The organism is Streptomyces sp. NPDC002817 (assembly GCF_053592055.1).
The window spans coordinates 1-107,855 of sequence record NZ_JBSFUY010000002.1; the positions used below are offsets into that span (position 1 = coordinate 1).

Here is a 107,855-nt window from a genome sequence, read left to right on the forward strand (position 1 = left end):
CGGAAGCTAAGCCTTACAGCGCCGATGGTACTGCAGGGGGGACCCTGTGGGAGAGTAGGACACCGCCGAACAAATTTTAGAAAAGGCCCACGCCACCAGGCGTGGGCCTTTTTCTATTTCACCAGCTTTGTTTCGTACGCCAGTATCACCGCCTGGATCCGGTCTCTGGAGCCCGTCTTCGCCAGAATGCGGCCCACATGGGTTTTTACCGTCGATTCGGCCAGGTGCAGGCGGGCGGATATCTCCGTGTTGGTCCAGCCCTTGCCGATGACCGTCAGGATCTCGCGTTCCCGGTCGGTGAGGGCCGTGAGACGTGAGTCCGCCGGTTCGGTGGTCGGGGTTTCCGCCGGGAGGTGGTGGGCGTAGGCGTCCAAAAGTCGGCGGGTCAGGCTCGGGGCGACCACTGCGTCGCCCGTGGCCACCGCGCGTATGCCTGACAACAGGTCCTCCGGCTGGGCGTCCTTCACCAGGAAGCCGGAGGCGCCGGCTCGTAGGCCCGCGTAGGCGTACTCGTCCAGGTCGAAGGTCGTGAGGATCAGGACGCGGGTGTGGGCGCCGGCCGCGATGATGCGACGGGTGGCCTCGATGCCGTCGAGGCCGGGCATGCGGACGTCCATCAGGACGACGTCGGGGTGGAGCTCGGCTGTCATACGGATCGCCTCGGTGCCGTTCGGGGCTTCGCCGAGGACCGTCATGTCGTCCTGGCTCTCCAGCAGCATGCGGAAGCCGAAGCGCTGGAGGGGCTGGTCGTCGGCGATGAGGACGGTCGTCACTGCGGGGTTTCCTCCGGTAGATGAAGGCGGACACGCCAGCCCCCCTCAGGGAGTGGGCCGGCCTCAAGTGTGCCGCTGTACAGGGCTGTTCGCTCGCGCATTCCGGGCAGGCCTCGGCCGCCGGTGCCGGCTGTGTCGCCGCCGCGGCCGGTGTCGGTCACCGTGACCGTGACGGCGCCGTCGTCGTCGTACGACATCTCGATCTGTGAAGTGGCGCCGGGGCCGGCGTGTTTGAGGGTGTTGGTGAGGGCTTCCTGGACGACGCGATAGACGGTGAGCTGGCGGCCGGGGGTGATGGCGGGGGTGCCGTGGATCGTCGTACTGACCGGGAGGCCGGCCTTGCGGACGCCGTCGATGAGTTGATCCAGGTCGGTGAGGGCGGGTTGGGGGGTCAGATCGGCGGCTGGGCGGTCCTCTTCGCGCAGGACGTCCAGGAGGCGGCGGAGTTCTGTCAGCGCCTGGCGGCTTGTGGTGGCTATCGCGTCCAGCGCTTGTGCCGCTCGGTCGGGGGACTTCACGGCGGCGTAGCGGCCGCCGTCGGCGAGGCCGGTGATGACGGAGAGGTTGTGGCCGATGATGTCGTGCATCTCGCGGGCTATACGGGCGCGTTCGGTGGCGGCTGCGAGCTGGGCCTGCTGGTCGCGTTCGGTCTCCAGGCGGCGGGCGCGGTCCTCGAGGGCCTCGGTGTAGTCGCGGCGGGTGCGAACCGTGATGCCGATGGCGGCGCAGAGGGCGATCGAGAGGAGGAGCGGGACCACCTGCTCGTCCCAACTCCTCTTCGAGTGGCGAGCGGCCGTCACGAACTCCGGTGTGATGACGAGGATCGTGGTCCACCACAGGGAGCGCAGGGGGCGGCGCAGGGCGATGTGGTAGACGATGACCAGCTGGAGCAGGGCGGCCTGGAGGACCGCGCCGCTCCAGGCGTTGGCGACGGCCATGGGGGCCATCGCGCACAGGACGGCTCGGGGGTGGGTGCGGCGCCAGAGCAGGGGGAGCGAGAGGCCCAGAGTCATGGTGAGGAGCAGCGAGGCGGGGACGTCCTTGTTGCGGGCCACGTTCTCCCAGCCGCCGCCGACGTAGTCGATCAGGGCCGCCGTCACCCAGAAGCCGGTGAAGGTCAGGTCCCAGGGGAGGGGATGGCGGCGGTCGAAGGCACGCACCGCGTGGGCGATGCGCTGTACCCACTGGGTGAGGGGTTCGGCCGCTCTTGTCTCTCGCTCCTCCGGCATGGGGTCCATGGTGCGATGGTCCAGGGTGGGGCGGGTACCCGGCGTCCGACCTGGGGGCTTATATGAGGTGAGGGGTCTGGTACCTGGGTACTACCGTGATCGGTATGAGTGACTCGATCCCAGATTCTTACGTCGTCCGGTCCATACGCGCCGACGAGTGGCCCGCCGTGAAGGAGTTGCGGCTCGTCGCGTTGCAGGATCCTGCGGCGCCGGTTGCCTTTCTGGAGACGTACGAGAAGGCCCTGACCCATCCGGACTCCTACTGGCAGGAGCGGGCTGCCGGGTCGTCGAAGGTGGATGGCGGGGCGTTGCAGTTCGTCGCCGAGGCCGCGGACGGGACGTGGGTCGGGTCCGTGGTCGTGCTGATCGAGGAGGCCGGGACGGATGACTGGGCCGGGTTTCCCATCGAGCGCAACCAAGGGCATGTGGTCGGGGTGTTCGTGCGGTCCGAGTGGCGTGGTGGCGGGGTGACCAAGGGGCTCTTCGAGGCCGCCGTCGAGTGGGCTTGGGGGCGTGGGGTCGAGGCCGTGCGGCTCATCGTGCATGAGGACAATCCGCGGGCCCAGGGGTTCTATCGCAAGGCCGGGTTCGTGCCGACCGGGAAGACCGTGCCGTTGCCCGGCCAGGAGGGCGAGATCGAGCTGGAGTTCGTCCTGGAGAAGGCCTGAGGGCCTGGGCGGCTGGTCACACCGGTAGTTCGTCGTGCGGCCAGCGGGCCCTCGCCTGTTCCCGGGAGCGGAGCAGGGCCAGGGTCGGCAGGCCCCGGTCCGCCCCGGTGGCCAGCAGCTCCGGGAGCTGGGGAAGCGGAGCCACGGCGGCGACGTCGTCCAGAACGAGCGTCAGTGGTGGGTCGAGGCGACCGGAGGATGACCGTTCGGCCATGCGCCGGCCACGCTCGACCACGCTGGAGACGAGCGCCGTCAGAAGTGGCATGGCGCCCGGATTGGTCCTGGGGTCCTCGATCGATTCCCCCACCACATAAAGCGTGCCCCCTTCGTCCACGAAGGAATCCAAGGCAAGGGCATCAGTTCGGTTTGGAGTGCACGCCTCGCGGATGTTGACCGTGAAGAGGGCGGAGAGCGCGCGGCCGGTCAACTCCTGGGCGATGTCCCGGCGTTCGGGATACGCGGTGAGGGCGGCCTCGAGCTCGCCCGCTGCTCCGGGGGCGGCCTTGGGGCTGGTGCGGAGGATGCGGACCGCGTCCTGGATCTGGGTGCCCTGGGACCAGCGGTGGACGTGCCGGATGGTGCGGCCGTCGATGGCGGCGGCATGCAGACAGCTTCGCAGGAGCGTTTCCGCTACGTCGGCCACGGCCTGGTCGATCTTCGCGGTGGGGCGGACCGGGGCGAGGAGGGCGTGGGCCCTCGCGGTCGCCGTCTGCTTGTCCTCGCAGCCCGTCGTGGGGGACCAGTGGAGGCGGGCCGGGGTGTCGCAGAGGTGGGCGGGGTCGTAGAGGTGGACCGGACCCAGCTTGGTGCGGGCGTCCTTGGTGTCGGACCAGACGGCGGGGTTCGAGGTGACGACGAGGATGGCGCCCTCGGCGTCGCGGACCGCCTGGGTGGCGGAGGCCTGGCGGGTCTCCCGCGGGGCCACGAGAACCTTCTCCACCCGTGGGGGCACCGCCACCGCCGCGGGAGGCTCCGGCTCCGCCCGCGGTGTCGGGACCTCGTGGTGCGTGACCGCCTCGACGACGGGCTCCGGAGCCGGCGGCGGCTGTTCCACGACCGCGACCGGAACCTCCGTCCGCCGTGCCCGCCGTACCGCCTTCCAACGAGCCACCGTCCCCAGGACGAACACGGTGAGCACGACCAGGATCATCAGCTGCCCGATGACCAGCCCCCAGAACAGCCCGTACCCGGAGAGCTGCCCGGCCGGGGTCTGCGGCCAGGCACCCGGCATGTCGTGGGGCTGGCCGATGAGATGGCGCATCGCCAGGGGCGTACGGGCGAAGGTGACGCCCTGGGGCCAGTTGCCGTGGGCGAACAGTCCCGCCAGGCCGGTGGCCGACCAGACCATCAGGGTCATGCCGAGGAGGAAGGCGAGTATGCCGACCAACAGCCCGTCGGGGATACCTCCCTGACCTCCCTGGCCCTCCTGCCCGCGGCGGTCGTCAGGTCTCACCATGGCACGCCTCCTGCCTACGCCACCGTCGACTCGGAGTCGCCCATGTGCTGTTCCATGAAGGCCGCCGCCCGCTCCTCCGCCTCCAGCTCGGCCGCGCGCAGGGCGTCGTCCGTGAGGTGGTCCTCGGAGGACTCGGTCATCGCGCGGTCGGTGAAGACCAGTGGGCGTTCCGTCTCGGTGATCAGGTGTTTGACCACCTGGACGTTGCCGTTGACGTCCCACACCGCGATGCCCGGTGTCAGCGAGGGGATGATCTCGACCGCCCAGCGTGGCAGACCCAGCACCCGGCCCGTCATTCTGGCCTCGTCCGCCTTCTGGGCGTAGATCGTCCTCGTGGACGCCATCTTCAGGATCGCCGCCGCCTCCTTCGCCGCCGCTCCGTCCACCACGTCGGACAGGTGGTGGACGACCGCCACGAAGGACAGACCGAGCCGTCGGCCGAACTTCAGCAGCCGCTGGAACAGCTGGGCCACGAAGGGGCTGTTGATGATGTGCCAGGCCTCCTCGACCAGGAAGATGCGCTTCTTCCGGTCGGGGCGGATCCAGGTGTGCTCCAGCCACACGCCGACGATCGCCATGAGGATGGGCATGGCGATGGAGTTGCGGTCGATGTGCGACAGGTCGAAGACGATGAGCGGGGCGTCCAGGTCGATGCCGACCGTCGTGGGGCCGTCGAACATGCCCCGCAGGTCACCGTCGACCAGACGGTCCAGGACCAGCGCGACGTCCAGACCCCATGCCCGTACGTCCTCTATGTCGACGTTCATCGCCTCGGCCGACTCCGGCTCGGGGTGCCGTAGCTGCTCCACGATGTCCGTGAGGATCGGCTGGCGTTCGACGATCGTCTCGTTGACGTAGGCGTGCGCGACCTTCAGGGCGAAGCCGGAGCGCTCGTCGAGGCCGTGGCCCAGCGCGACCTCGATGATGGTCCGGAGCAGCGCGAGCTGACCGGTCGTCGTGATCGCGGGGTCGAGCGGGTTGAGCCGGATACCCATGTCCAGGGCGGCCATCGGGTCCAGGCGGATAGGAGTTATCCCCAACTCCTGCGCGATGAGGTTCCATTCGCCGACGCCGTCCTCGCCCTGCGCGTCGAGAACGACGACCTGCCGGTCGCGAAAGCGCAGTTGGCGCAGGACGTACGTCTTCTCCAGCGCCGACTTGCCGTTGCCGGACTCGCCGAGGACCAGCCAGTGAGGTGCCGGGAGCTGCTGGCCGTACAGCTGGAAGGGGTCGTAGATGTAGCCCTTACCGGAGTACACCTCGCGGCCGATGATCACGCCGGAGTCGCCCAGCCCCGGTGCGGCCGTGGGCAGGTAGACCGCCTGGGCCTGGCCGGTGGAGGTGCGGACGGGCAGGCGGGTCGTCTCGACCTTGCCGAAGAGGAAGGACGTGAAGGCGTCGGTGAGGACGGACAGCGGGTCCCGCATCTGAGCTCAGCCCCTACCTTCGGATGCCGGTGGCGAACGGGAGCGTGTTCACGAACGCGCGGTGGTGTTCGCGGTCGCACCATTCGAGCTTCAGGTACGACTTTCCGGCCGAGGCCCGGATGGTCCGCTTGTCGCGGGCCAGGGCGTCGGGATTGCGGGAGGAGACGGTGATGTAACCGACCAGGTTGACGCCGGCCGCACCGCTCGCGAGGTCCTCGCCGCGCTGGTCGAGACGGTTGTGGGAGGCGACGTCGCGCGGGTCGACGGTGCGGTTCATCTTGGCCTGGCGGGAGGCTTCCGCCTCGTCGTTCGTCTTCTCGGTCAGCATGCGCTCGATGGCGACCTCGGTGGGTTCGAGGTCCATGGTGACGGCGACCGTGCGGATGACGTCCGGGGTGTGGACGAGGAGGGGGGCGAGGAAGTTGACCCCGACGGGGGTCATCGGCCATTCCTTCACCCAGGCCGTCGCATGGCACCAGGGCGCGCGGGTGCTGGACTCCCGGGTCTTCGCCTGGAGGTACGTCGGCTCCATGGCGTCCAGCTCGGCCGGCCAGGAGTTGCGCTTGCTCATCGCCTGGATGTGGTCGATGGGGTGGTCCGGGTCGTACATGGAGTGGATGAGCGAGGCGAGACGGCCCTGGCCCAGCGGCTGCCGTACGCGGATGTCGGCCTCCTGCAGCCGCGAGCAGATGTCCGTCAGCTCACGTGCCATCACGACCGCGAGGCCCGCGTCGCGGTCCAGCTTGCGGCCGGACTGGGGGCGTGCCGCGCGGGCCATGGTGTGGGCCTCGGCGGCGAGTTCGCGGGTGAAGTGCATGCAGGCGACGAGGTAGGCGCGGTGCTGCTCGCTGCTCGTCGACACCATGGACTGGAGTTGGTCGTACGACTGCTGCAGCCATCCCGGTGCCCTCTCGTCCCCGCGGACGGAGACGTCCTTGGCGTGGGCGTCGGGGTCGGCGGGGAGGGTGCGGGCGAGCATCTGGAGGCGGGTGACGAAGCCGTCTCCGTTGGCGACGTGCTTGAGCAGGGTGCCGAAGCGGTCGACGAGGGCTTCCTGGTCCTCGGAGTCGCGCAGGCCGACGCCGGGGCCCTCGATCTCGATGGCGGCGGTGACGGTGCGGCGGTCCGCGTGCAGGAGTACGGCGATCTCGTCGGGGCCGAAGGGCGCGGCGAGCCAGGTGATACGGCCGATGCCGGGCGGCGGGCCGATCTCGACCTCCAGGCCGTCGGTCCTGATGCCGGCCTCCATGACGCCGGAGCGGTAGACGGTTCCCCGCTTCAGGGACCGCTTGTAACTGCGGTTGATCTCGAACCACTTGTAGAACGTGCGGTGCTTGTACGGCACGTAGACCGCCATCAGGGCGATCAGCGGGAAGCCCATCAGCAGCACGATGCGCAAGGCCAGGACGGGGACGAGGAGCCCGCACATCATGCCGAGGAACGCGCCGCCGATGATCAGCGCGATCTCGCCGGTCTCACGGTTGCGGCCGACGATCGCGTTCGGCCGGGCGCGGCCGATGAGATAGGTACGGCGGGGTGTGACCGCGTGGGACACGTGGGACTCGGTCGTCAACGCCCGTCACCTCCTGTGGGCTTGTTGCGGTTGTTGCTGGCGTGCGGGGTGTTGACCGTGTTGCTCGAACGGGGCTGGGGTGCGGCGGAGGGGACAGATCCGCCGCCGCCACCGTTCGGGGTGCGGGCGCTGTGGGCGGCCACGCCGCCGGAGGCGGGGTTGGAGGGGCGGGCGCCGCTCGAACCGTTGCCGCCGCCGTTGTTGTCGGCCCGGGTGCTGTGGGTCTTGATGCCCTGGGCGACGAGGGTCGCGGGGGAGCTGATGACCGCGGCCGCCTTTCCTTCCGCGCCCTGCATGATGCGGTTGTTGCGGGAGCCCGCGATCTCGTCGCCGAAGCCGGGGACGAAGCGGTAGATCATCGCGCTGGCGAAGATGGCGAGCAGGATGATGGCCAGGCCGGAGACCACGGCGGAGAAGGCGTCGGGGCCGTCGTCGGCGGACAGTGCGCCGGCGAGCCCCAGGACGATCACGATGACCGGCTTGACCAGGATGACCGCGATCATGATGCCCGCCCAGCGGCGGACGTGGCCCCACAGGTTCTTGTCGACCAGGCCCGCGTAGACGACGGTGCCGAGGAGGGCGCCGACGTAGAGGAGCGCGGCCCTGATGACCAGCTCCAGCCAGAGGACGCCGGCGGCGAGGATGGAGACGAGGGACACCACGATCAGCATGATCGGGCCGCCGCCGATGTCCTCGCCCTTCTCCAGGGCGCCGGAGAAGGTGCCGAAGAACGTGTCCGTCTGATCGCCGGTGGTCTTCGCGAGGACCTCGGTGATGCCGTCGGTGGCCGAGACGACCGTGTAGAGGATCAGGGGGGTGAACGCCGACGCCAGCACGGTCAGCCAGAGGAACCCGATCGCTTCGGAGATGGCCGTGGTGAGGGGTGCGCCACGGACGGCTCGCTTGGCTACGGCCAGCAGCCACAGCAGCAGCGTCAGAATCGTCGACGCCGCGAAGACGACCGCGTACTGCTGGAGGAACTTGGGGTTCGTGAAGTCGACGTTCGCGGTGTCCTTCACGGCCTCGCTGAGCTTGTCGACGGTCCATGCGGCGGCGTCGGCACAGCCCTTGGCGAGGGAGGAGAGGGGGTCGAGGGTGGAGGTGGGGTCGGTGGTGGTTCCGCCGGAGGCGCCGCCGGTTTCGCCGCGTTCGCAGTAGTCCTTGGCGGGGCCGACGATGAGGTCGCAGTTGTTGTTCGACGCGCTCGGCGAAGGCGTGGGGGAGGGCGTGGGTGCGGCTGTGGCGCGGGTGGCCAGCAGCACGGCGGCTGTTTGTACGGCGGTGAGGGCTGCGGCGACCTTGAATACGCGGCGCGGACTACCGGGCATAAGAGAACCCTCCGTACTCCTCGACGGCCTTCGCCATGTCGTCGGCGCTGGACGCCTTGTTGTCCCCGGGGACCGGGGCGGGGCCGTCCTTCTGGGAGAAGCTGTCGACCTTCCAGTCGCCGTCGGCCCAGCGCAGTTGGAGGGTCATGGTGAACCAGTCGCTGGTGACGGGATTGGTCGAGGCGTCGCCAGCAGTGCCGTACAGGCCGGTGCACCACACCTCGGCGGTCGCTGAGGTGTCCGTGTAGTTCGAGACCTTGGTGCCGATCGGCACGGTCCGTGAGACGTAGGTCTGGCCCTTGGTCGCGTTGCCGTTCTCGTCCAGGCCGATGCTGCTCAGGAACTCTTTGGAGTAGGCCTTGTCGAACTTGGCCGAGAGCTCGGCCTGCTTGTTGGTGACGAAGACCTGCCGCACGATCTCGGCTCGCTGGGGCGGCTTGAGGATGTCGGCCGAGACCAGCGTCACCGCGTAATTCGCCGCCGCACTCTGAGCCCCCTGCGCATCGTGCGCGAACCCCGCAGCCACCGGCTTCGTCCCGCTCGCCGCCGTGGTTGCCACCTCGGGCTTGTCGCTGGCGTCGGTTTTCGATGCGGAATCGTCTTCTCCGCGGTTCGCGAAGGCGATCGCGGCGATGAGGAGGACGACCACGCCGACCACCGTGACCAGGCTGCGGGACGACGAGCGGGCGCGGGGACGCGCGCCGCCGTACACGTCGTCCGGCATGCGGGTGCGGGTCTGGCCGGAGCCGCCGTAGCCGCCGGAGGTGTCGTGTTCGTCACCGGGACTCATGCCGCGTACGCCCCCTCGACGTCGTGCGGAAACACGTAGGAGTACGACGGTAGCCGTGCTGGTTCCCGCGCGGGCGCGGTGTGGTGACTCGGCATCAGGGAAACGCAACCTCAGTCGGTGGGCACGACGGGCGGGTGGGGTGGAGGGGTGGGGGCCGGGCGTGCCCGGGGACTGGAGGAACGCCTGCTAGACCGCCATGCCGTACACGATGGTGAACAGCGTGCCCAGTGAGCCGATGATGAAGACCCCGGTGAGGCCGGCGATGATCAGGCCCTTGCCCTGTTCCGCGCTGAAGGTGTCACGGAGGGCCGTCGCGCCGATGCGTTGCTTCGCGGCGCCCCAGATGGCGATGCCGAGGCAGAGCATGATGGCGACCGCCATGACGACCTGGATCATCGTCTTCGCTTCAGTGCCCAGCGCCCCGAAGGGGCCCCAGTCCGGAGCGATCCCGCCGATGATGGTGTTGATGTCTCCCTTGTCGGCCGCAAAGAGCATGTAAGTCACCGCCCCTGGTGGGTAGTTCCGCTTCCCCCTGCAGGTGCGCAGAGGTCAGGCATCATTCTCGCCGACAATTCTGCTGCCGGATGTCGACTTGGCGTCATTGATTGGCAGGTTTCGTACGAATGCACTGCCCGGTCACTCTGTGTATCACGGCAGGTCACGCCGGGCAATGAGGCCGGAGCGGAACCTTCGTGTGGTTCCGTCGTTGACCTCTTCTTGGGATCTGGCGTGCTGGTGGCACCCGAGTTGCACCCATGTTCTGCGGGTGAAGGCTATCTCCGTACGGGACCGGCATGACGAACGGGCCGCGGCTGGTGCCGCGGCCCGTCTGCCTGGTGACTGAGCGTCAGCCTGTGAAGGCGTCCACGCCCGCCGGGGTGCCCAGGCCGGTCGGGCCGTCGTAGCCCGACCTGGCGGTGCAGAAGTAGCTCGTGGTGCAGCTGCCGTTGTTGCCGGAGGTCACGTCGTTGAGGGCGGAGGTGTTCTCGTACGGGTACTGCGCCGGGTAGTCGCTGCTGCCCGGGGTGCCGGCGAGGGCGTAGACGCCGGCGATGATCGGGGCGGAGGCGCTGGTGCCGCCGAAGGTGTACCAGCCGGCCGTGACGCCGTAGGAGTCGTAGACCGAGACGCCGGTCGCGGGGTCGGCCACCGCGGAGACGTCCGAAATCATGCGCTTGGTGCAGCTGGTGTCGGTCTGCCAGCTGGGCTTGGCGTCGTACGCGGAGCAGCCGGAGCCCGTCCCCTCGGTGCTGCTGGTCTCCCAGACCGTCTCCGTCCAGCCGCGGGTGTTCGAAGCCGTGGAGAGCGCGGTGCCGCCGACCGATGTCACGTACTTGGAGGCGGCCGGGTACTCGGCGCCGTAGCCCGCGTCGCCCGCGCTGACGGTGATGGCGACGCCCGGGTGGTTGAAGTAGGAGGAGTCGTAGGAGGTGTCGGACGAGGACTCCGAGCCGCCGTAGCTGTTGCTGACGTACTTCGCGCCCAGCTTGACGGCCTCGTTCACGGCCGTGCCCAGGTTGGCCATGGTCGCCGACTTGGCCTCGACGAGGAGGACGTTGCAGTTCGGGCAGATCGCGCTGGCCATGTCGAGGTCGAGGGAGATCTCCTCGGCCCAGCCGGAGTCGCCGGCGGGCAGGGAGGTCGTGGAGCCGGTCTGGCTGACCTTCTTGAAGCAGCCGTTGGCGGTGGTGCAGGCGGAGAGGCCGTAGTGCGAGCGGTAGGTCGCGAGGTCGGACTCGGCGTTGGGGTCGTTGTACGCGTCGACGATGGCGATGGTCTCGCCGGAGCCGTTCGAGGAGGCGGCGGCGGTCAGGCCGTAGGCGTCCTGGAGGTCGCTGGGGCCGTAGCCGGAGGGGGTGGAGGCGTCGGCGGCCTTGGGGGTGATGCCGTTCGCCTTCTCGAAGGCGGTGGTGCCGCCGGTCACGCGCAGGGAGTTGCAGGCGAGTTCGCCGGATTTCCTGGGGGTGGCGCAGGGGGTCGCGGCCCAGGTGACCTTGGAGGCCTTGGACGGGGTGGCGGCTTCCGCGTGGACCGCGGTGCCGAGTCCGGCGGCGAGGAGCGCGGCGGTCGCTGCGGCCGCCGAGCCGATCCGGCGCCATCTGCCGCGTACGGAGGGTCTGTTGGGGGGTGTCGTGCGCATCGTGCAGCCTCCTGATGGTGGTGGAACAGGAGCAGTGCGGGTGCGAGCGGCGGTGGGACGACGGTCTCTTGTTGAGTACGTGACAACAAGGCGGGAGGCGGAATTCTGACCTCCGCCTTACCGAACCCCAGGCCTGGCCTTACTTACCTGCTGACGGCGAACGGGCCGCGACCGATGGTGTGTTGGTCGCGGCCCGTTGCCGTTGTGCCGCCGAGGGGACCCCACGTCCCCTGCCCGCCGGCGGCTCCCCGTGACCCGACGGGGAGTTCGGGGGCGTCAGCCGGTGAAGGCGTCGGTGCCCTGCGGGGTGCCCAGGCCGGTCGGGCCGTCGTAGCCCGAGGTGGCGGTGCAGAAGTAGCTCGTGGTGCAGGTGCCGTTGTTGCCGGAGGTCACGTCGTTGAGGGCCGAGGTGTCCTCGTAGGGGAACTGCGCCGGGTAGGAGCTGCTGGACGGCGTGCCGGCCAGGGCGTACACGGAGGCGATGATCGGGGCCGAGGCGCTGGTGCCGCCGTAGGTGTTCCAGCCGGTGCCGTCGGAGCCGTAGGAGTCGTAGACGGAGACACCGGTGGCCGGGTCGGCGACGGCGGAGACGTCGGAGATCATGCGCTTGGTGCAGCTGGTGTCGGTCTGCCAGCTGGGCTTGGCGTCGTACGCGGAGCAGCCGGAGCCGGTGCCCTCGGTGCTGCTGGTCTTCCAGACGCTCTCGGTCCAGCCGCGGCTGGTGGAGGACGTGGAGAGCTTGGTGCCGCCGACCGCGGTCACGTACTTCGAGCCGGCCGGGTACTCGGCGCCGTAGGCCTCGTCGCCGGCGGAGACGGTGATGGCGACGCCCGGGTGGTTGAAGTAGGAGGAGTCGTACGACGTGTCGCTGGAGGACTCCGAGCCGCCGTAGGAGTTGGAGACGAACTTGGCGCCGAGCTTGACGGCCTCGTTCACGGCTGTGCCCAGGTCGGCCATGCTCGACGACTTCGCCTCGACCAGCAGGATGTTCGCGTTCGGGGCGATGGCGGAGACCATGTCCAGGTCGAGGGAGATCTCGCCGGCCCAGCCGCTGTCGGCGGTGGGGAGGGAGGTCGTGGAGCCGGTCTGGGAGACCTTCTTGAAGCAGCCGTTGGCGACGGTGCAGGCGGAGAGGCCGTAGTAGGAGCGGTAGGTGGCCAGGTCCGCGGCGGCGTTGGGGTCGTCGTAGGCGTCGACGATGGCGATGGTCTCGCCGGAGCCGTTCGAGGAGGCGGCGTCGGTCAGGCCGTAGGCGTCCTGGAGGTCGCTCGGGCCGTAGCCGGTCGGCGTGGCCGAGGTGGCGTTCGGCTTGACGGTCCTGGGGGTCGCGCCCTTGAGCGCGGCCTGCTTCTCCATGTAGGCGGTGGTGCCGCCGGTGACACGGAGCGCGTTGCAGGCGGCGTAGCCCTTCTTCGGGGTCGTGCCACACGCGCTCTCGTATTGCACATGGGCCTTGGCGACCTGCGCGGCGACGGTCTTGGCGCTCACCTTGTGCGGCGTGGGGGTGGCCGCGTCGGCGTGGGTCGCGATGCCGAGTCCGGCGAGGAGGAGGGCGGCCGTGGCCGTGGCGGCCGAGCCGATCCGGCGCGATCTGCCGGATATGTGGGGGGTGTTGGGCGTACGCAACGTACAGCCTCCTGAGAGTGGGGTTGCAGAGGCCTGCGGTGGGGGGACCACCGGTGAGGTTCCCGGTGGGGGCGGCGACCCGCGTAGACCATCCCCTTGTTGAGTACGTGACAACAAGACGGGCGGTGGAATCCTGACTTCCGCCTTACTGAAGGGGGTTGGGGGGTTACTGATCAATGGCGGGGCGATGGGCGGCGAATGGTCTCGGCTTGACCATCTACACGCGTTGCGCACAACTGCCGGAGGGTCACCTGGGCTTGAGGCCGTGCAGCAGCAGGTGCACCAGGTGCGGAATGCCGTCTAGGGCGGCCTGCGGGGCGCCCCGTTCGTTGGCGGCGAAGATGGCGGTGCCCTGCAGGGTGGCACCCACCACGTGGGTGAGGTGGGTGGGGTCCCCCTCGACGATCTCGCCGCGCTTCTGGGCGTCCGCGACGATCCGCTCCAGCGATCCCACCGTGCGGTCCACGGCGGCGGCCATCTCCTCGGAGGCGTCGGGGTCGTGCTTGCGGGCGAACATGAGCTCCAGGAGCTCGGCGTTCTCGACGGCGAAGCCGAGGTAGGCCCGGGCGAGGCCGACGAGTCGCGGTTCCAGCGGGAGGGTGGGGTCGTCGGCGGCGTCCAGGGTCTGCGCCAGCCGCTCGAAACCGGCCAGTGCCAGGGCGGTGAGCAGGGCCTGCTTGTCCTTGAAGTGGCGCCCGGGGGCCGCGTGGCTGACGCCGATGTCGCGGGCCAGTTCCCGCAGGGACAGTGCTCCCGTCCCCTTGTCGCGCAGGGTGCGCTCCGCGCTCGCGAGCAGGGCGGAGCGCAGGTCTCCGTGGTGGTAGGGGCGGGTCTCGCGGCTCTCGGACTTCTCGGACGGCATGGGCACCATCGTATCCGGATGTAGTCGGCGCCAGCATTGTTGTCATTGACAGCATTGTTGTCGCCGTCTACATTGAGGTCATGGCTACTGACAAGTGGAACGCGACCGACCTCCCTGACCTCACGGGCCGCACGGCCGTGGTCACCGGAGCCAACAGCGGTATCGGCCTCACGGCGGCGGAGGCGCTGGCCCGGGCGGGCGCGCATGTCGTGTTCGCCGTACGGGATCCGGAGCGCGGCCGGGCCGCGGCGGCGACCGTGCACGGCAGCACGGAGGTCCGCCGCCTCGACCTGGCGGACCTGTCCTCGGTACGGGAGTTCGCGGCGGGCTGGAAGGGCGAACTCCATCTGCTGCTGAACAACGCCGGCGTGATGATGCTGCCGGAGCAGCGCACGCGGGACGGCTTCGAGATGCAGTTCGGCACGAACCACCTGGGGCACTTCGCGCTGACGAACCTGCTGCTCCCGCACATCACCGACCGGGTGGTCACCGTCTCCTCGGACCTGCACCGCGGCGGCAGCGGAGTGATCGACTTCGCCGACCTGAACCGGACGGCGAACTACAGCCCCACCGGCGCCTACGCCCAGTCGAAGCTCGCGAACCTCCTCTTCACCCTGGAGCTCCAGCGCCGCCTGACGGAGTCGGGCTCCCCGGTCCGCGCCACCGCCGCGCACCCCGGGTACGCCGCCACCAACCTCCAGAGCCATGCCGCGAGCCCGCTGGCCCGGTTCTTCATGAAGTTCGGCAACAGGTTCATGGCCCAGGACGACAGGGCGGGCTCGCTGCCCACCCTGTACGCGGCGACGCAGGACCTCCCCGGCGCGAGCTACGTCGGTCCGGACGGTTTCCGCGAGATGCGGGGTGCGCCCACCCTGGTCGGCCGGAGCACGGCGGCGAGCGACCCGGAGGCGGCGAAGCGGCTGTGGACGGTGTCGGAGGAGCTGACGGGCACGCGGTTCCCGCTGGAGACGGCCGTACGACGCGGCTAGACACCGGCCGTCAGGACCGACGAACCCGCAGGTGCCCACCTCCCGAACCGAGACCGCCGATCGATCAGCTGGCGAACATTCCCGCCGTCGCGTTGATCCACGTGCCCGTGATGCTGACGCCCGCGTCGGAGGCGAGGAAGGTCGCCAGGGCGGCGATGTCGGCGATCCGCGGGGAGCGCTTGGTCATGCGGAGGCTGTCGAGATGGTCGCGGATGCCCTGGACGGCGGTCTCGTCCATGACCGGGGCGCCGGCGGCGGTCAGCTTCTCCGGGGTGAGGGTGTCCGTCACGCCCGCCGTCCAGATCCCGCAGACACGGACGCCCGACGGGCCGAGTTCCGCGGCCAGCTGGCGGATCAGCGCGTCGATCGCACCGTCGGCCGCGGCCGTACCGCCCATCATCGGGCTGCCGTTGGCGGAGCCGCTGTCGAGGGACAGGATCACGCCCGAGCCCTGTGCCGCCATACGGCGGGCCGCCGCCCGCGCGGTGACGAACTGGCAGGCGATGCCCTGCACCACCGGCCGCGTGTAGTCCTCGAGCGACATCTCCGTCAGCGGTACGCCCTGGAAGTCCCCGCGCGGTACGAGGTTGAGGGAGATGTCGATCCGGCCCGCCCGCTCCACGACCGACGCCGCGTGCGCCTCCACGGCTGTCTCGTCACGGGCGTCCAGTACGTCGTACTCGGCACCGGTCTCCTCCGCGACCTTCCGCAGCGTCGACTCCGTACGGCCGACGAGGAAGACCCGCGCGCCCGCGTCGGCGTACGCCTTCGCGACGCCCGCGCCGAGCGAACCCGCACCGCCGTAGACGACCGCGACCTTGTTCTTCAGCATGGTGACTCCCTCGGTGGGGGCGCCGTGTGCGCCCGTCACTCATGGGACGTGCCCGCGCGGAAAACTCATCGCCGCCTCAGAGGGTCATCGGCAGACCGAACGCCGGGTACAGATGCGGCTCGAAGGTGGTGATCGCGGCGATCCTCCCGTCCTCGATCCGCAGGACGTCGATGTTCTGGCCCCGGAAGACGGTCGTACCGGGCCGTCGCAGGTAACCGGCCACCGCCACCTGCCCGTTGGCGCGCACGGGAAGGTGGCGCCAGTGTCCGACGAACATCGGGGACGCCGGGTCGAGGTTCGGCCGGATGAAGGCGAAGAGGGCCTCGCGGGTCGTGAACCAGAACGGGTTCGGCGGCATGGTGAGCACCGCGTCCTCGCGGACCAACTCCGCCATGGCGTCGAAGTCCACGCGGGCCACGGCGTCCATGTAGCGCTGGAGCAAGGCCAGTTCGCCGGCGCTGGGCGTGGCCGCCGACCACTCCTCACGTCGTCCCGGCAGCGCCTCCCGCAGGGCCGTTCTCCCGCGCTGCACCGCGCTGTTGGCCGACGCCAGGGTCGATTCCAGCAGGTCGGCGGTCTCCTGGGCCGACCAACCCGCCACGTCCCGCAGGATCACCGCGGCGCGCTGGCGCGGCGGAAGGTGCTGGATCGCCGTGAGGAAGACCAGCTCCAGGGTCTCGCTCGCGACGGCCCGCGCGACGGGCTCGTCGGGGAGCTGGTCGTCCGGGAAGGGTTGCAGCCAGGGCATGGACGGAGGCGGGGGGCCGTCGCCCGAGTCGATGCCGGGGACGGGCTCGTAGGGGGTGGGGCGGCGGTCGTTCTTCCGGAGAAAGTCCAGGCAGGCGTTGGTGGCGATCCGGTACAGCCACGCCCGCGGGTTCTCCACGCCGTCCATCGACTCCCTCGCCCGCCACGCCTTGAGGAACGTCTCCTGGGTGAGGTCCTCCGCCTCGTCGTACGAGCCGAGCAGGCGGTAGCAGTGAACCCGGAGTTCCTTGCGGTGGGCCTCGATGAGCGCCGTGAAGTCGTCCTCGCCGGGATTCGTCACGCCCGCCGGTGTGACGTTTTCCGTACGGGCCTCCCGGGCGAGCCGCCGGAGTTGCGCGAACCGGGTGTTGAGTGCCTCGACGTCGGCGCGGAAGACGACCGGGGGTTCCAGCCGCAGACGGTTCAACCGGTCGCCGATGTCGGAGACCAGCTCCCTGGCGGCGGGGCTCCGCCGCTTCCGGTACGCCCGCTGCCGGCATGCCTGCGAACAGTAGGAGGCGGTACGTCCGGGGCCCGCGGTGCGCTCGATGGGGCAGCCGCAGGTCCGGCACGTGGCGGTCATGCGGCTCGCCGCGCGAAGAGCGTGGGCATGAGGGCTCCTCTGCTCGGAAGGAGAACGCTGCCAGCGTAGGTGTCCTTTAACGCGCGCCTGACCCGGTTCTCACCTTCGTGCGGAAGGCTGCGTTCCGATGAAGCGCACGCCTCTCTACGCCGTCCTCGTACTCCTCGCCGTCACCTCCGCCTCCGAGGCGGCCGCCGATGACGGTCCCGGCCCTTTCCGGGTCACCGTCACCGCCGCCGCAACCGCGGAAACCGTGCGGGTAGGGGCGCTGTTCGACGGTGGGCAGCACTTCTGCACCGCGTCCGTCGTGCACAGCCCGCACCGGGATCTCATCGTCACCGCCGCGCACTGCCTGGACGGTGACACGGACGACCTCGTGTTCGTGCCGGGCTACCGGAACGGCCGGGCGCCGTACGGGAGGTGGCGCGTCACCAGGCGGTTTCTCCCCGACGCGTGGGACGAGGACAGCGACGTGGCGTTCGCGACCCTGGCCGAGCGGCGGGGCGAGGGCGTCGAGGACCTCGTCGGGGGGAACCGCTTCACCACCGGTACCGCCACCGGCGCCACCGCCGTCACGGTCACCGGCTATCCCGACTCCCGCGAGACGCCGGTCCGCTGCACCGACAAGCCGATCGCGCACAGCCGTACGCAACAACGCGTCGACTGCCCCGGCTTCAGCGGCGGCACCAGCGGCAGCCCGTGGGTCAACGGGGACGGGGAGGTCGTCGGGGTGCTCGGCGGGCACGAGCAGGGCGGGGCGACCGCCGGCATCTCGTACAGCGTGGTGCTCGGACGGGAGGCCGCGCGGCTGTACCGGGACGCGACCGAGTCTCCTTCCGCATGATCACCCCAGAACGACGAAGGCGCCCCTAAACTGACCTGGGCGTCGGACTCCGTAGCAGCGAGGGGCGGTTGACGGTGCGTAAGGCATGGATCGTGGGGGGTGCCGTCCTCGGGGCGGGGCTCAGCTTCGTGATGCTGCTCGTCGTCGGTGTGTACGTCGTCGCCGGGAACCTCGCCAACGGGGTCGGCGGAGCCACGAAGGCGCTGGCCAAGGGGTCCGTGCCGGCCGCCTATCAGAACCTGGTGCAGAAGTGGGGCAACCTCTGCACCGCGATCAACCCGGCGCTGCTCGCCGCCCAGCTGTACCAGGAGAGCGGGTTCAACCCGAAGGCGCAGAGCGCCGCGGCCGCGCAGGGGATAGCGCAATTCATCCCCGGGACATGGGCCACGCACGGGATCGACGGCGACGGGGACGGCGACCGCGACGTATGGGATCCGAATGACGCGATTCCGTCGGCCGCGAAGTACGACTGCACCCTCGCCTCGTACGTGAAGGACGTCCCCGGGGACGCCACGAAGAACATGCTCGCGTCCTACAACGCGGGGGCCTACGCGGTGATCAAGTACGGGGGTGTGCCGCCGTACAAGGAGACCCAGAACTACGTGAAGACGATCACGACGCTGGAGGAGAGCTTCGCCGCTCCCGTCACGCGCGTGGATCCCTCGAAGCAGGCCGCCGGCGCCATCTACTACGCGCAGAAGAAGCTCGGCACGCCCTACCTCTGGGGCGGTGACGGTACTGCTCAGGACGGTGGGCGGTTCGACTGCTCGGGGCTGACGAAGGCCGCGTACGAGAGCGTCGGGATCTCGTTGCCCCGCGTCGCCAACGACCAGTGGAACGCGGGTCAGCATCCGGCCAGGGACGAGCTGCTCCCCGGGGATCTCGTCTTCTTCTCGGACGACCTCACCAACTCCCGGGCCATCCGGCATGTGGGGATTTATGTCGGCGGCGGGTACATGATCGACGCCCCGAGAACAGGTGCTGTGATCCGGTTCGACCCGATCGACACCCCCGACTACTTCGGAGCCACACGCGTCACCGAAGATGGCGCGAAAGCGCTCCCCACGACGGTCTGACGGGCTGTGAACCTACCCCCTGAGCTGCAGCGATGTATCTCTCTTCGATAACGTCTGCGTGATCATTCAGTGGAGGGTGGAACGTATTAACAGGGACCGTGCGTTCCTGTTCTCGTAGCGATCTACACACCACGGGGGTGGAACAGCGGCGCGCGAACCTCTGCGCGCCGGGAGAGCCGACGAAGGGGCCGCAGCACCATGGCTGGACTCGCCGCATCCGGGTCGAACCCCGACGTCGACCTGCTCTACGACATCAACGGCCTGGCCAAGGACGCACCCGTGTGGTTCGACCGGGTCATGGAGTACGTCGGTGAGTACGGGATCCTCCTGGCCACCGTGCTGCTCGTGCTGTGGTGCTGGCTGTCCGTGCGCAAGCGGGGCGGCGAGGAGGCTCCCTCGTCCGTGGCCGCGCTGGTCTGGGCGCCGCTCGCGGCCGGTGTCGCCGTGCTGGTCAACGTGCCGATACGAGGGTTCGTGGAGCGGCCCCGGCCGTTCCTCCAGCACGAGGGACTCGAGGTCCTGGTCTCCGGCAAGACCGACTACTCCTTCGTGAGCGACCACGCCACGATCACCATGGCCATGGCGGTCGGACTGTTCGTCGCCAACCGCAGGTTCGGCTTCTTCGGCATCGGCCTCGCCCTGCTCGAGGGCTTCTGCCGGGTCTACATGGGCGTGCACTACCCGACCGACGTCATCGGCGGCTTCGCCCTCGGCACCGCCGTGGCCCTGCTGCTCTCCCCGCTGGCCATGGCCCTGCTCACCCCGCTGATGAAGGCGATCGAGCGGTCGCCGCGCGCGGGGTGGCTGATCCGGGCACGCGGGAAGTCCTACGACGGTCAGGACGCCCTGATCCCCGGCGCCCGGAAGGAAACGGGCGCCGAGGAGCGGGACCTCGCCGCCTGATCCGCCGGACAGGGCCTAGAGGGGCCTAGAGGGCCTGCGGGAACGTGAAGAAGCCGCTCGGGTCGTACTGCTTCTTCAGGGCTGCGAGCCTGGTCGCCGCGTCTCCGTAGTACGCCTTGCGCCAGTCCGTCAGGGACGGGTCGGTGTAGTTCTGGTAGGCCGCGCCCGACGCGTAGGGCTTCATCGCGTTGTGGGCCTGGGTCAGCCAGGACTGGGCGGTGGTGCCCGACGTGCCCGCCTTCCAGGCGGCGATGTACTGGGCCAGCATGCGGGAACGGCGGTGGACGAACGCCGTGGCCGTCGGCGAGACGCGGTTGACGGCGCCGCCGAGGGCCGTGAGGGCGATGTCGCCGGCGCCGCCGCGGACCGACTCCAGCTGCTTGAGCATCGCCTGGATGCCGGCCGTGGACAGGGAGCGGTCGAAGAAGTCCGACTTCGCGGCGTACGTCTCCCGGCCGAGCGCGCCCTGCGGGGAGCGGCCCGGGGTCTTGCCGGGCAGATGGCACTGGGCGTCGGTGGTGAACGAGGAGCAGCCGGCGTAGACCTCCATCGCGTCCTCGTACGAGAGGCGCTTGAGGGAGACACTGGTCGCGGGGGCACCGATCTTGTCGGCCAGGCGGTCCACCGCGTTCTGGAGTTCGCCGTAGGTACCGAGGGAGAAGGCGGCGACGGAGACCGTGGTGTAGCCGCCGGAGGTGCCCGCCAGGTGCAGCGACGACCAGATCTCGTCGGGCTGGGTCGGGCCCCACTCCTGCCAGGCCTTGGTCACGGCAGCGGCCTTCGCCCATGGCCAGGACATGTACGCCTTCACCGCCTGGGGTGCCGGGTGGGTCTTGAAGCGCAGCTCGGTGACGACGCCGAAGTTGCCGTTGCCCGCGCCGCGCAGCGCCCAGAAGAGGTCCTTGTTCTCGGTCGCGTTCGCGGTGAGCTGCTTGCCGTCCGCCGTGATCAGCGTCGCCTGGGTGAGGCTGTCGCAGGTCAGGCCGTAGGCGCGGGAGACGACTCCGTGGCCGCCGCCGAGGGTGAGCCCGGAGACACCGACGGTGGGGCAGGAGCCGGCGGGGATGGTGACGCCCTTCGCGGTGAGGGCGCGGTAGACGTCGATGAGTTTCGACCCGGCGCCGACCACCGCTGTGCCGCCGCTGCTGCGGACCTTGTTGAGCTTCGAGACGTCGATGATCAGGCGGTTGTTGCCGGAGGACCAGCCGGCGTAGGAGTGGCCGCCGTTGCGGATCGCGATGTGGAGGTTGTGGGCTCGGGCGTAGGTGAGGGCGGTGCGGATGTCTTCCGCGTGGGCGATGTACAGGACCGCCGCGGGCTTCAGGTTGTCGAAGCGGGTGTTGTAGAGCTGGTGGGCGGTCGGCCAGTTCGTGTCGCCCGGGCGGATGAGGGTGCCGTCCAGGTCGCGGGCCAGGGCGGTCCAGTTCGCGGGGGCGGCGGCGGTGGTGCCGGCTCTGGTGGACGTACGTGCGGACTTGCCGTCGGTGGCCGTCTGCGCTGCGTCGGCCTTGTCGTCGCCGTTGCACGCGGTCGCGGTCGCCGCGGCGATCGCGGCTACGCCGCCGCCGATGAACGTACGCCGTTCCATGTCGCCTCCTGGGGGTTCGTGGAACGAGACGGGGTGGTGGGGTCCGGGGTTCCATCGTGCCGGTCGGTGGGGGCGCGGGCCGGGGCTCTTCTCGCCCCCGCCGCCCCTACCCGTCCCATCCCTGGGGGCTGCGCCCCCAGATCCCCGCTGTCGGCCCCGAAAGGGCCTTGTCCTCGAACGCCGGACGGGCTGAAAGATGCGGACCGGCGTCGAGAGGCGAAGCCCTCAGCGGGGGCACCCCCCAGACGGGCTGAGAGACGTGCGGTTACGTCTCTGTGTGGTGCTTCGCGTCAGTTCTTGCCTGGCTTCTTGCTCTTCTTGCCGGGCCGCGCCAGCCGCAGGTGCAGCGGGCTGTGCAGAAGGGGCCCTGGTCGACTGTTGTCGTCAGGTGTTCAGAGGGCTCGTGGGGCGGGGGGACCCTGTCCTGGTGTGCCACGGCGACAACGTTACCGAGCCCGGGTAAAGGGTTCGTATGCGCGTGACGGGCTCCGCATGGTCGTCGTTAGCGGAACGGACAGGGGGTCCGTGACGGAGGCAGGCGATGGCGGAGCGGCAGCAGAGGCGGACGGGTGGGGTCGGTGTTGTGGCGGGGGTCGTGGCCGTCGTCTGGGCCGGGGCCGCGGGGTGTTCGGGGAGCGGGGTCGCCGCCGAGGACGGGCGGAGCTCGGGTGACGCCGTCGAGGTGGTGCGTCTTGCCTCCGACCGGCTTGTGGAGGCGCGGAGTTCCAAGGCCCGGACCTCCATGGAGATGGCGACCGGGGGGACCCGCGTCACCATTCGCGGGGAAGGGATCTACGACTATCGGCGCCGGGTCGGGGAGTTGAAGGTGCTGCTGCCGCAGGATCCCGCCGGGACGAGCGAGCATCGGCCCATCACCGAACTGCTCGCTCCCGGTGCGCTGTTCATGAAGAACCGCGGTGCCGGGGTGCCCTCCGACAAGTGGGTGCGGGTCGAGACCGCCTCGCTGTCGGACGGGAATCTCGTCACCGGGGGCGCCACCGATCCCTTCGCCGCCGCCGAGCTGCTGCGGGGGACGCGGTCCGCGTCGTATGTCGGGGAGACCGAGGTCGCGGGGACGGAGGTGCGGCACTACCGGGGGGTCGCCGATCTCACCGTCGCCGCTCGGGACGCCTCCGCCGGGAACAGGTCCGCACTCGGCGCGGCGGCGAAAGGGTTCGCCACGGCCCAGGTCCCCTTCGACGTCTACCTCGACGACGACGGGCGGATCCGCAAGGTCCGGCATCGCTTCAGCTTCGTCAACGGGCAGCAGGAGGGGACCGTGGCGGTCGCCTCCACTACCTTGCTCTACGACTTCGGGGTCGCCGTCGACGTACGGCTTCCGGACGACGACGACATCTACGCCGGGAAGATCGCCGAGGAGTGAGCAGCCGTGACGGGCGTCAAGAACTAGCCCGTCCGTGCCATGCGCGGTGCGTAGGCCGCTCCCTACTCTAGGAAGCGGTGACGGCAGAGAAGAGGTGATGCACGTGGCTCCGGTCGGCGGTACGGCAGTTCAGGACCACGTGGCCCTCGCCGAGATCGAGCTGTGCGGAGACCTGATCATCGCGGCCTCGGCCGCCCACGAGGACAGGCTCAGCCTTGAGAGCATCGACGAGGTGCTGAAAGTGGCCCAGGAGCGCGAGGACGCCTCCGGCGCGTGAGCCGCCCGGGGGCGTCCCCTCAGCCGTCCGTCCGCGTCCGTGTCAGGTCCGCAGCAGCCGGCCGATCGCCTTCGTCGCCTCTTCCACCTTCGCGTCGATCTCCTCGCCGCCCTTGAGGGCCGCGTCCGCGACGCAGTGCCGCAGGTGCTCCTCCAGCAGCTGCAGGGCGAAGGACTGCAGGGCCTTGGTGGAGGCGGACACCTGCGTGAGTATGTCGATGCAGTAGACGTCCTCGTCCACCATGCGCTGGAGACCGCGGATCTGACCCTCGATGCGGCGCAGGCGCTTGAGGTGCTCGTCCTTCTGCTTGTGGTAGCCGTGCACCCCGTGGTCGTGGTCCGTCTCCGCGGAGGGCACTTCCGCGCCGGCCTCGGTGGTCGTCATCGCGTCCTCCACATCTGCGGGCCAATCTGAGGGCAGACATATACCCCTACTGGGTATATCGTACCCAACTTTGGCGGGTATAGGGCCTGCGGAAGGCCCCCGTGCCGACCACTCTGCCTGATGGGCGACACTGGGGGACGGCCCATTAGCCGTGGCCGGATGATGCACTTAGCATCAGCCTGACCGAAACCCATGCACCCTGAGGACCCCTTGTGCGCTTTCGTCTGACCCCCAGGGAGACGAGCTTCTACGACATGTTCGCCGCGTCCGCGGACAACATCGTCACGGGCTCGAAGCTCCTCATGGAACTGCTCGGGGCGGACACCGCCGGCCGGGCCGAGATCGCAGAGCGTATGCGGGCCGCGGAACACGCAGGTGACGATGCCACGCACGCGATCTTCCACCAGCTGAACTCCTCGTTCATCACGCCGTTCGACCGTGAGGACATCTACAATCTCGCGTCGTCCCTCGACGACATCATGGACTTCATGGAGGAGGCCGTCGACCTCGTCGTCCTCTACAACGTCGAGGAACTCCCCAAGGGCGTCGAGCAGCAGATCGAGGTGCTGGCGCGGGCGGCCGAGCTCACCGCCGAGGCCATGCCGAACCTGCGGACCATGGACAACCTCACCGAGTACTGGATCGAGGTCAACCGGCTGGAGAACCAGGCGGACCAGATCCACCGCAAGCTGCTCGCCATGCTCTTCAACGGCAAGTACGAGGCCATCGAGGTGCTGAAGCTCAAGCAGATCGTGGACGTACTGGAAGAGGCGGCCGACGCGTTCGAACACGTCGCCAACACCGTGGAGACCATCGCGGTCAAGGAGTCCTGAACCACGTGGACACCTTTGCTCTGATCGTGACCATCGGCGTCGCGCTCGGCTTCACGTACACCAATGGTTTCCATGATTCGGCCAACGCGATCGCGACCTCGGTCTCCACGCGGGCGCTGACTCCGCGGGCCGCGCTCGCGATGGCGGCCGTGATGAACCTCGCGGGTGCGTTCCTCGGCAGCGGGATCGCCAAGACCGTGAGTGAGGGCCTGATCGAGACGCCGCACGGCAACAGGGGGATGTGGATCCTCTTCGCCGCCCTCGTCGGCGCGATCGTCTGGAACCTGGTCACCTGGTACTTCGGTCTGCCGTCGTCGTCCTCGCACGCGCTGTTCGGCGGCATGGTGGGAGCGGCGCTCGCGGGCGGGATCGATGTGATCTGGTCCGGGGTGCTCGAGAAGATCGTCATCCCGATGTTCCTGTCGCCGATCGTCGGTATCGTCACCGGCTATCTGGTGATGGTCGCGATCATGTGGATGTTCCGGAAGTCCAACCCGCACAAGGCCAAGCGCGGTTTCCGGATCGCGCAGACCGTGTCCGCGGCCGGTATGGCCCTCGGTCATGGTCTGCAGGACGCGCAGAAGACGATGGGCATCGTGGTGATGGCGCTCGTCATCGCCGATGTCGAGGACGCGGGCGACCCGATCCCGGCGTGGGTCAAGATCGCCTGTGCGGTGATGCTGTCGCTCGGCACGTACGCGGGCGGCTGGCGGATCATGCGGACCCTCGGGCGGAAGATCATCGAGCTGGACCCGCCGCAGGGCTTCGCCGCGGAGACCACGGGCGCGGGGATCATGTTCACCACCGCGTTCATGTTCCACGCGCCGATCTCGACGACCCATGTCATCACCTCGGCGATCATGGGCGTGGGCGCGACGAAGCGGGTGAACGCCGTGCGATGGGGTGTCGCGAAGAACATCATCCTGGGCTGGTTCATCACCATGCCGGCGGCGGCGCTGGTCGCGGCGGGTGTGTTCGGCGTCGTGAATCTGGCGTTCCTGTGAGCGTGGTCAGGCAGTCGAAAACCCGGCGCGGGAGCGGTGGGTGCCGCGGCGACCGAGATCTGCAGCGGGTCGACCCATCGGTCCGGTGACTACGCGTCGTCCGCGGGCTCGGAGGCCTTCTGCACGGACGACGACTCGTTCCACATCTGCGACGACTCGACCGACGGTGCCGGTGTCGTCGGGTACTGAGAGGTGGGCAGCTCCGGCACGGTCCACTCCAAGTACAACGGCAACGGCTTCGACACGTGCGTGACCTCCGACGAGGACTTCGCCGAGTCGGCCACGCTCCACATCAGGGTCTGCCTCCGCGACGACGGCACCATCGTCTCGGCCGCCGAACGTACGAAACGGGCCCGCCCCCTGGGAGCCAGGGGGCGGGCCCTTTTTCGTCCTCGCGGTGGCACCGCCATGCAGCACCGCGAGGGGTCTTCATCGGGTGCCGGTCTAGCCGAAGCGGCCCGAGATGTAGTCCTCCGTGGCCTGGACCGACGGGTTGGAGAAGATGCGCTCCGTGTCGTCGATCTCGATCAGCTTGCCGGGCTGGCCGACGGCCGCGAGGTTGAAGAACGCCGTGCGGTCCGAGACACGGGCGGCCTGCTGCATGTTGTGCGTCACGATGACGATCGTGAAGCGCTCCTTCAGCTCGCCGATCAGGTCCTCGATCGCCAGGGTGGAGATGGGGTCCAGGGCCGAGCAGGGCTCGTCCATCAGCAGGACGTTCGGCTCGACCGCGATCGCGCGGGCGATGCACAGACGCTGCTGCTGACCGCCGGACAGGCCCGAGCCCGGCTTGTTCAGACGGTCCTTGACCTCGTTCCAGAGGTTCGCACCCTTGAGGGACTTCTCCACGATGTCCGCGAGCTGGGCCTTCTTGTACGAGCCGTTCAGGCGCAGGCCCGCCGCCACGTTGTCGAAGATCGACATCGTGGGGAACGGGTTCGGGCGCTGGAAGACCATGCCGACCTCGCGGCGCACCGACACGGGGTCGATGCCGGTGCCGTACAGGTCCTCGTCGTCCAGGAGGACCTTGCCCTCGACGCGGCCGCCGGGGGTGACCTCGTGCATCCGGTTCAGGGTGCGCAGGAACGTCGACTTGCCGCAGCCGGAGGGGCCGATGAAGGCCGTCACCGAGCGGGGCTCGACGGTCATCGAGATGTCCTCGATCGCCTTGTGGGAGCCGTAGTAGGCGGTCAGTCCGCTTACGTCGATTCGCTTGGCCATGATTACTTCACTTCCAGAGATTCAGTCGCCGAGAGGCCGCGTCAGCGACCGGTCTTGGGGGCCTTCCAGCGGGCGATGCCGCGGGCCACCAGGTTCAGGATCATCACGAAGGCGATCAGCGTCAGTGACGCCGCCCAGGCGCGGTCGTACGCCGCTCCGGAGCCCGCGCTGTTCGCGTACTGCTGGTAGATGTACAGCGGCAGCGAGGCCTGCGCACCCTCGAAGGGGTTGTTGTTGATGAACGGGTTACCGAACACCAGCAGCAGAACCGGAGCGGTCTCACCGGCGATACGGGCGACGGCCAGCATGACGCCGGTCGTGATGCCGCCGATCGAGGTCGGCAGGACCACCTTCAGGATCGTGCGCCACTTCGGGACACCCAGGGCGAGGGAGGCCTCGCGCAGCTCGTTCGGGACGAGCTTGAGCATCTCCTCGGTGGAGCGGACGACCACCGGCATCATCAGGATGGCCAGGGCCAGCGAGCCGGCGAAGCCGAAGGGCTGCATCTCGAACATCAGCATGAGGCTGAGGATGAAGAGGCCCGCGACGATCGACGGGATGCCGGTCATGACGTCGACGAAGAACGTGATGGCCTTGGAGAGGTTGCCCCGGCCGTACTCCACCAGGTAGATCGCGGTGAGTACACCGATCGGGGCGGCGATGACCGTGGCGAGGGCGACCTGCTCGAGGCTGCCGAGGATGGCGTGGTAGATGCCGCCGCCCGGCTCGGTGTCGGCGACCACACCCATGGAGTGGGTCAGGAAGTAGACGTCCAGGACCTTCACACCGCGTGCGACCGTCACCCAGATCAGGGAGATCAGCGGGATGAGGGCGATCAGGAAGGAGACCCAGACCAGCGAGGTGGCGATCCGGTCCTTGGCCTGCCGGCGGCCCTCCACACGGGCGGCGATGCCGTAGGTCCCGAGGAGGAAGAGGATCGCGGCGATCAGGCCCCACTGGACCTCGCTGTCGAGGCCGGCGCCCAGACCGATGCCGACCGCGACCGCGATCGAGCCGCCCGCGATGGCGAACGGGGACCACTTGGGCAGACGGGCACCGCGCAGGGTGCTGACGGTTGCGGTGCTCATGCGTTGGCCCCCGAGTACTCTGCGCGGCGGGCGATGATCGCGCGGGCCGCGCCGTTGACCAGCAGCGTGATGACGAACAGGACCAGACCGGAGGCGATCAGCGCGTCACGGCCGAACTCCGTCGCCTCGCCGAACTTGCTGGCGATGTTCTGCGCGAAGGTGCCGCCGCCCGGGTCGAGCAGGCTGGCCTGGATGTCGAAGGTCGGGGAGAGCACGGTGGCCACGGCCATCGTCTCGCCGAGCGCGCGGCCGAGGCCGAGCATCGAGGCGGAGATCACGCCGGAGCGGCCGAAGGGGATCACCGACATGCGGATGACCTCCCAGCGGGTGGCGCCGAGCGCCAGGGCCGCCTCCTCGTTCATCCGCGGTGTCTGCCGGAAGACCTCACGGCTGACGTTGGTGATGATCGGCAGGATCATGATCGCGAGCAGGACGCCGACGGTCAGCATCGAGCGGGGCGCGCCGCCCTGCCAGGAGAAGATGCCGGTCCAGCCGAAGTAGGTGTCCAGCCAGCCGAAGAGGCCGGTCATGTTCGGTACGAGGACCAGGGCGCCCCACAGGCCGTACACGATGGACGGGACGGCGGCGAGCAGGTCGATCACGTAGGCGATCGGGCCGCTCAGCCTGCGCGGGGCGTAGTGCGTGAGGAACAGCGCGATGGCGACCGCGATCGGGACCGCGATGGCCATCGCGACGATCGAGGAGACGACCGTGCCGAAGGCGAGCACCGCGATGCCGAAGACCGGCGGGTTGAGGCCGGTGTTCCACTCGAAGGTGGTCAGGAAGTTGCCGTCGTCCTTGCTGATCGCGAGGGACGCGCGGTAGGTGAGGAAGACCGCGATCGCGGCCATGATCACCAGCAGGAAGATGCCCGAACCGCGGGACAGGGCGAGGAAGATGCGGTCGCCGGGGCGGGTGGCGCCACGGGCCGCGGCCTTCTGCTCGGTCACGGTGGGTTGCGGGGCGGGGGGAGGAGTGTCAGCTATCTGTGTGGTGTCCATCGGGTTCTCCGGTCTGCGGAGTCGTACGGCTGTACGGCTCCTGGCGGCGGTGCACCGGACGGTGCGGTCCGGTCCGGGGTTTCAGGCCCTGGACCGGACCGCACGCGTGGATCAGCTCAGGCCCTCGATGGTGGTGCGGACCTTGGCGATGATGTCGTCGGGGATCGGGGCGTAGCCGGCGTCGGCGAGCACGCCCTGGCCGTCCTCGGAGGCGATGTAGCGCAGGAACGCCTTCGTGGCGGGCAGGCTGTCGGACTTGTTGCCCTTGTCGCAGACGATCTCGTACGTGACCAGGGTGATCGGGTAGGCGCCGTCGGCCTTGGTCGCGTAGTCCAGCTTCAGCGACAGGTCCTTGCCGGTACCGACGACCTGGGCGGCCGCGATCGCCTTGGTGGCGTTCTCGACGGTGGCCTCGACCGGGGCGGAGGCGCCCGTGTCGATGGTGACCGGGACGATGCCGTCCTTGGCGTACGACAGCTCCATGTAGGAGATGGCGCCGGAGGTCTGCTTGACCTGCTGGGCGACACCGGAGGAGCCGGAGGCCGACTGGCCGCCCTTGGCCTGCCAGGCCTTGCCGCCCTCGTACTTCCAGTTCGCCGGGGAGGCGGCGATCAGGTACTTGGTGAAGTTGTCCGTGGTGCCGGACTCGTCGGAGCGGTGGAACGCCTGGATCTTCAGGTCGGGGAGCTTGGCGTCGGGGTTGAGCTTCGCGATCGCCGCGTCGTTCCAGTTGGTGATCTTGCTGTCGAAGATCTTGGCGAGCGTCTCGGCGTTCAGGACGAGCTTGTCCACGCCCGGGACGTTGAAGCCGACCGCGATCGGGCCGCCGACCATCGGCAGGTCGATGCCCTGGCCGCCGCTGCAGACCGACTTGGAGGCGGTGACCTCTTCGGGCTTCAGCGCGGAGTCCGAACCGGCGAAGGCCACCTGGCCCTGGGTGAACGCGGTGACGCCGGCGCCGGAGCCGCCACCCTTGTAGTTGATCTGGACGCCGGAGCAGGCGGCCGTGAACTGCTTGACCCAGGCGTCGATCGCGTTCTTCTGCGCGGAGGAGCCGTCGGCGAGCAGCTGGCCCTTGGCGTCGTCGCACTTGATGGAGCTGTTGGCGGCGGTGGCGCCGCTCGCGTCAGCCGAGGTGCCGGTGTCGTCGGAGCCGCACGCCGTGAGGGCCAGGGCGCCGGAGACGGCGATCGCGCCGAGAGCGAGAGCCCGCCGGTTCTTGCGCTGAAGCTTCACTGAGGGAGTTCCTTCCGAGAGCCGCCGTCCTGAATCCGGCGGCGTGCGAAGACTGGGTGATGCGGACGCGTCTTCGAGGTGTTCTTCCGAGGAGCGGTCCGCACCGCGTAAGGCCGAAATTAGGCAGATCAGGTGAAGGCGCCGACTGGCGTAAATGAACGGGGGGTGAACCCCTGCGGAAGGGGCGGTTAGGTCACGGAAGGCTTACGTCGAGGACACGACGCGATTCCGGGCTAGGCCAGGTGCAGCGAGGCCAGCAGAGAGTCCACGAGCGTGCGGTCCCTCGGCTGGGTCAGGCGGTTACGGGCCGCCGTGGGAGAGAGCCACAGGATGCGGTCGACCTCGCTGTTCGGGGTGAAGGCGCCCGCCACGGCCTCGGCGGCCCAGTAGCGGACCTGTTTGGGGCGCCCGTTCGCCACGTAGCGCATCGCGGGGAGCTCCGCGCCGGTCGCCGCCCGGTAGCCGGTTTCCTCCGCCACCTCGCGCAGGGCGCCGCTCAGGGGGTCCTCGCCGCGCTTCAGCTTGCCCTTGGGGTGGGACCAGTCGTCGTATTTCGGCCTGTGGACGAGGCATACCTCCAGCTCACCGTCGAATGGCGAGCGGCGCCACAGGACGCAGCCCGCCGCCTGGACGGTGCTGTTGTCGGGAGAGCTCACCGAGGGCTCACCGCCTCCGTGTCGGCTACGAGGTGCTGACGGTTTCCATCTGCCACGAACGCTGGAAGGCGAACCTGGCGGCTTCCACTTCGTGGCGCTGGTCGGCGTGGAGCACACCGAGGGCGTAGGCGGTCGCCGGCGCGATCCGGGGCGTGCGGGCCGCCTGCGCGGCGGCCGCGGCGGCCTCGGACGCGTCGCGGTGCCGGTCGAGTGCCTCGCCGGCCGCGAGCAGACGTACGTCGGTCAGGTCGCCGCGCAGGACCTCGCGGGCGTACCGGTGCAGACGCAGCAGCAGGCGGACCTGGTGCCAGGGGGCGTCCTGGGGGTGCGGGGCCGGGTCCGGGGAGAGGCCGTGGACGAGGGCCTCGGCGTTGTAGGGGTGGCCCGCGGTGACCAGGGGGAGGGCGGCCACGGCGTCCTTGAGGCGGTCCTTGGCGGCGAGGGCGAGGGGGCGGAGGTCGGTGGACGGCGCTGTGCCGACCAAGGGGACTTCGCTGGCGAGTACCGCGATGTTGTCGGCGACGGCGTGGAAGCGGGAGGAGCCGAGGGCCTGGAGGGCGGTGCTGTGGGCCCGGGTCCTGGCCAGGGTCAGCTGGCGGTCCAGGAGCGCGCCTGCCTTGGCCGCGCCCACCGTGAGGTTGCCGCGATCCGGGGTGGCCGTGGGGTGGGGCGCCGGGCCGGCGCTGCCGGGCGCCACCGCGCCCACACGTGCCGCCCTGGCGGCATGCCGGCCCGCGGCCACGTCGGGATGACCGGTACCCGCGTCGGCGTGGCCGCCTGCCACGCCGCCCGTCTGCCCCGGCAACACCGTTGCCCCCGACAGCCTGTGCAGCGCCAGCAGCAGCCTCTCCAGCCGCGCGTCGCACGCGTGCTCCGACGCCAGCGTGCCCGACACCCACGCCAGTTCGGGCCGCATCCGTTCCGACCAGTCCGTCTCCAGGAGCGGCCGGAAGGTGTGCAGGCTGCCGCTGATACGGCGGGCCGAGCGGCGCAGGGCCCGGGCCGCGTCGACGGGGGGCGCGGCGCCGTGGCCGGCGGCGGCACCGGACTCCCGGTGCAGTCGCAGGGCACGCAGGAACTCCGTGGCCTGGGCCCGGAGGTAGCCCGCGAGGGCTTCCCCCGTCACCGGCCCGACGTGACTGGACACGGGTTCCGTCGGTTCAAGGTGTTGCTGTGCCACGCCGGCGCCTCCGGGCGTCTATGAGCATCTCCTGGACGTTGCGCAGCGGCTGGCCCTCCGCGTCGGTCGCGTGCCGCTCCCACTCACCGTCCGGGCCCAGGTGCCAGGAGGACGTGGCGTCGGACATGCCCGTCTCCAGGAGACGGTTGAGCGCCGCTCGGTGGGCCGGGTCCGTCACCCTGACCAGCGCCTCGATACGGCGGTCGAGGTTGCGGTGCATCATGTCGGCGCTGCCGATCCACACCTCGGGTTCACCGCCGTTGCCGAAGCCGAAGACCCGGGAGTGCTCCAGGAAGCGGCCGAGGATCGAGCGGACCCGGATGTTCTCCGACAGGCCCGTGACGCCGGGGCGGATCGCGCAGATGCCGCGCACCCACACGTCGACCGGCACGCCGGCCTGGGACGCGCGGTAGAGCGAGTCGATGAGCGCCTCGTCGACCATCGAGTTGACCTTGATGCGGATGAACGCCGGACGCCCGGCACGGTGGTGCTGGACCTCCTTGTTGACCCGCGAGATCAGCCCGTCGCGAAGGGACTTGGGGGCCACCAGGAGGCGGCGGTACGTCTCCCGGCGCGAGTAGCCCGAGAGCCGGTTGAACAGGTCGGAGAGGTCCGCGCCGACCTGCGGGTCCGCCGTCAGCAGGCCCAGGTCCTCGTACAGGCGGGCCGTCTTGGGGTGGTAGTTGCCGGTGCCGACGTGGCTGTAGCGCCGTAGTGTCTCGCCCTCCTGGCGGACCACCAGGGACAGCTTGCAGTGGGTCTTCAGGCCCACCAGGCCGTAGACGACATGGCAGCCCGCCTCCTCCAGCTTGCGCGCCCACTTGATGTTGGCGTGCTCGTCGAAGCGGGCCTTGATCTCGACCAGGACGAGGACCTGCTTGCCGGCCTCGGCGGCGTCGATGAGGGCGTCGACTATCGGGGAGTCGCCGGAGGTCCGGTACAGGGTCTGCTTGATGGCGAGGACGTCCGGGTCGTCGGCCGCCTGCTGGAGGAAGGCCTGCACGGACGTCGAGAAGCTGTCGTACGGGTGGTGCAGCAGCACGTCACGGGCGCGCAGGGCCGCGAAGATGTCGGGCGCGGACGCCGACTCGACCTCGGCCAGGTCGCGGTGGACGCCGGCGATGAACTTCTTGTACTTCAGCTCGGGTCGGTCGATGGAGGCGATACGGAAGAGACCGGTGAGGTCCAGGGGACCCGGCAGCGGGTACACCTCGGCCTCGGAGATCTTCAGCTCGCGCACCAGCAGGTCCAGGACCTCACGGTCGATGGACTCCTCCACCTCCAGGCGCACCGGCGGCCCGAAGCGGCGCCGCATGAGCTCCTTCTCCAGGGCCTGCAGGAGGTTCTCGGCGTCGTCCTCCTCGACCTCCAGGTCCTCGTTCCTGGTCAGGCGGAAGGCGTGGTGCTCCAGCACCTCCATGCCCGGGAACAGCTCCTCCAGGTGCGCGGCGATGACGTCCTCGATGGGGACGTAGCGGCCGGGGGAGCTCTCCAGGAAGCGGGACAGCAGCGGCGGGACCTTGACGCGGGCGAAGTGGCGGTGGCCGGTGACGGGGTTGCGTACGACGACCGCGAGGTTCAGCGAGAGACCCGAGATGTACGGGAAGGGGTGCGCCGGGTCGACCGCCAGCGGGGTCAGGACCGGGAAGATCTGGTGCCGGAACAGGGTGAAGAGGCGGGCCTGTTCCTTCTCCTGGAGCTCGTTCCAGCGGACCAGGTGGATGCCCTCCTCCGCGAGTGCGGGGGCGACGTCCTCGTGGTAGCAGGCGGCGTGCCGGGCCATCAGCTCGCGGGAGCGGGCCCAGATCATCTCCAGCACCTCGCGCGGCTGGAGGCCGGAGGCGGAGCGGGTGGCGACACCGGTGGCGATACGGCGCTTCAGACCGGCCACCCGGACCATGAAGAACTCGTCCAGGTTGCTGGCGAAGATCGCGAGGAAGTTCGCCCGTTCGAGGAGAGGCGTGTTCGGATCCTCGGCGAGTTCCAGGACGCGCTCGTTGAACGCGAGCCAGCTGCGCTCCCGGTCGAGGAAACGACCCTGCGGGAGATCCGGTCCGTCGAAGGGCGACTCCTCGTACGCGTCGAGGTCGGCGTCGATGTCGGGTTCCAGGTCGGAGACCGCCGCGGCCACGGTGTGCGGGCGGTGCGCGGCTATGGAGCCCACGGAGGGCTGCGCGTGCTGGACCTGTGCTGCCTGGGTGCTGGGCTGGCTCATGGACCCATTGTTCCGCGCCATGGGCGAGACAGGCGCGTCGGAGAGCGCGGGCGGGAGCGCGGCGACTCCGTTCCGCGCGGGTCCCTCGGGGGGCGGCGAAGGCTCGGGCACGGCGGGCTTCATTCGCCGAGCGTCGCAAGTCTGTCTGAACCGTTGGTTACGGAGACATGGCGTGTGGGACACCGGGGGGCGGATCCCGGGCATCCGCCCGCCCGGACACCTGCCCGGACCGCACGTCCCCCACCCCCGTGGGAGGACGTACGGTCCGGAGGTCCTAGGCCGTGCGGCGGCGCAGCAGCACGAAGGCGGCGGCCGTCGCGGCGGCGGCGATGGTGAGGAGGAGGCCGGTCTCGACGTACTGGAGGGGCCAGAAGTGGGACCGGGGGTGGTATCTGAGGACGGTCTCGTTCGCCGACCAGTCGACCTGGTAGTACGAACGGGGCGGCTCGAAGGCGCCGAGACGGGTGAGCGTGGGCCACAGGTCCGCGCGGAAGAGGTCCACCACGTTGTAGAGGACCAGACAGGCCGCGAAGGCCACCCCCGCGCCGGCCAGGGTGCGTCCGGTCAGCAGGCCGGCGAGGGCGCCGAGGGCGAGGCCCGCGAGGGCGTACGCGACGGCGGCCGGGCCGGTGGCGATGAACACGTCGGGGAAGTACCAGTCGCCGACGAGGTTCGGGTCGCCGTCCTCGCGTGCCCAGAGGTTCAGGACGACGATCGCACCGGTGCCGGCGGCGAGCAGGACCGCCGGGACGGTGAGCTTGGCGGCCAGCCAGCGGGTCGGGGTCACGCCCTGGGTCCAGGCCAGCAGGGCGGTGCGGTTCTCCAGTTCGCGGCCGATGACGGCACCGGCCCAGCCGGCCACGGGGAACATGACGAGGGTCAGCGCGCCGGTGACCAGGGCGATCCCGTCCCTGTACGTCGCGTCGGCGGTGATCGCCTCGACGGCCGAGCACAGCGGCAGTCCGCTCTGCTGCGGTACGGCACAGGCGCTGACGCCTTCGCGGGCCTCGTCCGCGAGGGAGTGCAGCCAGGCCAGGTAGACCGCCGCGGCCGCCAGTGCCGTGAGCCAGAGGAGCAGTGCGGCGCGGTGCGGACGCAGCACACCGCGGACGGCGGGCGCCGCCGTGGGGAAGGAGAGCGCGCTCACGCCGCCGCCCTCGTTCCCCTGCGCAGCAGCCAGAACGCCGTGCCCACCGCTGCCGCCGCGACCGCGAGGACGATGCCGGTCCCGATGAGCTGGAGGGGCCAGAAGTCGGCGGAGGAGTGGTAGTCGAGGTAGTAGCCGCTCACGCCGTGGTCGGTGAAGCACTTCATGCTGTCGCCGCAGTCCGGGATCGGGATCCGCTCGCCGGTGGAGGTCAGGGCCCCCTGGTCGCCCCACAGGACGTTCTGCGGGGTCCCGGGGCCCGACTGCAGACCGTTGACAGCGGTCTTCCAGGGCCACAGGTGGGGGGTGACGGTGTCGGCGGCGTACTCCACGAGCACGGTGACCGCGAGGCCCACGGCGAGGGCCGGCAGGGCGCGGCGCAGGAGCAGGCCCGCGAGGGTGCCGACGGCGAGGGCGAGGAGGGGCAGGGCGAGGGCCAGCGTGCCGTTCGCGGTGAACGTGCTGTCGTCGTACCAGACCCAGTCCAGCGGGAACTCGTTCGCGCTGTAGACCATGCGGTGCAGCAGGACCAGTACGGCCGTGCCGGCGGTGAGCAGGGCCGCGGGGACGGTGAGCTTGGCGGCCAGCCAGCGGGTCGGGGTCACGCCCTGGGTCCAGGCCAGCAGGGCGGTGCGGTTCTCCAGTTCGCGGCCGATGACGGCACCGGCCCAGGCGGCGACGAGATAGGGCATGTAGACGATGGCCCACCTGGCGAGCATGACGGTCCGGTAGTAGCCGTTGAGCGTGGTGTCCCACACGCAGTCGTTGCCGACGGGGCAGGTGCGCCGCCACGCGGTCTCGGCGGATTCCGCGCCGGGGCCGTACGCCCACAGCAGGGCCAGCGCGGCGGCGACGGCCACGAGCCCCCAGACGAGCAGGGCGGCGCGGTGCAGGCGCAGCACCGTGCGGCCGGTGGCCGGGGGACGCGGTGGCGCCGTGGCGACGGATGCGGTCATACGGGGGACTCCTGGCGGGGCGTGCGAGCGGGGCGGGTGCGGTGGCGGAGCAGGAGGAACGCGGCGAGGGCGGCCAGGGCCGCGACGGCGAGGACGATGCCGGTCTCGACGAGGTGCAGCGGCCAGAAGTGGGACTGCGGGTGGTAGGTGCCGTTGCCCATCTGCCATACGGTGGCGGGCAGTTCGCGTCCGTCGCTGTCGACCGCGGGCCAGTACTCCTCGCGGTACTTCTCCGCGTACCGGTTGAGCACGATCACCGCGGCGACCGCGACGGCCGTCGCGGGCAGTGAGCGGCGTACGACGAGCGCGGTGAGCGCGCCGACCGCGAGGGCGCACAGGCCGTAGGCCACGACGAGCGGGCCGCGGGCGGCGAACACGTCGGCGAAGCCCCAGCTGTCGCCCATCAGGTTGCGGTGGGCCGACCAGGCCCAGCGGAAGACGGGGACGAAGAGCGCGCCGCCGGCGACCAGGACCAGCGCCGGCACCGCGAGCTTGGTGGCCAGCCAGCGCATCGGCGAGACGTCCTGAGTCCACGCCAGCCGTGCGGTGCCGGACTCCAGTTCACGGCCGATCAGCGCGCCGGCCGACCAGGCGGCGACGGCCCAGAAGCTGTAGTACATGAACGTGCTGGTCCAGCCCATCGGGCCGCTGTAGTCGTGCGAGGGCCAGAAGCCGCAGTAGCCCGCGGAGGTGTCCCGGCAGGCGTCCAGCGTCGCCTGTACGTCGTCGCCGGTGACCTCGGTCAGCCACACCAGGTAGGCCACCGAGCCCAGCACGAACACGATCCACACGATCAGTGCCGCGCGGTGCAGCCGCAGCACGCCCCGGATCATGAGAGACCCCTCGTGCGTACGGCGGTCACGCGGAACGCGGCCAGCGCGAGCAGGGCGGCGACGGCGAGCACGATCGCGGAGGCGGTCAGCTGAAGGGGCCAGTAGTGGGAGAGCGGGTGGTATTCGTGGTACCAGCTGACGGCGCCGAGACGGTCGTAGAGCCGCTCGCACTGCGGGTTGATCGTGCTGCCGCAGAACGGGTCGGCGAGGCGCTCGCCGTCGGCGGTGAGCAGGCCTGACGACACGCCCACGCCGTTGCCCACGGGCAGGTCGCTCTCCAGGCTCGACACGCTGGTCACCGGCGTCCACAGGTGCGGCAGGGCCTGGTGGACGCCGGCCCACAGCGCGCCCACGGCGACGACGGCGGCGCCCAGCGCGGCCAGCGAGCGGCGCAGGAGCACGCCCGCGAAGGCGCCGGCGAACAGGCCGGCCAGGGCGAGGGCGACGGTGATCGGACCGCCGGCGTAGAAGGTGGGCGGGTCGTACCAGGACTTGGCGCTGCCGATCCGGCCCTCGGACGCCCACCACATCTGGTGGTGCAGCAGCACCAGGAGGCCGGTGCCGGCGGTGACCAGGGCGGCCGGGAGGGTGAGCTTCGAGAGCAGCCAGCGGGTCGGGGTCAGGCCCTGGGTCCACGCCAGCTGCGCGGTGCGCTGCTCCAGTTCACGGCCGGTGAGGGCGGCTCCCGCCCAGGCGGCGACGAGGAAGGGGACGGCCAGGACCGCGATGGTCGCGTAGTCGTAGATGTGCTTGTAGCGCAGGACCGCGGCCTGGTCGTACAGGCAGGGACCTGTCGACGCGCAGGCGTAGTGCTGCTGCCAGGCCTCGGCGGAGGCGTCGGCCAGGGGGCCCCACAGACACAGCAGCGCGCTGCCGAGCCCGAGGAGGACGACGGTCCAGACGAGGAGGGCCGGTCGGTGCAGCCGTATCAGCCACCGGCTCAGGTGGGGCGCGGTGAGGGCGCTCACGCGGAGACCTCCTCGGCTCCCGACAGGGCCGTCTTTCCGGCTGCCTCGGGGTTGCGCAGGTAGGACAGGACCAGCTCCTCCAGGGAGGGCGTGCTGGTGCGCCAGCCGGCGGGGAGCGGGGCGGCCGGGCGGATCAGGGCGGACAGCTGGCGGCCCGTGGTGCGGGACTCGACGACCGTGTGCGGGGCGAGGACGGTGTCCGCGGATGCCGACACGCGCGTGTGCGTCTCCAGCAGCTCGTCGATCTCCCCGGCGAGGCGGACCCGGCCGCCGCCGATCAGCAGCAGGTGGTCGCAGGAGTCCTCCAGGTCGGCGACGACATGCGAGGACATGACGATCGTGGTGCCGTGCTGGGCCGCCTGGGACATCAGGACGCCCATCAGCTCGTGCCGGGCCAGCGGGTCGAGGTCGGCCATCGGCTCGTCCAGGAGCAGCAGTTCGGGCTTCTTGCCGAGCGCGAGGGCGAGCGCGACCCGGGTGCGCTGGCCGCCGGACAGGGCACGGATACGGGCCTTGGGGTCGAGCTCGCCGCCGGCCACGATCCGCTCGGCGGCGCGCGCGTCCCAGCGGCCGGGGTTGAGGTCGGCGCCCATGCGGAGCGTCTCGGCGACGCTGAGCTGGGGATAGAGCGGCTTGTCCTGAGCGACGAAGCCCACACGTGCGCGTGCCGCACCCGCGGGCCCGCCGAGGACGGAGAGGCTGCCCTCGCTCGGGGCCATGAGGCCGGCGGCGAGGGCGAGCAGGGTGGACTTGCCCGCGCCGTTGGGGCCGACGACGGCGCAGACGCGGCCGGTGGGGAGCGTGAAGGTGCAGTCGCGCAGGGCCCATCCGGCGGACCGCCGCAGCCGGCCGAAGCGCTTGCCCAGCGCGGCTGCCTCAAGGGCGGTGTCGGTCATGAGGGGGCTCCCTGGCTGTGCTGGTCCTGGCCGTTTTTGTCCAGGAAATGCTTGTCGAGTACGGCGGTGAAGAGCGCGGCCACGTCGTCCCGGTCGAGGCCGGCCGCCCGGGCCCGCTGGGTCCATCCGTCGAGCTCGGAGTGGAGGGGCGAGTCGGCGGTGGCGGCGCCGAGGCCGCGGCGCACGAAGGTGCCGAGGCCGCGCCGGGCCTCGACCAGTCCCTCGCGCTCCAGTTCGCGATAGGCCTTCAGGACCGTGTTGGGGTTGATGGCGGTGGCCTCCACTACCTCGCGCGCCGTGGGGAGTTTGTCGCCCGGTTCCAGGTGGCCCAGCCGGAGGGCCTGCTTGGTCTGCTGGACGATCTGGACGTACGTGGCGACCCCGGAGTGCCGGTCGATGCGGTACTCGACCACCCGTGCACCACCCTTTCACTAATTGAGTAGTGAAAGGGTGGTGCAAGGCGGGTTAGAAAGTCAAGGGCAATCCCGTGAACCGATCGGCGGGGCTCGTGCGATGAGGGTGATGTGAGCGAGACGAGAAGCGACGGGGAGCTGCTGCGGGCCGCGGCGGACGGGGACCGGCGCGCCTTCGAGGAGCTGTACCGGCGGTTCGCGCCATGGCTGACGGCCAGGCTGCGCGGCCGGTGCGCCGACGCGGGGGTCGTCGACGACGTCGTGCAGGAGACGTTCCTCGCGATCTGGCGGGGCAAGGCCCGCTATCGCGAGGACGGGGATGTGGCCGGCTGGCTGTGGCGCATCGGTTCGCGGCGGCTCGTCGACGCGCTGCGCGGCGACGGGGCGCGGGGGAGGCTGCGGCAGGCACTGGCCAGGCTGCGCCACCGGGACGAGGCGTCCGCGGAGGAACGCGTGCTCGCGGGGGTTGAGCACGGAGACCTCGCGGGCGCCCTGGTCCGGCTCTCACCCGAGCTCCGGGCGGTCCTCCAGGCGACGGTCATCGACGGGCTGACCACCCGCGAGGCGGCCGTCGTCCTGGGGATCCCGCCGGGCACGGTCAAGACGCGGGCGATGCGGGCCCGTAAGCAACTGCGGGAGGCGCTGGCATGAGCAGGCACGTAAGCGATCAGGGCCTGCGGGGCCGGGAGCACGGGCGGGAGGTGGCGGCATGACGTGGCATGTGGCCGAAGAGGATCTACGGGCCTATGCACAGGGTGAGTTGACGCCCCCGCTGCTCTGGTCCGCCGACACCCACCTCGTCTCCTGCGCGCGGTGCCGGGAGGCGCTCGCCTCCGTCGGTCCTTCCGTGGACGCAGGCTGGGAGCGCCTCGACGCCGAACTCGACGCGCCCAAGCGGGGGTTGTTCGAGGGACTGCTCGTGCGGCTCGGGGTCGCCGACCACACCGCACGGCTGCTCGCGGCGACCCCGGTACTGCGCCGGTCGTGGTTGGCGGCGGTGGTGTTCGTGCTGGTGACGACGGTGGGGGCGGTGTACTCGGCGGACTCGCCGACGCTGTTCCTCGCCCTCGCCCCACTGCTGCCGCTCGCGGGTGTGGCCCTGGCGTACGGTCCCGCGCTGGACCCGACGTACGAGATGGCGGTCGTCAGTCCGGTGCACGGATTCCGGCTGCTGATGATCCGTACCGTCGCCGTGCTCACCACCGTCCTCGGACTCAACGGCCTGGCGACGCTCGCGCTCCCCGGCTACGGCCTGCGCGCCCTGGCCTGGCTGCTGCCCGCGCTCGCCCTCACCGCGACCGGCCTCGCGCTGATCCCCCGGCTGGGCCCGGTCCTCGCACCGTCCCTCGTCGGCGGGGTGTGGGTCGCGCTGCTGGTCGTCGCGGACGCGAGCGGTGACGGGCCGCTCGTGCCGTTCACAGCGGCGGGCCAGAGTGCCGCCGCCGCGGTCGCCGCGCTCGCGGTCGGACTGCTCTACCTCGCACGTGACCGTTTCGACGTCTCCCACAGGAGTGCCGTATGACACCCACTGTCTCCGCCTCGGGGCTCAGCCTCCATTACGGCGGTACCCGCGCCCTGGACGACGTGTCGCTGCGGCTGACGCGGGGCGTCACCGGGCTGCTCGGTCCCAACGGGGCGGGAAAGACCACTCTGTTGCGGGTGCTGGCCACCGCCGTGCCCGCCGACCGGGGCGCCTTCACGGTGCTCGGACACGACCCGGGCACCACGCGCGGGCGGCAGGAGGTGCGGCGCCGGCTCGGCTATCTGCCCCAGACCCCCGGCTTCCACCCGGACTTCACGGCCTTCGAGTTCGTCGACTACGTGGCGATCCTGAAGGAGCTGACGGATCGCGCAGCCCGCCACCGTGAGGTGCGCCGGGTACTGGACGAGGTCGACCTGGGCGATGTGCGCGCCAAGCGCATCAAGAAGCTGTCCGGAGGCATGCGGCAGCGGGTCGCGCTGGCCGCGGCGCTCGTCGGCGACCCGGGCTTCCTCGTCCTGGACGAACCGACGGTCGGCCTCGACCCCGAACAGCGCATGCGGTTCCGCGAGTTGATCGCCCGGGCCGGCGAAGGGCGGACGGTCCTGCTGTCCACCCACCAGACGGAGGACGTGGCGATGCTCTGCCACCGGGTCGTGGTGATGGCGACCGGCGGGGTGCGCTTCGACGGCACTCCCGCCGAACTGACCGCGCGGGCCGCCGGACGGGTGTGGAGCAGTACGGAACGCGACCCGGGGGCGAAGGCGGGGTGGCGCACGGGCACGGGCTCCTTCCGCAACGTGGGGGATCCGCCCGCCGGTGCCGACCTCCTCGAACCCACCCTGGAGGACGGCTACCTGCTGACCCTCGACGGCGCGGGCGCGGAGGTGGCGGCATGAGCGCGGTGATGGAGGCGGCCCCGCCCGCCGAGCGGACCGCGGCACAGGACTCCTGGACCGCGGTGCTCGCACTCGCCCGGTTCGAGGCGCGCCGACTGCTGATGAGCGTTCCGGTGATCGTCGGCTTCCTGGCGTACGTCGCCTGGATCGTGTGGAGCGCCCGGGACTACGCGGACGGCTATCCGGCCCTCCAGAACGTCGACCGTGCCACGCAGGGCGGGCCGCTGCTGGTCGGCCTGGCGGTGCTGCTGGCCGTGAACCAGGCGGTGCTGCGGTCCGGGCGACAGGACACGGAACGCCACTTCGGGGTGCTGGTGATGAGCGCGGGGCGGCGTACGGCGGCGCATCTGCTGTCCGTCGTGCCGGCCGTCCTGCTCACCGCGGTCTGCGTGACCGGACAGTTCGGCTGGGAGGCCCTCAAGTCCGGTGCCCTCGGACGCGGTTCGGTCGGCGAGCTGCTGGTGGGACCGCTGACGGTGCTGCTGTTCGGGGCGGTCGGCGTGCTGATGGGCCGGCTGGTGGCGTCTACCTTCGCGGCTCCGCTGCTGCTGGTGGTCTTCCTCTTCTTCTTCGTGCTCGGCACGGGGCTCGGCGGCGACGGCAGCTGGGTCCGCTGGCTGTACCCGGTCGTGGGCGAGACGAGCAACGACACCCTGCCCTCCGACCTGATCGGCCGCCCCGCCCTCTGGCACGCCGTCTATCTCGCCGGCCTCGGGCTGAGCCTGGCGCTGCTCGCGGTACTGATGGGCGGCGGCGGCCGTGCGCGGTCCGCACGGGTCCTGTTCGTCGGTGCGCTGGCCCTGGCGGTCCTGGGCGGGACCGCCCAGGCACAGGGAGTGTCGGCGGCGACGACGGCGGCGCGGGAGCGGGTGACGTTCCACCCCGAGCAGGTGCAGACCTGCGTGGAGCGGGCCGGGTCGCGGTACTGCGCCTTCCCGGAGTGGCGGGGCCGCACGGCGGACTGGGCCTCGGTCGTGGACCAGGTGCAGTCCCTGGCGGGCGGCACGGCACACGACCAGCGACTTCTCGTCCGCCAGCGGATAGACGCCACCTACGGCCTCGACGGTGACGCGGCGATCCCCCCGTCCAAGGCCGCCCACCAGGTGACGGTCGGCACGAACTGGGGCGGCAACCGCGTCCCCGAGTTCTCGGCCGCCGTCGCCGCCGTACTGATCGCGGGTGACGAGAACACGGCGGGCGAAATGTGCGACGGCCGCATGGTCACCCTCATGTGGATCGCCCTGGCCTGGGAGTCCGACCCGATCACCCAGTTGAGGCACGTCCGCCTCGACGACAGCGTGACCGGCTCGGCGATCGTGCTGTCCCCGACGAACTCGATGTCGATGACGGAGGGGCAGACGACGGTGGTCCGCAAGCTGCTGGAGCGGCCGCGGGGCGAGGTCGAGGCGAAGGTGAAGTCGCGGTGGTCGGAACTGACCGCACCGAAGGTGACGACGGCACGGGTGGCCGAACTGCTGGGCGTGGACGCCAAGGTGAAGGCCGACTCGTGTGACTGACACGGGCTCCGGCGTGCGGGGGAGAGGGTGGAGCGGGTGGGGATGAGCGGGGTCGGGGAGGCGCGGGTGCGGAGTGTGGTGGTGGGGAGGGTGCTGCTGGGTCCTGTTCTGCGGACCCTGCCGTGGCGGGCGTTGGGGGCCGCCGGGGCTGTGGGGCTGATGCTCGCGGGGGCGGCGCGGTGGCTCATCGACGGGGACGAGTGGCTGGCGCTGAATCTGCTGCGGGCGACCGCGCTGGCCTTCGCGCTGGGCCTGGCGTTCCTCCTGGACGACCCGGCCCGGGAGACCACCGTTTCGGTGCCGACGATGCGTCCGGTCCGGCAGGCGCTGCGGGTGGCAGTGGTCGCCCCGTTCCTGGCGCTGGCGTGGACGGTGGCGGTGCTCCTCGTGCCGGGTGAGATACGTCCTCCCGTGGGCGACGTCACCTTGGAGGCGGCCGGGAGCTTCGTCCTCGCGCTGGCGGCGGCCGCTGTCGCCGTGCGGTTCAACGAGGCGTCGGAGCCGGGGCAGGCGGTGGCCGCGGCGGTACTCACCTCGGCCGTCGTGATACCGCTGGCGCTGCCGGGGCGGTGGGCCATGTTCGTGGGCGTGCGGGACGAGCGGTGGGCGGCGTCCCATGAACGGTGGGCGTGGGTGCTGGTGGCGGCGGCGGTGGTGTGGGTGGCGTGCGGACCGGAGCGGTTGAGACGGCGAGCGTTGCGGGCCGGCCCGTCGGGCGCGTGATCTCGCCCCCGCCGCCCCTACCCGTTCCCATCCTCCAGGGGGCTCCGCCCCCTGGATCCCTGCTCCTCAAACGCCGGAGGGGCTGGATTCATCGACGCCGGTCCGTGCAACTCAGCCCGTCCGGCGCTTGAGGACGAGGCCCTTTCAGGGCCGACAGCGGGGGTCTGGGGGCGCAGCCCCCAGGGACGGGACGGGTAGGGGCGGCGGGGGCGAAAACCGCCCGGCGCGCACCACCGGCCTCACGTCTCCGTGCGGTACATCAGGTCCGTCTCATGCGTCACGAAACCGAGCCGCTCGTACACCGACACCGCCGCCTTGTTGTCCGCGTCGACATACAGCATCGCCGTGGGCAACCCCTGCCCCGCCAGATGGCGCAGGCCGATCGTGGTGAGGGACTTGCCGAGCCCCCCACCCTGCGCGCCCGGCTTCACGCCGAGGACGTAGACCTCGCCCAGCCGCTCCGCGGCGTGGACCTTGGTCCAGTGGAAGCCGATCAACTCGGCGCCGTGGAAGGCGAGGAAGAATCCGGACGGGTCGAACCAGGGCTCGGCCATGCGCGCGTCGAGGTCGCGCTGGACGAGGGAGCCCTGCTCGGGATGGTGGGCGAAGGCGGCGGCGTTGACGGCGAGCCAGGCCGTGTCGTCCTGGCCGGGGACGAAGGGGCGTACCGTCACGCCGTCCGCGAGGACCGGGTCGGGCAGCTCAAGGCCCGTCAACGGCCGCCGCATCTGCCGCAGCTCACGGAACAGGGTCAGACCGAGGACCTGGGCGAGATGCCGGGCCGCGGAGTGGCCGCCGTGGGCCCACACCCGCAGCCGCTTGCCGGACGCGGCGAGGAGGGCGGAGCCCAGCGCCCGGCCGTGGCCGTGACCGCGGTGCGCGGGATGGACGACCAGTTCCGCGGCCGGCGCCTCCACCGGGTCGGTGTCCTCCAGCTGGGCATACCCGACGAGTTGGTCGTCGACGGTCAGCAGCAGATGGGACACCCCCTCGCGTGCGCCACCGCGCAGCTGCAGCCGCCCCTGCTCCGACACCGCCTGCTGCCCGTCGCTGCGCACGGCCTCCGCGAGGAGCGCCAGCACCGCTTCGGTCCGGTCCGGAGAGAGCGCCGAGTAGGTGTCGATCGAGCGGGAGGTGCCATGCCGTGCGGTGTCGTCGCTGGTCATGCGTACGAGGGTACGGGGAGGACCCCGCAAAGTGGCGGCAAAGGAAAGGGCAAAGGGAAACCAGGATGTAACCAGGAAACCCCTGTCGCGCTACGCGCGTTGACTCTAGGCTGCGCCGGACGGGGCCCACGTGATTCAGACATCCCACAGGGGGGGCGTATGCCAGCCATATCCCAGCCGCACCACCGCCGCAGACGGACCGTCCGTCTCCTTGCCGCAGCCGCCGGTCTCGCGACCGTCGGCGCTCTCGCCGCCGCGCTGCCCTCGACGGCCGCAGCGGGCGAATCGGGCAAGTCGGGTGGTAAGGCGCCCAGTCGTTACCAGGACGTGCAGCTGCTGTCCTTCAACGACCTGCACGGCAACCTGGAGCCGCCGTCCGGTTCGTCCGGCCGGGTCACCGAACTCCAGGCGGACGGCACGACGAAGACCATCGACGCCGGTGGTGTCGAGTACCTCGCCACCCACCTGCGCGAGGCGCGTGCGGGCAACAAGTACTCCATCACCGCCGCCGGCGGCGACATGGTCGGTGCGTCTCCGCTCATCTCGGGACTCTTCCACGACGAGCCGACCATCGAGGCGCTCAACGGCCTCGACCTGGACGTCACCTCCGTCGGCAACCACGAGTTCGACGAGGGCGCCAAGGAACTGGCCCGTCTGCAGAAGGGCGGCTGCCACCCGACCGCCGGCTGCTACACGGACGAGGAGTTCGAGGGCGCGGACTTCCCGTACCTCGCGGCCAACGTCCTGAGCGAGAAGACCGGCAAGCCGATCCTCAAGCCCTACTGGGTGTGGAAGAAGAAGGACGTCAAGGTCGGCTTCATCGGCGTCACCCTGGAGGACACCCCGGGCGTCGTCTCCGCCGAGGGCGTCAAGGGCCTGAAGTTCAAGGACGAGGTCGCGACGATCAACAAGTACGCCAAGGAGCTCCAGCGCCAGGGCGTGAAGTCGATCGTGGCCCTCATCCACGAGGGCGGGGCCCCGGCCTCGGCGTCGTACAACTACGACTGCGACGCCCCGGGCGCCGGCGACGGCATCTCCGGCCCGATCGTGGACATCGCCAAGAACATCACCCCGCAGGTCGACGCGCTGGTGACGGGTCACACCCACGCCGCCTACGCCTGCACCATCAACGACCCGGCGGGCAACCCGCGCACGGTCACCTCGGCCGCGTCCTTCGGCCGTCTCTACACGGACACCACGCTGACGTACGACCGGTGGACGGGTGACATCGCCCGTACGGCCGTGAAGTCCGCGAACCACGTGGTCACCCGGACCGTCGCCAAGGCGACGGACATGACCGAGCTGATCAGCAGGTGGAACACCCTCGCGGCGCCCATCGGCAACCGCGCGATCGGCTACATCTCCGCGGACATCCCGAGCACCGGCACCGAGTCCCCGATGGGCGACCTCATCGCCGACGCGCAGCTCGCCTACGGCAAGCAGCTCGACCCGGAGACCGACCTCGCGCTGATGAACCCGGGCGGGGTGCGGGCCGGCCTCACCTATGCGGCCAAGGGGACCGAGGGCGACGGCGTGGTGACCTACGCCGAGGGCTTCACCGTCCAGCCGTTCTCCAACACCGTGAACCTCCAGGACTTCACCGGCGCCCAGCTGGTCCAGGTCCTCCAGGAGCAGGTGAGCGGCTCGAACCTGGCCTCGCCGAAGATCCTCCAGCCGTCGTCGGGTCTGACGTACACGCTGGACCTGACGAAGACCGGCGCCGAGCGGATCGTCGTCGACTCCATCCGGCTCAACGGTGCGGCCATCGACCCGGCGGCCACCTACCGCGTCGCGACCAACAGCTTCCTCGCGGGCGGCGGCGACGGCATCACCACGCTGGGCCTGGGCACCAACGACCTCGTCGGCACGGACGACCTGGCGGCGCTTGAGCAGTACCTCCTGGCCAACTCCTCGGCCACGAGCCCGATCGCACCTCCGGCGGCGAACCGGATCACGATCCTGAAGTAACCCCCTGGGGCGGTAAGAGGCGGTCGCGTCACATCGACGCGGCCGCCTCTTCGCGTATTAAAACCTGTGTGAGTGGCGGATTGGTTCCGGGTGCCGCCTGAAAAATGGTCTCAGCCGCAATTCATCGAGGTCTAAGCGGAATTGGCTTTTTCCGGGTTCGGAGTCCCGTAATGTTTTCCATGTCGAAAGCGAACGACACGGAACAACACAAAGGAGAAGACAATGAGCTTCCACAAGGTCGCCCCCGTCGCCAAGAAGACCCGCAAGGCCGCTCCCAAGGCTGCTCCCAAGAAGAAGGCCCAGGTGAAGAAGGTGACTCCGCAGCGACGCCCGGTCTCCCATAAGAACTGAAATAAGCCCCGAGTAATCTGAACCTGATAACCAGGGAGGGAATTCCTATGAGCTTCCACAAGATCGCCCCCGTCGCCAAGAAGAACACCAAGCCCGCCGCCCCGGCGCCGAAGGCCCAGCAGAAGAAGGCCGCGCCGAAGAAGGCCGCGAAGGCCCGTCCGGTATCCCGCAAGGGCTGCTGACGCCGAACCGCGAGGCGGGGCCACCGACAGGGACTCGGTGGCCCCGCCTCCGGCATGTACGGAGGAGGAATCATGAGGGAAGTCCGCGAGGCCTTCCGCCGCTTCTGGCCGCTGACCCGCGGTGACCGCAGGTGGCTGGTGGCGATCATCGGGTGCGTGGTGGTGTCCGCGCTCGCCGAGACCGCCTCGATCCTGCTGTTCGCGCACCTGACCGACACCGCCCTGAAAGCCGGTTCGCTGTCGGCCTTCTGGGGCCCGGCCGGTGCCTGGCTCGCCGTCGCCGCGCTCGGCGCGCTGGTCGGCTACCTCGGCAACTCGCTGGCCACCTGGACCGCGGAGAGATTCGTGCTCCGCCTGCGGGCCAAGGTGTTCCGGCACGTCCAGGACCTGCCCCCGCACTTCTTCCAGAAGCACCGCCAGGGCGACCTTGTCGAGCGGCTCACCGGTGATGTCGAGGCCATCGAGCAGATGGTGGTGTCCGGGGTCGTCGGTACCGCCGCCGCCGCGTTCTCTGCCGTCTTCTACTCCGCCGCCGCCCTGTACCTGCGCTGGGACCTGGCCCTCGTCACCTTCGTCCTCGCCCCCCTGTTCCTGCTGGCCGCCCGCCGCTTCGCCGGCCGCATCAAGAGCGCCTCCCAGGACGAGCGGACCGCCGACGGCGCCATCACCTCCGTCGTCGAGGAGTCCCTCGGCAACGTGGTGCTGACCCAGGCCTACAACCGCCGCGCCGACGAGGAGAGGCGGCTCGACCGCGAGGCCCGCGCCTGGATGAAGGCATCCGTGCGCGGGGCACGGCTCAGCGAGATGTACGAGCAGTTCGTCGAGGTCGTCGAGACGATCTGCGTCCTCGCCGTCATCGGACTCGGCGTCTGGGAGATCTCCGCGGACCGTATGACCCTCGGCCGGCTCCTCGCCTTCGCCGCGTTCATCGGCTACCTCTACCCACCGGTCCGCAACCTCGGCCAGCTCGGCCTCACCCTCACCGCCGCCACCGCGGGCGCCCAGCGCCTCAACGAGATCCTCGACGCCGAACCCGCCGTCACCGACCCCGCCGAACCGGTCCGGGACTGGCCGGTGCGCGGCTGGGTCAGCGTCCACGGCGCCGGCTTCCGCTACCCCGGCGCCGCCAGGGACTCCCTGCACGACGTCACCTTCCAGGCCGCCCCCGGCGAACTCGTCCTCGTCACCGGCCCGAGCGGAGCCGGCAAGTCCACCCTCGCCAAGCTGCTGCTCCGCTTCTACGACCCCTCGTCCGGAGTGCTCTGCCTGGACGGCGTCCCGCTGACCGACGTACCCCTGGAATTCCTGCGCGAGAACGTGGCGCTGCTCCCGCAGGAGACGCTCGTCCTGCACGGCACGATCCGCGAGAACATCGAGTGCGGCCGCCCCGGCGCCACCGACGAGGACATCGAGCGGGCCGCGCGGGCGGCCGCGGCGCACGAGTTCATCGCCGAACTCCCCGGCGGCTACGGCACCGTCATCGCCCCCGGCACCGCCGCCCTCTCCGGCGGCCAGCTCAAGCGGATCGCCATCGCCCGCGCGATGCTGCGCGCCGCCCCCGTCCTGATCCTCGACGAACCCACCACCGGCCTCGACTCGGTGGCCGCCCGCCGCATCGTGAAGCCCCTGCGCCACCTGATGTCCGGCCGTACGACGATTATGATCACCCACGATCTGAGCCTCGCCCCCGACGCCGACCGCATCCTCGTCGTGGACGAGGGCCGGCTGGTCGAGGTCGGCACGCACGACGAACTCGTGGAGCGCGGTGGGACGTACGCCAGGCTGGCCGTTCACACCCGCCCGGCCGGGAAGCCCACCGGACTCCTGAGCGTGTAGCCCAGCCCCCGCACGGTCTGGATGAGCCGCGGTTCGCCGCGGCTCTCCAGCTTGCGCCGCAGATACATGACGTAGACGTCGAGGGTGTTGGAAGCCGGCTCGAAGTCGAACCCCCACACCTCCTTGAGGATCTGCGCCCGGCTGAGCACCTTCACCGGGTGCCGCATCAGGTACTCGAGGAGGCCGTACTCGGTCCTGGTGAGGTCGAGCGGCCGGCCGCCGCGGGTGACGGTACGGCTGCGCAGGTCGATGGCGACGTCCTGGAAGGACAGCCGCTCGGCGGGCCCGGGCTGCGGCGGGACGACCGGGCGGCGACTGCGCCGCAGCAGCGCCCGTACCCTGGCGAGCAGTTCCTCGGCGTCGAAGGGCTTGGCCAGATAGTCGTCGGCGCCGTTGTCCAGGGCGACGATCCGGTCGCCGACCGCGTCCCGGCCGGTGATCATCAGGATCGGCACGGTACAGCCGGAGGCCCGGATCCGCCGCGTAGCGGCCAGACCGTCGAGCCGCGGCATGGTGACGTCCATCAGCACCAGATCCGGTTCGTCCCGGACGAGCTCCACGGCGGTACGTCCGTCCCCGGCGAGCACGGTTTCGTACCCCTCGAACCGCAGGAGTCGCCCGAGCCCTTCCCTCACGGCCACGTCGTCGTCGGCCAGCAGAATCTTCCGCGCCATCCGAACACGGTGTGACGAGGTGCTGTGGCGGAGCTGGCAGGGCGATATGCGTGAGCTTTAAGCCGCTTTGAGCACGGCGCGTATCTACGCCACGCCCCGGCCGCTCGCCAGGACGCCGCGCAGGAACTCGGTCTCGGCGTGGAGGTCCGGCACGCACCGGTCGTTGACGAAGGGCAGTGCGGTCCGGCGGCCCGTCGTGTCGTACAGGCAGGTGATGAACCGGAGACTGGAGTCCTGCGGGGCGTTCTCGACGCGCAGGTCCTGGATGTCGTGCCAGGTCCACTTCCGCACACGCAGGGCGCTGTACGAGGTGATCCCGCCGGGCCGTACGACGGTACGGGCCCGCAGCAGGGCAAGCGCCATCCAGCCGTTGGAGAGCAGCAGGACCGTCACCAGGGCCACTGCGGGCCAGAACGGCACCCCGTTGAGCAGCACTTCCCCGACGCCGGCCGCGAACAGGAGCCCGACGGCGGCGGCCGCCTTCCACGCCGGTCCCCGTCTGCGGTACTCCCTGATGATGTCCCCGCCCATGATCCCTCCCCGTGGTCGGGATGATCGTAGGACGGGGACCTGTGCGTCAGGAAGCGGTGGGCGTCCAGTCACCGAGCCAGTCCGCGACCTCCTGGCCGGCGGCCTGCGCGTCGGTCAGATGGGGCCGGTTGGTGGTCGCCGCACCCGAGCCGGCACCGTTGTTCTTGTACTCCGCGAACCGGTCGTCCTTCCAGGAGAAGCCGCTCATGTCGGTCCACGGCGTGGACTTGATCGCGGCGCTCAGCGACGTGTTCCGGACCGTGGTCTGCGGGTCGAGGGTCGCATCACCGCCGGCGTGCCAGGGGCGGCCCAGGTAGAAGCTCGCGGAGGAGACGTCCCCGTTCACGGTCGAGTTGGCGATCAGGATGCCCTTGCGGCCGGCGGCGGTGCTGGGCGCGGTGACGTAACCGGCCGAGGTGCCGTTCCAGCGCTTCTTCAGCGTGATGACGGACTTGTCGATCACCGCGGTCGCCCGCCCGAAGATGAAGTCGACGTTGCCGATGACGTAGGAGTTGGTCATGTAGACCCGGCCCAGCTTCTCCTTGGCCGCGGTGTCCACGAGGAGCGTGTCCTGGTCGCCGCTGACGATGACCCCGTCGAGGAACACCTTGTCGGCGGCGGTGCGCAGGGCGACCGCCTGGTTGGCGATGTCCTGGTGACTGGCCTCGTCGAAGTCGTTGGAGATGGTCAGGTTGCGGGCCTGGAAGTCGTCGGCCTCGACGGCGACGGTGGCGCTGCCGCCGGTGCCGTAGGTGCCCGAGCCGTCGGGCTTGGGGGTGCCGGACGCGTTGTTGTAGACGATCACCGTGTCGTTACGGCTGCCGCCCGACCCCTGGATGGTGACGTGCGGTTTGTTGGACGGCACCTTGACCAGCTCGCGGTAGGTGCCCGGCTTCACCGAGATCACCACGCGGGAGGGGTTGTTGGCCGGTACGGCGTTCACCGCGGCCTGCACGGTCGCGTACTGCCCGCTGCCGTCCTTGGCGACGGTGAGCGTGGTCGCGGCGGCGGCCTTCGTCGCGGCGGTCGCCGTCGTACCGATCGAACTCCGCGGTCCCACACCGGACTTGAGAAGCGCCGGTACGTCGGCCGTCTTGTCGAGCGTGTAGGCGTAGTACGTCTTCGGGTCGAAAGCCGTACCCCCGCTCTCGTTGCGCCCGCTGGTGCCGACGAAGGTGTTCCCCTTCTGCACGATCGTCGCGGTGCTGTCCTTGATGACGGGGTTGTTGACGCCCTGGAAGTAGGAGTTCTCCAGCACCATCTTGGTCGCGCCGCGCGAGTAGTTGCCGTACGACGACTTGATGTCGGTGTCGGCGACGTCCTCGAGGAAGTTGTTGTAGAGGTGCGCGTGGGCGGCGTTGTCCGTCGACGGGTTGCGCTGCTCGGTCTCGCGGACCCAGTTGTGGTGGATGGTGATGTCGGTGACGACGTTCTCCGTCCACCCGATCCCGAACGCCTTGTTGTCCTGGCTGAGTTTGTTCCAGGAGACGGTCACATAGGTGCTGTCCTTGCGGACGTCGATGAGCCCGTCGGCCATGTGCCGCAGATCGTTGTGATCGATCCACACATGGTGCGCCCCGTCCATCTGGATGGCGTCGAAGTCATGGTCCTTGTCGTTCCAGACGCCCTGGTAGGCATCCCGAATGGTCAGGTTCCGGATGATGACGTTGTGCACACCGGATCCGAGGAAGAAGCCACCACCGACGATGTGCCCGGAGGTCCCGGACCCGACGATGGTCTTGTCGGACTGGACCTTGATCTCTTTGCCGACCGGGTTCATGTTGATGGTCGCGGCGACGACGATGACGTACGGCTCGGCCGCGGTCGCGTACTTCTCCAGATCGGCCTGCGTCTTGACGGTGACGATCTGCCCGTCGCGCCCGCCGTAAGTGCCGTTCTGTCCCAGGGCGTTGACGGAGGCGAAGCCGTCTGCGGTGGCGGTCGCCCAGGCGGGGGCCGCGGCGGTGGCGGCGGACGCGTGGGACTGGGTGCCCGGGAGGAAGCCGTAGGCCGTGACGCCGGCGGCGGTCAGAGCGAGCGGGACGCCCACCGCGAGGGCTGTCTTCCTTCGGCGGTGGCGGGCCTTTCCGCGGATCTCACTCATGGGGGGATTCCGTTCCGTGCGGGGGTAGGGACCGCAGTGCAGTCGCCGCCCCCGCACGGAAGGTTGCCGCGCGAATCGGCCTATTCGGCTACTTGGCGCAGGACTTGGGGTCGAGGTTCTCCTGCCACTTGTCCTCACGGCCGTCCGGCTGGCCGTTGGGCAGGAGCTTGTCGGAGACACCGTCGATGTAGTACCCGTACGAGTAGATCGTCTTCCAGCTCGCGTCCCGGCCACGCCAGGTGTGCGCGGTGACCTCGCCGTCGCCCTTGTTCCACTGGTAGTCCTCGACGTAGAAGACCGGGTTCACGCGGACCACGCGCTGGTACGGCGTCCAGGTCGTCGCGACCTGGGTGCACGGCGGTATCGACTTCTCGCTGCGGCGCTCGAAGGACGAGGTCTTCTCCCAGCCCCACTCGTAGCCGGCGCTGCCGCCCACGGTGCCGGAGAAGATGCTCTTGGCCAGGGAGAGGCTGATGTTGGCGCCGACGCTCTTCTTGGCGAACGTCTTGGTGCTGTACCCGCTGACGAAGGTCACCTTGTCCTCCGTCGTGCCGTGGTTGCCGGTCCACTCGGAGGTGCGGACGGGCTCGCCCTTCACGGACCAGGTCGAGGACTGCGCGTACCCGCACCAGCCGCGGAACAGCTCCCACGGCCCGGCGGGCACCCACAGCCCGACGACATCCCGCAGATACTCGTCCTGCGTCTTGAACTCGCCGGTGTCGACGTTGTACGCGCCGTAGACCCCGGTCAGGCTGGTCTCCTGGCCGCACAGCCGGTCGAGCATGACGTCGGTGTTCCCGGGGTCCACACCCCGGACGTTCTGGGCGCCGCCGGGGCCTGCGGCCTGCGCGGTGCCGGAGCCGGCCAGCAGTCCGGTGACGGCGAGGGCCACGGACGCGGCGGCCAGGGCGCTCTTCTTCAGAGCCGATGTGCGAAACGTGCGCATGGGGGGTTCTTCACTCCTGAGCGTTGAGGACAGATGCGTGGGGCACCTGTTCGACAGCTCAGGAACGTGGCAGAGAACCCGCGAGTAGGGTCGAAAACGCGGGAGCTTTGACAGGACATTGACAGCTTGGTGGTCACTGTTCAGCGGCAGGATTCTCCGGCGGAGGAGTGGGCGCACCCGGCATCTGCACGGTCGCGATGGTGCCGCCGCCCGACGCGTGCCCGAGCGTCACCTGGCCGCCGGCCTGCTCCACCGTGCGGGCGACGATGGAGAGACCGAGACCCGAACCGGGAAGGGCGCGTGCGCTCGGTGAGCGCCAGAAGCGGTCGAAGACGTGCGGGAGTTCGTCCTCGGGGATGCCGGGGCCGTGGTCGCGGACGGTGAGAGTGCCGTCGGGGGTCAGCCGGACCTCGATGGAGCCGCCCTCGGGGCTGAACTTCACCGCGTTGTCCAGGATGTTGACGACGGCGCGTTCCAGAGCGGCGGGCTCCGCACGGACGTACCAGGGCTGGAGGTCGGCGTCGATGGTCAGCTCGGGTCCACGCAACCGCGCGCGACGCAGGGCGGACTCGACGGTGTCCTCCAGCGAGACGACCTGTACACGTTCCCCCCGCTGACCCTCCGACCTCGACAGCTCCTGCAAGTCGCCGATGAGGGCAGCCAGTTCGGTCATCTGCGCCTTCACCGAGGCGAGCAGCGCCTTGCGGTCCGCCTCGGGGATGGGGCGACCGGTCTCCTCACTGCGGGTCAGGAGCTCGATGTTCGTGCGGAGGGAGGTGAGGGGGGTGCGGAGTTCGTGGCCGGCGTCCGCGATGAGTTGTTGTTGCAGCTCGCGGGAGTTGGCCAGGGACGAGGTCATCGAGTTGAAGGACCGCGAGAGCCGGGCCACCTCGTCGTCGGCGTCCTCCTCGACGGGGATACGGACGCTCAAGTCCTCGGTACGGGCCACGTGTTCGACGGCCTCAGTGAGCTTGTCGACGGGACGAAGCCCCGCGCGGGCTACGGCGAGACCGGCGGCTCCGGCACCGAGGACTCCTACGCCGGAGACGAGGAGGAGGATGAGGGCCAGGTCGTTGAGGGTGTCCTGGGTGCTCTTCAGGGATACGGCGACGACGATTCCGACTTCGGGTCCGGCCGCACCGGCGGCAGTGGTGGTGGAGCCCAGGTATCTCGTCATCACGCGTACCGCGGAGCCGTCCTCGGCGGTGCCGTTGCGGAAGTAGACCCGGCGGACGTCGCCCTTCTCGATCACGTTCTTGTCGGACTGGGCGATGTCGACCGTGCCGATGGAGTCGTCTGTGATGCAGACCTTTCCGCTCTCCGTGACCACCTGGGAGTAGGTGTTCCGGAAGAAGCCGACGCTGTTCTGCGGGGTCTTGGTGCAGCTGTTGAGGGCGAACTCGGCTTGTTGGATCTGCCCCCCGGGCCCCTTCCCTTTCTGCAGGTCACTGTCCAGCTGGTCGTACAGCTTCCCCTGCACGATGAACCAGCAAGTCACCGAAACCGCCGCCACCGCGAACGCCACCGCCGCAGCGACCAGCAACGACAACCGCGCCCGGATGGGAAGTGTCCGGAACCGGTGCAGAATCCTGTTCACTCGGCCCCGCCCTGTCGCAACACGTACCCCACGCCCCGCACCGTGTGCACGAGCCGAGGCTCTCCACCCGCCTCCGTCTTGCGGCGCAGGTACATCACGTACACGTCCAGCGAGTTGGACGACGGCTCGAAGTCGAAGCCCCAGACCGCCTTGAGGATCTGCTCACGGGTGAGGACCTGGCGCGGATGCGCCATGAACATCTCCAGCAGCGTGAACTCGGTACGGGTCAGCTCCACCGGCCGCCCGGCACGGGTCACCTCCCGCGTCGCCAGATCCATACGGAGGTCCGCGAAGGTCAGCGCATCGTCCTCCGGCACCGCCCCGCCCCCGGCAGCGGCCGCGTAGGAGCTGCGCCGCAGCAGCGCCCGGACCCGCGCGAACAGCTCGTCCAGCTCGAACGGCTTGACCAGGTAGTCGTCGGCGCCGGCGTCGAGACCCGTCACACGGTCGCCGACCGTGTCCCGAGCCGTCAGCATCAGGATCGGCGTCGTCGTGCCCGCACCCCGCATGCGTCGCGCGGCGGTCAGGCCGTCCATGCGCGGCATCTGGATGTCGAGGACCACCAGGTCCGGCTGGTACGCCGTCGCCTTCTCCAGCGCGTCCGCGCCGTCGACCGCGACCTCGGTGTCGTATCCCTCGAAGGCGAGGCTGCGCTGGAGTGCTTCGCGTACGGCCGGCTCGTCGTCGACGATCAGGATGCGCTGGGGGTCACGGTCGCCATCGGCGGGGCTCATCGCTCGCGGTTCCTCAGGGTGCGGTGGGGCGGGGCTGGGTCGCTCTCAGCCTCGCATGTTTCCGGGCGGTCGGGTCGAACACGGTGTGGATCAGCCGCGAACCGTACGACGTCGGCTGACCCTGGCCGCGTGCCGGGCGGCCGCGGTCGAGATCTCGGGGGCCCGGACCGCCGCGGTCGGCGCGTTGAGTTCGTACGCCACCGCCAGCGCGAGGGCGAAGCCGGCCGGGTCGTCGCCGGCCACCGGGTGGGAAACCTGCTTGATCATGACGTGCTCCTCGCGAGGGTCAGGGGGTCAGCTGTCGGAGCCGCCGGCCCGCAGCGTGGCCAGGTCGGACTTGACGGTGTTGATCGGGATGGAGAAGCCGAGGCCCGCGCTGCCGGCTGTGGACGAGTCCGAACTGGCGGAGTACATCGCGGAGTTGATGCCGATGATGTTGCCGTTCATGTCGATGAGCGCGCCGCCGGAGTTGCCCGGGTTGAGGGACGCGTCCGTCTGGATCGCCTTGTACGTCGTCGTGGACGAGCCGGTGTCGCCGTTGAACTGCTGGCCGCCGAACTCGAACGGCCACTGGCCGCTGCCGCCGCCCTGGTTCTGGCTCTGGCTCTGGCTCTGGCCCTCGTCGGTCGCGACGGTCACGTCACGGTTGAGGGCGGAGACGATGCCGCTGGTCACGGTGCCGGTCAGGCCCTCGGGGGAGCCGATCGCCACGACCTCGTCGCCGACCTGGACACCGTCGGAGTTGCCGAGGGTGGCCGGGGCCAGGCCGGAGGCGTTCTCCAGCTTGATGAGGGCGAGGTCCTTCTTGCTGTCGGTGCCGACGACCTTCGCGGTGTAGGTCTTGCCGTCGCTGGTGCTCACCTTGACGGTGGAGGCGCCGGAGATGACGTGGTTGTTGGTGATGATCTCGCCGTCGCTGGTGATGATCACGCCGGAACCGGTGGACTCCCCGGCGTTCGAGGTGGCGTTGATCTCGACGATGCTCGGGCTGACCGCCTTGGCGACCCCGGAGACCGTGCCCTTGGCGGAGGACGGGATGACGTTGGTGCTGGTGCTGCTGGAGGTGACCGTGTCGTTGCCGGTGAGCTCCTGGATGCCGTACGCCGTACCGCCACCGATCGCCGCGGCGACGATCGCCACGGCGGCGAGGAGAGCGAGGGGACCCCGGGTCCGCTTCTTCGGCGCAGGGGCCGAGGGCTCCGCCGGTGCCGCGGTGAGGACAGCCGTACCGCCGCCGCCGTCGCCGCCGTCAGCGGAAGTGGCGTAGGCCGCCTGCTGCTGGGCCGGCCACACGGTCGTACCCGGCTCGACGGTCACCGGCTGCGGCGCGGGCGGCTGCGCCGGCGGGGGCGGCCACTCCGGGTTCACGGGGGAGGAGGCGTGCTGCTGGGCGCCCTGGTAGGGGTTCGCGTACTGCTCGTACTCGCCGTCGCGGCGGAAGCTCTCGGTCATGGCAATGAGCTTGTCGCCCCACCATGAGAGCTCCCTGAGTGCTCCCTGAGAACGCCGCCAGAACCTCGTTTGCCCGATATAAAGCCGGACCAGGGAGGAGGCGGAGCCTTCTCAGACAAGCCTCATGAAGGCCCGTGCAGCCTCATGCGCAGCCACAGGAGTGTCGTACGACCAACCGCGACGGAAACACCTTCAGCCGCTCCCGGCGCGATCCCGCCACCCGAAGCCCGTCGTCCAGCACCAGATCCACCGCCGCCCGCGCCATCGCCGACCGGTCGGATGCGATCGTTGTCATCGGCGGATCCGCGAGCGCCGCTTCCTTGATGTCGTCGAACCCGATCACCGCCAGCTCACCCGGCACATCGATCCGCAGCTCGCGCGCCGCGCGTAGCACGCCGATCGCCTGGTCGTCGGTGGAGCAGAAGATCGCGGGCGGACGCTCGGGGCCCGACAGCACGCCCAGCGCCACCTGATACGCGTCGTAGCGGTTGTACGGCGCCTCGAAGAGCCGTCCCTCGGTGGAGATCCCCGCCTCGTCCATCACGCGCCGCCAGCCCTCGACGTGGTCGGAGACCGGGTCGCCGACGGAGGGGGTCTCGGCGGTGCCGCCCATACAGGCGACGTACGCGTAGCCGTGGTCCAGGAGATGGCGGGTGGCGAGCTCGGCGCCGCCGAGGTCGTCCGTGACCACCGCGACGTCGTCGATCGCCTCGGGCCGCTCGTGCAGCAGGACCACCCGGGCGTCCCAGGCGTCGATCTCGGCGGCTGCGTTGTCGTTCAGTGCGTGGCTGACCAGGATCAGTCCGGAGACCCGCATCCCGAGGAAGGCCCGCAGATAGTGGACCTCGCGCTCGGCGATGTAGTCGGAGTTGCCGACCAGCACCATTTTTCCGCGCTCGGACGCGGCCTGTTCGACCGCGTGCGCCATCTCCCCGAAGAAGGGCTGGCGCGCGTCCGGCACGATCAGGCCTATGAGGTCGGTGCGCCGCGATGCCATCGCCTGGGCGACCCGGTCGGGCCGGTAGCCCAGTTCCTTGATCGCGGCGAGGACACGCTCGCGCGTGGCCGGGGCAACCGGCCGGGGTCCGTTGTTGATGACATAGCTGACGACGGCAGTGGACGTCCCCGCCAGCCGCGCCACGTCATCCCTGGTTACCTTGGCCACGCGCGGAGTCTACGCGGATGGACCCGCTCTGGGCAGGGCGTGAAGGAGCTTCCCTGTGCCCCGCCTGAGCGTTTCCGATGCCCGTCATACGTCCGCATTGACCTCGGCCGCGTCCAGGGCGGCCGTCTCGTCCGCATCCTCCGCCTTTGGCTGGGCGTTCTTGGACTTCGCCTCGTCCGAGACAGCCCCACCCTTCTCCGGCGTAACGAATCGATAACCGACGTTCCGGACGGTTCCGATGAGCGACTCGTGCTCGGGGCCGAGCTTGGCGCGCAGACGTCGTACGTGCACGTCCACGGTCCGGGTGCCACCGAAGTAGTCGTAGCCCCAGACCTCCTGGAGCAGCTGGGCGCGCGTGAAGACGCGGCCCGGGTGCTGGGCGAGGTATTTGAGGAGCTCGAACTCCTTGAAGGTCAGGTCGAGGACCCGGCCCTTCAGCTTGGCGCTGTAGGTCGCCTCGTCGACCGAGAGGTCGCCGTTGCGGATCTCCATGGGGGAGTCGTCGTTGACGATCTGCTGCCGGCCCATGGCGAGGCGCAGTCGTGCCTCGACCTCGGCCGGTCCGGCGGTGTCGAGCAGGACGTCGTCGATGCCCCAGTCGGCGGTGACGGCGGCGAGGCCGCCCTCGGTGACGACGAGGATGAGCGGACAGCCCGGCCCGGTGGAGCGCAGGAGCTGACACAGGCTGCGGACCTGTGGCAGATCGCGGCGACCGTCGATGAGGATGACGTCGGCACCAGGGGTGTCGACGAGGGCAGGGCCTTCTGCGGGGGCCACTCGCACGTTGTGCAGGAGCAGGCCGAGAGCGGGAAGCACCTCCGTCGATGGCTGGAGGGCATTGGTCAGGAGCAGCAGAGAACTCATACGGCTGGTTCCTCCTCGGTCCCGGCGAGGTCGTAGCTTTCGTATACAGGTGATCCGAAAGCACAAAAGGACTCGGGGGCTGCATTGCCCGAGTCCTCTGTTGAGGAGAATAGCCCACATGCGCATTGATCCGGCAGGTCGTGTGGTGCGATCCACCCCGATTCCGCACTCTGAGACGAACAGAGGCACACCTATACGGACGTTTCTGCACACCGCCGACGGTGTGACGATCGATTCCGTATACGATCCGCCGGCCGTTGTATACGACGCCTCCGCTTCATCCGCGCGTGGTCTCGTGTTCGTCGTCGCGCACGGTTTCACCGGCGACGCGGATCGTCCTCATGTTCGCCGGGTGGTGAAGACGTTCACGCAGTACGGGGCCGTCGTCACCTTCTCCTTCCGCGGGCACGGGGCCTCCGGTGGACGCTCGACGGTGGGGGACCGCGAGGTGCTCGATCTGGCGGCCGCGGTGGAGTGGGCCCGGTCGCTCGGGCACACGCGCGTGGTGACCGTCGGCTTCTCCATGGGCGGTTCTGTGGTGCTGCGGCACGCGGCCCTGTACCGACCGGACGGTGACTCGGGGCGCGAGGGGCGCACGGAAGCGCACTCGGACGCGGTGGTCTCGGTGAGTGCTCCGGCTCGCTGGTACTACCGCGGCACGGCCCCTATGCGCAGGGTCCACTGGCTGATAACCCGCCCCGAGGGCCGTCTGGTGGGCCGCTACGGCCTGCGGACGCGGATCCACCACCGGGAGTGGGACCCGGTCCCGCTGTCCCCGGTGGAAGCCGTCCCGAGGATCGCCCCCACTCCTCTCCTCGTCGTCCACGGCGACCGCGACGGCTACTTCCCCCTCGACCACCCCCGCATGCTCGCCGCGGCCGCCGGTGACCACGGCGAACTCTGGCTGGAGCCCGGCATGGGCCATGCCGAGAACGCGGCCCCCGACGAGCTGCTGGGGCGCATCGGGGACTGGGCCGTCGCACAGGGCGGCTAGCCTGACCGTGTACACAGCCGATTGATTGAGGAACCGGATGCCCAAGGTCACGGTCCGCTACTGGGCCGCCGCCAAGTCCGCGGCCGGCGTCGCCGAGGAGGCGTACGACGCGGACACGCTCGCCGAGGCGCTCGACGCGGTGCGCGGGCGACACCCCGGCGAACTCACGCGCGTCCTGCAGCGATGCTCGTTCCTCATCGACGGTGACCCCGTGGGCACCCGCGGACATGAGACGGTACGGCTGGCCGACGGCGGCACGGTCGAGGTGCTCCCGCCGTTCGCAGGAGGGTGACGATGACCGACCAGCCGTATGAGGGGCAGCAGCAGTACCAGCAGGGGTACGACCCGTACTGGCAGCAGCCCCAGCAGCAGCAGTCCTGGCCCGGACAGCAGCAGGGCTACGAGGATCCGCAGGCCGCCCGGCAGTACACCCAGCAGTGGCAGGGTCAGACCTGGGAGACACAGGTCCAGGCCCCGGTCGCGCCGGCCGCGGACACGTCGTACCTGCCGCAGCAGGCGTACGCCGAGCCGCCGGCCCCCGTGGCGCCCGCTGCGCAGGCTCCCGCCACCGCCGACTACGGCCCCGCCAGCCTCGGCGGCAACGCCCGCATCACCGACGCCCAGCGCGCCCGGCTCGAGGGCCGCTCCCCGGTCATCGAACCCGGCATGCAGCCCGCCGCGCTCACCGCGCTGCTCGGTCTGCTCCTCGCCGGCACGGCGGCCGTCGGGTCGTACGCCCTGCTCGTCCCGCTCGTCGCCCTGCAGGCCGTGACGGCGGCCGGCTGGTTCCGGCTGAACGGCATGTGGCCCGCCCGGCAGGGCATCGCGCTGGCGTTCCTGGGCGCGCTGGTCGCGGACGTGGCGCTGCTGGCGTCCGACCACGCGCCGTCCGCGATCCTCGGGACGCTGGGCGTCTGGGTGCTGCTCTCCCTGGTGCTCCAGCTGCGCTCGCACGCCGACCCCGACACCCGGATGTACGGCCTGATGGCCACCGTCGCCTCGGCGGCCCTGGCGATCATCGCGTCCGGCTACCTCGCGGCCGCCGCGGACGCGGTGACGGTCGGCGCGGCCTCGGTCGCGGTCGCCGTCCTGGCCCGTGCGCTGCCGCTGCCGACGCCGGCCTCCGTGGTGGTCTCGCTGCTCGCCGCGGCGGGCGCGGGCATCGCGGTCGGCGGGATGACGGACCTGGGCTCGGAGGGTGCGCTGCTGGGCGTGGGCGCGGGGGCGTGCGCGCTGATCGGCCACCGGGTCGCGAGCTACGACTACCCGTCCCGCTTCGTGCACTTCACGGCGGGCGTGGCCCTGCCGCTGGCCGCCGCGGCACCGGCGGTGTACCTGCTGGGGCGGGCGCTCGGGTAAAGCCCTGGACTGCCTTGTCACAGGTGATCGACAAACTCCTGGTCGGCGCCCCGGCCGGAGTTACGGTGACACCCGGACGTAGACCGCCTAGGTGGGGGAACACCAAAGAATGCGCGCACTGCGAATACTTCTGATCGTCGTCGTCATTCTGGGCGGCCTCTTCGTGATCGCCGACCGTGTCGCGGTCCACTTCGCGGAGGGCGAGGTCGCGGACAAGCTGAGAACCACCGAGAACCTCTCCTCCACCCCCGATGTGTCCATCAAGGGCTTCCCGTTCCTCACCCAGGTCGTCTCCGGCGAGCTCGACGACACCGAGGTCGGCATCAAGGACTACGAGGCCGCCGCAGGCACCACGGGCGACAAGATCCGCATCGACGACATCAAGGCGAACTTCAAGGGCGTCGCCTTCTCGGGCGACTACAGCTCCGCCACCGCCGCCACCGCGAACGGCACCGCGAGCATCTCCTACGACGAGCTGCTCAAGGCCGCCAAGTCCGAACCGACGGAGATCTTCACCGGGGTGACGGCCGAGGTCGTCGGTCTCTCCGACGGCGGCAACGGCAAGATCAAGGTGAACGTCAAGGTCAGGGCCCTGGGCAAGTCGACGACGTACCCGGTGCTCAGCACGGTCACCGTCGACGGCGACACCGTGAAGGTGCACGCGGACAACCTGCCGAACATGGTCGTCGAGGTCGCGGAGGGCAAGGTCCGCTCGATCACCGACTTCGAGCAGAAGATCGACGACCTGCCCGGCGGCGTGCAGCTCGACAAGGTCGAGGCCGCGCAGAACGGCGTAGAGGTGACGGTGAAGGGTTCGAACGTCGAGCTGGCCGGGTAGGACGGCGTTCGGCGGACAGGAACCGTCCGAGGAGCGAGACGGGCCGTCCGCACCGCAGATGTGACGACGGCCACCGGCGCCCGAAACCCGTGCGAGCACGGCCCGGGCGCTGCTCGGATCCCACATCCCGGACGATCGCGTCTCAAAATACGACACGCCGGTGACACGCCAGGCTGTCCGTCCCTACGATCGACGCATGAAGCGACAGGCGGATCTCACGAAGCGGCGGGCAGTGGACCTGTGCCGCGTTGCCGCCATGCTCTGTCGCACCTTCTGAGCGGAAGCTCCGTCCTTCCGCATCCCCCGCCCTGATTCCAGGGCATCCGTGCGCCGCGCCCGCACCGGGCCACGCACCCTCGCACTCGCACGCCCCGCCGTAACTGCCCCGGAGGAGAAAGAGCATGAGCCGCAGCGACGTCCTGGTCGACGCCGACTGGGTCGAGGCCAACCTCGACAACGCCGACATCGCGATCGTGGAGGTGGACGAAGACACGTCCGCCTACGAGAAGAACCACATCAAGAACGCGATCCGGATCGACTGGACGAAGGACCTGCAGGACCCGGTCCGCCGTGACTTCATCGACCAGGAGGGCTTCGAGAAGCTCCTCTCGGCGAAGGGCATCGCCAACGACACGCTGGTGATCCTCTACGGCGGCAACAACAACTGGTTCGCCTCGTACGCCTACTGGTACTTCAAGCTGTACGGCCACGACAGCGTCAAGCTGCTCGACGGCGGCCGCAAGAAGTGGGAGCTGGACGCCCGCGAGCTGGTCGAGGAGGTCCCGGAGCGGGCCGCCACCGACTACAAGGCCAAGGCCCAGAACACCGCGATCCGCGCCTTCCGCGACGACGTGGTGGCGGCGATCGGTTCGCAGAACCTGGTCGACGTCCGGTCGCCCGACGAGTTCAGCGGCAAGCTGCTCGCCCCGGCGCACCTTCCGCAGGAGCAGTCGCAGCGTCCGGGCCACGTCCCGTCCGCCCGCAACATCCCGTGGTCGAAGAACGCCAACGACGACGGCACCTTCAAGTCGGACGACGAGCTCAAGGAGCTCTACGCCGAGGAGCAGGTGGACCTGGCGAAGGACACCATCGCCTACTGCCGCATCGGTGAGCGCTCGGCTCTCACCTGGTTCGTGCTGCACGAGCTGCTGGGCGTGGAGAACGTCAAGAACTACGACGGCTCCTGGACCGAGTACGGCAGCCTGGTCGGCGTTCCGATCGAGCTCGGCGCCAACAAGTAAGCAGAGACCCCGCTCATCCCGACCGGCCTTCCTTCCGGTCAGACCCCTCTTGGAGAAAGACATGTGTGGAGCGAAGGCCGGCGGCCCGGACGCCTCGACGATCAAGCCCGGTGAGACCACGATCCAGGGCCAGGTGACCCGCGACGGCGAGCCGGTGGTGGGCTACGTCCGCCTCCTGGACTCGACCGGCGAGTTCACCGCCGAGGTCCCGACCTCGGCGACGGGCCAGTTCCGCTTCTACGCGGCCGAGGGCACCTGGACCCTCCGCGCCCTGGTCCCCGGCGGCACCGCCGACCGCACGGTCGTCGCCCAGCAGGGCGGCCTCGCGGAGGTCGCGATCGCGGTCTGAACCGCCGAGACCGACCGAAGGGCCGCACCCCGTCGGGTGCGGCCCTTCGGCATGTCCGGGTACGGGCCTACGCTGGACTCATGCTGGCGCGACGACGTCATGTCTACTTCGCCATGATGGGCACGTGCATCGGGCTCTTTGTCCTGGCCTGGTCAGTCGTGCGCCTCTGGTCGGTTCCGGTGGCCGTCGGCATGTGCGTGGTCGCCATGCTGATTCCCCCGGTCGCCGCGATGGTCGCCAACCGGCGTGGTCCAGACGACCGTTGGTGGGACGACCCGTCCGGTGACCCCAAGTCGGACGACTGGTGGGACGAGCTGGACGGGAAGAAGCGGCCGCGGTAGGAGGCTTTGCGCCCCGGCGGGCCATCCGTTCCGTCGGTGGGTCCGGGCGGCTCAGTAGACCAGCGCCTGTGTCCCGTCCCCCAGCGCCTCCTGCACGAACACCTGCGCCCCCGCGATCCGTACGCCCTCGATGACGTCCTTCTCCGCGATGTCCCGACGGGCCGCGCACTGGGTGCACAACGTCAGCGTGCCGCCGGCCAGGATCGAGTCGATCAGGTCGGGGAGCGGGGCCGCGTGCGGCAGTTCGAACTCGGCGGCGCGGCCCGGCAGCGCGAACCACGCGGACTCCCCGGTCAGCCACAGGGAGACCTCCACCCCGCTGGCCACGGCCACCGCCGCCACCGTGAACGCCTGCGAGCAGCGCTCGGGGGCATCGGCCCCCGCCGTCACCTTGATCACGAGCTTCTTCGCCATGCCTGAATCGTAATCATCTCGCCTACAACCCAGGTCATCGGCAGTGAGTCTCCTGTGCGCGCATACGGAATGCGCACTTCACGTTCTGTGGGGGGACGTCTTGGAAGTACCTGAAGTGCATGAAATACCGGTACAGGCGGAGGCGCCCGAAGCGCCCCGTCCGCGCCGGCGCGGACGCACCACACTCCTCATCGCCGCGGCCGCCGTCCTCGGCACGGTCGCCGGCACCTGCACCGGTTTCCTCGTCCAGGCCGACCGCGAGCCCACCCGGCTGCCGTCGCTGTCCCAGCCTGCCGTGAAGCAGGCCAAGGGCGAGGTCGAGCCGTTGTCCGCGGCGCAGGACCGTCGGGTGAAGACGGACGGAGACCTGCGCAAGCTGCTGCTGAAGAAGCCGAGTGGCGCGAAGAAGGCCGACTGGCTGGACGACAGCGACAACTGGATGGACCTGGCGTCCTACGCCGGCGCCTTCGAGAAGCCGGGCCGCGCCTTCGACGACCTCGTCAACGAGGAGTTCCGCCGCGCGGCCGTCACCGGCTGGGAGCACGGCAACCTCTCGGTGACGATCCGCCTGGTCCAGTACCGGCAGGAGGAGTACACCGCGGCCGCCGACGCCGCGGACGACGGCCAGTACTGGGCGGACAAGGACGACTCCACCGACAGCTGGGTCGTCCCGGGCACCGAGGACGGGATGGCGTACGTCCACCACGAGGCCGAGACCGAGCCGGGCTACCTGCCGCTCTACAGCGCGGAGGCGCACGCCTGGCGCGGTGACATCGCCGTGGAGGTCTGGATCTACGACACCAAGCCGATCACCAAGAAGAAGATCATGGACCTGGCCGAGCGGCAGATGGAGCGGCTGTGACGGAGAACCAGAACGAGCCGATCGGCGAGGCCGAGGTGGAGGCCGAATTCGGGGTCGTCGAGTCCGCCGTACCCGCCAGGAAGCCCGTCCGCCGTGGTCGTATCGCCGCGATCACCGGGTCCCTGCTACTGACCGGTGCCGTCGTGGCCGGCGTCGGCTACACCGTCGTGACCGTGGACGGCGCCGACCGCGACGCCGGTGCCCCGGTCTGGAAGTTCCCGAAGGCCGTGGCCGACGAGAAGAAGGCGGTCGCGGCCGAAGGGCTGGCCGGTGTGCTCGTGCCGTACGGGTTCGACGGCTGGAATCGGGGACCGGACCTCGCCGAGTTCGGCTCCGACGTCGAGCTCAGCGGCACCCAGGCGACCGCCCTGCGCAAGGAGTCGTTGAGCGGCCTGCCGCGCACCCAGCGCCGACAGCTGGAGAAGGAGATGGACAAGCGGCGCATCATGGGCATGGTGATGCGCAGCTACGTCAGCATGACCGGCAGCGGCTTCACCGGGCCGGGTGTCACCACGGTCAGCATCACGCTGTCCCGGATGGAGAAGCGGGCCGCCGCCAAGGACAGCTCGACGTCCCAGAACGCCTTCCTCGACGCCCTGGACATCTTCCGCAAGGGCCCGGAGATCAAGGGCTTCAAGAACGCCGAGTGCTTCCTGCCGCCCAAGGACGCGGACGAGGACCTCGACATGATGTTCTGCTCCGCCTACCAGGGCGACATCCTGATCAGCGCCACCGCCGACGGCGCCAAGCCATTCGACACCAAGACGATCGCGAAGCTTCTCGCCGAGCAGCTCGACCGCATCGCAGAGCCGGGGGAGGCGGTATGACCGAGCAGACCGAGCAGACCGAGCAGACCGAGCAGACCGAGCAGACCGGGCAGGCCGGGCAGGCCGAGCAGACCGGGCAGTCGGAACCGACCGAGCAGCACCTCGCGGTGCCGCCCGTGCCCGAGGCGCCTCCGCAGCCCGTGGCCCCGGCGGCACCCAAGGACCGCCGGGTCCTCCGTGCCGTCCTGCGCTGGACCGCCGCCGTCGTGGTCTTCGCCGTCGCCGGTGCGGGGACGGCGTACGGCATCACCCGCATGGAGCGGACGGACGTACCCGGACTCGCCACCGAGTCGGACGGGCGCTGGGAGTACCCGGAGATCGTCAAGCCGCCGCTGCCCTCCGGCAGCCCGGGCCCCTTCGCCGAGGCGAACACGGCCGGCTCGCACTACGCCGACCTGCGGGGGCTCCTGCTGCCCGCACCCGAGGGCGCGAAGGCCGACAAGGCGCTGGACGGCAAGGACGGCTGGCTGGCGACGAAGGACTTCCTGGCGGTGTACGAGTCGAAGGAGGAGCGGGAGACGGTCGGGACCCTGCTGACCGACCGCGGGCTGCGGCACATCGCCGCCCGCGGCTGGACCACCACGGACGGCACACGTACCCGGATCTATCTGCTCCAGTTCGAGACGGCCGCGGTCGCCGAGGACCTGGAGCAGGACTACTTCTCCAGCGTCGTAGCGCCTCCGTACGCTCTGAAGGGCGCCGCGCAGAGCCTCATGGACGAGGACTTCCCGACGAAGGTCGTGGTGGAGGACGTACGGCGGTACCCGTACACCGAGACCAAGCCGTTCGGCGCCGAGCACGTCCGCCAGGCCTACCTCGTCTCCGGTGACGTCCTCGCGCTGGTCGTCCAGTCCAGGAAGGGCGGCGCCGCGGCCGTGCCGTTCCAGCAGACGGTGGTTCTACAGAGCCAGCTGCTCGGCTGAGGCGTACCTCGCAGAGAAGGCAGGGCCCCGGCCGACTAAGCTGGGGCCCGGCCTGTGTACCGCCCACCCTCGCTCACCGTAGGAGCACCACGTGCTTGAGGTTTTCTTCGAAGTCCTGCTCGCCCTGGTCTGCGTCGGCGTCCTCGCCTTCGCCGGGCTGACAGTGAAGAAGCTGTACCAGGGCCAGCGCTGACCCATACCTAGGAACCGCCTCTCATGATCGAGATCCCGTCCGACCTCCACAAGGAGCTCGTCCCGCTCGCCTTCCTGCTCGGCAACTGGGCCGGCGCGGGCGTGCACGACTTCCCCGGCTCCGAGAAGTGCAACTTCGGGCAGGAGGTCACCTTCTCGCACGACGGCCGGGACTTCCTGGAGTACCAGTCCCACACCTGGGTCCTGGACAACGACGGGAACAAGGTCCGTCCGCTGGAGTCCGAGCACGGCTTCTGGCGCATCGACGCCGACCGCAAGGTCGAGATCACGATGGTCCGTGACGACGGCGTCGTGGAGATCTGGTACGGCGAGCTGGCGAAGCAGAAGCCGCAGATCGACCTGGTCACGGACGCGGTCGCGCGTACGGCGGCCTCGGGCCCGTACACCGGCGGCAAGCGTCTCTACGGCTACGTCAAGAGCGACCTCATGTGGGTCGGCGAGAAGCAGACCCCCGAGGTCGAGCTGCGCCCCTACATGTCCGCGCACCTGAAGAAGGTCGTCACCCCGGAGGACGTCGAGCGCTGGGCCAAGGCCCTCCCCGACGACATGCCGGACGACGGCATCGCCTTCTTCAAGTAGGCCTAGACTCGTCGGTGTGGTGAGCACCGACTGGAAGAGTGATCTGCGGCAGCGCGGTTACCGGCTGACCCCGCAACGGCAGCTTGTGCTCGAAGCCGTGGACACCCTTGAGCACGCGACCCCCGACGACATCCTCACGGAAGTGAAGAAGACGGCGTCGGGGGTCAACATTTCCACGGTCTACCGGACCCTGGAGCTCCTGGAGGAGCTCGGTCTGGTCAGCCATGCCCATCTGGGGCACGGGGCACCGACGTACCATCTCGCGGACCGCCACCACCACATCCACCTGGTCTGCCGCGACTGCCAGAACGTCATCGAGGCGGATATCGCGGTGGCGGCGGAGTTCACCGCGAAGCTGCGCTCGACCTTCGGGTTCGAGACGGACATGAAGCACTTCGCGATCTTCGGCCGGTGCAAGGACTGTTCCCTCAAGGCTTCAACTACCGAGTCGTAGGCTTAGGCATATGAAGAGCCCTCTGCTGTCCCTGCCCGGCGCCGTCCCCGCCGAGGGCGTGGACGAAGGCGTCGCCGCCCACTACGGCGACCTGTTCCGCGAACAGCGCGCCCTCGCCGAGGGCACCGGATTCGTCGACCTCTCCCACCGCGGTGTCCTCACCGTCACCGGCGAGGACCGGCTGAGCTGGCTGCACCTGCTGCTCACGCAACACGTCTCCGAGCTGACCGTGGGCGAGGCCACCGAGGCGCTGGTCCTGTCCGCCAACGGCCACATCGAGCACGCGCTGTACCTGGTGGACGACGGTGTGACGGTCTGGATCCACGTGGAACCCGACACCCAGGAAGCGCTGCTCGCCTACCTGGAGTCGATGAAGTTCTTCTACCGGGTCGAGGCCGCCGACCGCACGGCCGACTTCGCGGTCGTCCATCTGCCGGCGGGTTCGATCGCCCCGGTACCGGTGGGCGTCGTCGTCCGCGAGACGGCGCACGGCCGTGATCTGTTCCTCCCGCGCGCGGACCTGGAGTCGTACGCCGAGCAGGCGGGCCCGGCAGCGGGCCTCCTGGCCTACGAGGCGCTGCGCGTCGAGCACCACCGTCCCCGCCTCGGCTTCGAGACCGACCACCGCACCATTCCGCACGAGCTGGGCTGGATCGGCACGGCGGTGCACCTGCAGAAGGGCTGCTACCGAGGCCAGGAGACGGTCGCCCGCGTCCAGAACCTGGGCAAGCCCCCGCGCCGCCTCGTCTTCCTCCACCTCGACGGCAGCGAGGTCCACCTGCCGCCGGCCGGCACCCAGCTCCACCTCGCGGACGACGGCCCCGACGGCCGCAAGATCGGCTTCATCACGACGTCCGTACGCCACCACGAACTCGGCCCGGTCGCCCTCGCTCTGGTGAAGCGGAACGTGCCGCTGGACGCGCGCCTGGTGGCGGACACGACGGCGGCGGCGCAGGAGGTCGTGGTCGAGCCCTGAGGGGCTGAGGGCCTAGATCTCCACGAGCACCTAGATCCCCACGAGTACCTAGATCTCCACGAGCACGGTGAAGGGACCGTCGTTCGTCAGCGACACCCGCATCTGCGCGCCGAACCGTCCCGTCGCGACCGTCGCGCCCAGGGCGCGGAGTTGGGCCACGACCTCGTCGACGAGCGGCTCGGCCACGTCGCCGGGCGCCGCGGCGTTCCAGGTGGGGCGGCGGCCCTTCCTCGCGTCCCCGTACAGCGTGAACTGGCTGATCACGAGGAGCGGGGCGTCGATGTCGCTGCAGGACTTCTCGTCGGGCAGCATGCGGATCGACCAGAGTTTGCGGGCGAGTTGGGCGGCCTTCTCCTTGGTGTCCTCGTGGGTGACCCCCACGAGGACACAGAGCCCTTCGCCGACGATCTCCCCGACGGTCTCACCCTCGACGACGACGCTCGCGCCGTCGACTCTCTGAACCACTGCACGCATAGGACCATCATGCCGCGCGGGCCGCAGTGACCTTTCCTCGGGCTTCTTTTTGATCGATAACCCCCCATCTGGGGCCGATCGGGGGCACTCGGTCACATAGCGGCCACTTGGGGTGGCACGATGCTCACACACGCCCGGTCGAGGGGACGGTTGAGGCACATGAGCACACCGAGCATCGGACAGCCGCCCGGGGCTGTTGTCCGGCCGCCCGCGCAGCGTACGGAGGAGCCGTGGCTGCCCGTGGACCCGTCCGAGCACGACCTGACCCCGCTGAGCCTGCCCGAGCTGCGCACCCTGCGCCGGGACGCCCAGCGCGACGAGGCGGACCTCAGCTATGTACGGCGGCTGCTGCAGGGCCGTATCGACATCCTGCGCGCGGAGTTGGCACGCCGCTCGCCGGCGGGGGAGGGCTCGGTGGTGGAACGCCTCTCCGAGATCCTCGCGGACGCCCCGGCCCGCCAACGCTCCTCGGCCCGCCACGTGACCCTGGGCACGCCCCACAGCGAGGAGTACCGCCGCCTGGCCGCCGAGATGCTCGCCGAGGTCGAACTCTCGGACCTCCGGGCCCGCACCGACCTCGAACTGAACGCCGCGATGGCCCGCCTCGTCCGCTACGAGCAGCAGGTCTCCCGCCGCCGCCAGCGCCTCCAGCGCACGGCGGACGACTGCAGCGCGGAAATCGCCCGACGGTACCGGGAGGGCGAGGCGCAGGTGGACGACCTGTTGGTGTGAGGAGGGCGTGCCAGGACGAGGCCGGTCCGTGTCTTTCAGCCCATCCGGCGTTTGACGACGAGGGCCTGCCGTCCCGATCCCCCACCCATCCGCATCCTTCAGCCCGTCCGGCGTTTGAGGACGAGGCCCTTTGGGGCCGATGGGGGTCCAGGGGGGGGCGGAGCCCCTGGGGCGGGGTCGAAGGGGCGGCAGTCCCTGGGGATGGGACGGGTAGGGGCGGCGGGGGCGAGGAAAAATCGTCGCGACAGCTCATCGTCGTAGACCTAACGTGGCTCCATGACCCGCCCGCACCCCGACATCGACATCCGTCCGATCGACGAGGACGAGATTCCCGACTGGATCCGTGCTCTGAACACCGGTTTTCTGCGCAGTCCCGGCGTCACCGAGGACGAGATCGCGGACCGGAGCAGCTATATCGAACCGTCCCGGACGCTGGGTGCCTTCGACGGCGGGCGGTGTGTGGCGACGTTCCGGTCGTTCGAGCAGCAGCTCACGGCTGTGGGTGGCGCGGCCGTTCCCGCGGATGCCATCACGAACGTCAGCGTGACGGCCACCCACCGCCGGCGCGGCATCCTGACGCGCATGATGGCCGAGGATCTCGGTGCGGCGAAGGAGCGCGGAGACGTCGTCGCCACGCTGATCGCCGCCGAGTACCCGATCTACGGCCGCTACGGCTTCGGCCCCGCCACCTGGATGACCGAGTGGACGGTGGACGTGCCGCGCGCCGGGCTGGATGCCCGTTGGTCGGGGCCCGAGGACGGCGGCCGTATCGATCTCGTGGACCGGGAGGACGTACGCAAGCTCGGCCCGGAGCTGCACGAGCGCGTGCGCCGCGGCCAACCCGGCGCGGTCAGCCGTACGCGGCGATGGTGGGAGATCGAGACCGGGGTCGTGCATCTGGACCGTGCCCCCTGGGTCGAGCCCTTCTTCGCCGTGTACCGGTCGGCCACCGGCGAGGTCGAGGGAATGGTGGCGTACAAGTGCGACGACCGGTGGGAGGACAAGCAGCCGGCCGAGACGGCCAAGGTGAGGTGGCTGATCGCCACGACCGCGGCCGCCGAGCGCACCCTGTGGCGTCACCTCTGCTCGATCGACTGGGTCACAAAGGTGCGGAGCGGCTGGCGCGGGCCCGGCGACCTGCTGCCGTTCTTCCTGCCCGACCCCCGGGCCGCCCGGATCACCACGCACGCGGACTGGCTGTGGGTGCGGATCCTGGACGTCGTACGGGCTCTGGAGGCGCGTACGTACGGCAGGGCGGGGGAGTTGGTCCTGGAGGTCGTCGACGGGGCCGGTCTGGCCGGCGGGCGCTATCGGCTGGAGGTGGCGGAGGACGGTCGGGCGTCCTGTACGGCGACCACGCAGAGCGCCGAACTCACCCTGGATGCCGTCGACTTGGCCACCCTGTGGCTCGGCGACGAGTCCGTCGTACGGCTTGCCGCGCTCGGTCGGGTCCGGGAAGACCGAGCGGGCGCCGCCCTGATGGCCGACGCCCTGCTGCGTACGCCCGGGCGGCCTTGGTGCCCGGACATGTTCTGAGGTCTCCCTCCTGACGGTTACCGCCTGCCGGTGACAGGGGCTTGGGACTGATCCGTAGCTGTAGCTGTAGCTGTTGAGTTGTGGCTGTGCTCAGCGGTGTTCAGTTGTCGGTGTGGAGTTGTGGCTGTGCTGACCGACCAGGCTCCCGGCTCCCCTCCGGAAGGGAGCCCGATCGGCCGACTGCGCGGACTTGGGCGGTCCGGTCAGCCGGACTGGGCGAGCAGCATCACGAGGATCGCCGCTCCGATGCCGCCGACCATGGTGTTCTTTGCCTTGATGCCGATGGTGAGAAGGACGAAGGCGATGATGCCCATCGGCCCCCACTTCCACTGGATGAGCTGCTCGAATCCGATGGCGAGGGCGGCGATGGCGATGGCGAGCGGCATGACGATCCCCCCTGTTGCGGTCCTACCTGTCGAGGTCTGAAGCGACCTGATGGCACCAACCCTTTGGAAGTTTGACCATGTTGTGCAAGTTGGCTACCAACTTCACTGTACTTATCTCCGCTTGGATGCGTCTCATAACCACCTTCCCTCGAACTGCCCAAAGATGGCGGGAAGTTGTAGTGTTTGGTCGTGGACCCGAAACACGCCTCCGTCAATGGACGGGAGAGGTCACAGCGGCCACACACATCACATCGTGAGGTGGCCGACGAGCTGCGCTCCCGGATCCGGTCCGGTGAGCTGCGGCCGGGTCAGCGCATGCCCACCCAGGCCAGGCTGGCCGACGAGTTCGGAGTGGAGCGCGGGGCGGTACGACAGGCCCTGCGCATCCTGCAGTCCGAGCAGCTGCTCACCAACGTGTCCAAGGGCAGCCCCGCGACCGTCGCCCCCGACCTCAGCAGGGCGCTGACCGGCCCCGGAGCCCCGCCGCAGCCCACGATGGTGGCCCTCGCCCCGCGGATAGCTGCCGCGTTCGCGACCCCGCACGTCGAGATCGACGCGCTCTGCCTGACCTCGGTCTCCTTCAACCTCGCCCTCGGTGAACCGCTGCGCCAGATTCACGCCGGACAGCTGAAACCGGCCAAGATCGACGTCCGCGTCCTGCTGCCGAGCCGGGACATCGACCTCGCCTTCCCCGCCCCGGTCGACGCCTCGGTGGACGGCCGGCTGCAGCGCCACTGGCTGGCCCATCGCAACGCCCAGGGTCATGTGCTCCGCCACAACCTGCTGGCCCTGCGCGCCACGCACGGCATCGACGTCCAGGTCACCTTCCGCGCGCTGCCCTTCACGCCGCCGGTGAAGCTGTACCTGCTCAACAACACGGAAGCCCTGTTCGCCTACTACACCCTCTCCCAGCGCGAGGAGCAGATCGACCACGAGTTCCTGCAGATGTACGACGCCGAGGGCACCCAGTCGATGCTGTTCGCCTTCGATCAGGGCGCCGGCCTGCGGGACACCACCTTCGTCGAGCAGTCCCACCTGTGGTTCAACGCACTGTGGGAGACGATCAGTTCGGAGCTGACGCTCACGAGCTGAAGGTCTCCCACAGTGGCGGATCCGGGCGTCGCCTGTCTGTCATAGGGCGGGCCCCGCGACCAGCAGGGCGAGCACGACGGCGCCGATGGAGCTCAGGGCCGGGCTCTTGGCCCTGACGCCGATGGTGAGCAGCAGCAGACCGATGATGCCGGTGGCGCCGTACTTCCACTGAACGGTCTGCTCGATGCCGGTGACGAGGAGTGCGGAGAGGAGGTAGAGAGCTGGCACGGTGTTCCCCCTTCGGGCGTGAGGCGGGCATCCGGGGCGGTCGGATGTGCGGGGGGTTGGATGTGCGGGGGGTTGGATGTGCGGGGGTTGGGCAACAAGGAGGCAAAACTTCCGCCAACTTGGAGAAGTTGGCAACCATCTCAGTGTTAGTTGTCCCCACTTGGCCCGTAGTCCGAAACAACTTCCAAACAACTCCCCATAGATGGATCGGAGTTGTAGCGTTTGGTCGTGACCCAGGAGAACGTTGCAGTGAACGGCAGCAGAAGGCTCTCGCCCCAGGAGATCGCCGACATCCTGCGGGAACGTATTCGCGCAGGCGACCTCAAGGCGGGAGACCGCCTGCCCACCCAGGCCGAGTTGGCAGAGGAGTTCGGCGTCGAGCGCGGCGCCGTCCGCCAGGCCCTGCGCGCCCTCCAGGAGGACGGGCTGCTCAGCAATGTGAGCAAGGGAAGCCCGCCGAGGATCGCGGAGCCGGCGCCGGTCCGGGGGGCGCCGCAGCCGACGATGGTGGGTCTGGCACCGCGGCTGTCGGAGGCCTTCACGGCGAAGCATGTGCGCGTGGACGTCGTGAGTCACACTTCCGAGACGCTGATGCTGGCCCTCGGCGATTCCCTCCGCCGGATCCACGAGGGCAGGATCCACCCGGAGTCCATAGAGTTCCGCGTCCTGCTGCCGTCCCGGGACATCGCCCTTGCCTTTCCGGTGCTGATCGACCGCGGAGGCGAGGAGGAGGACCCGGTCCACCAGCGCTGGCTGGAGATGCGCAACGCCCAGGCCCACGTCCTCAAGTACAACCTCAACGCCGTCCGCTCCACCCACGGCATCGACGTCCAAGTCACCTTCCGAGCCCTGCCGTTCACCCCGCCGGTGAAGATGTACCTGCTCAACAGTGATGAAGTGCTGCTCGGCTACTACATGCTCGAACGGCGCGAGGAGGAGTACGAGAGCCAGACCCTGGAGATGTACGACGTCCTGGGCTCCCGCTCCGTCCTCTTCTCCTTCGTGAAGGCGGCGAGCCAGCGCGATGCGGCGTTCGTGGAGGAATCCCAGAAGTGGTTCGACGCCCTCTGGGAAACCATCACGACGGACCTGACACTCTCCTAGTGACTAGTGATACGACGCAGACTGAACCGGTGACAGCAGAACTCGAGAAACTCCGCGAACTGATCACCCGCGCCCGAGTCGTCCTGTGGGACTTCGACGGTCCGATCTGCCGCCTGTTCGCCGGGCACACGGCGGACGGGGTGGCGAGGGGGCTGGTCGAGTGGCTGGAGAGCCGAGGCCTGCACGGCCTGGTGACGGAGGACGAACGGGAGTCCCTGGACCCTCATGTCGTCCTGCGCGCCGTGGACGGTCGGCACCCCGGCAGTGACCTGGTCGCCGAGCTGGAGGAACGTCTCACCCAGGAGGAACTGCGCGCCGCCGCCTCAGCGATGCCGACGGCGTACGCGGACCCCCTGATACGCACCTGGACGGCGGTCGGCTCCCGCCTGGCCATAGCGACGAACAACTCCCCCAGGGTCGTCCGCAGATACCTTTCATCCCGCGGCCTGATCTCCTGCTTCACCCCCCACATCTACGGCCGCACCGAGGACCTCCACCGTCTCAAGCCCGACCCGCACTGCCTCGTTCGCGCCCTCAACGCCATGGGTGCGGCTCCCTCCTCCGCCCTGATGATCGGCGACACCCCCTCCGACTACGAAGCCGCTCGCAGCGCCGGCGTCCCGTTCCTCGGCTACGCGCGTAACGATCGCAAGGAGAAGCTGCTGCGGGATGCGGGAGCCGAGGTGGTGGTGAAATCGCTGGCGGTGGTGCGGGCCGTGGTCATGGATCAGGCCTGAACGATCAGTGGCGCGAGCTCCGCGGCCCCCGTGGCAGGACGAGCGCACCCACCGTGCAGACCACCTGGAGCAGGGGTTCATCCCCGCCACCGTCCCTCCGGCTCGTGCCGATCGGCCCGGCTGTTCTGTGCCTGGTCTACTGGCGAAGGAGTTCGCGGTTTCCCGGGACACGGTTCAGCGGGCGATACGGGAGCTGGCCGACGAGGGGTGGATCGAGTCGAGGCGGGGGAGCGGTTCACCCGAAGTCACCCTGGATGTCTACACGCTGACGTCCGAATCCCTCGATGCGCACATCCGTGTTCAAGCCGAGCGGATTCGAGGTGGTCGTGTGGCACCCCACAGCTTTGCCGTGCGGATGCTGCTGCCCTCGGAGTCGTTGTCGATGCCGTACCCCAAGGCCCTGGGCTGAGGGAGCTTCAGTCCGACCGGCTCGTTCCGTCCGTGGAGGTGGAGATCCACCATGTGCCCCTGGTCCCGGTCTTCAAGCTCTATCTCCTCAACGGAGTCGAGGCACTGCACGGAATGTACGAGGTCATCGAACGCACGATGGTCCTCGAGAGCGAGGAGGAGATCCTCGCTCTCGACGTCCTCGGCTTTGGTGCCACGCCAACCCACCACGTGACGGACGCCGACCCCTACTCATCAGGGTCCGTCTTCGTGGCGAACATGCGGTCGTGGTTCAACTCGGTCTGGACGCACCTCGCCGAGTAGCGCCTACGCCTGCGTCATCAGCAGTACGAAGATCACGGCTCCCACGCACATGCACGTCGTGTTGCGCGCCCGGATCCCCACCGCGACCAGGAGCAGGCACAACATGCCGAGTGTCCCGAACCTCGACTGGAACAGCTGGTCCAGGCCCACGAGGAAGACCGCGGACAGCAGTTGAAAGACGATCATGACGCCCCCATCTACCACTTCCCGAGAAGCGATCAACTTCCAGTCCAATTGGACTGGTTGCCTAAAACTGGTCATGCCCTGGTCTGTTGATCCCTTAACCAGCAGTCAAGTTGGGCTGCCGATTTGACTGAAATTAGTTTGTCCGGCGACGAGGAGAGGTACTGTCGGCGTGTGAGTGACAGCATCACCGGCGAGGGCGGCGGCAGGGCGTTCGAGCGCGTCGCGGGTGAGCTGCGGGCGCGTATGACCGACGGGACCTATCCCCACCAGTCGCTTCTGCCCCCGCAGCGTGAGCTGGCCGACGAGTTCGACGTCTCGCGCGACACTGTGCAGCGGGTGCTCAAAGAACTCAGCAACGACGGCTGGATCGACACCCGTCAGGGACGGGGCTCCCGGGTCATCTGGATGCAGCGGGTGCACTCCCCGACGAGCAGCAAGAGTGTCGACGGAATGGTCACCTTGCGGCCCATCATCGAGCACGCCTTCGAACAGCCCGAAGTGACCCTGGACGTCTTCTCGCTGACCTCCGAGTCCCTGGAGGCATACATCCGCCTGCAGGCGGAACGGATCCGGAGCCAGCAGATCACCCCCCGGCGCATCGCTCTGCGCATGCTGCTGCCGTCCGAATCACTCCCGCTCCCTTACTGGCGCACCCATGTCGCCCTTGAGAACGAGGCCCTGAAGGAGCGTTACCTGGGGCTCGTCAAGCGCTACACCGTGTCCATGCGCTCCGTGCTGCGCAATCTGGAAACGGATGGACTCGTGTCCTCCGTGAGCCTGGACATCCGCCGGGTGCGATTGATGCCGCACATCAAGCTGTATCTCCTCAACGGATCGGAAGCGGTGCTCGGCCCCTACAAGGCCAAGGTGCGGACCATAGTCCTCGAGGACGGCCGGGAGATCGAGGAGGCCCTCGACGTGGTGGGTCCGGCCGCCGGCCTCACACACCACGTCAAGGACGAGGATCCGAATTCTCAGGGAACGGTGTTCGTGAACACCTGGCAGGACTGGTTCGACGCCACGTGGAATCACCTCACCGATTAGCCAGCAACTTCCCGGCGATCTCGACGAGGGGAAGGTGTGAGAGGACCACGGCATCCGCACCGTCGTGTTTCATCTCGGCAGCCTTGAGGGTGTCCTCCGTATATCCGAGGAACCGGGTTCCGGCCTTCTGGGCAGCTGTCAGATCCGTGGGCTGGTCTCCCACCATGAGGCAGGCCGGGAACGGGACGTCAAGAAACGCGCGAGCCCGTTCCAGGCAATGGGGATGCGGTTTCATATGCCGGGCGTTCTTCGGATCCCGGCCGAATACACCGACGAACTTCTCGTCCAGCCCGTGCTGTTCCAGATATGCGCGGATCGGTTGCTCGGCGTTGTTGCTGACGATGACCAGGGGCAGCCCGAGTTCACTGAGCAGGTCCGCGAGCGCGGCGACGTCGGACGCCGGTTCGGCCGTTTCGACGGCCCTCTGTTCCTGTGCGGTGACGATGCGTTCCGCGAGTTCCAGCGGACGCGGGTCGAGCGGCCGGTGCCGGCTGTCGTACATGTCCCTGAGGCGGCCGAGGATGCCGTGCGAGTCTTCGCAGGACTCGACCTCCGCATCGAGAGTGCCCCAGTATTCGCGCGCCGCGACCTTGACGTCTGTTGCCGTGTCCTTCGTGGACGCGCCGCGGAAGAGATCGCAGATGGGCCCGTCGAAGTCGAAAAGCACGGCCCGGACGGAACCGAGCAGGCTCCATACCGCATCATGGTCCTCGATTGCGTCTGCCATGGGCCTCCTCGTGGTTGCCGCCCAGTCTGTCCCACTGAGGTGCCGTGCTGCCAATGAGACAGCTCCGATCGTGAATGCTGCTCCTCAAGTCTCGATCGGACGTGCGCCGGTTCGCCCGCCACGGCGACCGGATCCGCTCGATGGACCCGTTCTCCACCACCGCTTGACTGCAGTGGAGTAACGTGCGTCACCCCTACCTCCCAGCGGCTCCATCAGAACGGGCTGAACACAGCGAATGACTCCCCAACTGGTCTCCGGCACCCGGCAACGCGCCGCGGAAGTGAACGGTGGCTCGGGTGTGCTGAAGGGCCCGCTGAAGGGGTACCACCACGAGACGTATGTGCTCGCTCTGCCGGACGGGACACGAACGGTCAAGTTCCGGGAGCCGCGCGCCGAGATCCTCTGGTACGACCGCAGGTGCTTCAGGTCCGAGGAGCAGTTGCTCCGTGCTCTGAAGGGGCGTGTCACGCGGATCCCCGACATCCTCGACGTGGCGGGCATGGGCATGCAGGGGTTCATCGAAGGGCGGACCCTCAGGCCTCGCCTCTGGACCGGCCGGCGCGTGACCGACGCGGTGTTCGACCAGATCCTGGACCTGTTCAGGGAGATGGCGCGGGTCACGCCGGACATGCTGAGCGTGGAGCGGCGCTGCAAGAAGGAGGACCGCGCGGAGGACGGTGACACCGACGGTTTCCTGGAACGGCTCATCGTCTTCATAGAGAAGAACGTCTACAGAAAGAACAGGGACGATTTCGCCGGGCTCTTCAAGGAACTCGGTATTGAGGACGAAGTCTTCCCCCGTCTCCGGAAGCACGTTGAGGGGTTGAACAGGCGCCCTTTCTGCCTTCTCCACGCGGATCTGCACCGCAAGAACTTCGTCATCGATCCCCAGGGGCAACTCTGGACGATCGACTGGGAGTTGGCCATGCTGGGCGACCCTCTCTACGATCTGGCGACCCATCTGTACCTGATGCGTTATCCGGCGGATCAGGAGAACCGTATGGTTCAGGAATGGCGGAGGGTCGTCGAGCGTGTCCGTGCCGGGAGTTCGGACGGCTGGGAGGTCGATCTGCCTCTGATTCTCGACTTCAAACGGGCACAGTCGGTCTTCACCGATGTCATTCGGGTGGCCCTTTCGCTGCGCGACAGAACGGGATTCAACTGGGGCGGCCTTTCTCGGGCGGCCGGGAGCCTGCAGAAGGTTCTCGCCAATGCGGCCGAGCCGCTGGGGCTGTCGGAGACACCGAGCCGGGCACAGGTCATGGCCGCGCTCGTTCGCTGGAACCGCGAGCAGGACATGCGGCAGGCGGAGCACTCCGTATCGGCCCGAATCTGACCGCTCCTGACGCCTTTTGGCGATGGTGTGTCATGGCAGGAGTGAGCTCACGCGCAACCCGTGCGGCAGCGACGTATGTTCGTATGCTTGGATCCCGGCTCTGCCGACAGCCCGAGCACACCGGAGCGGCCCGTGGGCGCACCTCCTCTTCCCCGTCCTTCCTTCGGGGAGCGCATCATCGATGAGGCGTGGGTCGAGGCGTTCGTGAGGAGGGCTCCGCAACTCGGGGTGACAAGCAGCGGCCATCACAACGACAACCATGTGGTGTCTCTGACGGTGGACATGGCACAGCAGTTGGGCTGTGTGGCGGGTACGAAGGTGACCGTGCGGGTCCGACGGCGTGAGGCGCTGCCGGTCGTGATCCGGACCTGGTCGGACGAGGCGAAAATCCTCGGCGCCCTCAGAGGCGTGCTGCCGCATGTCCCCCAGTGCCTGGTCAAGAGGGACCGTTTCGCGATCCACAGCTATGTGGAGGGTGTGCCGCTTTCGGTGGTGTGCGGCAATGGCAAACCCGTGGACACTCTGCTCATCAAGGCACTCGCCGGTCTGCTCGCCGCGATGGCCGGGATAAAAAAGAGGGGGGCCCTGCCCGTCCTGCCGGCCGACTGGCCCCGCAAAAACACCGACAGCCGGGGCTTTCTGCGGATGCTGGCACACACGGCGGACCGGCAGATCCGGCAGCCCAATTGGCCTGCCTTCGGTGGTCTGTTCGCGGCCCTGGGCATCCCCGAGGACGCCTTGTTGCGGCTCGCCGAACGGGTTCCGGTCATGTCCCGGCGGCCGTACAGCCTGCTCCACGCCGACCTGCACCGGGACAACCTGATTCTGTCGTACAGCGGTGATCCGCCCCTGATCTGCGTCGACTGGGAACTGGCGAGCTACGGCGATCCCCTGCACGACCTCGCGACCCACCTCGTACGCATGCAGTACCCAGCCCACCAGTGGGACGAGGTGATCGAGGCGTGGGCGGATGCCATGCGGCAGATCAGTCCCGAGGCCGTCAACGGCCTGGCCAGGGACCTGCGTCACTACGTCGCCTTCGAGCGGGCGCAGTCGGTCTACCCGGACGTGATGCGGGCGGCCCAGTCCCTGCAGACATCGACCGACCGGAAGAGCCTGGACGAGGCGACGGCGAAGGTGCGCCGGGCGCTGGAGGCGGCGGCCGAACCACTCAGGCTCGACGGCGTTCCGGACCAGCGGGAGATCGAGCAGATCCTCTTCCGCTGGCAGGCCGTGCGGAGGGACAGGCACGCCCCGTCCGTCGAGAGCAGCAGCTGGAGCCCGGACCCGCGCTTTCCCGAGTACGCCGACTTTCCCGGCCCGGCCGTCCATGACGCGCTGCTCGCGGAGGGCGCCGCGCCGGCCGGACGGGTGTTCAGGGGCACGAGGCACCTCAATTCGGTGCTCCAGGTGCCCGGTGTCGCCTTCCCCGTCGTGATCAGGCGTCGGCGGTCCGACGCCTGTCGGAGGGAGCGGGGCTTCCTGAGCGAGCACGCGGTGCTGCGGACCATTGACCAGGCCCAGGTCGCGGTGGCTGCCCCCAGGCTGCTCGCCCTCGGTACGAGCTATGGCGGAGAACCGTTCGCTATCCACACATACGTGGGCCCTCCCGATGCCGGCCGGCCGCCCGACCATCCCACACACGGCCTGGGGCCGCACGAAGCGGACGGTCTGGTGGACCAGCTCTGCGCACTCACGTGGGTGGACTACACGGGACTCGACCCGGCTGCCGGTGCGGGTGACTACTACGAGTGGCTGAGCGCTGAACTCGTCGGCCTGGTACGCGATCTCCCGAAGGAGTCACAGCAGTTGGCCCGGCAGCTCGGGCTGCCCGATGCCTCGCGGCTGCACGAGAGCCTTTCCCGATTCAGCGTCAGCCAGCGCGCGCCGTCCCTGCTCCACGGCGACCTGCACCCCTGGAACCTCGTGCGCCGGGACGACCGTCTCGCCCTGAGCATCATCGACTGGGAGATGGCCGTCGTGGGCGACCCGCTGCACGACCTGGTCCGGCATCTGCACCTCACCCCCACCCGGCCGGAGATCAGAGAACGCATGTTCCGGCGCTGGGAGCGCGCCATGCCGTACGAATACACCGTCGGCTGGCGGCAGGACCACCGCGTCTACCGCAGGTTCGAGATCGTGCGCTCCGCGTATGTGGACCTCGACCGCCTGGTGACCGGAGCCGATCTGGACCTTCCCAACGTCCGTCGTGCGGTGGACTCGTACGCGATGACCCTGGCGGCGGCGATGGCGTCCTTCGGCCTGCCGATCCCCGCCACGGCGAACCCCTACCTGGCCCGCGCGCTGGGCTGAGTGGCGGAGCTGCTTTCAGCGAGGGACCCCAGCGCCCCCGCCCCGTACCCTCACCCCATGAGCGAGATCGGCCTGCGCGAGCGCAAGAAGCAGCGGATGTACGAGAGCCTGTCGGACATCGCCGTCCGCCTCTTCCTGGAGAAGGGCTACGACGCCGTCTCCGTCGCCGAGATCGCCGCCGCGGCCGAGATCTCCAAGCCGACGCTCTTCCGGTACTTCCCCAGCAAGGAAGACCTCGTCTTCCATCGCATCGCCGATCACCAGGACGAGGCCGCGCGTGTGGTGCGTGCTCACCCCGGCGGTCCCCTCGACGCCCTGCGCCTGCACTTCCTCGACGGGATCGAGCGGTGCGATCCCATCACCGGGCTCAACGACCACCCCGCCGTACGTGCCTTCTACGACTTGCTCTACGGCACTCCCGCCCTGGTCGCACGGCTCTACGCGCACCTCGAACGCTCCGAGGAGGCACTCGCCGAAGCCCTCGGGGGTGATCTCGACGCACGGCTGGCCGCCGGGCAGGTCATCGCCGTGCAGCGGGTGCTCGCGCAGGAGAACTGGCGTCGGATCGGGGGAGGGGAGAGGGCGGAGGAGGTGCGGGCCGATGCCGCGGTCGCCGCCGAGGGGGCGTTCCGGGCGCTGGCCGCAGGGTTCCCGCGTCTCGCATAACCGAGGCTCGGTAAAAAATTTAACTCGGTTACGTTATTTCGGTACGCTCGACCGTATGACGTCACCCGACCCCGGCCGACTCCAGCACGCCCTTCACCTCGAACGCACCCACCACGACACCTGCCGCGCCGCCCTCGCCGCCATGGTCGACGGTGCCCAGGAGCAGGTCGTCACCGGCGAGGACGTCTCCGCCTCCGGTGCCGACGCCGAAGTGCTCGGGTATCGGCTGCGGAGCAGGGCCAAGGAGATGCGGGAGCTGCCCGAGGGGCCGTTGTTCTTCGGTCGGCTGGACTCGTCCGATGACCGGCAGACGCTGCACATCGGGCGGCTGCGCATCAGTGAGCACCCCGCCGCCCCACCCCTCGTCGTCGACTGGCGCGCCCCCGTCTCCCGCGCCTTCTACCAGGCCAGCGCCCGCGACCCGCAGGGCGTCGCCGTGCGGCGGCGGTTCGGGTGGGCGCCGGGCAGTCGGGGGGACTCGGCCGACCTCACCGGGCTGGAGGACGAGCATCTCGAAGAAGGCGAGGACCGGGTCGGTGACATCGTCCTGCGGGAGATCGAGCGGCCCCGCGTGGGGCCGATGCGGGACATCGCCGCGACCATCCAGCCCGAGCAGGACGATCTCGTACGAGGAGATCTGCGCGCGTCCGTGTGTGTGCAGGGCGCCCCGGGCACCGGCAAGACCGCCGTCGGGCTGCACCGGGCCGCGTATCTGCTCTACACCCACCCGCAGCGCATCCGGCGCGGCGGCATGCTGATCCTCGGCCCCAACCGCACCTTCCTGGCGTACATCTCACAGGTGCTGCCCGCGCTGGGCGAGACCGGTGTACGGCAGGCCACCCTCCAGGAGGAGATCGCGCGGCACCCGGTCAGGGGTGAGGACGACGGGTGGGCCGCCGCGGTCAAGCACGACGGGCGGATGGCGGAGGTGCTGCGGCGGGCGCTGTACGCGCGCGTGTCCGCGGATGTCGTCGAGGGCCTGGCGATTCCCGACGGGTCGTACCGGTGGCGGGTGCCGGCCGGTGAGCTGGTGCGGATCGTGGCGGGGGTGCGGGCCGAGGCGTCGCCGTACGGTGTCGGGCGGGAGCGGGTCCGGGCGCGGGTCGTGGCGTACGTCCGGGCGCAGGCCGAGCGGCGCGAGGGGCCGGTGCCGAACTCCTGGGTGCGCAGGATCGAGCGGGCGCGGGCGATCAGCGCGTACGTCGATGCCGTGTGGCCCCGTGTGCGGCCGGAGGAGGTCGTCGCCGAACTCCTCACCGAACCCGGGGTGTTGGCGTCGGCGGCGGACGGGGTGTTGGACGTCGACGAGCAGAAGGCGCTGCTGTGGGGCAGGCCGCCGCGGTCGTGGAAGTCGGCGCGGTGGTCTGCCGCCGACCTCGTGCTCCTCGACGAGGCCGACGGGCTGATCGAGCATCCCGAGGCCTACGGGCATGTCGTCGTCGACGAGGCGCAGGATCTTTCCCCGATGGAGTGCCGGGCGATCGCCCGGCGGGCCTCCTTCGGGTCGCTGACCGTGCTGGGGGACCTGGCGCAGGGCACCACGCCGTGGGCGGCGCGGACGTGGTCCGACCAGCTCGCGCACCTCGGCCGGCCGGACGCCGTCGTCGTGCCGCTGACCATCGGATTCCGGGTGCCCGAGGCCGTCGTAGGCCTGGCCAACCGGCTGCTGGAGCGGCTGGACGTCGACGTCCCGGCCTCGCGATCCCTGCGCGGGGACGGGGAGTTGCGGATCCGGGACGCTGGGGACGACGTGCCCGGCGCGGTCGTGGCCGCCGTACGCGACGCGCTCCCGAGGGAGGGGTCGATCGGTGTCGTCGCCGCCGACGCCGATGTGCCCCGGGTGCGAGCGGCCCTCCACGCCGCGGGCCTCGACACCGCGGGCCCGGACGACCTGGCCGCCCGCGTGACCCTCGTACCGGCGACGCTGGTCAAGGGGCTCGAGTACGACCATGTCGTCGCCGTCGAGCCCGCGGCGATCGCCGAGGCGGAGGAGCGGGGGCTGCACCGGTTGTACGTGGTGCTCACGCGGGCGGTGTCGGGGCTGGAGGTGGTGCACGGACGGCCGCTGCCCCTGTGACGGACGGCCGCTGCCCCCGTGAAGGGACCTCAGCCGCCCAGCAGTGGGATCAACTGCTCCTCCTCGTACGTCAGATGGGCCTCCAGTTCGGCCGCGAGCCGTTCGACCTCCGCCTGGGCCGTGGCGGGCTCGCCCGCCGTCCACACCACCTGCTTCAGCTCCTCCACCAGCGCGGCGATCCGCTCGTGCTCCTCGCGCAGGCGCGCCAGCGCGGGGCCGGCCTCCGGGTGCCGGTCGGTGAGGAAGGGGAACAGGCCCATGTCCTCGCCGGTGTGGTGGTTGTGGATGCCCTGACAGAAGGTGAGGCAGTTGACGCGGAGCTGGGCGCCGAGGGTCGAGCCGGTGTTCTTGCGCATCTCCTCGCGGATCAGGGCGAGTTCGAAGCGGAAGTTGTCGTGTACGAGCTTGATGGCCTCGCCCATGGAGCCGGCCCGGATGTTCGGCGGACCGGGCGCCGCGTTCTCGTACAGGGCGACCATCGGGATCACCCGGTCACCGGCCTTCTCCTGGTACGCCGCCCAGCCCGGCTCCGTCTCCACCGCCCGCGCGAACGACCGGTCGCGCTCCTCGCCCTCCAGGACGACGGCCCGGGCCTCGTAGGTGAACGCGCCGCTCTCGACGGTCACTTGGGGGTTCGCGCGCAGGTTGTGGTACCAGGCCGGGTGCCTGGGGGAGCCGCCCGCGGAGGCGATGACCAGGACGCGGTCGCCGCCGTCGGGGAGGTAGCCGAGGGGAGTGGTGTGCGGGGTGCCGGTGCGGGCGCCGGTGGTGGTCAGCAGGAGCAGCCGGGCACCCTCGAACATGCCGCCGACGCGGCCGTTGTCGGCCCGGAACTCGTCGATGATCGGCTGGTTGAAGTCGTTGGGCATTCTCTTCTTTCTCTTCGTCGCTGGTCTCTGGGAGGCGAGGGCGAAGAGAAGGCGGCGGACCTCTGGCCCGCACCGGCCTCACTCGGAGGCCGGGTACCCAACTGTCGCGCGGCGCGTGGCCGCAAACCCGGCAGTCATGGGAAGGACGGTAGTCCTGGGGTCATGAGCGGCGCCACCGAATATCGGTGCACGCGGTCGCGGGCGGTGCATGCTGGCTGCCGATGATTCTCTTTCTCGACATCGACGGGACGATCCTGCCGTTCGGGTCCTCGCGTCCGTATCCGGTCCACGGCGGTGCGGCGGCGGCCGGCCACCCCCTGCTGACCCGCGTCGATCCTGGCCTGGGGCCGCGGCTGACGGCGTTGGGCTGCGAGCTCGTCTGGGCCACGACCTGGGCGGCGGAGGACGCCAACGACCTCCTCGCGTCCTGGCTCGGGCTGCCCCCGCTGCCGGCCGTGGACTGGCCGGACCCGGCCGGCGAGGAGGGCGGCGCCCTGCACTGGAAGACGCTGCCGCTCCTCGACAGGGCGGCCGGGCGGCCGTTCGTCTGGGTCGATGACGAGGTCGGGGCGGCGGATCGGGCGTGGGTGGCCGAGTACCACCCCGCACCGGCCCTGCTGCACCGCGTCGATCACCGGTACGGGATCACCGGCGCGGACCTCAACGTCGTTGAGCGATGGCTCAGCGGCGGCCCAGCAGCTCGGTCAACCGCGTGATGCCGTCCGCGCCGTGGCCCAGTCCGACGGCACGGCGGGCCTGGCCCTCGGCGGCGCGCAGTACGGCCGTGTCGATGCCGTGTGCCTCGGCGGTGTGGACGATGTGGGCCATCGAGGAGACCGAGGAGGTCAGGGGGTTGCCCTCGCCGGAGTAGGCGCCCTCGTCGATGTCGTCCGCCCACCCGGCGAACAGCGGCGGCAGGATCGCGCCGATGCCCTGGGCGAAGGGGGCCAGTTCGCGGGCGGTGATGCCCTCGGCGCGGGCCAGCGCGAGGGCGTGGACGTAGCCAGCGGTGGCCGTCCAGAAGATGTCGAGCAGGGCGATGTCGTGGGCGGCGGCCCGGCCGGGGTCCGCGCCGAGGTGGGTGTGGGTGCCGCCCAGCGCGTCCAGGGCGGTGCGGTGCTCGGCGTAGAGGTCCTCGGGGCCGCTGTGCAGGAAGACCGCGTGGGGCGTGCCGATGGTCGTGATCGGCGTCATGATCGCGCCGTCCAGGTAGCGGATGCCGTGCTCGGCGGCCCAGTCGGCGGCGCGGCGGGCGCGGTCGGGGGTGTCGCTGGAGAAGTTCACGACGGTACGGCCCTTGAGGGCGTCAATGACGGGTTCCGTACGCAGGAAGGTGTCGGCGGCGTCGTAGTCGACCACGCAGACGACCGTCAGCGGGCTCGCGGCGACCGCGTCGGCGGCCGAGGGGGCGCTGACCGCCCCGCGCTCCTTGAGGTCGAGGTCCCGGCCCGGTGTGCGGTTCCAGACCGTGGTCCGCAGACCGGCGTCCAGGAAGGCACCGGCCAGCGCGTGGCCCATCGGGCCCAGGCCGAGGACGGTGACGGAAGAGGACAGGGGCATGCTGAAACTCCCTTGGGAACAGAGGCCATTGGCGGGCCGTTACGAATGACGACGAAGGGGGCCAAGATGGGCTGCGCGCGCGTCCTGGACATGAACACCTGCGGAGTGACCGCCGCGATCACGGTGATCGACGGCAAGTGGAAGACCTCGCTGCTGTGGCTGCTGGAGGCCGGTCCGCAACGGCCCGGTGAGCTGCGCAGGAAACTGCCGGGCCTCAGTGAGAAGGTGCTGACCGAGGCGCTGCGCGCGATGGAGGCGGACGGTCTTGTGCACCGGGAGGTGCACGACGTCCTGCCGCTCAAGACGGTCTACTCCCTGACCGCCTTCGGCCGTGAACTCTCCGAGCTGCTGGCCCCGTTGTCCGACTGGGGCCACCGCCACATGGAGCAGCAGGCCGCTTCCTGATCCCTCCCGGCTCCCGATCCCCTTTCCTTCGCCGGCCCTTCGTGACCAGCTTCCGATCCACCCGGTACCGCTGCCAAGTACCCACTTTTTTGTGGGTACTTGGTCAGTCCTTCCGGTCGGCCTCCCGAGCCGCACGCTCCAGCCGCTCCCGGTAGGCCTCCCACCAGGCCGGGTCCTGCGACGCCATGCTGTCGTTGCCCTGATTCATTCCGACGGCACCGTCCATGAGCTCCCGGAGGATGTCGGCGTGCCCGGCGTGCCGGTGCGTGTCGGCGATCACGCGGACCATCGCGTGATGCAGCGTGACCTCGTCCTTGCCGTCCGGCCACCACGGCACCTTGCCCACGGTGTCCAGGGCCAGTGCGTCGAGCGTCGCGTCCGAGTGCGCCCATGCCCGGCGGTACAGGCCCACGATGTCCTCGCGCGACTCGTCGGCGGTGGCCCACATGTCGCCGTTGGGCTCGGCGTCGGTGTCGAGCCAGGGGAGTTCCTCCCCGGACGGGCGCCCGAAGGTGTCGCCGAGATACCCCGACTCCACGCCGGCCGCGTGCTTCACCAGCCCCAGGAGGTTGGTGCCGGTCGGTGTCAGGGGGCGGCGGACGTCGTACTCGGAGAGCCCTTCGAGCTTCCAGAGGAGGGCGTCGCGGGCGGACTGGAGGTAGAAGCGGAGGGCGTCCTTGGGATCCGTTTCGGTCATGCGTGCCAGTCTGTGACGCGGGCGATCTTCGCGCACCGTTTTTCGCACGGACGGCCGTCCAGGGCGCTCATCCGCGGGCGCCGGCGACCCCCGAACCGTCCATGTAGTCGCGCGCCCGTGTGATCAGTCCGTCGTGGACATGGAGTATCAGCAGGCCGGGGACGGTGAAGGCGGTGCGCCGGGGCGGCAGCGACCCCACCACGACGTGCTCGGCGACGATCACTCCGGGTTCGGCGGTCTCGTAGGCCGCGACCTTCCTGATCTCGTCCACCCGGACGGGACTTCCGCCCCAGGCCACCCGGTACCCCGCACGCACGGCCTCGCGTCCGTCGTAGCGAGGCGGGAAGCCGGGGACGGCGAACGGGAACTCGTGCACCGCGTCCACGGCGTACAGGTCGGCGAGGTCGTCCGCGGACTTGTCGACCATGGCCCGGTAGTAGCGGGCCAGCACCTCGCGTGGGGTGCGGAGGGCGGGGAACTGCGGTTCGGGCATGGTGACCACCCCAGTCGTGTGCACTTTCACTCAACAGGTGTTGACCTAATTACCGTAGAGACGACCGGGTGATTCGGTCAACGGCTGTAGAGTCAATTGATGCCTACATCCCCCTCCTCGCCCCATCGGTCCCGCGCCGACCGCCGTCGGGCCACCGAGGCGCGCATCCTCGGCAGTGCCCGGGAGCTGTTCGCGGAGAAGGGCTTCGACCGCACCACCATCCGTGCCGTGGCGGCCGCGGCGGGTGTGGACCCGGCCCTGGTCATGCAGTACTTCGGTTCGAAGCGCGAGCTGTTCTCGCAGGCGGTGCAGGCGCTCCCCGTGTCGCCGGCGCCGACCGACACCGAAGCGCTGGTCGATCAACTCATCGCCTCGCTCGGCCTCAAGCTCGGCGGTCTGCCCGAGGGCACGCTGGCGATGATGCGCTCCATGCTCACCGACCCGGCCGCGGCCGACCACGTCCGCGCGGCCCTCGCCCGGCAGATCGACGGCATCGCCGCCACCCTGCCGACGGCCGAGGAGTCCGGGCTGCGCGCCGCCCTGATCGTCACCACCCTTCTGGGCGTCACCATCGGCCACCAGCTCCTCGCCCTGCCCGCCCTCCATGACGCCCCGCCCGAGCGCGTCGCGGCGCTTCTGCGGCCGGCGGTCAAGGCGTTGGCGGGGCAGGCGGGTTGAGATGCCGGTGAGTGAAGTGAGCTGATCCCGCCCCGCATACGCAGGCCAAAGCGAGCTGCTCCCGCCCCGCACATGCAAGCCATGTCGCCGAAGGACGGCCATGCCCCCTCAGGACGGCGCGAGGACGCAGAACTCGTGCCCCTCCGGGTCGGTCAGGCACGTCCACGGAACGTCGCCCTGGCCGAGGTCGAGGTCGACGGCGCCGAGGGCGCGCAGCCGGGCCACCTCCGCCTCCTTGTCGTCACCGGGGTACGGCAGCAGGTCGAGATGGATACGGTCCGGCACGGTCTTCACGTCGGGCGTGCGCAGGAACTCGAGATACGGGCCGGCACCCGTGGGGGAGCGGAACAGCGCATGATCGTCGGTCACCTCGTGCAGCGGCCAGTCCGCCGCCTCACCCCAGAACCGGGCCATGGCCCGCGGATCCGCGCAGTCGAGGACCATCACGGCGATCGGCCCGGTGTCCCGGTGGATCTCCCGGGGCTCCAGCACACAGAACTCGTTGCCCTCCGGGTCGGCGAGCACCGTGAACAGCACGTCGTTGCCCTGGCCCACGTCGACGGGCGTCGCTCCGAGAGCCTTCAGGCGCGCGACCAACTCCGCCTGGTGGGCCGCGGAGGTGGTGGCGAGATCGAGGTGCAGTCGGTTCTTCGTCGCCGTCTTGGGTTCGGGAACCGGCACCACGTCGATGCCGACGGCGACCGGGTCCGGCCAGACGAGGTCCGCGGAGGGCCCGACGTAGGTGGTCACGCCGGGGCGGAAAAGGTTCCAGCCGAGCGCCTCCGCCCAGAACCGGCCGACCGCCGATCCGTCGACAGCCTTGATGTTCAGCTGAACAGGTCGCAGTGCCATGCCGACGATCCTAAGCAGATCCTATGCACCCGCTCCGCAGGGTCACGTGGCATGGAGCACTTTTGCAAGCGCCTGCTTGCAATAGTTAGCAAGGGTGAGGCACAGTGGGGGCATGGCAACGCTCAACGTCGGCAATCTCGGTGAGTACCTGCGCGAGCAGCGGCGAAACGCCCAGCTCTCGCTCAGGCAGCTCGCCGACGCCGCCGGGGTGTCCAATCCGTATCTGAGCCAGATCGAGCGCGGGCTGCGCAAGCCGAGCGCGGAGGTGCTGCAGCAGGTCGCCAAGGCGCTGCGGATCTCCGCCGAGACGCTGTACGTCCGCGCCGGCATCCTCGACGCCGAGCGTGACCGGGACGAGGTGGAGACGCGTGCCGTCATCATCGCCGACCCGACGCTCAACGAGCGGCAGAAGCAGGTGCTGCTCCAGATCTACGAGTCCTTCCGCAAGGAGAACGGATTCGGGACCGACACCGAGGAGACCGGCTCGCAGGGGGCACCCGCTCCCGAGACGGAGGCCGCCACGGTCGACGTACCGGCAGACATACCGGGCGAAGAAGCCCGGAGCGGAACTGCCAAGCGCCGTACCCGCAAGAAGAGCACGGCACCCCGCACGACCGACGGCAGCGACGCCGACCCGCAGCAGACGGCCAGTTGAGACACCGGCTGACCGAGCGCGGAACCAAAACCCTCAAACGAAAGCGATCCGGGAGGACCATCACCATGGCCATCACCGACGACATCCGCAAGGCCGTTTCGGACCCCACCCCGCTCTACTTCCTCGCCGGCGCCGGTGACCTCGCCCTCCAGGAGGCCAAGAAGGTGCCCGGCATCGTCGAGCAGCTGCGTGCCGAGGCACCGGCCCGTATCGAGGCCGTGCGCGGCACCGACCCCAAGGCCGTGCAGGAGAAGGCCGCCGCCCGTGCCAAGGAGGCCAGTGCCAAGGCCAAGGAGGCGCAGGAGTCCCTCCAGACCAGGGTCGGCGAGTTCATCGCGACCCTGGACGGCGACATCAAGAAGCTCGGCACCACGATCGACGCGGACCTGAAGAAGTTCGGCGAGAGTGCCCAGGACTTCGCCCTGCGTGGCGTCGGCGTCGCCGCCGAGTACGCCGTGAAGGCCCGCGAGACCTACGAGAAGGTCGCCGAGCACGGCGAGCAGGCCGTGAAGACCTGGCGTGGCGAGGCCGCCGAGGAGATCGAGGAGCTGGCCGTGGCCGTCGAGCCCAAGGCCGAGCCCGTCGAGGTCAAGGACGAGCCGAAGCCCGCCGCCGAGGCCAAGCCCGCCGAGGCCGCCCCGGCCAAGAAGACCACCGCCCGCAAGACGACCACGGCGAAGAAGACCACCGCCAAGAAGACGACCCCGCCCGCGAAGTAGGCGACGAGGCCGGTACTTCCACGACGGCCGGGCACCCCTGGGGTGCCCGGCCCGTTCTACGGGTACGGTGACCGCGTAACGACGATCCGAGTCAGGTGGTGGGCGTTGTGCTGATGCAGGGGTTCGCGGGGTTGATGTGGATTCTCTACCTCGCGATGTTGGGATTCGCGGTGGTGGCCTTCGTCATGGCCGCCCTGTTCCGCGAGGACGCGTACCGCGCGGCCAGCAAGAACAACAAGGGCTTCTGGCTGATCATCCTCGGTGTCGCGGTCGCGGTGAACCTTCTGGTGCCGATGCTCTTCCTGCAGCTCGCGGGCCTGGTCGCCTCGATCGTCTTCTTCGTCGACGTACGCCCGGCGCTCCGCCAGGTGTCGGGCGGCGGAGGCAGGGGCCGGGGCGGCAGCAGCAGCGACGGTCCGTACGGCCCGTGGAACGGCGGCAGGTAGCAAACGCGGCCAGGGGCGACGCCGTCAGGGGCGCGGGGCTGCATCGATTTGCGGCTCTGCCGCGTGGGCGCGACCAGCCACAACGGACGCGCACCCGGCAAACGACAGGAACCCACAACGGCGGGCCCCCGTCCGACCTCACCCGGTCCGATCCAGCAGCAGCACAGCCACGTCATCCGTCAGCTCGCCACCGTTCAGCTCCCGCACCTCGCTGACGGCCGCCCGCAGCAGCGCTTCGCCCCGCAGCCCTTCGGACAGCTGCCGGCGGACCATCTCCACCATGCCGTCCTGGCCGAGTCGCTCCTTGCCGACCCCGACCCGCCCCTCGATCAGCCCGTCGGTGTAGAGCATCAGACTCCACTCCCGCCCCAGCTCCACCTGCATCCGCGGCCACCGGGCACCGGGCAGCAGCCCGAGCGCCGGCCCGTTGTTGTCGTACGGCAGCAGCCGCGCCGGCCGCCCCGGCCGGGCGACCAACGGCGCCGGGTGCCCGGCGAGGCACAGCCCCGCCCGACGTCCGTCAGGCGCGATGTCCACCGTGCACAGCGTCGCGAAGATCTCGTCGTCGGACCGCTCGTGCTCAAGGACCTGCTGCAACGTGCCGAGCAGTTCGTCCCCGCACAGCCCCGCCAGGGTGAGCGCCCGCCACGCGATCCGCAGCTCCACACCGAGCGCCGCCTCGTCGGGCCCGTGCCCGCAGACATCGCCGATCATGGCGTGCACCGTGCCGTCGGGAGTGCGGACGACGTCGTAGAAGTCGCCGCCGAGGAGGGCACGTGAACGCCCCGGCCGGTAGCGCGCGGCGAACCGCAGTGAGGAGCCCTCCAGGAGCGGCGTGGGCAGCAGCCCCCGCTCCAGGCGGCGGTTCTCCTGTGCCCGCAACCGGCCCTCGGCGAGCCTCCGCTCGGCCGTGTCGGAACGTTTCCTCTCGACGGCGTAGCGGATCGCCCGGCTCAGCAGCCGGCTGTCCAGTTCGTCACGGAAGAGGTAGTCCTGGGCGCCCACGCGTACGGCCTCCGTGCCGCGCTCGGCGTCGCCGGAGGCGGTGAGGGCGAGCACGGCGTGCCGGGGCGCGAGCTCCAGTACGTGCTTGAGCACGGCGAGCTCGTCGTCACCGCCGCGCGCGGGGGCGGGCAGGGCCAGGTCCAGCAGGATGCAGTGGACGTCGTCGGTGAGCAGCCGCCCGGCCTCGGTGAGGTTGCGGGCGGTGCGGACGCGGATGGGGTTGCCGGCGGCGTCGAGGAGCTCCGGCACGAGCGTCGAGCCACCGGGATCGTCCTCGATCACCAGCAGCGTCAGATGAGTCGTGCCGTTGTGCTTCTCGATCGTGCCGTCCGTGCGCGGGGCCTCTTCCCTTGAAGGGCCGCCACTTGCGGTTGCGGCCGGCGCCTGACCACTTTCCACGGCCGGGATCGCTCTCTGCCGCGGTACGGGTACGGGCATCGTCTTGGGTCCTTCCCTCCCCCCGAGGGCATGGTGGGGCGAGGGACCTCGACCCACCGACGGGGACCATAGCGGTACTCGGCGCCGCAACGGAATGGTGTACGGCACCCGGCTCGGCAGGCGGCCGCTGTCATATGCCGCGTTCCCTACCGCAGTTGGACACCCCGCCCGAGGTGCGGGAATGACGAACGTCACGTCCGTGCCGGGTTTGGGAGCCCGTCGGCGTGCGGTGCGTCACGTGACCCCGGTCTCAGGTGCCCACGATCTCAAATACCCATATGTCAGGCGTCAGGCCGCACGACCGCCAGGATCGGCATGGATCCCGCCCCGGCGATCGTCACCGTCCGCCCCGGCCGCGGGGCGTGGATGATCGCGCCGTCGCCGATGTACATCGCGACATGGCTGGCATCGGCGTTGTAGATGATGAGGTCGCCGGGCCGCATGTCCGCGACGTCGACGTGCTTCAGCTGCTTCCACTGCTGCTGCGAGGTCCGCGGAATGGCCTGCCCGGCACTGGCCCAGGCCTGCGAGGTCAGCCCCGAGCAGTCGTACGAACCCGGCCCCTCGGCGCCCCATTCGTAGGGCTTGCCTATCTGGGCGCTCGCGTACTCCACGGCCTTCTTGCCCTGTGCGGACGCCTTGGCGTTGATCTCGTCGAGGATCCCGGAGTCCAGCCAGGCGGTCTGCGCCTGATAGGCGGCCTGCTGCTCCAGCCGGGCGAGGCGCTCCTTCTCCTCCTTCTCCAGCTGGGACTCGAGCTCCTCGGCCGCCGCGATCTGCTTCTTGACCTTCTTCTTGGCGGCGGCCTTCGTCTTGCGGTTGGCCTCGAGCTTGTCCCACTGAGCGGAGGCGTCCTTGGCGTACTGCTCCAAGTCCTCCTGGGTGCGGGTCATTTCCGCGATGAGGCCCTTGGTGGCGCGCTGGCCCTGCAGAATCCGGCCCGCGCCGTTGAGGAACTGCTGCGGATCGTCGCTGAGCATCAGCTGCGCCTCGTCGGGCAGTCCGCCGGTGCGGTACTGGGCGGCGGCCGCGTCGCCCGCGCGCTTCTCCAACTGCGCCAGCTTCTCCTTGCCCTTGACGATCTTCTTCGCCAGCGCCACGATCGCGGCCGACTGCTGGTCGGCGGCTTCCTCGGCGGCGTTGTACTCGTCCGTGGCGACGGCGGCGTCGTGATAGAGGTCGTCCAGTTTCTTGCGTACGGCCTCAAGGTCCTTGTCGGTCCCGCCGGTGGCGGACGCCGAAGGCGTGGGACTGGGACTGGGACTCGGGCTGGCGAACGCCGTACCGGGCGCCGCGAGCACCGTGACCGCACAGACCACGGTCACAGCAGCCGCCACCAGCCCGCGCTTGCCCGCACCCATACCCCAGCCCCCAAACCTGATTTACCGTCAGTAACTTACGGACGCCCGGGGATCGTGCCATGTCGTGACAGAAAACGACAGAGGCAGTACGTCCATCCCCCTGATCCACCCGCCCTATGACGATCTCCCCGCCTTTGTGACGAACGACTCACGGAGATCGTTCCCCGCAGGTCAGGCGGGCGAGTGAGGTTCACCCGCGCGGGGCCAACGCCCCCCATGCCACGGTGACTTCCCCCTGACGCCACCGCACCGGCCCATCGGTCACAGGCCAGTCGGCGGTCAGATCCCGCACCGCCCGGATCCAGCGCTGGCGGGCGCCGTACGAGGCGTAGGGTGCGGCGGCGGCCCAGGCGCGGTCGAAGTCGCGCAGGAAAGTGTGCACGGGTTCACCGGGGACGTTGCGGTGGATGAGCGCCTTCGGCAGTCGCTCGGCGAGGTCGGACGGCCGCTCCAGCGACCCCAGCCGGGTCGCGAAGGTGACCGTCCGCGGCCCCTCCGGTCCCAGCGCGACCCACACATGCCGCCGCCCGATCTCGTCGCACGTCCCCTCGACGAGCAGTCCGCCCGGCGCGAGCCGCGCACACAGCCGCGCCCACACCTCGGCGACCTCGGCCTCCTCGTACTGCCGCAGCACATTGGCGGCCCGGATGAGCATCGGCCGCGGCTGGACCGCGACCTCGAACCCCCCGTACCGGAACTCGAGCCCCTCCCGCTCGTACGGCTTCGCGGCCGCGACCCGGGCGGGCTCGATCTCCACGCCCACGACACGCGCGCGTGGCGCGACGGTTCGAAGGCGCTGCAGCAGCTCGACGGCGGTCCAGGGGGCGGCCCCGTATCCGAGATCGATGGCGAGGGGGTCGTCGGCCCGCCGCAGTCCGGGCCCGTGGGTCGCGGTGATCCAGCGGTCCATGCGGCGCAGCCGGTTGGGGTTGGTGGTCCCACGCGTCACTGTGCCCACGGGGCGGTGCGCTGCGCGGGCTGTCATGGGTACGAGGGTATGCGCCCGGCGCGACCGTGGCCCTCGAGGGCTCTCGCCCGCCGCCGCCCCTACCCGTCCCATCCCCGAGGGCTGCGCCCCAGACCTCCGCCACGGCCCCGAAAGGGCCTCGTCCTCAAACGCCGGACGGGCTGAAAGGCACCCCGGACGCACCCGCTCCCCGAACAGTTGAGCGATCCCCGGTAATGGCTCAGCAAAATTCACCGTGCCCGGAATGGGAACCCGTCCCTCCGATGTTGCACCCCCGTGGAGGGCTCCCCACACCCTCCGTCAGGCATGCCCGCTGCGAGGAGGACCGCCACGTGAGCCAGTACGTCAGCAGGCTCGGGCGTCGCTCCCCGGCCGCGCCCCCGCGGCTGAGGCTGCACCGCCGCCCCCGCCGTATCGCGATGCTCTCCGTGCACACCTCCCCGCTCCACCAGCCCGGCACCGGCGACGCCGGCGGCATGAACGTCTACATCGTCGAACTGGCGCAGCGCCTCGCCGCGATCAACATCGAGGTCGAGATCTTCACGCGCGCGACGACCGCCGCACTGGAGCCGACGGTCCAGCTCGCCCCCGGCGTACTCGTCCGCCACGTCGACGCCGGCCCGTACGAGGGCCTCGCCAAGGAGGAGCTCCCCGCCCAGCTGTGCGCCTTCACGCACGGCGTGATGCAGGCATGGGCCGGCCACCGCCCCGGCTACTACGACCTCGTCCACTCGCACTACTGGCTCTCCGGCCACGTCGGCTGGCTCGCCGCCCAGCGCTGGGGCGTCCCCCTGGTCCACGCCATGCACACCATGGCCAAGGTCAAGAACGCCAACCTCGCAGACGGCGACACCCCCGAGCCCGCCGCCCGCGTCATCGGCGAGACCCAGATCGTCGACGCCGCGGACCGCCTCATCGCCAACACGGCGGAGGAGGCCGACGAACTCGTACGCCACTACAGCGCGGACCCGGGCAAGGTCGCCGTGGTCCACCCCGGCGTCAACCTGGACCGCTTCAGCCCCGCCGACGGCCGCGCCGCCGCCCGCGCCCGCCTCGACCTCCCCCAGGACGCCCTCATCCCGCTCTTCGCGGGCCGCATCCAGCCCCTGAAGGCCCCCGACGTCCTTCTGCGCGCCGTCGCCGTCCTCCTCGACGAGCGCCCCGAGCTGCGCTCCCGCCTGGTCGTGCCCATCGTCGGCGGCCCCAGCGGCAGCGGCCTCGCCAAGCCCGAGGGACTGCAGAAGCTGGCCGCCCGGCTCGGCATCGCGGACGTCGTACGGTTCCGTCCGCCCGTCGGCCAGGAACAGCTCGCGGACTGGTTCCGGGCCGCGTCCGTGCTGGTCATGCCGTCGTACAGCGAGTCCTTCGGCCTGGTCGCCATAGAGGCCCAGGCGGCCGGCACACCCGTCCTCGCGGCAGCGGTGGGCGGCCTGCCGGTGGCCGTGCGCGACAACCAGACGGGCTTCCTCGTACGAGGCCACAACCCCGCCGACTACGCGCGCGTGCTCCGCGACCTCGCCGACGACCCGCACCTCGCGCCCCGCATGGGCGAGGCCGCCGCGCGGCACGCGCAGTCCTTCGGCTGGGACACCGCGGCCGCCGCGACGGCGGACGTCTACACGGCCGCGATGCAGGCCCACCGGCGTCGCGTACGCTCCCACCATGGCTGAGGAGCAGAAGGCGGCGCAGGTCATCGAGGGTGTCCTCAAGGACAACGACCTGGAGTGGGAGAGCCCGGCCCCCGGCAATTACGTCGTCCAGCTCCCCGGTACCCGCAAGCTGAAGACGACGGTCTCACTCCTGGTCGGCCGCCACTCCCTCTCCCTGAACGCCTTCGTCGTCCGCCACCCCGACGAGAACGAGTCCGGCGTCCACCGCTGGCTCCTTGAGCGCAATCTCAAGCTGTACGGCGTGAGTTACGCCGTGGACCGGCTCGGCGACGTCTACGTCACCGCCAAGCTCCCCCTCGCCGCCGTCACCGCCGACGAGATCGACCGCCTCCTGGGACAGACCCTGGAGGCGGCGGACGGCAGCTTCAACACCCTGCTGGAGCTCGGTTTCGCGTCCGCGATCCGCAAGGAGTACGCGTGGCGTGTGGCCCGGGGTGAGCCGACGCGCAACCTGGACGCGTTCGCCCACCTGACCCAGCGCCCGGCCGACCGGTCCGAACGGTCCGACTGACCCCGGGCCGGCGCGTCAGGACTCGCCGGGCGGCAGGGACGAGTCCGGCTGGGGCTCGCTGGTGGGATCGGGGTGCTCGCCGGAAGGGTCGCTCTTGTCGAGCTCGTCCGCGAACGCGCGCAGGGCGTCCGCCAGTTCCTTCTTGGTGGGCAGCTCGTCGACCTTCTTGTCGAGCTCCGAGATACGCCGGTTGAGCTCGTCCAGCTCACTGGGCGAGGAGGGCTCGTCGGTGGGTTCCGGGGTGGGGTCGTCCGGTTCCGTGAACGTCGGGCTCGGGCCGCTGCCGCCGGTGGTGCCGCCGTCGGAGCCGGAGCCGCCCGTGCCCCCGTCCGCCGGGACGCTGATCTCCACGGAGGGTTCGGCGGTGGGCTCCTCGTCCGAGGTCGCCGCGAGGGCGGCGCCGACGCTGAGGGCGACCAGGGCGGCCGCGCCGACGACGGCGGTCGAGAAACGTCTGACTCTCAAGGTGCGGTCGGGCTGTGAAGTGCCTTGTGTGTCCTCTGAGTTGTCCATGGACCGACGCTAAGCGGCACTGATCACCGGACGGGCGTCTTCCGCCGAACCTCTCGAACGGACGTCCGCTTAAGGCTGCCGAGCTGCCTCGATCCGAAGTCTCACCCTCCCTTCGTGTACCTCCCCGGCGTGACCCCCACCAACTTCCTGAAGTGCCGGGTGAGATGGGACTGGTCGAAGAAGCCGGTGGAGGTGGCCACCTCGCTCGGCCGCACCCCGTCGAGGAGCAGCCGCCGAGCGCGGTCGACGCGGCGGGAGTTGAGGTACTGGTGCGGCGCGATGCCGTAGGCGGTGCTGAACGCCCGTACCAGGTGGGCGGGATGCGCGTGCACCAGCGCGGCGGCCTCGTCCAGGGTGATCCCCTCGACCACCCGCTCGTCGAGGAGCTCGCGCAGTCGGCGGGCGAGGGCGGGGTCGGCGCGCGGGACGTCGGTGACCAGGCGCGGCCGCAGCTGAGCGGTGAGCCGTTCCCCGATGAACGTCAGCCTGCTCGCGGCCTCCAGCTCGTCGCCGGCATGGTCGAGGGCCTGGTGCAACTGCCCGACGCGCTGCCGCAGCAGGGGATCCCGCAGATCGGGGGTGTCGACGGCGGACCCGACGAGATCCTCGCCCAGCAGCGAGGTGTCGAGATAGATGACCCGCTTGCGGAAACCGTCCGGCGTGACGGGGGAGCCGTTGTGCGGGACGTGCGGCGGCAGCAGGGACACCGTGTCGTGCGGGGTGCCGTGCTCGTGCCGGTCGAGGTCGTACCGTACGGCCCCGTCGTCCACGATCAGCAGCGTCCACGCGTCATGGACGTGCATCGGGTAGGCGTACCCGGTGAAGTGAGCGTGGAAGACCTCCACGACGCCCGGGACGGCGGGGCGCCAGGCGGAGACGGTCTGCCGGGTGGCCATGCAAAGAACGTACAAGACGGTGTCGTGGGCCGCCCGGCAGTCTCATGGCATGAGCGAAGCACCCATCCGATTCGATACGAAGATCGCCGTCCTGCTGCGGGAGGACCTGGAGCCGTGGCAGCGGCTGAACGTCACCGCGTTCCTGGTCAGCGGCCTCGGCACGGTGGTTCCCGAGGTGGTCGGGGAGCCGTACGAGGACGCCGACGAGGTGGTCTATCTGCCGATGTTCCGGCAGCCGGTGATGGTTTTCGAGGGGACGAAGGAGACGTTGACGGCGGCCCATGCGAAGGCTGTGTCCCGTGGGCTGCCGTGCTCGGTCTTCACGAGCGACCTGTTCTCGACGGGCAACGACCGGGACAACCGGGCGGCGGTGAGGGCCGTGGGGACGGGGGAGTTGGATGTGGTGGGGATGGCTGTGTATGGGGCACGGAATGGAGTGGACAAGGTGGTGAAGGGGGCGCGGATGCATCCGTGAGGGGTCAGGACTTCCGCTTCTTCGAGGTGCCCTTGCGCTGGACGGACGCCCTCACTTTGGCGGCCTCGAAGTTTCGTCCGCGGGCTCCGAGAGCGTCGGCCAGTTTGTGCGTAACCGTTCTGTAGAGTGCGTGGCCCTCTCCCATGACCCTTCGCACCCGCGTCCTCGTGTCCCTGAGAAGCTGCTCGGCCTCGGCATACCGGCCCAGCTCGGTGAGCACGCCGCCGAGGCTGTCGGCCGTGTCGAGGGCGTCGGGGTGGTCGTCGCCCAGTGTGTGCCGCTGGCGCTCCAGGGCGTCGGCCAGCACGTCATGAGCCTCGTCGTGCCGGCCGAGGTGGTGCAGCGCGACACCGAGGGTGTGGCAGGTGTCGAGCGTGCCGGGATGATCCCTGCCGAGCACGGCTCGTTGCCGCTCCACGACGTCGGTGAGAAGACGGTGGGCTTCGCGGAACTGGCGGAGATGGATCAGCGCGATAGCGAGGTTGTGCGAGCTGTCGAGGGTGTCGGGATGGTCGGCGCCCAGGGATGAACGCTGCAGTTCCACGACCTCGACGAGGATGGTGCGCTCCTCTTCCCGTCGGCCGACGGAACCCAGGGCGACAGCCAAGCCCTGAGCGGTTCTCAGCGTCGAGGGATGCTCCTTGCCCAGAGTGGCTTGTTGGCGCTCGTGGATTTCCTGGTGCACGACGAGCGACTCCTGCTTTCGGCCCAGCCTGCCCAGGGTGACGGCCAGGTCGTGACCCGAACTGAGTGTGTCGAGGTCGTCCTCGCCCAACACCCGCCGACGCCGTTCCAGGACGTCCTCGACCAGGGGCAGGGTCTGCGCGTACTCACCCAGGCCGTCCAGGGCCCAGGTCACCATGTGGGCAGCGCGCAAGGTATCGGGGTGGTCCTGTCCCAGGGAAGCCGACCATGTCTCGTGCACGGTTCCGGCCAAGCTGCGGCCCGAGTGGTACTGGGCGCTGCGTACGAGGTAGCGGGCGGCGCCCAGCAGCGTGGGGCGAAGTCGGGGGCGGGTGCTCAGGATCGGCAGCGTCGCTGTCAGATGCGGGACGAGGGCCGCCCAGCGCGGCCAGGTCGCGGGCAGCTCGGGGTCGCCGGGATCGACCGCGGTCAGCAGGGCCGCCGCGTCGTCGTGCAGGGTGTCGGGCTCGCCGACGGACTGACGCACCACCGCCTGCGTCAGCCGATGCACCTGAAACACATCCGCCCCCACCTCCGCCAGCCCATACCGAGCGAGCGGCGTCAGTGCGCTCTCCGGCCAGAAGATGTCGTCCTCGTCCCCCGGGACACTCGCCAGCGAGCCGCGCGCCGTGATCAGCCACGACGTAGGAATCGGCTCGGGTCCCAGAAACGCGGCGAGCCGCAGTACCGCGACGGCCCCCGGATGGTCCGCCTCCAGACGTTCCGCGGCGATCGTGACCGTGGCGGCCAGGGACGCGGGATAGTCCGGCAGGTTGCTGCGACCGAGAAGCTGGGCCGTGTTCGTCCTGAGCAGCTCCAGATACCGGTCCGCCGGAATCCCGCCCCGCATGACCCCCGCCGCCTGCGCCAGCGCGAGCGGCAGGTCGCCCAGGGCCTCGGCCAGCGCGTCCGCCTGATCGTCGGTCAGGGCCGGCAGCTGACCCCTCAGGTACGCAACCGACTCCTCCCGGCTGAACACCCCCAGCGACAGCCCCGGCACGATCCCGCTCCACGCCGGATCGCGAGCCGTGATCAGCACGTGCCCGCCGCCCTCCGGCAACCAGCTCCGCAGCTGCTCCGGATCCTCCGCGTTGTCCAGGATGATCAGCCAGCGGTCCCGGGTGCGCAGGTACTCCATCGCGTACCGGGCGTTGAACTCGACGCCCGCCTCCGGCTTGGCCACGTCCACGCGGGCCGCGAGTTCGGCGTAGCGGGCCACCACCTGCTCGCTCTGTTCGGCGTCGACCCACCAGACGAGGTCGTAGTCGGCGGCGTGCCGGAAGGCGTACTCCAGAGCCACCAGAGTCTTGCCGATGCCACCCGTGCCGCGCAGTGCCTGGACGGCGGCGTGGCGTTCGGCCAGCAGTTTGCCGCGGACCTCGTCGATGACGGCTTCACGGCCGGTGAAGTGCGGGTTGCGCCGGCGGTCGCGTACGTCCCACACGGCGGGGCCGCCGCCGGTGCGGGGTGGGAACGGCGGCTGCGGGCCGTGCGGGGCGGGCGGCGCGGACGGTGTGGCCGCGGCGCCGGGGAAGGCCGGCGGGCGGGTGGGCCGCGCCGGTCCCCGTACGGCGTCGAGGAGGGCTTTGAGGGCATCCGGCTCGCTCAGTCCGTGCAGGTCCTTGCGGAGCCGGGGCGCGAGGATCGCCGGCAACTGGCCGTCCTCCAGGGGCTCGACGACCAGCGGGACGTAGCGGCCCCGCCGGGCGATCGCGGAGGTCCACTCCTCCTCGGTGTACCGCCCCGCCTCGAAGTAGCGCGGGGAGAAGACGGCGACGACGGCGGACGCCTGGTCGAGCGCCCGGCTCATCTTCGTCACGAAGTCGTCGCCGGTGCGCCAGTGCCAGCGGTCGAGCTCCACCTGGTAGCCGTTCTCCTGGAGGTGCCAGGCCACCCACTCCGCCCACTCCTTGTCCGGACCGGCGTAGCTGATGAAGATCGGCTCGGAACTGTCGGACATGCCCGTCTCCCACCCCAGCGGCCCCGGCGGCCCCCCGCGACTTCCTGTATACCGCCGGGAAACGTGTCTCCGCCGGGGTAAGGGAAAGTCGACGGGCAGGGGATACCAGGTCAGGACCGTTGGCAGGGCCTGGCGGTCACCGGGATCAGGCTGCGCTGACTTCGGTCTTGGCCGTGACCGGCGGCTCGGCCGGGGCCGGGTCCTCGGTGGGCAGCCGCCGCATCAGCACGCCGTACCCCACCGCGGCCAGGGTGCCGACGACCGCGCACAGTCCCCACAGCCACTCCGCGCCGTAGTGGTCGATGATCAGGCCGGACATCAGCGGGGCGACGAGGGAGGCGACGGCCCAGGACAGGGTGTACATGCCCTGGTAGCGGCCGCGGCCGTGCACGGGGGAGAGGCGGACGACCAGGCTGGTCTGGGTGGGGGCGTTGACGATCTCGGCGAGGGTCCAGACGCAGACCGTGAGGGCGAAGACGCCGATGGAGCCGGCGAAGGCGGTGAGCCCGAAGCCGTATCCGGCGAGCAGGGCCGAGATGACGAGCAGCCGGCGCGGATCGCGGTGCTGGATGAACCGGGTGACCGGGATCTGCAGGGCGACGATGAGGATGCCGTTGACGGCGATCGCCATGCCGTAGTCGGCGGGTGTGAACCCGGCCTCGCCCATCGCCACCGGCAGTCCGACCGAGCCCTGCTGGAAGACGAGGGCGATGAGGAAGGACAGCCCGACGACACTCATGTAGCGCCCGTCGCGGAGCACGGTGCCGAGCCCGACCTCGTTGTCCGCCGCCTTCTCGGTGGGTGTGCGTTCGGGCCGTGACTCGGGCAGCTTCAGGAAGATCACGATCGCGCAGGCGGCCGTCATGCCGGCCTCGATGAGGAAGCCGGCGAGGTAGCTGAACTCGGCGATGAACCCGGCGGCCATGGAGGAGATGGCGAACCCGAGGTTGATCGCCCAGTAGTTGAGCGAGAAGGCGCGCACCCGGTCCTCGGGCCGCACGAGGTCGGCCATCATCGCCTGCACGGCGGGCCGCGAGGCGTTGCTCGTCATACCGACGAGGAAGGCGACGGCGGCGATGGCGACCGGGTGGTGCATGAAGCCGAGCAGGGCGACGGAGGCGGCGGTGGAGGCCTGGGCGATGAGCAGCGTGGGCCGCCGCCCCAGCCGGTCCGTCATGACACCGGCCCCGACGGACGAGACGACACCGCCCAGACCGTGCAGGGAGGCGACGAGACCGGCGTAGGCGGCGGAGTACCCGCGGTCGAGCGTGAGGTAGAGCGCCATGAAGGTGGCGACGAAGGCACCGAGCCGGTTGACGAGGGTGCTGGTCCACAGCCACCAGAACTCGCGGGGGAGCCCGGAGACGGATTCCCTGAGGGCACGTCTCAAGGTGGCTGGTGACATGGCGGATCCCCCGAAATGATGTAAGCGTCCCTGGCGGCAACGGCAACTTACAATCGGCGTGCTCGGGAGGACCACTCAATTAACAGATCCCGTCAACCGTTCGTCCGCCGTCCGTCTGCCGAACGGAGGCACAAGCGATCGAGTCGGTGGATTACGCTCATACGCATGGCCGACGCACCGTACAAGCTGATCCTCCTCCGCCACGGCGAGAGCGAGTGGAACGCGAAGAACCTGTTCACCGGCTGGGTGGACGTGAACCTGAACGAGAAGGGCGAGAAGGAGGCAGTCCGCGGTGGCGAGCTCCTGAAGGACGCCGATCTCCTCCCCGACGTGGTCCACACGTCCCTCCAGAAGCGCGCCATCCGCACGGCACAGCTCGCGCTGGAGTCCGCGGACCGCCACTGGATCCCGGTCCACCGCTCGTGGCGCCTGAACGAGCGTCACTACGGCGCCCTCCAGGGCAAGGACAAGGCGCAGACCCTCGCGGAGTTCGGCGAGGAGCAGTTCATGCTCTGGCGCCGCTCCTACGACACCCCGCCGCCCGCGCTCGAGGACGGCACGGAGTACTCCCAGTCGGACGACCCGCGCTACGCGACGATCCCGCCGGAGCTCCGCCCGAGGACGGAGTGCCTCAAGGACGTCGTGACGCGCATGCTCCCGTACTGGTACGACGGCATCGTCCCCGACCTCCTCACGGGCCGCACGGTCCTGGTCGCGGCCCACGGCAACAGCCTCCGCGGCCTGGTCAAGCACCTGGACGGCATCTCCGACGAGGCGATCTCCGGCCTGAACATCCCCACGGGCATCCCGCTGTCCTATGAACTCGACGCCGCCTTCAAGCCCCTCAACCCGGGCGGCACCTACCTCGACCCCGACGCGGCCGCGGCGGCCATCGAGGCGGTCAAGAATCAGGGCAAGAAGAAGTAACGCGACGCACTAAAGCCCCCCACCCGCGGTTTCCCTGCGGGCGGGGGGCTTTTCGGTGGCCTCGGGCCCTCCCTGGGCCGTCAGTGACGGACTCACCCTGGAGGCGGCCGGCCCAGGTCATCGCTCAAGCCGCCCGCACATGCATGCCGGTCATCATCCCGGCCGTTCGGGGGAGATACGCGCGGCCTCGGGGCGGTATCTCACCCTGTGGGGGATCCCTGGCTGGGACGAAAGGGATACATGATGCCGCTCTATCTGTCGAGGTTCAGCTACACGCCGGAGACCTGGGCGAGGCTCATCGGCCACCCCGAGGACCGCGCAAAGGCCGCTCAGTCGTACATCGAGTCGATCGGCGGCAAGCTCCACGGCTTCTGGTACGCGTTCGGCACCCGCGACGGCTACAACTTGTGGGAGGCCCCCGACAACGTCTCCATGGCCGCCGTCGCCCTGGCGATCAGCGGAGGCGGCGCACTCAGCTCGTTCGAGACGACCGTTCTCCTGACCGTCGACGAAACCATGGACGCCCTGCACAAAGCCGGGCAGATCCAGTACCGGGCCCCCGGCGCGTAGCGGTCCAGGCGGCGGGCAGCGACGAGCAGGTCGCGACTCCCGGGCCGCCCCTCGGCCGTCCGACGCCGCTCGGCAGTGGCCGCCCGCACCGTCCTGCTCCCGGATGAGTACGACGGTGAGTACCGCTACTCACGCCTCACCCCCCACCCCACCCCCACCATGAAGTCACACGACCACTCACAGGGGGACCCACCGATGAACGCCCGCCCGCTCCGCACCCTCACCCGTCTCACCTTCGCCAACCCCGCCTCGCTCGCCTACCTCGCCGTCGTCGGGGTCGCGCTGGTGGTCGCCGCCTCCGAGCCGCTGTACTCCGATGTGTCCGGGTCGATGATCTGGGTGTGGCCGGCGATGCTGACGCTCCCGGCGTATGTGCCGATCGCGGCGCTCGGTGCGGCGGTGATGGGGGAGAGCATGCCCGGGCTGTTCGTCGGCAGCATCGTGCTCGCGGCGCTGGTCCAGTCCCTCGCCCTGGGCGCGCTCTTCGAATCCCTGCGCGGCCGGCTCACCCGCCCCGGTAACCTGCGCGCATGACTCACCACCGAAAGGGCGATGCCGCGTAGGCGCCCCTCCGCGATACGGGCCGCGACGCCGGTACGGGTACGACGTTCCCGGCACCCCCGTCCCCGTATCGGCCGGATCTCCGCGGGCTGTGCCGCCGACATCCGCAGGCTCGAACACCGACGCTTCTCGCCGGGGGACACGGACGGTGCGTTCCGGTACTGGGCCGCCCTCGCGCACGGTCCTCTCGCCCGTCTGACCCGCGACGTCGACACCTGCGGCATCCCCGAGTGCGGATGCGACCCGGGGTACTTCCGCGACCACCTCGAACAGGTGCTCCACGCCCTCCCCACCAGGTCCGCCCGCGAACTCCGCGCCCTCCTCCACGACCTCGACGCCGTCATCCTGCGCCGGGCCCGCGTCCTGCCCTGCTCCTCGCCCGACGTCCCGTGGTGGAAGGAACGGTTCTGAGCAGGCAAGGAGTCCGCCAACCCCCGGACAATTCCATGACCGCACACCCGCCCCGCCCACTACCGTGCGCCCCATGCGACACATGTGGTGGGCGGTCGGCGGCGGGTTCGCCGCGGCGGTACTGACGGTGGGCGGTTGGCTCGTGGCCGCGGACAAGGGGTATCCGTTCGCGGACGCGCGGGCCTGCGAGGGCAGCGATGTGCCGTTGGAGGTGGAGCTCGACATCGTGGGCCTGCCGATGCCGGCCGCTGCCCGGGACGTCCACTACGTCACCCACCCCGCCACCAGGATCGGAGACGTCGACCTGGCCGTCGCCTTCCGCAGCACCGCGAAGGCGATGCGCGCCTACCTCGTACAGAACAAGATCGTGACGACCGGGTTCACCCACCTCGCCGACGGCCGTTTCCTCACCGGTGACGTCGGCACGCCTCCCGCCGAACTCGGCCTGTGCGGCGACGTCCCCCAGATCTACGCGCCCGCCGTCCTCGTCGAGCAGCAGCGCACCGGCTTCGGCGGAGATCCGGAGACCGTCGACATCGCCCTGCAGACGAAGCCCGGCGACATCAGCACCCTCCGGCCCACCACGGAAGTCCTCCTCACGGTCACCCAAACCCCGGGCACCTGACCCGCGCACCCGTGCCCGCCCACGCGAAGGGCCCCGGCGCGATCACCGGGGCCCTCACCGTCGTACGACAAGAAGCGCGACGTCAGCCGCACTGGCACGGATTGCCCGACTGGCACCCGCACCCGCAGCCCGAGCCGCAGCCGCACGCGCCTATCAGCATCAGGTTCCTGATCTCGGCGGGCTGCTCGGTCCCGCGTTCCTGCGTGGGGTCGGGCGTGGGGGTGCTGGGGGATTCGGCCATGGGTCCCTCCTCGAGGCAAGGGTCTGACTCTCGGCACAGACCCTGTCCCCATTGCATGCCCGCCCACGAGGTCGCATCAACGGCGCACTGAGGCTTGCACGCGCCCCGAGCAGGCCCCGCACACCCCGGTTCCACACAGGAGCCGGGCCCTCGCGCACCCCCGGGAGGCCTGGGACTCAGGCCCCCTCCACCCCCGTCGCCGGCTGGATGTCCGCCTGCAGATCGTC

Annotated in this window: 117 protein-coding genes, 1 rRNA gene and 1 pseudogene (1 of these 119 running past the window's edge); 59 read left to right on the forward strand and 60 right to left on the reverse strand. The window is 69.9% G+C overall.

Annotated features, from left to right (window positions below):
* Window positions 1–71, forward strand: a 5S ribosomal RNA gene (rrf, locus tag ACWD3I_RS02940); the annotation flags it as partial.
* A 42-nt stretch (window positions 72–113) separates the two neighbouring features.
* Here rrf and ACWD3I_RS02945 read toward each other — a convergent pair.
* Complete coding sequence (locus ACWD3I_RS02945) at window positions 114–773, reverse strand: response regulator transcription factor (RefSeq protein WP_365406815.1); 660 nt, start codon at window positions 771–773, stop codon at window positions 114–116.
* Window positions 770–2,011, reverse strand: a complete 1,242-nt coding sequence (locus ACWD3I_RS02950; RefSeq protein WP_365406813.1) for a sensor histidine kinase — start codon at window positions 2,009–2,011, stop codon at window positions 770–772. The genes ACWD3I_RS02945 and ACWD3I_RS02950 overlap by 4 nt, the downstream gene beginning before the upstream one ends.
* 95 nt (window positions 2,012–2,106) lie before the next feature.
* Here ACWD3I_RS02950 and ACWD3I_RS02955 point away from each other — a divergent pair, with 95 nt between their 5' ends.
* A complete protein-coding gene (locus ACWD3I_RS02955; protein ID WP_365406810.1) occupies window positions 2,107–2,670 on the forward strand; it encodes a GNAT family N-acetyltransferase in 564 nt (187 codons plus the stop codon).
* A 16-nt stretch (window positions 2,671–2,686) separates the two neighbouring features.
* Here ACWD3I_RS02955 and ACWD3I_RS02960 read toward each other — a convergent pair whose 3' ends face one another.
* The 9 genes from ACWD3I_RS02960 to ACWD3I_RS03000 form a co-directional block, all read right to left on the reverse strand.
* Window positions 2,687–4,123 carry a TraM recognition domain-containing protein gene (locus ACWD3I_RS02960; RefSeq protein WP_365406817.1) on the reverse strand — a complete coding sequence of 479 codons (1,437 nt, stop codon included), beginning with the start codon at window positions 4,121–4,123 and terminating at the stop codon, window positions 2,687–2,689.
* A gap of 17 nt (window positions 4,124–4,140) precedes the next feature.
* A complete protein-coding gene (locus tag ACWD3I_RS02965) occupies window positions 4,141–5,553 on the reverse strand; it encodes an ATP-binding protein (RefSeq protein WP_365406807.1) in 1,413 nt (470 codons plus the stop codon).
* Between the two features lie 13 nt (window positions 5,554–5,566).
* A complete protein-coding gene (locus ACWD3I_RS02970) occupies window positions 5,567–7,126 on the reverse strand; it encodes an SCO6880 family protein (RefSeq protein ID WP_266890477.1) in 1,560 nt (519 codons plus the stop codon).
* The gene (locus ACWD3I_RS02975; RefSeq protein WP_365406804.1) at window positions 7,123–8,454 is read right to left on the reverse strand and encodes a hypothetical protein; all 1,332 of its coding nucleotides are present in this window, start codon (window positions 8,452–8,454) and stop codon (window positions 7,123–7,125) included. The genes ACWD3I_RS02970 and ACWD3I_RS02975 overlap by 4 nt, the downstream gene beginning before the upstream one ends.
* Window positions 8,444–9,244 (reverse strand): hypothetical protein, encoded by an 801-nt coding sequence (locus tag ACWD3I_RS02980; RefSeq protein ID WP_365406801.1) that lies wholly within the window; start codon window positions 9,242–9,244, stop codon window positions 8,444–8,446. Before ACWD3I_RS02980 ends, ACWD3I_RS02975 begins: the two co-directional genes overlap by 11 nt.
* Window positions 9,245–9,430: 186 nt before the next feature.
* Entirely contained in the window at window positions 9,431–9,739 is a 309-nt protein-coding gene (locus ACWD3I_RS02985; protein WP_046262904.1) for a hypothetical protein, read from the reverse strand.
* Window positions 9,740–10,091: 352 nt separating this feature from the next.
* Window positions 10,092–11,384, reverse strand: coding sequence for a S53 family peptidase (locus ACWD3I_RS02990; protein WP_365406797.1), 1,293 nt, complete (start codon window positions 11,382–11,384; stop codon window positions 10,092–10,094).
* A gap of 276 nt (window positions 11,385–11,660) precedes the next feature.
* Window positions 11,661–13,010: a S53 family peptidase gene (locus ACWD3I_RS02995; protein WP_365406794.1), complete on the reverse strand. Its 1,350-nt coding sequence runs from the start codon at window positions 13,008–13,010 to the stop codon at window positions 11,661–11,663.
* A 247-nt stretch (window positions 13,011–13,257) separates the two neighbouring features.
* Window positions 13,258–13,881, reverse strand: coding sequence for a TetR/AcrR family transcriptional regulator (locus tag ACWD3I_RS03000; protein WP_365406791.1), 624 nt, complete (start codon window positions 13,879–13,881; stop codon window positions 13,258–13,260).
* A 71-nt stretch (window positions 13,882–13,952) separates the two neighbouring features.
* Here ACWD3I_RS03000 and ACWD3I_RS03005 point away from each other — a divergent pair, with 71 nt between their 5' ends.
* Window positions 13,953–14,861, forward strand: a complete 909-nt coding sequence (locus tag ACWD3I_RS03005; RefSeq protein WP_365406788.1) for an oxidoreductase — start codon at window positions 13,953–13,955, stop codon at window positions 14,859–14,861.
* Window positions 14,862–14,925: 64 nt separating this feature from the next.
* Here ACWD3I_RS03005 and ACWD3I_RS03010 read toward each other — a convergent pair whose 3' ends face one another.
* Complete coding sequence (locus tag ACWD3I_RS03010) at window positions 14,926–15,693, reverse strand: SDR family NAD(P)-dependent oxidoreductase (protein ID WP_365406784.1); 768 nt, start codon at window positions 15,691–15,693, stop codon at window positions 14,926–14,928.
* Window positions 15,694–15,769: 76 nt separating this feature from the next.
* Window positions 15,770–17,023, reverse strand: coding sequence for an RNA polymerase subunit sigma-70 (locus tag ACWD3I_RS03015; RefSeq protein ID WP_365406781.1), 1,254 nt, complete (start codon window positions 17,021–17,023; stop codon window positions 15,770–15,772).
* A 127-nt stretch (window positions 17,024–17,150) separates the two neighbouring features.
* Here ACWD3I_RS03015 and ACWD3I_RS03020 point away from each other — a divergent pair, with 127 nt between their 5' ends.
* The 3 genes from ACWD3I_RS03020 (at window position 17,151) to ACWD3I_RS03030 (ending at window position 19,846) form a co-directional block, all read left to right on the forward strand.
* Window positions 17,151–17,867, forward strand: a complete 717-nt coding sequence (locus ACWD3I_RS03020) for a trypsin-like serine peptidase (RefSeq protein ID WP_365406778.1) — start codon at window positions 17,151–17,153, stop codon at window positions 17,865–17,867.
* Window positions 17,868–17,935: 68 nt separating this feature from the next.
* Window positions 17,936–18,943, forward strand: a complete 1,008-nt coding sequence (locus ACWD3I_RS03025; RefSeq protein ID WP_323185143.1) for a C40 family peptidase — start codon at window positions 17,936–17,938, stop codon at window positions 18,941–18,943.
* Window positions 18,944–19,141: 198 nt separating this feature from the next.
* Window positions 19,142–19,846: a phosphatase PAP2 family protein gene (locus ACWD3I_RS03030; RefSeq protein WP_365406775.1), complete on the forward strand. Its 705-nt coding sequence runs from the start codon at window positions 19,142–19,144 to the stop codon at window positions 19,844–19,846.
* Between the two features lie 25 nt (window positions 19,847–19,871).
* On the opposite strand, the gene ACWD3I_RS03035 is transcribed toward ACWD3I_RS03030, so the two are convergent.
* On the reverse strand, window positions 19,872–21,434 hold the full coding sequence (locus tag ACWD3I_RS03035) for an FAD-binding oxidoreductase (RefSeq protein ID WP_365406772.1): 1,563 nt from the start codon (window positions 21,432–21,434) through the stop codon (window positions 19,872–19,874).
* 67 nt (window positions 21,435–21,501) lie between these two features.
* Between ACWD3I_RS03035 and ACWD3I_RS03040 the strand changes: the two are divergent.
* The 3 genes and pseudogenes from ACWD3I_RS03040 to ACWD3I_RS03050 form a co-directional block, all read left to right on the forward strand.
* Window positions 21,502–21,671: pseudogene (locus tag ACWD3I_RS03040) on the forward strand (cobyrinate a,c-diamide synthase); the annotation flags it as partial.
* Window positions 21,672–21,975: 304 nt separating this feature from the next.
* Window positions 21,976–22,818, forward strand: coding sequence for a hypothetical protein (locus tag ACWD3I_RS03045; RefSeq protein ID WP_365406769.1), 843 nt, complete (start codon window positions 21,976–21,978; stop codon window positions 22,816–22,818).
* A gap of 97 nt (window positions 22,819–22,915) precedes the next feature.
* On the forward strand, window positions 22,916–23,095 hold the full coding sequence (locus ACWD3I_RS03050; protein WP_046262891.1) for a hypothetical protein: 180 nt from the start codon (window positions 22,916–22,918) through the stop codon (window positions 23,093–23,095).
* Window positions 23,096–23,137: 42 nt separating this feature from the next.
* On the opposite strand, the gene ACWD3I_RS03055 is transcribed toward ACWD3I_RS03050, so the two are convergent.
* On the reverse strand, window positions 23,138–23,479 hold the full coding sequence (locus tag ACWD3I_RS03055; protein WP_046262890.1) for a metal-sensitive transcriptional regulator: 342 nt from the start codon (window positions 23,477–23,479) through the stop codon (window positions 23,138–23,140).
* Between the two features lie 212 nt (window positions 23,480–23,691).
* Here ACWD3I_RS03055 and ACWD3I_RS03060 point away from each other — a divergent pair, with 212 nt between their 5' ends.
* Complete coding sequence (locus ACWD3I_RS03060; RefSeq protein WP_030043659.1) at window positions 23,692–24,312, forward strand: DUF47 domain-containing protein; 621 nt, start codon at window positions 23,692–23,694, stop codon at window positions 24,310–24,312.
* Between the two features lie 5 nt (window positions 24,313–24,317).
* On the forward strand, window positions 24,318–25,316 hold the full coding sequence (locus ACWD3I_RS03065) for an inorganic phosphate transporter (protein WP_365406764.1): 999 nt from the start codon (window positions 24,318–24,320) through the stop codon (window positions 25,314–25,316).
* An 89-nt stretch (window positions 25,317–25,405) separates the two neighbouring features.
* On the opposite strand, the gene ACWD3I_RS03070 is transcribed toward ACWD3I_RS03065, so the two are convergent.
* From ACWD3I_RS03070 to ACWD3I_RS03135, 14 genes are all read right to left on the reverse strand, one after another.
* On the reverse strand, window positions 25,406–25,600 hold the full coding sequence (locus ACWD3I_RS03070; RefSeq protein WP_365406761.1) for a hypothetical protein: 195 nt from the start codon (window positions 25,598–25,600) through the stop codon (window positions 25,406–25,408).
* Window positions 25,601–25,760: 160 nt separating this feature from the next.
* A complete protein-coding gene (pstB, locus tag ACWD3I_RS03075) occupies window positions 25,761–26,537 on the reverse strand; it encodes a phosphate ABC transporter ATP-binding protein PstB (protein WP_046262887.1) in 777 nt (258 codons plus the stop codon).
* 41 nt (window positions 26,538–26,578) lie between these two features.
* Window positions 26,579–27,625: a phosphate ABC transporter permease PstA gene (gene pstA / locus ACWD3I_RS03080; protein ID WP_365406758.1), complete on the reverse strand. Its 1,047-nt coding sequence runs from the start codon at window positions 27,623–27,625 to the stop codon at window positions 26,579–26,581.
* The gene (pstC, locus tag ACWD3I_RS03085; protein WP_365406755.1) at window positions 27,622–28,626 is read right to left on the reverse strand and encodes a phosphate ABC transporter permease subunit PstC; all 1,005 of its coding nucleotides are present in this window, start codon (window positions 28,624–28,626) and stop codon (window positions 27,622–27,624) included. The genes pstA and pstC overlap by 4 nt, the downstream gene beginning before the upstream one ends.
* 111 nt (window positions 28,627–28,737) lie before the next feature.
* Window positions 28,738–29,862: a phosphate ABC transporter substrate-binding protein PstS gene (gene pstS / locus ACWD3I_RS03090; RefSeq protein ID WP_365406752.1), complete on the reverse strand. Its 1,125-nt coding sequence runs from the start codon at window positions 29,860–29,862 to the stop codon at window positions 28,738–28,740.
* A gap of 233 nt (window positions 29,863–30,095) precedes the next feature.
* Window positions 30,096–30,518, reverse strand: a complete 423-nt coding sequence (locus ACWD3I_RS03095; protein ID WP_365406749.1) for an NUDIX hydrolase — start codon at window positions 30,516–30,518, stop codon at window positions 30,096–30,098.
* A gap of 25 nt (window positions 30,519–30,543) precedes the next feature.
* Window positions 30,544–31,698 (reverse strand): CHAD domain-containing protein, encoded by a 1,155-nt coding sequence (locus tag ACWD3I_RS03100; protein ID WP_365406746.1) that lies wholly within the window; start codon window positions 31,696–31,698, stop codon window positions 30,544–30,546.
* Complete coding sequence (locus tag ACWD3I_RS03105; RefSeq protein ID WP_365406743.1) at window positions 31,679–34,036, reverse strand: RNA degradosome polyphosphate kinase; 2,358 nt, start codon at window positions 34,034–34,036, stop codon at window positions 31,679–31,681. The genes ACWD3I_RS03100 and ACWD3I_RS03105 overlap by 20 nt, the downstream gene beginning before the upstream one ends.
* A gap of 151 nt (window positions 34,037–34,187) precedes the next feature.
* Entirely contained in the window at window positions 34,188–35,060 is an 873-nt protein-coding gene (locus ACWD3I_RS03110) for a hypothetical protein (RefSeq protein WP_365406740.1), read from the reverse strand.
* Window positions 35,057–36,016, reverse strand: a complete 960-nt coding sequence (locus ACWD3I_RS03115) for a hypothetical protein (protein ID WP_365406737.1) — start codon at window positions 36,014–36,016, stop codon at window positions 35,057–35,059. Before ACWD3I_RS03115 ends, ACWD3I_RS03110 begins: the two co-directional genes overlap by 4 nt.
* Window positions 36,013–36,849 carry a hypothetical protein gene (locus ACWD3I_RS03120; protein WP_365406734.1) on the reverse strand — a complete coding sequence of 279 codons (837 nt, stop codon included), beginning with the start codon at window positions 36,847–36,849 and terminating at the stop codon, window positions 36,013–36,015. Before ACWD3I_RS03120 ends, ACWD3I_RS03115 begins: the two co-directional genes overlap by 4 nt.
* Entirely contained in the window at window positions 36,846–37,817 is a 972-nt protein-coding gene (locus ACWD3I_RS03125) for an ABC transporter permease (protein ID WP_365406731.1), read from the reverse strand. The genes ACWD3I_RS03120 and ACWD3I_RS03125 overlap by 4 nt, the downstream gene beginning before the upstream one ends.
* Window positions 37,814–38,713, reverse strand: coding sequence for an ABC transporter ATP-binding protein (locus ACWD3I_RS03130; RefSeq protein WP_365406728.1), 900 nt, complete (start codon window positions 38,711–38,713; stop codon window positions 37,814–37,816). The genes ACWD3I_RS03125 and ACWD3I_RS03130 overlap by 4 nt, the downstream gene beginning before the upstream one ends.
* Window positions 38,710–39,126: a GntR family transcriptional regulator gene (locus ACWD3I_RS03135; protein WP_266890532.1), complete on the reverse strand. Its 417-nt coding sequence runs from the start codon at window positions 39,124–39,126 to the stop codon at window positions 38,710–38,712. Before ACWD3I_RS03135 ends, ACWD3I_RS03130 begins: the two co-directional genes overlap by 4 nt.
* Before the next feature lie 111 nt (window positions 39,127–39,237).
* On the opposite strand from ACWD3I_RS03135, the gene ACWD3I_RS03140 reads away from it, so the two are divergent.
* The 5 genes from ACWD3I_RS03140 to ACWD3I_RS03160 are packed head-to-tail and all read left to right on the forward strand — an operon-like array spanning window position 39,238 to window position 43,745.
* Window positions 39,238–39,777: an RNA polymerase sigma factor gene (locus ACWD3I_RS03140; protein WP_266890534.1), complete on the forward strand. Its 540-nt coding sequence runs from the start codon at window positions 39,238–39,240 to the stop codon at window positions 39,775–39,777.
* 58 nt (window positions 39,778–39,835) lie between these two features.
* Complete coding sequence (locus tag ACWD3I_RS03145; RefSeq protein ID WP_365406724.1) at window positions 39,836–40,648, forward strand: zf-HC2 domain-containing protein; 813 nt, start codon at window positions 39,836–39,838, stop codon at window positions 40,646–40,648.
* Window positions 40,645–41,505: an ABC transporter ATP-binding protein gene (locus ACWD3I_RS03150; protein ID WP_266890538.1), complete on the forward strand. Its 861-nt coding sequence runs from the start codon at window positions 40,645–40,647 to the stop codon at window positions 41,503–41,505. Before ACWD3I_RS03145 ends, ACWD3I_RS03150 begins: the two co-directional genes overlap by 4 nt.
* Entirely contained in the window at window positions 41,502–43,022 is a 1,521-nt protein-coding gene (locus ACWD3I_RS03155) for an ABC transporter permease (protein ID WP_365406721.1), read from the forward strand. The genes ACWD3I_RS03150 and ACWD3I_RS03155 overlap by 4 nt, the downstream gene beginning before the upstream one ends.
* A 42-nt stretch (window positions 43,023–43,064) precedes the next feature.
* Window positions 43,065–43,745 (forward strand): ABC transporter, encoded by a 681-nt coding sequence (locus ACWD3I_RS03160; RefSeq protein WP_365406718.1) that lies wholly within the window; start codon window positions 43,065–43,067, stop codon window positions 43,743–43,745.
* A 239-nt stretch (window positions 43,746–43,984) separates the two neighbouring features.
* Here the strand turns inward: ACWD3I_RS03160 and mshD are convergent, their stop codons facing one another.
* Entirely contained in the window at window positions 43,985–44,911 is a 927-nt protein-coding gene (mshD, locus tag ACWD3I_RS03165; RefSeq protein WP_365410541.1) for a mycothiol synthase, read from the reverse strand.
* A gap of 159 nt (window positions 44,912–45,070) precedes the next feature.
* Here mshD and ACWD3I_RS03170 point away from each other — a divergent pair, with 159 nt between their 5' ends.
* The 4 genes from ACWD3I_RS03170 (at window position 45,071) to ACWD3I_RS03185 (ending at window position 49,248) form a co-directional block, all read left to right on the forward strand.
* Window positions 45,071–46,879 (forward strand): bifunctional metallophosphatase/5'-nucleotidase, encoded by a 1,809-nt coding sequence (locus ACWD3I_RS03170; protein WP_365410544.1) that lies wholly within the window; start codon window positions 45,071–45,073, stop codon window positions 46,877–46,879.
* Window positions 46,880–47,101: 222 nt separating this feature from the next.
* Window positions 47,102–47,230 (forward strand): hypothetical protein, encoded by a 129-nt coding sequence (locus ACWD3I_RS03175; protein ID WP_365410547.1) that lies wholly within the window; start codon window positions 47,102–47,104, stop codon window positions 47,228–47,230.
* A gap of 47 nt (window positions 47,231–47,277) precedes the next feature.
* Complete coding sequence (locus ACWD3I_RS03180; RefSeq protein WP_365410550.1) at window positions 47,278–47,412, forward strand: hypothetical protein; 135 nt, start codon at window positions 47,278–47,280, stop codon at window positions 47,410–47,412.
* Between the two features lie 72 nt (window positions 47,413–47,484).
* On the forward strand, window positions 47,485–49,248 hold the full coding sequence (locus ACWD3I_RS03185; protein WP_365410553.1) for an ABC transporter ATP-binding protein: 1,764 nt from the start codon (window positions 47,485–47,487) through the stop codon (window positions 49,246–49,248).
* On the opposite strand, the gene ACWD3I_RS03190 is transcribed toward ACWD3I_RS03185, so the two are convergent.
* The 10 genes from ACWD3I_RS03190 to ACWD3I_RS03235 all read right to left on the reverse strand — a co-directional run bounded on the left by ACWD3I_RS03190 (window position 49,203) and on the right by ACWD3I_RS03235 (window position 59,315).
* On the reverse strand, window positions 49,203–49,922 hold the full coding sequence (locus ACWD3I_RS03190) for a response regulator transcription factor (RefSeq protein WP_365410555.1): 720 nt from the start codon (window positions 49,920–49,922) through the stop codon (window positions 49,203–49,205). The two genes, ACWD3I_RS03185 and ACWD3I_RS03190, sit on opposite strands and share 46 nt — an antisense overlap.
* An 84-nt stretch (window positions 49,923–50,006) precedes the next feature.
* Entirely contained in the window at window positions 50,007–50,453 is a 447-nt protein-coding gene (locus ACWD3I_RS03195) for a hypothetical protein (protein WP_365410559.1), read from the reverse strand.
* A gap of 46 nt (window positions 50,454–50,499) precedes the next feature.
* A complete protein-coding gene (locus ACWD3I_RS03200) occupies window positions 50,500–52,557 on the reverse strand; it encodes a pectinesterase family protein (RefSeq protein ID WP_365410561.1) in 2,058 nt (685 codons plus the stop codon).
* An 88-nt stretch (window positions 52,558–52,645) separates the two neighbouring features.
* Window positions 52,646–53,503 carry a hypothetical protein gene (locus ACWD3I_RS03205; RefSeq protein ID WP_365410564.1) on the reverse strand — a complete coding sequence of 286 codons (858 nt, stop codon included), beginning with the start codon at window positions 53,501–53,503 and terminating at the stop codon, window positions 52,646–52,648.
* Window positions 53,504–53,636: 133 nt separating this feature from the next.
* Window positions 53,637–55,100, reverse strand: a complete 1,464-nt coding sequence (locus ACWD3I_RS03210; protein ID WP_365410567.1) for a HAMP domain-containing sensor histidine kinase — start codon at window positions 55,098–55,100, stop codon at window positions 53,637–53,639.
* On the reverse strand, window positions 55,097–55,834 hold the full coding sequence (locus ACWD3I_RS03215; protein ID WP_365410570.1) for a response regulator transcription factor: 738 nt from the start codon (window positions 55,832–55,834) through the stop codon (window positions 55,097–55,099). Before ACWD3I_RS03215 ends, ACWD3I_RS03210 begins: the two co-directional genes overlap by 4 nt.
* Window positions 55,835–55,924: 90 nt before the next feature.
* Window positions 55,925–56,101 (reverse strand): hypothetical protein, encoded by a 177-nt coding sequence (locus ACWD3I_RS03220; protein WP_365410573.1) that lies wholly within the window; start codon window positions 56,099–56,101, stop codon window positions 55,925–55,927.
* A gap of 27 nt (window positions 56,102–56,128) precedes the next feature.
* On the reverse strand, window positions 56,129–57,286 hold the full coding sequence (locus ACWD3I_RS03225; RefSeq protein ID WP_365410576.1) for a S1C family serine protease: 1,158 nt from the start codon (window positions 57,284–57,286) through the stop codon (window positions 56,129–56,131).
* 142 nt (window positions 57,287–57,428) lie between these two features.
* Window positions 57,429–58,451 (reverse strand): LacI family DNA-binding transcriptional regulator, encoded by a 1,023-nt coding sequence (locus tag ACWD3I_RS03230; RefSeq protein WP_365410579.1) that lies wholly within the window; start codon window positions 58,449–58,451, stop codon window positions 57,429–57,431.
* An 84-nt stretch (window positions 58,452–58,535) separates the two neighbouring features.
* Window positions 58,536–59,315, reverse strand: coding sequence for a response regulator transcription factor (locus tag ACWD3I_RS03235; protein ID WP_365410582.1), 780 nt, complete (start codon window positions 59,313–59,315; stop codon window positions 58,536–58,538).
* Window positions 59,316–59,433: 118 nt separating this feature from the next.
* Here ACWD3I_RS03235 and ACWD3I_RS03240 point away from each other — a divergent pair, with 118 nt between their 5' ends.
* The 7 genes from ACWD3I_RS03240 (at window position 59,434) to ACWD3I_RS03270 (ending at window position 64,437) form a co-directional block, all read left to right on the forward strand.
* On the forward strand, window positions 59,434–60,309 hold the full coding sequence (locus ACWD3I_RS03240; protein ID WP_365410585.1) for an alpha/beta hydrolase: 876 nt from the start codon (window positions 59,434–59,436) through the stop codon (window positions 60,307–60,309).
* Between the two features lie 37 nt (window positions 60,310–60,346).
* The gene (locus ACWD3I_RS03245; protein ID WP_046258723.1) at window positions 60,347–60,601 is read left to right on the forward strand and encodes a MoaD/ThiS family protein; all 255 of its coding nucleotides are present in this window, start codon (window positions 60,347–60,349) and stop codon (window positions 60,599–60,601) included.
* A gap of 2 nt (window positions 60,602–60,603) precedes the next feature.
* Window positions 60,604–61,668 carry a hypothetical protein gene (locus ACWD3I_RS03250; protein WP_365410588.1) on the forward strand — a complete coding sequence of 355 codons (1,065 nt, stop codon included), beginning with the start codon at window positions 60,604–60,606 and terminating at the stop codon, window positions 61,666–61,668.
* 109 nt (window positions 61,669–61,777) lie between these two features.
* Window positions 61,778–62,506: an LmeA family phospholipid-binding protein gene (locus ACWD3I_RS03255; RefSeq protein WP_365410591.1), complete on the forward strand. Its 729-nt coding sequence runs from the start codon at window positions 61,778–61,780 to the stop codon at window positions 62,504–62,506.
* A gap of 401 nt (window positions 62,507–62,907) precedes the next feature.
* Complete coding sequence (locus tag ACWD3I_RS03260) at window positions 62,908–63,747, forward strand: sulfurtransferase (RefSeq protein WP_266890565.1); 840 nt, start codon at window positions 62,908–62,910, stop codon at window positions 63,745–63,747.
* Between the two features lie 61 nt (window positions 63,748–63,808).
* A complete protein-coding gene (locus ACWD3I_RS03265) occupies window positions 63,809–64,096 on the forward strand; it encodes a DUF1416 domain-containing protein (RefSeq protein WP_266825316.1) in 288 nt (95 codons plus the stop codon).
* Window positions 64,097–64,176: 80 nt separating this feature from the next.
* Complete coding sequence (locus tag ACWD3I_RS03270; RefSeq protein ID WP_046258727.1) at window positions 64,177–64,437, forward strand: DUF3099 domain-containing protein; 261 nt, start codon at window positions 64,177–64,179, stop codon at window positions 64,435–64,437.
* 51 nt (window positions 64,438–64,488) lie between these two features.
* Here the strand turns inward: ACWD3I_RS03270 and ACWD3I_RS03275 are convergent, their stop codons facing one another.
* Complete coding sequence (locus ACWD3I_RS03275) at window positions 64,489–64,851, reverse strand: DsrE family protein (RefSeq protein WP_365410597.1); 363 nt, start codon at window positions 64,849–64,851, stop codon at window positions 64,489–64,491.
* Window positions 64,852–64,966: 115 nt separating this feature from the next.
* Between ACWD3I_RS03275 and ACWD3I_RS03280 the strand changes: the two genes are divergently transcribed.
* From ACWD3I_RS03280 to ygfZ, 6 genes are all read left to right on the forward strand, one after another.
* Window positions 64,967–65,713, forward strand: a complete 747-nt coding sequence (locus ACWD3I_RS03280; RefSeq protein WP_365410600.1) for a hypothetical protein — start codon at window positions 64,967–64,969, stop codon at window positions 65,711–65,713.
* A complete protein-coding gene (locus tag ACWD3I_RS03285) occupies window positions 65,710–66,540 on the forward strand; it encodes a hypothetical protein (RefSeq protein ID WP_365410603.1) in 831 nt (276 codons plus the stop codon). Before ACWD3I_RS03280 ends, ACWD3I_RS03285 begins: the two co-directional genes overlap by 4 nt.
* Window positions 66,537–67,463 (forward strand): hypothetical protein, encoded by a 927-nt coding sequence (locus ACWD3I_RS03290; protein WP_365410606.1) that lies wholly within the window; start codon window positions 66,537–66,539, stop codon window positions 67,461–67,463. Before ACWD3I_RS03285 ends, ACWD3I_RS03290 begins: the two co-directional genes overlap by 4 nt.
* Before the next feature lie 216 nt (window positions 67,464–67,679).
* Entirely contained in the window at window positions 67,680–68,255 is a 576-nt protein-coding gene (locus ACWD3I_RS03295; protein ID WP_266890580.1) for an FABP family protein, read from the forward strand.
* Between the two features lie 16 nt (window positions 68,256–68,271).
* Complete coding sequence (locus ACWD3I_RS03300) at window positions 68,272–68,709, forward strand: Fur family transcriptional regulator (RefSeq protein ID WP_046258734.1); 438 nt, start codon at window positions 68,272–68,274, stop codon at window positions 68,707–68,709.
* Window positions 68,710–68,719: 10 nt separating this feature from the next.
* The gene (gene ygfZ, locus ACWD3I_RS03305) at window positions 68,720–69,685 is read left to right on the forward strand and encodes a CAF17-like 4Fe-4S cluster assembly/insertion protein YgfZ (RefSeq protein WP_365410610.1); all 966 of its coding nucleotides are present in this window, start codon (window positions 68,720–68,722) and stop codon (window positions 69,683–69,685) included.
* 48 nt (window positions 69,686–69,733) lie between these two features.
* Here ygfZ and dtd read toward each other — a convergent pair whose 3' ends face one another.
* Window positions 69,734–70,159: a D-aminoacyl-tRNA deacylase gene (gene dtd, locus ACWD3I_RS03310; RefSeq protein ID WP_046258736.1), complete on the reverse strand. Its 426-nt coding sequence runs from the start codon at window positions 70,157–70,159 to the stop codon at window positions 69,734–69,736.
* Between the two features lie 159 nt (window positions 70,160–70,318).
* Here dtd and ACWD3I_RS03315 point away from each other — a divergent pair, with 159 nt between their 5' ends.
* Window positions 70,319–70,891 (forward strand): RsiG family protein, encoded by a 573-nt coding sequence (locus tag ACWD3I_RS03315; RefSeq protein WP_365410613.1) that lies wholly within the window; start codon window positions 70,319–70,321, stop codon window positions 70,889–70,891.
* Window positions 70,892–71,167: 276 nt separating this feature from the next.
* A complete protein-coding gene (locus ACWD3I_RS03320; RefSeq protein ID WP_365401045.1) occupies window positions 71,168–72,427 on the forward strand; it encodes a GNAT family N-acetyltransferase in 1,260 nt (419 codons plus the stop codon).
* A gap of 203 nt (window positions 72,428–72,630) precedes the next feature.
* Here the strand turns inward: ACWD3I_RS03320 and ACWD3I_RS03325 are convergent, their stop codons facing one another.
* A complete protein-coding gene (locus tag ACWD3I_RS03325) occupies window positions 72,631–72,813 on the reverse strand; it encodes a hypothetical protein (protein ID WP_266890587.1) in 183 nt (60 codons plus the stop codon).
* Window positions 72,814–72,996: 183 nt separating this feature from the next.
* Between ACWD3I_RS03325 and ACWD3I_RS03330 the strand changes: the two genes are divergently transcribed.
* A complete protein-coding gene (locus ACWD3I_RS03330) occupies window positions 72,997–73,905 on the forward strand; it encodes a winged helix-turn-helix domain-containing protein (protein WP_365401042.1) in 909 nt (302 codons plus the stop codon).
* Between the two features lie 39 nt (window positions 73,906–73,944).
* Here the strand turns inward: ACWD3I_RS03330 and ACWD3I_RS03335 are convergent, their stop codons facing one another.
* On the reverse strand, window positions 73,945–74,133 hold the full coding sequence (locus ACWD3I_RS03335; RefSeq protein WP_365401039.1) for a hypothetical protein: 189 nt from the start codon (window positions 74,131–74,133) through the stop codon (window positions 73,945–73,947).
* Between the two features lie 222 nt (window positions 74,134–74,355).
* Between ACWD3I_RS03335 and ACWD3I_RS03340 the strand changes: the two genes are divergently transcribed.
* The 4 genes from ACWD3I_RS03340 (at window position 74,356) to ACWD3I_RS03355 (ending at window position 76,685) form a co-directional block, all read left to right on the forward strand.
* Window positions 74,356–75,237, forward strand: a complete 882-nt coding sequence (locus ACWD3I_RS03340) for a winged helix-turn-helix domain-containing protein (protein ID WP_365401036.1) — start codon at window positions 74,356–74,358, stop codon at window positions 75,235–75,237.
* A gap of 29 nt (window positions 75,238–75,266) precedes the next feature.
* A complete protein-coding gene (locus tag ACWD3I_RS03345) occupies window positions 75,267–75,974 on the forward strand; it encodes an HAD family hydrolase (RefSeq protein WP_451084026.1) in 708 nt (235 codons plus the stop codon).
* 127 nt (window positions 75,975–76,101) lie between these two features.
* Window positions 76,102–76,383: a GntR family transcriptional regulator gene (locus ACWD3I_RS03350; RefSeq protein WP_451084027.1), complete on the forward strand. Its 282-nt coding sequence runs from the start codon at window positions 76,102–76,104 to the stop codon at window positions 76,381–76,383.
* A 32-nt stretch (window positions 76,384–76,415) separates the two neighbouring features.
* Window positions 76,416–76,685: a hypothetical protein gene (locus tag ACWD3I_RS03355; protein WP_365401030.1), complete on the forward strand. Its 270-nt coding sequence runs from the start codon at window positions 76,416–76,418 to the stop codon at window positions 76,683–76,685.
* Between the two features lie 3 nt (window positions 76,686–76,688).
* Here the strand turns inward: ACWD3I_RS03355 and ACWD3I_RS03360 are convergent, their stop codons facing one another.
* Entirely contained in the window at window positions 76,689–76,871 is a 183-nt protein-coding gene (locus ACWD3I_RS03360; protein WP_266890599.1) for a hypothetical protein, read from the reverse strand.
* 171 nt (window positions 76,872–77,042) lie between these two features.
* Between ACWD3I_RS03360 and ACWD3I_RS03365 the strand changes: the two genes are divergently transcribed.
* Window positions 77,043–77,915, forward strand: coding sequence for a GntR family transcriptional regulator (locus ACWD3I_RS03365; RefSeq protein WP_266890601.1), 873 nt, complete (start codon window positions 77,043–77,045; stop codon window positions 77,913–77,915).
* Here ACWD3I_RS03365 and ACWD3I_RS03370 read toward each other — a convergent pair.
* The gene (locus ACWD3I_RS03370; RefSeq protein WP_365401027.1) at window positions 77,905–78,642 is read right to left on the reverse strand and encodes an HAD family hydrolase; all 738 of its coding nucleotides are present in this window, start codon (window positions 78,640–78,642) and stop codon (window positions 77,905–77,907) included. The genes ACWD3I_RS03365 and ACWD3I_RS03370 overlap by 11 nt on opposite strands.
* A 235-nt stretch (window positions 78,643–78,877) precedes the next feature.
* Between ACWD3I_RS03370 and ACWD3I_RS03375 the strand changes: the two genes are divergently transcribed.
* The 4 genes from ACWD3I_RS03375 (at window position 78,878) to ACWD3I_RS03390 (ending at window position 85,034) form a co-directional block, all read left to right on the forward strand.
* Complete coding sequence (locus ACWD3I_RS03375; RefSeq protein WP_365401024.1) at window positions 78,878–79,978, forward strand: phosphotransferase; 1,101 nt, start codon at window positions 78,878–78,880, stop codon at window positions 79,976–79,978.
* A gap of 132 nt (window positions 79,979–80,110) precedes the next feature.
* Complete coding sequence (locus ACWD3I_RS03380; RefSeq protein ID WP_451084028.1) at window positions 80,111–82,291, forward strand: phosphotransferase; 2,181 nt, start codon at window positions 80,111–80,113, stop codon at window positions 82,289–82,291.
* Window positions 82,292–82,348: 57 nt separating this feature from the next.
* A complete protein-coding gene (locus tag ACWD3I_RS03385; protein ID WP_365401018.1) occupies window positions 82,349–82,957 on the forward strand; it encodes a TetR/AcrR family transcriptional regulator in 609 nt (202 codons plus the stop codon).
* 55 nt (window positions 82,958–83,012) lie between these two features.
* Window positions 83,013–85,034: a HelD family protein gene (locus ACWD3I_RS03390; RefSeq protein WP_365401015.1), complete on the forward strand. Its 2,022-nt coding sequence runs from the start codon at window positions 83,013–83,015 to the stop codon at window positions 85,032–85,034.
* Window positions 85,035–85,063: 29 nt separating this feature from the next.
* Here ACWD3I_RS03390 and ACWD3I_RS03395 read toward each other — a convergent pair whose 3' ends face one another.
* Complete coding sequence (locus ACWD3I_RS03395; protein ID WP_365401012.1) at window positions 85,064–85,903, reverse strand: nitroreductase/quinone reductase family protein; 840 nt, start codon at window positions 85,901–85,903, stop codon at window positions 85,064–85,066.
* Between the two features lie 221 nt (window positions 85,904–86,124).
* Between ACWD3I_RS03395 and ACWD3I_RS03400 the strand changes: the two genes are divergently transcribed.
* On the forward strand, window positions 86,125–86,619 hold the full coding sequence (locus ACWD3I_RS03400; protein WP_365401009.1) for an HAD domain-containing protein: 495 nt from the start codon (window positions 86,125–86,127) through the stop codon (window positions 86,617–86,619).
* Here the strand turns inward: ACWD3I_RS03400 and ACWD3I_RS03405 are convergent.
* Complete coding sequence (locus ACWD3I_RS03405) at window positions 86,585–87,463, reverse strand: NAD(P)-dependent oxidoreductase (RefSeq protein ID WP_365401006.1); 879 nt, start codon at window positions 87,461–87,463, stop codon at window positions 86,585–86,587. The genes ACWD3I_RS03400 and ACWD3I_RS03405 overlap by 35 nt on opposite strands.
* 45 nt (window positions 87,464–87,508) lie before the next feature.
* Here ACWD3I_RS03405 and ACWD3I_RS03410 point away from each other — a divergent pair, with 45 nt between their 5' ends.
* The gene (locus ACWD3I_RS03410; protein WP_365401003.1) at window positions 87,509–87,868 is read left to right on the forward strand and encodes a winged helix-turn-helix transcriptional regulator; all 360 of its coding nucleotides are present in this window, start codon (window positions 87,509–87,511) and stop codon (window positions 87,866–87,868) included.
* A gap of 103 nt (window positions 87,869–87,971) precedes the next feature.
* Here ACWD3I_RS03410 and ACWD3I_RS03415 read toward each other — a convergent pair whose 3' ends face one another.
* Complete coding sequence (locus ACWD3I_RS03415) at window positions 87,972–88,565, reverse strand: DinB family protein (RefSeq protein WP_365401000.1); 594 nt, start codon at window positions 88,563–88,565, stop codon at window positions 87,972–87,974.
* A 67-nt stretch (window positions 88,566–88,632) separates the two neighbouring features.
* Window positions 88,633–89,058: a nuclear transport factor 2 family protein gene (locus ACWD3I_RS03420; RefSeq protein WP_365400997.1), complete on the reverse strand. Its 426-nt coding sequence runs from the start codon at window positions 89,056–89,058 to the stop codon at window positions 88,633–88,635.
* A gap of 99 nt (window positions 89,059–89,157) precedes the next feature.
* Between ACWD3I_RS03420 and ACWD3I_RS03425 the strand changes: the two genes are divergently transcribed.
* On the forward strand, window positions 89,158–89,736 hold the full coding sequence (locus ACWD3I_RS03425) for a TetR/AcrR family transcriptional regulator (RefSeq protein ID WP_365400994.1): 579 nt from the start codon (window positions 89,158–89,160) through the stop codon (window positions 89,734–89,736).
* 108 nt (window positions 89,737–89,844) lie between these two features.
* Here the strand turns inward: ACWD3I_RS03425 and ACWD3I_RS03430 are convergent, their stop codons facing one another.
* Window positions 89,845–90,588, reverse strand: a complete 744-nt coding sequence (locus ACWD3I_RS03430) for a VOC family protein (protein ID WP_365400991.1) — start codon at window positions 90,586–90,588, stop codon at window positions 89,845–89,847.
* Between the two features lie 112 nt (window positions 90,589–90,700).
* Between ACWD3I_RS03430 and ACWD3I_RS03435 the strand changes: the two genes are divergently transcribed.
* The 3 genes from ACWD3I_RS03435 (at window position 90,701) to ACWD3I_RS03445 (ending at window position 92,408) form a co-directional block, all read left to right on the forward strand.
* A complete protein-coding gene (locus ACWD3I_RS03435) occupies window positions 90,701–91,243 on the forward strand; it encodes a helix-turn-helix domain-containing protein (RefSeq protein ID WP_365400988.1) in 543 nt (180 codons plus the stop codon).
* A 65-nt stretch (window positions 91,244–91,308) separates the two neighbouring features.
* Complete coding sequence (locus tag ACWD3I_RS03440; protein WP_365400985.1) at window positions 91,309–91,962, forward strand: hypothetical protein; 654 nt, start codon at window positions 91,309–91,311, stop codon at window positions 91,960–91,962.
* Between the two features lie 107 nt (window positions 91,963–92,069).
* Window positions 92,070–92,408 carry a DUF2516 family protein gene (locus ACWD3I_RS03445; protein ID WP_046258759.1) on the forward strand — a complete coding sequence of 113 codons (339 nt, stop codon included), beginning with the start codon at window positions 92,070–92,072 and terminating at the stop codon, window positions 92,406–92,408.
* Between the two features lie 138 nt (window positions 92,409–92,546).
* Here ACWD3I_RS03445 and ACWD3I_RS03450 read toward each other — a convergent pair whose 3' ends face one another.
* The 3 genes from ACWD3I_RS03450 to ACWD3I_RS03460 form a co-directional block, all read right to left on the reverse strand.
* Window positions 92,547–93,851 carry a PP2C family protein-serine/threonine phosphatase gene (locus tag ACWD3I_RS03450; RefSeq protein ID WP_365400982.1) on the reverse strand — a complete coding sequence of 435 codons (1,305 nt, stop codon included), beginning with the start codon at window positions 93,849–93,851 and terminating at the stop codon, window positions 92,547–92,549.
* Between the two features lie 281 nt (window positions 93,852–94,132).
* Window positions 94,133–95,212, reverse strand: a complete 1,080-nt coding sequence (locus tag ACWD3I_RS03455) for a C40 family peptidase (RefSeq protein WP_365400979.1) — start codon at window positions 95,210–95,212, stop codon at window positions 94,133–94,135.
* Window positions 95,213–95,402: 190 nt separating this feature from the next.
* Window positions 95,403–96,197: a class I SAM-dependent methyltransferase gene (locus ACWD3I_RS03460; protein ID WP_365400976.1), complete on the reverse strand. Its 795-nt coding sequence runs from the start codon at window positions 96,195–96,197 to the stop codon at window positions 95,403–95,405.
* A 314-nt stretch (window positions 96,198–96,511) separates the two neighbouring features.
* Here ACWD3I_RS03460 and mshA point away from each other — a divergent pair, with 314 nt between their 5' ends.
* Window positions 96,512–97,849, forward strand: coding sequence for a D-inositol-3-phosphate glycosyltransferase (mshA, locus tag ACWD3I_RS03465; protein ID WP_365400973.1), 1,338 nt, complete (start codon window positions 96,512–96,514; stop codon window positions 97,847–97,849).
* Window positions 97,842–98,360, forward strand: a complete 519-nt coding sequence (locus tag ACWD3I_RS03470) for a type III secretion system chaperone family protein (RefSeq protein ID WP_365400970.1) — start codon at window positions 97,842–97,844, stop codon at window positions 98,358–98,360. Before mshA ends, ACWD3I_RS03470 begins: the two co-directional genes overlap by 8 nt.
* Before the next feature lie 15 nt (window positions 98,361–98,375).
* Here the strand turns inward: ACWD3I_RS03470 and ACWD3I_RS03475 are convergent, their stop codons facing one another.
* Window positions 98,376–98,873: a hypothetical protein gene (locus ACWD3I_RS03475; RefSeq protein WP_365400967.1), complete on the reverse strand. Its 498-nt coding sequence runs from the start codon at window positions 98,871–98,873 to the stop codon at window positions 98,376–98,378.
* 101 nt (window positions 98,874–98,974) lie between these two features.
* Entirely contained in the window at window positions 98,975–99,769 is a 795-nt protein-coding gene (locus ACWD3I_RS03480; protein ID WP_365400964.1) for a helix-turn-helix transcriptional regulator, read from the reverse strand.
* A gap of 49 nt (window positions 99,770–99,818) precedes the next feature.
* Here ACWD3I_RS03480 and ACWD3I_RS03485 point away from each other — a divergent pair, with 49 nt between their 5' ends.
* Window positions 99,819–100,244 (forward strand): DUF2000 domain-containing protein, encoded by a 426-nt coding sequence (locus ACWD3I_RS03485; RefSeq protein WP_365400961.1) that lies wholly within the window; start codon window positions 99,819–99,821, stop codon window positions 100,242–100,244.
* A gap of 4 nt (window positions 100,245–100,248) precedes the next feature.
* Here ACWD3I_RS03485 and fxsT read toward each other — a convergent pair whose 3' ends face one another.
* Together fxsT and ACWD3I_RS03495 are read right to left on the reverse strand one after the other, a co-directional pair.
* Complete coding sequence (fxsT, locus tag ACWD3I_RS03490) at window positions 100,249–102,888, reverse strand: FxSxx-COOH system tetratricopeptide repeat protein (protein WP_365400958.1); 2,640 nt, start codon at window positions 102,886–102,888, stop codon at window positions 100,249–100,251.
* Between the two features lie 145 nt (window positions 102,889–103,033).
* Window positions 103,034–104,293 carry an MDR family MFS transporter gene (locus ACWD3I_RS03495; RefSeq protein WP_365400955.1) on the reverse strand — a complete coding sequence of 420 codons (1,260 nt, stop codon included), beginning with the start codon at window positions 104,291–104,293 and terminating at the stop codon, window positions 103,034–103,036.
* A 165-nt stretch (window positions 104,294–104,458) separates the two neighbouring features.
* Here ACWD3I_RS03495 and ACWD3I_RS03500 point away from each other — a divergent pair, with 165 nt between their 5' ends.
* From ACWD3I_RS03500 to ACWD3I_RS03520, 5 genes are all read left to right on the forward strand, one after another.
* The gene (locus ACWD3I_RS03500; RefSeq protein ID WP_365400953.1) at window positions 104,459–105,220 is read left to right on the forward strand and encodes a phosphoglyceromutase; all 762 of its coding nucleotides are present in this window, start codon (window positions 104,459–104,461) and stop codon (window positions 105,218–105,220) included.
* A 243-nt stretch (window positions 105,221–105,463) separates the two neighbouring features.
* Window positions 105,464–105,790, forward strand: coding sequence for a GYD domain-containing protein (locus tag ACWD3I_RS03505; RefSeq protein ID WP_365400950.1), 327 nt, complete (start codon window positions 105,464–105,466; stop codon window positions 105,788–105,790).
* 195 nt (window positions 105,791–105,985) lie between these two features.
* Window positions 105,986–106,324, forward strand: a complete 339-nt coding sequence (locus ACWD3I_RS03510; protein WP_266890656.1) for an SCO4225 family membrane protein — start codon at window positions 105,986–105,988, stop codon at window positions 106,322–106,324.
* 18 nt (window positions 106,325–106,342) lie between these two features.
* On the forward strand, window positions 106,343–106,762 hold the full coding sequence (locus tag ACWD3I_RS03515; RefSeq protein WP_365400947.1) for a hypothetical protein: 420 nt from the start codon (window positions 106,343–106,345) through the stop codon (window positions 106,760–106,762).
* A gap of 73 nt (window positions 106,763–106,835) precedes the next feature.
* Window positions 106,836–107,387, forward strand: coding sequence for a hypothetical protein (locus tag ACWD3I_RS03520; protein WP_365400944.1), 552 nt, complete (start codon window positions 106,836–106,838; stop codon window positions 107,385–107,387).
* A gap of 82 nt (window positions 107,388–107,469) precedes the next feature.
* Here ACWD3I_RS03520 and ACWD3I_RS03525 read toward each other — a convergent pair whose 3' ends face one another.
* Window positions 107,470–107,628, reverse strand: a complete 159-nt coding sequence (locus tag ACWD3I_RS03525; protein WP_266890662.1) for a hypothetical protein — start codon at window positions 107,626–107,628, stop codon at window positions 107,470–107,472.
* Between the two features lie 176 nt (window positions 107,629–107,804).
* Window positions 107,805–107,855 carry the end of a phosphate signaling complex protein PhoU gene (phoU, locus tag ACWD3I_RS03530; protein ID WP_046258770.1) on the reverse strand. 639 nt of this gene lie beyond the right edge of the window, so 51 of the gene's 690 nt are visible here — the last part of the coding sequence; its start codon lies off the right edge, out of view — the gene reads right to left on this strand; its stop codon occupies window positions 107,805–107,807.

Excerpts from the sequence above, each read along its gene's own strand:
- ACWD3I_RS03480 (WP_365400964.1), bottom strand. The coding sequence starts at position 99,769 with ATGGCCACCCGGCAGACCGTCTCCGCCTGGCGCCCCGCCGTCCCGGGC.
- ACWD3I_RS03390 (WP_365401015.1), top strand. The coding sequence starts at position 83,013 with ATGACGTCACCCGACCCCGGCCGACTCCAGCACGCCCTTCACCTCGAA.
- ACWD3I_RS03515 (WP_365400947.1), top strand. The coding sequence starts at position 106,343 with ATGCCGCGTAGGCGCCCCTCCGCGATACGGGCCGCGACGCCGGTACGG.
- ACWD3I_RS03155 (WP_365406721.1), top strand. The coding sequence starts at position 41,502 with ATGAGCGCGGTGATGGAGGCGGCCCCGCCCGCCGAGCGGACCGCGGCA.
- ACWD3I_RS03385 (WP_365401018.1), top strand. The coding sequence starts at position 82,349 with ATGAGCGAGATCGGCCTGCGCGAGCGCAAGAAGCAGCGGATGTACGAG.
- ACWD3I_RS03035 (WP_365406772.1), bottom strand. The coding sequence starts at position 21,434 with ATGGAACGGCGTACGTTCATCGGCGGCGGCGTAGCCGCGATCGCCGCG.
- pstB (WP_046262887.1), bottom strand. The coding sequence starts at position 26,537 with ATGGCCAAGCGAATCGACGTAAGCGGACTGACCGCCTACTACGGCTCC.
- ACWD3I_RS03260 (WP_266890565.1), top strand. The coding sequence starts at position 62,908 with ATGAGCCGCAGCGACGTCCTGGTCGACGCCGACTGGGTCGAGGCCAAC.
- ACWD3I_RS03120 (WP_365406734.1), bottom strand. The coding sequence starts at position 36,849 with ATGATCCGGGGCGTGCTGCGGCTGCACCGCGCGGCACTGATCGTGTGG.
- ygfZ (WP_365410610.1), top strand. The coding sequence starts at position 68,720 with ATGAAGAGCCCTCTGCTGTCCCTGCCCGGCGCCGTCCCCGCCGAGGGC.
- ACWD3I_RS03320 (WP_365401045.1), top strand. The coding sequence starts at position 71,168 with ATGACCCGCCCGCACCCCGACATCGACATCCGTCCGATCGACGAGGAC.
- ACWD3I_RS03195 (WP_365410559.1), bottom strand. The coding sequence starts at position 50,453 with ATGGGCGGGGACATCATCAGGGAGTACCGCAGACGGGGACCGGCGTGG.
- ACWD3I_RS02975 (WP_365406804.1), bottom strand. The coding sequence starts at position 8,454 with ATGCCCGGTAGTCCGCGCCGCGTATTCAAGGTCGCCGCAGCCCTCACC.
- ACWD3I_RS03395 (WP_365401012.1), bottom strand. The coding sequence starts at position 85,903 with ATGCCCAACGACTTCAACCAGCCGATCATCGACGAGTTCCGGGCCGAC.
- ACWD3I_RS03000 (WP_365406791.1), bottom strand. The coding sequence starts at position 13,881 with ATGGTGCCCATGCCGTCCGAGAAGTCCGAGAGCCGCGAGACCCGCCCC.
- ACWD3I_RS03150 (WP_266890538.1), top strand. The coding sequence starts at position 40,645 with ATGACACCCACTGTCTCCGCCTCGGGGCTCAGCCTCCATTACGGCGGT.
- dtd (WP_046258736.1), bottom strand. The coding sequence starts at position 70,159 with ATGCGTGCAGTGGTTCAGAGAGTCGACGGCGCGAGCGTCGTCGTCGAG.
- ACWD3I_RS03190 (WP_365410555.1), bottom strand. The coding sequence starts at position 49,922 with ATGGCGCGGAAGATTCTGCTGGCCGACGACGACGTGGCCGTGAGGGAA.
- ACWD3I_RS03405 (WP_365401006.1), bottom strand. The coding sequence starts at position 87,463 with ATGCCCCTGTCCTCTTCCGTCACCGTCCTCGGCCTGGGCCCGATGGGC.
- ACWD3I_RS03235 (WP_365410582.1), bottom strand. The coding sequence starts at position 59,315 with ATGAGTTCTCTGCTGCTCCTGACCAATGCCCTCCAGCCATCGACGGAG.
- ACWD3I_RS03415 (WP_365401000.1), bottom strand. The coding sequence starts at position 88,565 with ATGACCGAAACGGATCCCAAGGACGCCCTCCGCTTCTACCTCCAGTCC.
- ACWD3I_RS03265 (WP_266825316.1), top strand. The coding sequence starts at position 63,809 with ATGTGTGGAGCGAAGGCCGGCGGCCCGGACGCCTCGACGATCAAGCCC.
- ACWD3I_RS03410 (WP_365401003.1), top strand. The coding sequence starts at position 87,509 with ATGACGACGAAGGGGGCCAAGATGGGCTGCGCGCGCGTCCTGGACATG.
- ACWD3I_RS03160 (WP_365406718.1), top strand. The coding sequence starts at position 43,065 with ATGAGCGGGGTCGGGGAGGCGCGGGTGCGGAGTGTGGTGGTGGGGAGG.
- ACWD3I_RS03525 (WP_266890662.1), bottom strand. The coding sequence starts at position 107,628 with ATGGCCGAATCCCCCAGCACCCCCACGCCCGACCCCACGCAGGAACGC.
- pstA (WP_365406758.1), bottom strand. The coding sequence starts at position 27,625 with ATGAGCACCGCAACCGTCAGCACCCTGCGCGGTGCCCGTCTGCCCAAG.
- ACWD3I_RS03045 (WP_365406769.1), top strand. The coding sequence starts at position 21,976 with ATGGCGGAGCGGCAGCAGAGGCGGACGGGTGGGGTCGGTGTTGTGGCG.
- ACWD3I_RS03325 (WP_266890587.1), bottom strand. The coding sequence starts at position 72,813 with ATGCCGCTCGCCATCGCCATCGCCGCCCTCGCCATCGGATTCGAGCAG.
- ACWD3I_RS03175 (WP_365410547.1), top strand. The coding sequence starts at position 47,102 with ATGAGCTTCCACAAGGTCGCCCCCGTCGCCAAGAAGACCCGCAAGGCC.
- ACWD3I_RS03420 (WP_365400997.1), bottom strand. The coding sequence starts at position 89,058 with ATGCCCGAACCGCAGTTCCCCGCCCTCCGCACCCCACGCGAGGTGCTG.
- ACWD3I_RS03425 (WP_365400994.1), top strand. The coding sequence starts at position 89,158 with ATGCCTACATCCCCCTCCTCGCCCCATCGGTCCCGCGCCGACCGCCGT.
- ACWD3I_RS02955 (WP_365406810.1), top strand. The coding sequence starts at position 2,107 with ATGAGTGACTCGATCCCAGATTCTTACGTCGTCCGGTCCATACGCGCC.
- ACWD3I_RS03205 (WP_365410564.1), bottom strand. The coding sequence starts at position 53,503 with ATGCGCACGTTTCGCACATCGGCTCTGAAGAAGAGCGCCCTGGCCGCC.
- ACWD3I_RS03450 (WP_365400982.1), bottom strand. The coding sequence starts at position 93,851 with ATGCCCGTACCCGTACCGCGGCAGAGAGCGATCCCGGCCGTGGAAAGT.
- ACWD3I_RS03185 (WP_365410553.1), top strand. The coding sequence starts at position 47,485 with ATGAGGGAAGTCCGCGAGGCCTTCCGCCGCTTCTGGCCGCTGACCCGC.
- ACWD3I_RS03370 (WP_365401027.1), bottom strand. The coding sequence starts at position 78,642 with ATGGCAGACGCAATCGAGGACCATGATGCGGTATGGAGCCTGCTCGGT.
- ACWD3I_RS03430 (WP_365400991.1), bottom strand. The coding sequence starts at position 90,588 with ATGGCACTGCGACCTGTTCAGCTGAACATCAAGGCTGTCGACGGATCG.
- ACWD3I_RS03010 (WP_365406784.1), bottom strand. The coding sequence starts at position 15,693 with ATGCTGAAGAACAAGGTCGCGGTCGTCTACGGCGGTGCGGGTTCGCTC.
- ACWD3I_RS03510 (WP_266890656.1), top strand. The coding sequence starts at position 105,986 with ATGAACGCCCGCCCGCTCCGCACCCTCACCCGTCTCACCTTCGCCAAC.
- ACWD3I_RS02990 (WP_365406797.1), bottom strand. The coding sequence starts at position 11,384 with ATGCGCACGACACCCCCCAACAGACCCTCCGTACGCGGCAGATGGCGC.
- ACWD3I_RS03360 (WP_266890599.1), bottom strand. The coding sequence starts at position 76,871 with ATGATCGTCTTTCAACTGCTGTCCGCGGTCTTCCTCGTGGGCCTGGAC.
- ACWD3I_RS03505 (WP_365400950.1), top strand. The coding sequence starts at position 105,464 with ATGCCGCTCTATCTGTCGAGGTTCAGCTACACGCCGGAGACCTGGGCG.
- ACWD3I_RS02985 (WP_046262904.1), bottom strand. The coding sequence starts at position 9,739 with ATGCTCTTTGCGGCCGACAAGGGAGACATCAACACCATCATCGGCGGG.
- ACWD3I_RS03520 (WP_365400944.1), top strand. The coding sequence starts at position 106,836 with ATGCGACACATGTGGTGGGCGGTCGGCGGCGGGTTCGCCGCGGCGGTA.
- ACWD3I_RS03500 (WP_365400953.1), top strand. The coding sequence starts at position 104,459 with ATGGCCGACGCACCGTACAAGCTGATCCTCCTCCGCCACGGCGAGAGC.
- ACWD3I_RS03495 (WP_365400955.1), bottom strand. The coding sequence starts at position 104,293 with ATGTCACCAGCCACCTTGAGACGTGCCCTCAGGGAATCCGTCTCCGGG.
- ACWD3I_RS03270 (WP_046258727.1), top strand. The coding sequence starts at position 64,177 with ATGCTGGCGCGACGACGTCATGTCTACTTCGCCATGATGGGCACGTGC.
- ACWD3I_RS03460 (WP_365400976.1), bottom strand. The coding sequence starts at position 96,197 with ATGACAGCCCGCGCAGCGCACCGCCCCGTGGGCACAGTGACGCGTGGG.
- ACWD3I_RS03275 (WP_365410597.1), bottom strand. The coding sequence starts at position 64,851 with ATGGCGAAGAAGCTCGTGATCAAGGTGACGGCGGGGGCCGATGCCCCC.
- ACWD3I_RS03400 (WP_365401009.1), top strand. The coding sequence starts at position 86,125 with ATGATTCTCTTTCTCGACATCGACGGGACGATCCTGCCGTTCGGGTCC.
- ACWD3I_RS03440 (WP_365400985.1), top strand. The coding sequence starts at position 91,309 with ATGGCCATCACCGACGACATCCGCAAGGCCGTTTCGGACCCCACCCCG.
- ACWD3I_RS03225 (WP_365410576.1), bottom strand. The coding sequence starts at position 57,286 with ATGACCGAGAGCTTCCGCCGCGACGGCGAGTACGAGCAGTACGCGAAC.
- ACWD3I_RS03255 (WP_365410591.1), top strand. The coding sequence starts at position 61,778 with ATGCGCGCACTGCGAATACTTCTGATCGTCGTCGTCATTCTGGGCGGC.
- ACWD3I_RS03470 (WP_365400970.1), top strand. The coding sequence starts at position 97,842 with ATGGCTGAGGAGCAGAAGGCGGCGCAGGTCATCGAGGGTGTCCTCAAG.
- ACWD3I_RS03170 (WP_365410544.1), top strand. The coding sequence starts at position 45,071 with ATGCCAGCCATATCCCAGCCGCACCACCGCCGCAGACGGACCGTCCGT.
- ACWD3I_RS03145 (WP_365406724.1), top strand. The coding sequence starts at position 39,836 with ATGACGTGGCATGTGGCCGAAGAGGATCTACGGGCCTATGCACAGGGT.
- ACWD3I_RS02980 (WP_365406801.1), bottom strand. The coding sequence starts at position 9,244 with ATGAGTCCCGGTGACGAACACGACACCTCCGGCGGCTACGGCGGCTCC.
- ACWD3I_RS03250 (WP_365410588.1), top strand. The coding sequence starts at position 60,604 with ATGACCGACCAGCCGTATGAGGGGCAGCAGCAGTACCAGCAGGGGTAC.
- ACWD3I_RS03200 (WP_365410561.1), bottom strand. The coding sequence starts at position 52,557 with ATGAGTGAGATCCGCGGAAAGGCCCGCCACCGCCGAAGGAAGACAGCC.
- ACWD3I_RS03115 (WP_365406737.1), bottom strand. The coding sequence starts at position 36,016 with ATGACCGCATCCGTCGCCACGGCGCCACCGCGTCCCCCGGCCACCGGC.
- ACWD3I_RS03485 (WP_365400961.1), top strand. The coding sequence starts at position 99,819 with ATGAGCGAAGCACCCATCCGATTCGATACGAAGATCGCCGTCCTGCTG.
- ACWD3I_RS02965 (WP_365406807.1), bottom strand. The coding sequence starts at position 5,553 with ATGCGGGACCCGCTGTCCGTCCTCACCGACGCCTTCACGTCCTTCCTC.
- pstC (WP_365406755.1), bottom strand. The coding sequence starts at position 28,626 with ATGGACACCACACAGATAGCTGACACTCCTCCCCCCGCCCCGCAACCC.
- ACWD3I_RS03475 (WP_365400967.1), bottom strand. The coding sequence starts at position 98,873 with ATGGACAACTCAGAGGACACACAAGGCACTTCACAGCCCGACCGCACC.
- ACWD3I_RS03030 (WP_365406775.1), top strand. The coding sequence starts at position 19,142 with ATGGCTGGACTCGCCGCATCCGGGTCGAACCCCGACGTCGACCTGCTC.
- ACWD3I_RS03105 (WP_365406743.1), bottom strand. The coding sequence starts at position 34,036 with ATGAAGCCCGCCGTGCCCGAGCCTTCGCCGCCCCCCGAGGGACCCGCG.
- ACWD3I_RS03315 (WP_365410613.1), top strand. The coding sequence starts at position 70,319 with ATGAGCACACCGAGCATCGGACAGCCGCCCGGGGCTGTTGTCCGGCCG.
- ACWD3I_RS03180 (WP_365410550.1), top strand. The coding sequence starts at position 47,278 with ATGAGCTTCCACAAGATCGCCCCCGTCGCCAAGAAGAACACCAAGCCC.
- ACWD3I_RS03055 (WP_046262890.1), bottom strand. The coding sequence starts at position 23,479 with ATGACGACCACCGAGGCCGGCGCGGAAGTGCCCTCCGCGGAGACGGAC.
- ACWD3I_RS03050 (WP_046262891.1), top strand. The coding sequence starts at position 22,916 with ATGCACGTGGCTCCGGTCGGCGGTACGGCAGTTCAGGACCACGTGGCC.
- ACWD3I_RS03015 (WP_365406781.1), bottom strand. The coding sequence starts at position 17,023 with ATGACCGCCACGTGCCGGACCTGCGGCTGCCCCATCGAGCGCACCGCG.
- ACWD3I_RS03375 (WP_365401024.1), top strand. The coding sequence starts at position 78,878 with ATGACTCCCCAACTGGTCTCCGGCACCCGGCAACGCGCCGCGGAAGTG.
- ACWD3I_RS03130 (WP_365406728.1), bottom strand. The coding sequence starts at position 38,713 with ATGACCGACACCGCCCTTGAGGCAGCCGCGCTGGGCAAGCGCTTCGGC.
- ACWD3I_RS02950 (WP_365406813.1), bottom strand. The coding sequence starts at position 2,011 with ATGGACCCCATGCCGGAGGAGCGAGAGACAAGAGCGGCCGAACCCCTC.
- ACWD3I_RS03435 (WP_365400988.1), top strand. The coding sequence starts at position 90,701 with ATGGCAACGCTCAACGTCGGCAATCTCGGTGAGTACCTGCGCGAGCAG.
- ACWD3I_RS03240 (WP_365410585.1), top strand. The coding sequence starts at position 59,434 with ATGCGCATTGATCCGGCAGGTCGTGTGGTGCGATCCACCCCGATTCCG.
- ACWD3I_RS03215 (WP_365410570.1), bottom strand. The coding sequence starts at position 55,834 with ATGAGCCCCGCCGATGGCGACCGTGACCCCCAGCGCATCCTGATCGTC.
- fxsT (WP_365400958.1), bottom strand. The coding sequence starts at position 102,888 with ATGTCCGACAGTTCCGAGCCGATCTTCATCAGCTACGCCGGTCCGGAC.
- ACWD3I_RS03220 (WP_365410573.1), bottom strand. The coding sequence starts at position 56,101 with ATGATCAAGCAGGTTTCCCACCCGGTGGCCGGCGACGACCCGGCCGGC.
- ACWD3I_RS03020 (WP_365406778.1), top strand. The coding sequence starts at position 17,151 with ATGAAGCGCACGCCTCTCTACGCCGTCCTCGTACTCCTCGCCGTCACC.
- ACWD3I_RS03005 (WP_365406788.1), top strand. The coding sequence starts at position 13,953 with ATGGCTACTGACAAGTGGAACGCGACCGACCTCCCTGACCTCACGGGC.
- ACWD3I_RS03295 (WP_266890580.1), top strand. The coding sequence starts at position 67,680 with ATGATCGAGATCCCGTCCGACCTCCACAAGGAGCTCGTCCCGCTCGCC.
- ACWD3I_RS03245 (WP_046258723.1), top strand. The coding sequence starts at position 60,347 with ATGCCCAAGGTCACGGTCCGCTACTGGGCCGCCGCCAAGTCCGCGGCC.
- ACWD3I_RS03455 (WP_365400979.1), bottom strand. The coding sequence starts at position 95,212 with ATGGGTGCGGGCAAGCGCGGGCTGGTGGCGGCTGCTGTGACCGTGGTC.
- ACWD3I_RS03290 (WP_365410606.1), top strand. The coding sequence starts at position 66,537 with ATGACCGAGCAGACCGAGCAGACCGAGCAGACCGAGCAGACCGAGCAG.
- mshD (WP_365410541.1), bottom strand. The coding sequence starts at position 44,911 with ATGACCAGCGACGACACCGCACGGCATGGCACCTCCCGCTCGATCGAC.